At 72.5% G+C, this 112,745-nt stretch carries 103 protein-coding genes and 1 riboswitch (1 of these 104 running past the window's edge); of the genes, 54 read left to right on the plus strand and 49 right to left on the minus strand.

What is annotated here, in order from left to right:
- Window positions 1-385: 385 nt before the first annotated feature.
- Window positions 386-1,027, minus strand: coding sequence for a DNA-3-methyladenine glycosylase (locus ACH4D3_RS36740; protein WP_398331736.1), 642 nt, complete (start codon window positions 1,025-1,027; stop codon window positions 386-388).
- A gap of 146 nt (window positions 1,028-1,173) precedes the next feature.
- Here ACH4D3_RS36740 and ACH4D3_RS36745 point away from each other — a divergent pair, with 146 nt between their 5' ends.
- From ACH4D3_RS36745 to ACH4D3_RS36755, 3 genes are all read left to right on the plus strand, one after another.
- Entirely contained in the window at window positions 1,174-1,956 is a 783-nt protein-coding gene (locus ACH4D3_RS36745) for a sporulation protein (protein WP_398331739.1), read from the plus strand.
- Window positions 1,957-2,006: 50 nt separating this feature from the next.
- On the plus strand, window positions 2,007-2,546 hold the full coding sequence (locus tag ACH4D3_RS36750; RefSeq protein WP_398331741.1) for a YbhB/YbcL family Raf kinase inhibitor-like protein: 540 nt from the start codon (window positions 2,007-2,009) through the stop codon (window positions 2,544-2,546).
- 156 nt (window positions 2,547-2,702) lie between these two features.
- Window positions 2,703-3,209 (plus strand): HNH endonuclease, encoded by a 507-nt coding sequence (locus ACH4D3_RS36755; protein ID WP_398331743.1) that lies wholly within the window; start codon window positions 2,703-2,705, stop codon window positions 3,207-3,209.
- 127 nt (window positions 3,210-3,336) lie between these two features.
- On the opposite strand, the gene ACH4D3_RS36760 is transcribed toward ACH4D3_RS36755, so the two are convergent.
- The 3 genes from ACH4D3_RS36760 to ACH4D3_RS36770 all read right to left on the minus strand — a co-directional run bounded on the left by ACH4D3_RS36760 (window position 3,337) and on the right by ACH4D3_RS36770 (window position 5,757).
- The gene (locus tag ACH4D3_RS36760) at window positions 3,337-4,296 is read right to left on the minus strand and encodes an SPFH domain-containing protein (protein WP_398331746.1); all 960 of its coding nucleotides are present in this window, start codon (window positions 4,294-4,296) and stop codon (window positions 3,337-3,339) included.
- Window positions 4,297-4,473: 177 nt separating this feature from the next.
- A complete protein-coding gene (locus ACH4D3_RS36765; RefSeq protein WP_003977025.1) occupies window positions 4,474-4,905 on the minus strand; it encodes an NfeD family protein in 432 nt (143 codons plus the stop codon).
- Between the two features lie 54 nt (window positions 4,906-4,959).
- On the minus strand, window positions 4,960-5,757 hold the full coding sequence (locus tag ACH4D3_RS36770; RefSeq protein ID WP_398331749.1) for an ABC transporter ATP-binding protein: 798 nt from the start codon (window positions 5,755-5,757) through the stop codon (window positions 4,960-4,962).
- A gap of 153 nt (window positions 5,758-5,910) precedes the next feature.
- On the opposite strand from ACH4D3_RS36770, the gene ACH4D3_RS36775 reads away from it, so the two are divergent.
- Window positions 5,911-6,690 (plus strand): hypothetical protein, encoded by a 780-nt coding sequence (locus ACH4D3_RS36775; protein WP_398331752.1) that lies wholly within the window; start codon window positions 5,911-5,913, stop codon window positions 6,688-6,690.
- Window positions 6,691-6,840: 150 nt separating this feature from the next.
- Here ACH4D3_RS36775 and chpE read toward each other — a convergent pair whose 3' ends face one another.
- The 3 genes from chpE to ACH4D3_RS36790 all read right to left on the minus strand — a co-directional run bounded on the left by chpE (window position 6,841) and on the right by ACH4D3_RS36790 (window position 9,068).
- Window positions 6,841-7,089, minus strand: coding sequence for a chaplin ChpE (gene chpE, locus ACH4D3_RS36780; RefSeq protein ID WP_398331755.1), 249 nt, complete (start codon window positions 7,087-7,089; stop codon window positions 6,841-6,843).
- Between the two features lie 169 nt (window positions 7,090-7,258).
- On the minus strand, window positions 7,259-7,900 hold the full coding sequence (locus ACH4D3_RS36785) for a response regulator (RefSeq protein WP_398331758.1): 642 nt from the start codon (window positions 7,898-7,900) through the stop codon (window positions 7,259-7,261).
- The gene (locus tag ACH4D3_RS36790; RefSeq protein ID WP_398331761.1) at window positions 7,893-9,068 is read right to left on the minus strand and encodes a GAF domain-containing sensor histidine kinase; all 1,176 of its coding nucleotides are present in this window, start codon (window positions 9,066-9,068) and stop codon (window positions 7,893-7,895) included. Before ACH4D3_RS36790 ends, ACH4D3_RS36785 begins: the two co-directional genes overlap by 8 nt.
- A 218-nt stretch (window positions 9,069-9,286) precedes the next feature.
- Here ACH4D3_RS36790 and ACH4D3_RS36795 point away from each other — a divergent pair, with 218 nt between their 5' ends.
- The 3 genes from ACH4D3_RS36795 to ACH4D3_RS36805 all read left to right on the plus strand — a co-directional run bounded on the left by ACH4D3_RS36795 (window position 9,287) and on the right by ACH4D3_RS36805 (window position 12,164).
- Entirely contained in the window at window positions 9,287-9,982 is a 696-nt protein-coding gene (locus tag ACH4D3_RS36795; protein ID WP_398331764.1) for an SDR family NAD(P)-dependent oxidoreductase, read from the plus strand.
- Complete coding sequence (locus tag ACH4D3_RS36800) at window positions 9,982-11,091, plus strand: S-adenosylmethionine:tRNA ribosyltransferase-isomerase (protein ID WP_398331767.1); 1,110 nt, start codon at window positions 9,982-9,984, stop codon at window positions 11,089-11,091. Before ACH4D3_RS36795 ends, ACH4D3_RS36800 begins: the two co-directional genes overlap by 1 nt.
- A 353-nt stretch (window positions 11,092-11,444) precedes the next feature.
- Window positions 11,445-12,164, plus strand: coding sequence for a transglycosylase SLT domain-containing protein (locus ACH4D3_RS36805; RefSeq protein WP_398331770.1), 720 nt, complete (start codon window positions 11,445-11,447; stop codon window positions 12,162-12,164).
- A gap of 126 nt (window positions 12,165-12,290) precedes the next feature.
- Here the strand turns inward: ACH4D3_RS36805 and ACH4D3_RS36810 are convergent, their stop codons facing one another.
- Window positions 12,291-14,846: an FHA domain-containing protein gene (locus ACH4D3_RS36810; RefSeq protein WP_398331773.1), complete on the minus strand. Its 2,556-nt coding sequence runs from the start codon at window positions 14,844-14,846 to the stop codon at window positions 12,291-12,293.
- 239 nt (window positions 14,847-15,085) lie between these two features.
- On the opposite strand from ACH4D3_RS36810, the gene ACH4D3_RS36815 reads away from it, so the two are divergent.
- Window positions 15,086-16,993: a streptophobe family protein gene (locus tag ACH4D3_RS36815; protein ID WP_398331776.1), complete on the plus strand. Its 1,908-nt coding sequence runs from the start codon at window positions 15,086-15,088 to the stop codon at window positions 16,991-16,993.
- Between the two features lie 115 nt (window positions 16,994-17,108).
- Complete coding sequence (gene serB, locus ACH4D3_RS36820; protein ID WP_398331779.1) at window positions 17,109-18,350, plus strand: phosphoserine phosphatase SerB; 1,242 nt, start codon at window positions 17,109-17,111, stop codon at window positions 18,348-18,350.
- A gap of 73 nt (window positions 18,351-18,423) precedes the next feature.
- Here serB and ACH4D3_RS36825 read toward each other — a convergent pair whose 3' ends face one another.
- The 4 genes from ACH4D3_RS36825 to ACH4D3_RS36840 form a co-directional block, all read right to left on the minus strand.
- Window positions 18,424-18,942: a SixA phosphatase family protein gene (locus tag ACH4D3_RS36825; protein ID WP_398331782.1), complete on the minus strand. Its 519-nt coding sequence runs from the start codon at window positions 18,940-18,942 to the stop codon at window positions 18,424-18,426.
- Between the two features lie 92 nt (window positions 18,943-19,034).
- Window positions 19,035-19,241, minus strand: a complete 207-nt coding sequence (locus tag ACH4D3_RS36830; RefSeq protein WP_398331785.1) for a hypothetical protein — start codon at window positions 19,239-19,241, stop codon at window positions 19,035-19,037.
- A 183-nt stretch (window positions 19,242-19,424) separates the two neighbouring features.
- Window positions 19,425-19,541 (minus strand): SGM_5486 family transporter-associated protein, encoded by a 117-nt coding sequence (locus tag ACH4D3_RS36835; protein ID WP_011027990.1) that lies wholly within the window; start codon window positions 19,539-19,541, stop codon window positions 19,425-19,427.
- 86 nt (window positions 19,542-19,627) lie between these two features.
- Complete coding sequence (locus ACH4D3_RS36840) at window positions 19,628-20,998, minus strand: CynX/NimT family MFS transporter (protein ID WP_398331788.1); 1,371 nt, start codon at window positions 20,996-20,998, stop codon at window positions 19,628-19,630.
- A gap of 70 nt (window positions 20,999-21,068) precedes the next feature.
- Here ACH4D3_RS36840 and ACH4D3_RS36845 point away from each other — a divergent pair, with 70 nt between their 5' ends.
- On the plus strand, window positions 21,069-21,761 hold the full coding sequence (locus ACH4D3_RS36845) for a FadR/GntR family transcriptional regulator (RefSeq protein WP_398331791.1): 693 nt from the start codon (window positions 21,069-21,071) through the stop codon (window positions 21,759-21,761).
- A 108-nt stretch (window positions 21,762-21,869) separates the two neighbouring features.
- On the opposite strand, the gene fabI is transcribed toward ACH4D3_RS36845, so the two are convergent.
- From fabI to ACH4D3_RS36890, 9 genes are all read right to left on the minus strand, one after another.
- Window positions 21,870-22,637, minus strand: a complete 768-nt coding sequence (fabI, locus tag ACH4D3_RS36850; RefSeq protein WP_398331794.1) for an enoyl-ACP reductase FabI — start codon at window positions 22,635-22,637, stop codon at window positions 21,870-21,872.
- A 5-nt stretch (window positions 22,638-22,642) separates the two neighbouring features.
- Window positions 22,643-23,347, minus strand: a complete 705-nt coding sequence (gene fabG / locus ACH4D3_RS36855; protein ID WP_398331797.1) for a 3-oxoacyl-[acyl-carrier-protein] reductase — start codon at window positions 23,345-23,347, stop codon at window positions 22,643-22,645.
- A gap of 173 nt (window positions 23,348-23,520) precedes the next feature.
- The gene (locus ACH4D3_RS36860; protein ID WP_398332026.1) at window positions 23,521-23,907 is read right to left on the minus strand and encodes a type II toxin-antitoxin system VapC family toxin; all 387 of its coding nucleotides are present in this window, start codon (window positions 23,905-23,907) and stop codon (window positions 23,521-23,523) included.
- Between the two features lie 5 nt (window positions 23,908-23,912).
- Complete coding sequence (locus ACH4D3_RS36865; protein WP_381550969.1) at window positions 23,913-24,197, minus strand: type II toxin-antitoxin system Phd/YefM family antitoxin; 285 nt, start codon at window positions 24,195-24,197, stop codon at window positions 23,913-23,915.
- A gap of 69 nt (window positions 24,198-24,266) precedes the next feature.
- Complete coding sequence (locus tag ACH4D3_RS36870) at window positions 24,267-25,517, minus strand: McrC family protein (RefSeq protein WP_398331800.1); 1,251 nt, start codon at window positions 25,515-25,517, stop codon at window positions 24,267-24,269.
- Entirely contained in the window at window positions 25,514-27,730 is a 2,217-nt protein-coding gene (locus tag ACH4D3_RS36875; RefSeq protein WP_398331803.1) for an McrB family protein, read from the minus strand. Before ACH4D3_RS36875 ends, ACH4D3_RS36870 begins: the two co-directional genes overlap by 4 nt.
- Window positions 27,731-27,776: 46 nt before the next feature.
- Complete coding sequence (locus ACH4D3_RS36880) at window positions 27,777-28,691, minus strand: AlpA family transcriptional regulator (protein ID WP_164458553.1); 915 nt, start codon at window positions 28,689-28,691, stop codon at window positions 27,777-27,779.
- Window positions 28,692-28,805: 114 nt separating this feature from the next.
- On the minus strand, window positions 28,806-29,078 hold the full coding sequence (locus tag ACH4D3_RS36885; protein WP_398331806.1) for a hypothetical protein: 273 nt from the start codon (window positions 29,076-29,078) through the stop codon (window positions 28,806-28,808).
- Window positions 29,079-29,217: 139 nt separating this feature from the next.
- A complete protein-coding gene (locus tag ACH4D3_RS36890; protein ID WP_398331809.1) occupies window positions 29,218-29,691 on the minus strand; it encodes an ATP-binding protein in 474 nt (157 codons plus the stop codon).
- A gap of 170 nt (window positions 29,692-29,861) precedes the next feature.
- On the opposite strand from ACH4D3_RS36890, the gene ACH4D3_RS36895 reads away from it, so the two are divergent.
- Window positions 29,862-30,716: a helix-turn-helix domain-containing protein gene (locus ACH4D3_RS36895; protein WP_398331812.1), complete on the plus strand. Its 855-nt coding sequence runs from the start codon at window positions 29,862-29,864 to the stop codon at window positions 30,714-30,716.
- Window positions 30,713-30,913, plus strand: a complete 201-nt coding sequence (locus tag ACH4D3_RS36900; protein ID WP_398331815.1) for a DUF397 domain-containing protein — start codon at window positions 30,713-30,715, stop codon at window positions 30,911-30,913. The genes ACH4D3_RS36895 and ACH4D3_RS36900 overlap by 4 nt, the downstream gene beginning before the upstream one ends.
- An 85-nt stretch (window positions 30,914-30,998) precedes the next feature.
- Here the strand turns inward: ACH4D3_RS36900 and ACH4D3_RS36905 are convergent, their stop codons facing one another.
- Genes ACH4D3_RS36905 through ACH4D3_RS36915 form a run of 3 tightly spaced genes read right to left on the minus strand, consistent with a single transcriptional unit; the run spans window position 30,999 to window position 43,776 of the window.
- The gene (locus tag ACH4D3_RS36905; RefSeq protein WP_398331818.1) at window positions 30,999-35,441 is read right to left on the minus strand and encodes an Eco57I restriction-modification methylase domain-containing protein; all 4,443 of its coding nucleotides are present in this window, start codon (window positions 35,439-35,441) and stop codon (window positions 30,999-31,001) included.
- Complete coding sequence (locus ACH4D3_RS36910) at window positions 35,438-38,473, minus strand: helicase-related protein (RefSeq protein ID WP_398331821.1); 3,036 nt, start codon at window positions 38,471-38,473, stop codon at window positions 35,438-35,440. The genes ACH4D3_RS36905 and ACH4D3_RS36910 overlap by 4 nt, the downstream gene beginning before the upstream one ends.
- Window positions 38,470-43,776 (minus strand): DEAD/DEAH box helicase, encoded by a 5,307-nt coding sequence (locus ACH4D3_RS36915; protein ID WP_398331824.1) that lies wholly within the window; start codon window positions 43,774-43,776, stop codon window positions 38,470-38,472. Before ACH4D3_RS36915 ends, ACH4D3_RS36910 begins: the two co-directional genes overlap by 4 nt.
- A 193-nt stretch (window positions 43,777-43,969) precedes the next feature.
- Between ACH4D3_RS36915 and ACH4D3_RS36920 the strand changes: the two genes are divergently transcribed.
- From ACH4D3_RS36920 to tyrS, 3 genes are read left to right on the plus strand one after another with little or no spacing between them, the layout of a single operon-like run.
- Window positions 43,970-45,493, plus strand: coding sequence for a TldD/PmbA family protein (locus ACH4D3_RS36920; RefSeq protein WP_398331827.1), 1,524 nt, complete (start codon window positions 43,970-43,972; stop codon window positions 45,491-45,493).
- Window positions 45,490-46,884: a metallopeptidase TldD-related protein gene (locus ACH4D3_RS36925; protein WP_398331830.1), complete on the plus strand. Its 1,395-nt coding sequence runs from the start codon at window positions 45,490-45,492 to the stop codon at window positions 46,882-46,884. Before ACH4D3_RS36920 ends, ACH4D3_RS36925 begins: the two co-directional genes overlap by 4 nt.
- A 45-nt stretch (window positions 46,885-46,929) precedes the next feature.
- A complete protein-coding gene (gene tyrS / locus ACH4D3_RS36930; protein ID WP_398331833.1) occupies window positions 46,930-48,198 on the plus strand; it encodes a tyrosine--tRNA ligase in 1,269 nt (422 codons plus the stop codon).
- A gap of 87 nt (window positions 48,199-48,285) precedes the next feature.
- Here the strand turns inward: tyrS and ACH4D3_RS36935 are convergent, their stop codons facing one another.
- Window positions 48,286-48,567 carry a GlsB/YeaQ/YmgE family stress response membrane protein gene (locus tag ACH4D3_RS36935; RefSeq protein WP_398331836.1) on the minus strand — a complete coding sequence of 94 codons (282 nt, stop codon included), beginning with the start codon at window positions 48,565-48,567 and terminating at the stop codon, window positions 48,286-48,288.
- Window positions 48,568-48,829: 262 nt separating this feature from the next.
- Between ACH4D3_RS36935 and ACH4D3_RS36940 the strand changes: the two genes are divergently transcribed.
- On the plus strand, window positions 48,830-49,228 hold the full coding sequence (locus ACH4D3_RS36940; RefSeq protein WP_361007897.1) for a DUF3099 domain-containing protein: 399 nt from the start codon (window positions 48,830-48,832) through the stop codon (window positions 49,226-49,228).
- Between the two features lie 224 nt (window positions 49,229-49,452).
- Complete coding sequence (locus ACH4D3_RS36945; protein ID WP_109032051.1) at window positions 49,453-49,683, plus strand: hypothetical protein; 231 nt, start codon at window positions 49,453-49,455, stop codon at window positions 49,681-49,683.
- Window positions 49,684-49,704: 21 nt separating this feature from the next.
- On the opposite strand, the gene moaA is transcribed toward ACH4D3_RS36945, so the two are convergent.
- The 3 genes from moaA to ACH4D3_RS36960 all read right to left on the minus strand — a co-directional run bounded on the left by moaA (window position 49,705) and on the right by ACH4D3_RS36960 (window position 52,868).
- Window positions 49,705-50,694 (minus strand): GTP 3',8-cyclase MoaA, encoded by a 990-nt coding sequence (gene moaA, locus ACH4D3_RS36950; protein WP_398331839.1) that lies wholly within the window; start codon window positions 50,692-50,694, stop codon window positions 49,705-49,707.
- 168 nt (window positions 50,695-50,862) lie between these two features.
- A complete protein-coding gene (locus ACH4D3_RS36955) occupies window positions 50,863-52,497 on the minus strand; it encodes a cation acetate symporter (RefSeq protein ID WP_398331842.1) in 1,635 nt (544 codons plus the stop codon).
- Window positions 52,494-52,868, minus strand: coding sequence for a DUF485 domain-containing protein (locus ACH4D3_RS36960; RefSeq protein ID WP_031047659.1), 375 nt, complete (start codon window positions 52,866-52,868; stop codon window positions 52,494-52,496). The genes ACH4D3_RS36955 and ACH4D3_RS36960 overlap by 4 nt, the downstream gene beginning before the upstream one ends.
- A gap of 349 nt (window positions 52,869-53,217) precedes the next feature.
- On the opposite strand from ACH4D3_RS36960, the gene ACH4D3_RS36965 reads away from it, so the two are divergent.
- The 8 genes from ACH4D3_RS36965 (at window position 53,218) to ACH4D3_RS37000 (ending at window position 61,391) form a co-directional block, all read left to right on the plus strand.
- The gene (locus tag ACH4D3_RS36965) at window positions 53,218-54,756 is read left to right on the plus strand and encodes a S8 family peptidase (protein ID WP_398331845.1); all 1,539 of its coding nucleotides are present in this window, start codon (window positions 53,218-53,220) and stop codon (window positions 54,754-54,756) included.
- A 93-nt stretch (window positions 54,757-54,849) separates the two neighbouring features.
- Entirely contained in the window at window positions 54,850-55,413 is a 564-nt protein-coding gene (locus ACH4D3_RS36970) for a hypothetical protein (RefSeq protein ID WP_398331848.1), read from the plus strand.
- Window positions 55,414-55,463: 50 nt separating this feature from the next.
- Window positions 55,464-56,483 (plus strand): CopD family protein, encoded by a 1,020-nt coding sequence (locus tag ACH4D3_RS36975; protein WP_398331851.1) that lies wholly within the window; start codon window positions 55,464-55,466, stop codon window positions 56,481-56,483.
- Window positions 56,484-56,634: 151 nt separating this feature from the next.
- Window positions 56,635-57,621, plus strand: a complete 987-nt coding sequence (locus tag ACH4D3_RS36980) for a DEDDh family exonuclease (protein WP_011027997.1) — start codon at window positions 56,635-56,637, stop codon at window positions 57,619-57,621.
- Between the two features lie 63 nt (window positions 57,622-57,684).
- The gene (locus ACH4D3_RS36985) at window positions 57,685-57,918 is read left to right on the plus strand and encodes a hypothetical protein (protein WP_003976994.1); all 234 of its coding nucleotides are present in this window, start codon (window positions 57,685-57,687) and stop codon (window positions 57,916-57,918) included.
- A gap of 68 nt (window positions 57,919-57,986) precedes the next feature.
- Window positions 57,987-58,778 (plus strand): SURF1 family protein, encoded by a 792-nt coding sequence (locus tag ACH4D3_RS36990; RefSeq protein ID WP_398331854.1) that lies wholly within the window; start codon window positions 57,987-57,989, stop codon window positions 58,776-58,778.
- A 64-nt stretch (window positions 58,779-58,842) separates the two neighbouring features.
- On the plus strand, window positions 58,843-60,630 hold the full coding sequence (locus ACH4D3_RS36995; protein WP_398331857.1) for a glycoside hydrolase family 15 protein: 1,788 nt from the start codon (window positions 58,843-58,845) through the stop codon (window positions 60,628-60,630).
- Window positions 60,631-60,635: 5 nt separating this feature from the next.
- The gene (locus tag ACH4D3_RS37000; RefSeq protein ID WP_398331860.1) at window positions 60,636-61,391 is read left to right on the plus strand and encodes an SDR family oxidoreductase; all 756 of its coding nucleotides are present in this window, start codon (window positions 60,636-60,638) and stop codon (window positions 61,389-61,391) included.
- Between the two features lie 18 nt (window positions 61,392-61,409).
- On the opposite strand, the gene amaP is transcribed toward ACH4D3_RS37000, so the two are convergent.
- The 5 genes from amaP to ACH4D3_RS37025 all read right to left on the minus strand — a co-directional run bounded on the left by amaP (window position 61,410) and on the right by ACH4D3_RS37025 (window position 63,792).
- On the minus strand, window positions 61,410-61,997 hold the full coding sequence (gene amaP / locus ACH4D3_RS37005) for an alkaline shock response membrane anchor protein AmaP (RefSeq protein WP_398331863.1): 588 nt from the start codon (window positions 61,995-61,997) through the stop codon (window positions 61,410-61,412).
- Entirely contained in the window at window positions 61,994-62,674 is a 681-nt protein-coding gene (locus tag ACH4D3_RS37010) for a DUF6286 domain-containing protein (RefSeq protein ID WP_398331865.1), read from the minus strand. Before ACH4D3_RS37010 ends, amaP begins: the two co-directional genes overlap by 4 nt.
- Window positions 62,671-63,054, minus strand: coding sequence for a hypothetical protein (locus ACH4D3_RS37015; protein ID WP_356861526.1), 384 nt, complete (start codon window positions 63,052-63,054; stop codon window positions 62,671-62,673). The genes ACH4D3_RS37010 and ACH4D3_RS37015 overlap by 4 nt, the downstream gene beginning before the upstream one ends.
- Complete coding sequence (locus ACH4D3_RS37020; protein WP_104635968.1) at window positions 63,051-63,236, minus strand: hypothetical protein; 186 nt, start codon at window positions 63,234-63,236, stop codon at window positions 63,051-63,053. The genes ACH4D3_RS37015 and ACH4D3_RS37020 overlap by 4 nt, the downstream gene beginning before the upstream one ends.
- A 73-nt stretch (window positions 63,237-63,309) precedes the next feature.
- Window positions 63,310-63,792 carry an Asp23/Gls24 family envelope stress response protein gene (locus ACH4D3_RS37025; protein WP_398331869.1) on the minus strand — a complete coding sequence of 161 codons (483 nt, stop codon included), beginning with the start codon at window positions 63,790-63,792 and terminating at the stop codon, window positions 63,310-63,312.
- 87 nt (window positions 63,793-63,879) lie between these two features.
- Between ACH4D3_RS37025 and ACH4D3_RS37030 the strand changes: the two genes are divergently transcribed.
- Window positions 63,880-64,689, plus strand: coding sequence for a nucleopolyhedrovirus P10 family protein (locus tag ACH4D3_RS37030; protein WP_398331872.1), 810 nt, complete (start codon window positions 63,880-63,882; stop codon window positions 64,687-64,689).
- Between the two features lie 20 nt (window positions 64,690-64,709).
- Here the strand turns inward: ACH4D3_RS37030 and ACH4D3_RS37035 are convergent, their stop codons facing one another.
- The 3 genes from ACH4D3_RS37035 to ACH4D3_RS37045 form a co-directional block, all read right to left on the minus strand.
- Window positions 64,710-65,513, minus strand: a complete 804-nt coding sequence (locus tag ACH4D3_RS37035) for an enoyl-CoA hydratase/isomerase family protein (protein WP_398331875.1) — start codon at window positions 65,511-65,513, stop codon at window positions 64,710-64,712.
- A 157-nt stretch (window positions 65,514-65,670) separates the two neighbouring features.
- Window positions 65,671-65,892, minus strand: coding sequence for a helix-turn-helix domain-containing protein (locus ACH4D3_RS37040; protein ID WP_003976983.1), 222 nt, complete (start codon window positions 65,890-65,892; stop codon window positions 65,671-65,673).
- A gap of 336 nt (window positions 65,893-66,228) precedes the next feature.
- The gene (locus ACH4D3_RS37045) at window positions 66,229-67,827 is read right to left on the minus strand and encodes an ABC-F family ATP-binding cassette domain-containing protein (RefSeq protein ID WP_398331878.1); all 1,599 of its coding nucleotides are present in this window, start codon (window positions 67,825-67,827) and stop codon (window positions 66,229-66,231) included.
- 208 nt (window positions 67,828-68,035) lie between these two features.
- Here ACH4D3_RS37045 and ACH4D3_RS37050 point away from each other — a divergent pair, with 208 nt between their 5' ends.
- Window positions 68,036-68,449, plus strand: a complete 414-nt coding sequence (locus ACH4D3_RS37050) for a VOC family protein (RefSeq protein ID WP_398331880.1) — start codon at window positions 68,036-68,038, stop codon at window positions 68,447-68,449.
- 31 nt (window positions 68,450-68,480) lie between these two features.
- On the opposite strand, the gene ACH4D3_RS37055 is transcribed toward ACH4D3_RS37050, so the two are convergent.
- From ACH4D3_RS37055 to ACH4D3_RS37065, 3 genes are all read right to left on the minus strand, one after another.
- On the minus strand, window positions 68,481-69,899 hold the full coding sequence (locus ACH4D3_RS37055) for a hypothetical protein (RefSeq protein WP_398331883.1): 1,419 nt from the start codon (window positions 69,897-69,899) through the stop codon (window positions 68,481-68,483).
- Between the two features lie 179 nt (window positions 69,900-70,078).
- Window positions 70,079-71,206: an alpha/beta hydrolase family protein gene (locus tag ACH4D3_RS37060; protein WP_398331886.1), complete on the minus strand. Its 1,128-nt coding sequence runs from the start codon at window positions 71,204-71,206 to the stop codon at window positions 70,079-70,081.
- A gap of 116 nt (window positions 71,207-71,322) precedes the next feature.
- Entirely contained in the window at window positions 71,323-71,991 is a 669-nt protein-coding gene (locus ACH4D3_RS37065; RefSeq protein ID WP_398331889.1) for a class II aldolase/adducin family protein, read from the minus strand.
- A 224-nt stretch (window positions 71,992-72,215) separates the two neighbouring features.
- Here ACH4D3_RS37065 and pitH point away from each other — a divergent pair, with 224 nt between their 5' ends.
- The 9 genes from pitH to cobI all read left to right on the plus strand — a co-directional run bounded on the left by pitH (window position 72,216) and on the right by cobI (window position 85,001).
- Window positions 72,216-73,487 (plus strand): low-affinity phosphate transporter PitH, encoded by a 1,272-nt coding sequence (gene pitH, locus ACH4D3_RS37070; protein WP_398331892.1) that lies wholly within the window; start codon window positions 72,216-72,218, stop codon window positions 73,485-73,487.
- Between the two features lie 34 nt (window positions 73,488-73,521).
- Window positions 73,522-73,743, plus strand: coding sequence for a hypothetical protein (locus ACH4D3_RS37075; RefSeq protein ID WP_398331895.1), 222 nt, complete (start codon window positions 73,522-73,524; stop codon window positions 73,741-73,743).
- Window positions 73,744-73,883: 140 nt separating this feature from the next.
- A riboswitch (cobalamin riboswitch) is annotated at window positions 73,884-74,037 on the plus strand.
- 104 nt (window positions 74,038-74,141) lie between these two features.
- Complete coding sequence (locus ACH4D3_RS37080; RefSeq protein ID WP_398331898.1) at window positions 74,142-75,128, plus strand: cobalamin biosynthesis protein; 987 nt, start codon at window positions 74,142-74,144, stop codon at window positions 75,126-75,128.
- Complete coding sequence (locus ACH4D3_RS37085) at window positions 75,125-76,633, plus strand: cobyric acid synthase (RefSeq protein WP_398331901.1); 1,509 nt, start codon at window positions 75,125-75,127, stop codon at window positions 76,631-76,633. Before ACH4D3_RS37080 ends, ACH4D3_RS37085 begins: the two co-directional genes overlap by 4 nt.
- Complete coding sequence (cobN, locus tag ACH4D3_RS37090; protein WP_398331904.1) at window positions 76,630-80,283, plus strand: cobaltochelatase subunit CobN; 3,654 nt, start codon at window positions 76,630-76,632, stop codon at window positions 80,281-80,283. Before ACH4D3_RS37085 ends, cobN begins: the two co-directional genes overlap by 4 nt.
- On the plus strand, window positions 80,280-82,289 hold the full coding sequence (locus tag ACH4D3_RS37095) for a putative cobaltochelatase (RefSeq protein ID WP_398331907.1): 2,010 nt from the start codon (window positions 80,280-80,282) through the stop codon (window positions 82,287-82,289). The genes cobN and ACH4D3_RS37095 overlap by 4 nt, the downstream gene beginning before the upstream one ends.
- Window positions 82,289-82,888, plus strand: coding sequence for a cob(I)yrinic acid a,c-diamide adenosyltransferase (gene cobO, locus ACH4D3_RS37100; protein WP_250759573.1), 600 nt, complete (start codon window positions 82,289-82,291; stop codon window positions 82,886-82,888). Before ACH4D3_RS37095 ends, cobO begins: the two co-directional genes overlap by 1 nt.
- Window positions 82,885-84,273 carry a cobyrinate a,c-diamide synthase gene (locus ACH4D3_RS37105; protein ID WP_398331910.1) on the plus strand — a complete coding sequence of 463 codons (1,389 nt, stop codon included), beginning with the start codon at window positions 82,885-82,887 and terminating at the stop codon, window positions 84,271-84,273. Before cobO ends, ACH4D3_RS37105 begins: the two co-directional genes overlap by 4 nt.
- The gene (gene cobI / locus ACH4D3_RS37110; protein WP_398331913.1) at window positions 84,270-85,001 is read left to right on the plus strand and encodes a precorrin-2 C(20)-methyltransferase; all 732 of its coding nucleotides are present in this window, start codon (window positions 84,270-84,272) and stop codon (window positions 84,999-85,001) included. The genes ACH4D3_RS37105 and cobI overlap by 4 nt, the downstream gene beginning before the upstream one ends.
- 20 nt (window positions 85,002-85,021) lie before the next feature.
- Here the strand turns inward: cobI and ACH4D3_RS37115 are convergent, their stop codons facing one another.
- A complete protein-coding gene (locus ACH4D3_RS37115; RefSeq protein WP_398331916.1) occupies window positions 85,022-85,750 on the minus strand; it encodes a ZIP family metal transporter in 729 nt (242 codons plus the stop codon).
- 123 nt (window positions 85,751-85,873) lie between these two features.
- On the opposite strand from ACH4D3_RS37115, the gene cobM reads away from it, so the two are divergent.
- From cobM to cobC, 5 genes are read left to right on the plus strand one after another with little or no spacing between them, the layout of a single operon-like run.
- The gene (gene cobM, locus ACH4D3_RS37120) at window positions 85,874-86,686 is read left to right on the plus strand and encodes a precorrin-4 C(11)-methyltransferase (protein ID WP_398331919.1); all 813 of its coding nucleotides are present in this window, start codon (window positions 85,874-85,876) and stop codon (window positions 86,684-86,686) included.
- A complete protein-coding gene (gene cbiE, locus ACH4D3_RS37125) occupies window positions 86,683-87,927 on the plus strand; it encodes a precorrin-6y C5,15-methyltransferase (decarboxylating) subunit CbiE (protein WP_398331922.1) in 1,245 nt (414 codons plus the stop codon). Before cobM ends, cbiE begins: the two co-directional genes overlap by 4 nt.
- Window positions 87,924-89,684 (plus strand): precorrin-3B C(17)-methyltransferase, encoded by a 1,761-nt coding sequence (gene cobJ, locus ACH4D3_RS37130; RefSeq protein ID WP_398331924.1) that lies wholly within the window; start codon window positions 87,924-87,926, stop codon window positions 89,682-89,684. The genes cbiE and cobJ overlap by 4 nt, the downstream gene beginning before the upstream one ends.
- Window positions 89,681-90,598, plus strand: coding sequence for a sirohydrochlorin chelatase (locus tag ACH4D3_RS37135; protein ID WP_398331927.1), 918 nt, complete (start codon window positions 89,681-89,683; stop codon window positions 90,596-90,598). The genes cobJ and ACH4D3_RS37135 overlap by 4 nt, the downstream gene beginning before the upstream one ends.
- Window positions 90,570-91,673, plus strand: a complete 1,104-nt coding sequence (cobC, locus tag ACH4D3_RS37140; protein WP_398331930.1) for an Rv2231c family pyridoxal phosphate-dependent protein CobC — start codon at window positions 90,570-90,572, stop codon at window positions 91,671-91,673. Before ACH4D3_RS37135 ends, cobC begins: the two co-directional genes overlap by 29 nt.
- A gap of 221 nt (window positions 91,674-91,894) precedes the next feature.
- Here cobC and ACH4D3_RS37145 read toward each other — a convergent pair whose 3' ends face one another.
- The 3 genes from ACH4D3_RS37145 to ACH4D3_RS37155 all read right to left on the minus strand — a co-directional run bounded on the left by ACH4D3_RS37145 (window position 91,895) and on the right by ACH4D3_RS37155 (window position 94,666).
- Complete coding sequence (locus ACH4D3_RS37145) at window positions 91,895-92,851, minus strand: SCO1860 family LAETG-anchored protein (protein WP_398331933.1); 957 nt, start codon at window positions 92,849-92,851, stop codon at window positions 91,895-91,897.
- Window positions 92,852-93,048: 197 nt separating this feature from the next.
- On the minus strand, window positions 93,049-94,140 hold the full coding sequence (locus ACH4D3_RS37150) for an amidohydrolase family protein (protein ID WP_398331936.1): 1,092 nt from the start codon (window positions 94,138-94,140) through the stop codon (window positions 93,049-93,051).
- 43 nt (window positions 94,141-94,183) lie between these two features.
- A complete protein-coding gene (locus ACH4D3_RS37155; protein WP_398331939.1) occupies window positions 94,184-94,666 on the minus strand; it encodes a hypothetical protein in 483 nt (160 codons plus the stop codon).
- 177 nt (window positions 94,667-94,843) lie between these two features.
- Between ACH4D3_RS37155 and ACH4D3_RS37160 the strand changes: the two genes are divergently transcribed.
- The 5 genes from ACH4D3_RS37160 to thpD all read left to right on the plus strand — a co-directional run bounded on the left by ACH4D3_RS37160 (window position 94,844) and on the right by thpD (window position 99,617).
- A complete protein-coding gene (locus tag ACH4D3_RS37160; RefSeq protein WP_398331942.1) occupies window positions 94,844-95,971 on the plus strand; it encodes a pyridoxal-phosphate-dependent aminotransferase family protein in 1,128 nt (375 codons plus the stop codon).
- Window positions 95,972-96,300: 329 nt separating this feature from the next.
- Window positions 96,301-96,813: a diaminobutyrate acetyltransferase gene (ectA, locus tag ACH4D3_RS37165; protein WP_398331945.1), complete on the plus strand. Its 513-nt coding sequence runs from the start codon at window positions 96,301-96,303 to the stop codon at window positions 96,811-96,813.
- A 132-nt stretch (window positions 96,814-96,945) separates the two neighbouring features.
- Window positions 96,946-98,217, plus strand: coding sequence for a diaminobutyrate--2-oxoglutarate transaminase (gene ectB / locus ACH4D3_RS37170; protein WP_398331947.1), 1,272 nt, complete (start codon window positions 96,946-96,948; stop codon window positions 98,215-98,217).
- A 98-nt stretch (window positions 98,218-98,315) separates the two neighbouring features.
- On the plus strand, window positions 98,316-98,714 hold the full coding sequence (locus ACH4D3_RS37175) for an ectoine synthase (protein WP_003976954.1): 399 nt from the start codon (window positions 98,316-98,318) through the stop codon (window positions 98,712-98,714).
- A 6-nt stretch (window positions 98,715-98,720) separates the two neighbouring features.
- Entirely contained in the window at window positions 98,721-99,617 is an 897-nt protein-coding gene (gene thpD / locus ACH4D3_RS37180) for an ectoine hydroxylase (protein WP_398331950.1), read from the plus strand.
- 98 nt (window positions 99,618-99,715) lie between these two features.
- Here thpD and ACH4D3_RS37185 read toward each other — a convergent pair whose 3' ends face one another.
- From ACH4D3_RS37185 to ACH4D3_RS37200, 4 genes are all read right to left on the minus strand, one after another.
- A complete protein-coding gene (locus ACH4D3_RS37185; RefSeq protein WP_398331953.1) occupies window positions 99,716-100,810 on the minus strand; it encodes an aminotransferase class V-fold PLP-dependent enzyme in 1,095 nt (364 codons plus the stop codon).
- A 71-nt stretch (window positions 100,811-100,881) separates the two neighbouring features.
- On the minus strand, window positions 100,882-101,595 hold the full coding sequence (locus ACH4D3_RS37190; protein ID WP_398331956.1) for a DsbA family oxidoreductase: 714 nt from the start codon (window positions 101,593-101,595) through the stop codon (window positions 100,882-100,884).
- Between the two features lie 90 nt (window positions 101,596-101,685).
- A complete protein-coding gene (locus ACH4D3_RS37195) occupies window positions 101,686-102,294 on the minus strand; it encodes a DUF1349 domain-containing protein (protein WP_398331959.1) in 609 nt (202 codons plus the stop codon).
- A 38-nt stretch (window positions 102,295-102,332) separates the two neighbouring features.
- Complete coding sequence (locus tag ACH4D3_RS37200; protein ID WP_398331962.1) at window positions 102,333-103,862, minus strand: aldehyde dehydrogenase (NADP(+)); 1,530 nt, start codon at window positions 103,860-103,862, stop codon at window positions 102,333-102,335.
- 131 nt (window positions 103,863-103,993) lie between these two features.
- On the opposite strand from ACH4D3_RS37200, the gene ACH4D3_RS37205 reads away from it, so the two are divergent.
- From ACH4D3_RS37205 to ACH4D3_RS37240, 8 genes are all read left to right on the plus strand, one after another.
- Window positions 103,994-104,767, plus strand: a complete 774-nt coding sequence (locus ACH4D3_RS37205) for an IclR family transcriptional regulator (RefSeq protein ID WP_115741479.1) — start codon at window positions 103,994-103,996, stop codon at window positions 104,765-104,767.
- 3 nt (window positions 104,768-104,770) lie between these two features.
- Window positions 104,771-105,241 (plus strand): GNAT family N-acetyltransferase, encoded by a 471-nt coding sequence (locus tag ACH4D3_RS37210; protein WP_398331965.1) that lies wholly within the window; start codon window positions 104,771-104,773, stop codon window positions 105,239-105,241.
- Between the two features lie 112 nt (window positions 105,242-105,353).
- Complete coding sequence (locus ACH4D3_RS37215; protein ID WP_398331968.1) at window positions 105,354-106,388, plus strand: hypothetical protein; 1,035 nt, start codon at window positions 105,354-105,356, stop codon at window positions 106,386-106,388.
- Entirely contained in the window at window positions 106,385-107,668 is a 1,284-nt protein-coding gene (locus tag ACH4D3_RS37220) for a sensor histidine kinase (RefSeq protein ID WP_398331971.1), read from the plus strand. The genes ACH4D3_RS37215 and ACH4D3_RS37220 overlap by 4 nt, the downstream gene beginning before the upstream one ends.
- Complete coding sequence (locus ACH4D3_RS37225) at window positions 107,665-108,324, plus strand: response regulator (protein WP_398331974.1); 660 nt, start codon at window positions 107,665-107,667, stop codon at window positions 108,322-108,324. Before ACH4D3_RS37220 ends, ACH4D3_RS37225 begins: the two co-directional genes overlap by 4 nt.
- 81 nt (window positions 108,325-108,405) lie before the next feature.
- A complete protein-coding gene (locus ACH4D3_RS37230; RefSeq protein WP_398331977.1) occupies window positions 108,406-109,860 on the plus strand; it encodes a penicillin-binding transpeptidase domain-containing protein in 1,455 nt (484 codons plus the stop codon).
- Window positions 109,861-109,936: 76 nt separating this feature from the next.
- The gene (locus tag ACH4D3_RS37235) at window positions 109,937-110,512 is read left to right on the plus strand and encodes a SigE family RNA polymerase sigma factor (RefSeq protein WP_398331980.1); all 576 of its coding nucleotides are present in this window, start codon (window positions 109,937-109,939) and stop codon (window positions 110,510-110,512) included.
- Window positions 110,509-111,183: a hypothetical protein gene (locus tag ACH4D3_RS37240; RefSeq protein WP_398331983.1), complete on the plus strand. Its 675-nt coding sequence runs from the start codon at window positions 110,509-110,511 to the stop codon at window positions 111,181-111,183. Before ACH4D3_RS37235 ends, ACH4D3_RS37240 begins: the two co-directional genes overlap by 4 nt.
- Before the next feature lie 106 nt (window positions 111,184-111,289).
- Here ACH4D3_RS37240 and ACH4D3_RS37245 read toward each other — a convergent pair whose 3' ends face one another.
- Together ACH4D3_RS37245 and ACH4D3_RS37250 are read right to left on the minus strand one after the other, a co-directional pair.
- Complete coding sequence (locus tag ACH4D3_RS37245; protein WP_398331986.1) at window positions 111,290-112,423, minus strand: pectinesterase family protein; 1,134 nt, start codon at window positions 112,421-112,423, stop codon at window positions 111,290-111,292.
- Window positions 112,424-112,507: 84 nt separating this feature from the next.
- On the minus strand, window positions 112,508-112,745 hold the final stretch of the coding sequence (locus ACH4D3_RS37250; RefSeq protein WP_398331989.1) for a polysaccharide lyase family 1 protein. It continues 1,109 nt past the right edge of the window; 238 of the gene's 1,347 nt are visible here — the last part of the coding sequence; its start codon lies off the right edge, out of view — the gene reads right to left on this strand; the stop codon is at window positions 112,508-112,510.

Here is a 112,745-nt window from a genome sequence, read left to right on the forward strand (position 1 = left end):
CTGGCGTTGACTTTTGGCACGCTGTTGAGTTCTCAAGGAACGGACGCTTCCTTCGTACTCACCCTCTCGGGCTTTCCTCCGGGCGCTTCCCTTCGATCTTGCGTTTCCGACTCTATCAGATCTTTTTCGATCCGATTCCCTGTCGGCGGGATTTGCCGATGCCTTCGGGCTTTCGCTCGTCGGCCTTTCGACATTCACTACGTTAGCCGATTTCTCTGCGGACTCATAATCGAGTCCGGCGAGTTTGAATTCAGGCATGCTGACATGCCGAATTCGCTCCCGCTGAGGGAAGTCGTAGGTAGTGGGTTGGCCGCTTCCGGCTGCAGGCGATTGCCGTACCCGGGTCAAGCGGCTCGGGCTACGTTACGCGTCTGCCAAAGGAGAGTCAACTTCGGCGCTTCCTAGGGGCATGGGCCCGATACGGGCTGACCGTCGGGTCGTCGGCGACCCAGTAACGCCAGGGGTGCACGCCGCCTTCGCCGGCCACGCCGGTACGGGGGCCGTTCCGTACCTGGTCACCCGGTGCGGGGGTGCCGGTCAGAATGCGCAGCGGCGTCTCCTGGGACGCGCACGCGTCCGTGCCGTTCAACGCGCGGTCCACGCCCAGGGCGGTGGCGAGGCGGGCCGGGCCTTTGGCCAGTTCCTTGTCGTTGCGGGCGGAGAGCCGGCGGGTCCGGGCCAGCTCGGCCCCCTCGATGATCTCGCCGGCACGGAGCAGAACCGCGCTCGACCTGCCCTCGGGGCCGCACACCAGGTTCATGCAGAACCACATGCCGTAGGTGAAGTAGACGTACACGTGTCCGGGGGGACCGAACATCACCTCGTTGCGAGGGGTGCGACCGCGGTAGGCGTGGGAGCCGGGGTCGTTCTGACCGTCGTAGGCCTCCACCTCCGTCAGGCGGAGGGCGATCGGGCCGTCCGGGGTGGTGCGCACCAGGATGCGGCCCAGGAGGTCGGGGGCCACCTCGAGGACGGGGCGGTCGAAGAATTCCCTGGGCAGGGGCGTACGGTCGGGGCTCGCGATCATGCCGTCCGAGCCTAACGCAGCCGGGACCGTGCGTGGGGTGGTCGGGGAGCGTCCGCCTTGCCAGGGTGTGGGGCGCGGAACCGGCCACGGTCGGATCGCGTTTGTATGGGTCGAGGATCCACACGTAAGCCTGGAGAGGGAGAGATATGGCGTTCAAGAAGCTGCTCGCGAGTCTGGGGGCCGGCGGGGCTTCGGTCGAGACCGTGCTGAGCGAGAGCAACGTCGTTCCGGGGGGTGTCGTCCAGGGCGAGGTGCGGATCCAGGGCGGGTCCGTCGACCAGGAGATCGAGGGGCTGTCGGTCGGGCTTCAGGCCAAGGTCGAGGTGGAGAGCGGCGACCAGGAGTACAAGCAGGACATCGAGTTCACCAAGGTGCGACTCGGTGGTGCCTTCGAGCTGAAGGCCGGAGTGGTGCACGCGGTGCCGTTCGGGCTCGAGATCCCGTGGGAGACGCCGATCACCATGATCGACGGGCAGTCGCTGCGCGGGATGAACATCGGCGTCACCACGGAGCTGGAGATCGCGCGCGCCGTGGACTCCGGTGACCTGGACGCGATCAACGTGCATCCGCTGCCGGCGCAGAAGGCGATCCTGGACGCGTTCATCGGCCTGGGCTTCCGCTTCAAGAACGCGGACATGGAGCGGGGCCACATCCGGGGTACGCGGCAGCAGCTGCCCTTCTACCAGGAGATCGAGTTCTTCCCGCCGCAGCAGTACCGCGGGCTGAACCAGGTCGAGCTGAGCTTCGTGGCCGACGCGCAGGCGATGGACGTCGTGCTGGAGATGGACAAGAAGCCCGGGCTGTTCAGCGAGGGCAGCGACACGTTCCGCTCCTTCAAGGTCGGGCTGAACGACTACCAGGGCACCGACTGGACGGCGTACCTCAACCAGTGGCTCTCCGAGGTCGGCAGCAAGCGCAACTGGTTCTAGAAGATCTAGGCTCGGTCATCTCTGCACCAGACCATTCAGGAGGTACCGAGGTGACCGAGCTGAAGCGGCGTCCGCTCCCCCATGACTTCCACCCGCCCGTGGCGTCCTTCACCGTCACGAGTGAGGACGTCCCGGAGGGCGGGACGCTCAAGGACGACCAGGTCCACGCGGTCGGCAACACCTCCCCGCACCTGCGGTGGGAGGGCTTCCCGGCCGAGACCAGGAGCTTCGCCGTGACGTGCTACGACCCGGACGCCCCGACGGGCAGCGGGTTCTGGCACTGGGTGGTGTTCGACATCCCGGCCTCGGTGACCGAGCTGCCGGCGGGTGCGGGCAGCGGCGCGTTCGAGGGGCTGCCCGAAGGCGCGGTGCACGCGCGCAACGACTACGGCGGCAAGGACTTCGGCGGGGCCGCGCCGCCGGCCGGGGACGGCCCGCACCGGTACGTGTTCACCGTGTACGCCGTGGACCAGGAGAAGCTCGGCCCGGACGCGGACGCCACGCCCGCGTTCGTGGGCTTCAACCTGCGGTTCCACGCGATCGCTCGGGCCCAGCTGATCGCCGAGTACGAGGTGCCCGCCGGCAGCTGATCCGGCTGAGCGTTCATGGAACGTTTGCCCGCCCCTGGTCTTGGAATGGATCAGGGGCGGGCATCTTTATATTGCGTTGTCCATCCCGGCGTGCCCGGCCAGAGTTGTTCCCAGCCCGCCAGGCGGTGGGCCGGTACGCACGGGAGGTGGGCTGGTATGCGGGACACGCTGGTGCTGAACGCGAGCTTCGAGCCGTTGTCGACGGTGACGTTGAATCGAGCCGTCGTTCTGGTGCTCCAGGACAAGGCCGTCGTCGAACAGGCCCACCCCTCGCTGCGCATGCGCGGTGCCGCGCTGGACATACCCGCGCCCCGGGTGATCAGGCTGTGCCAGTACGTGCGGGTGCCGTTTCGAAGACGGGCTCCGTGGTCGAGGCGGGGGGTGCTGGTCCGGGACCGGCACCGGTGCGCGTACTGCGGGCGGCGGGCGACGACCGTCGACCACGTGGTGCCGCGGTCGCACGGTGGGCAGGACACCTGGCTGAACACGGTGGCCTCGTGCGCGGAGGACAATCACCGCAAGGCGAACCGGACTCCGGAGCAGGCGGGGATGCCGTTGCTTCGGGCGCCGTTCGAGCCGACTCCGGCCGACGCGATGTTGCTGGCGCTGGCCCGGGACGACTTCGCCGCGCTGCCGGAGTGGTTGGTTCTGGACGCGGCGTGACGGCTGCGCCGTGAGGGCTTGGGTCATCTGCCCGGGCGCAGGCCGTCCTCGGCTGGTCGCGCAGTTCCCCGCGCCCCTTTTTGGGCGCGGAGGGGCGCGGACGGAACCCGGCGCCACGTGGTGCCGGCTAGTCGATCGTCGGCTTCTCGCGGCGTTCCTGGGCGGGGACGCTCGCGCCGCCGTTGCCGCCTCCGGTGCCCGAACCGCCGCCCAGGCCGCCGAGGTTGCCCATGGCGCCGGAGAGGCCCTTGAGGGCATCGCCGATTTCGCTGGGGACGATCCAGAGCTTGTTGGCGTCGCCCTCGGCGATCTTCGGGAGCATCTGGAGGTACTGGTAGGAGAGCAGCTTCTGGTCCGGGTCGCCGGCGTGGATGGCCTCGAAGACCGTGCGGACGGCCTGGGCCTCGCCCTCGGCGCGCAGGGCGGCGGCCTTGGCCTCACCTTCGGCGCGCAGGATCTGGGACTGCTTCTCGCCCTCTGCGCGCAGGATCTCGGACTGCCGGACACCTTCGGCCTGGAGGATCGCGGCGCGCTTGTCACGGTCGGCGCGCATCTGCTTCTCCATCGAGTCCTGGATGGAGGTGGGCGGTTCGATGGCCTTGAGTTCGACGCGGTTGACGCGGATGCCCCACTTGCCGGTGGCCTCGTCGAGGACGCCGCGCAGGGCCGCGTTGATCTCCTCGCGGGAGGTCAGGGTCCGTTCCAGGTCCATGCCGCCGATGATGTTGCGCAGGGTGGTGACGGTGAGCTGCTCGATGGCCTGGATGTAGCTGGCGACCTCGTAGGTCGCGGCGCGGGCGTCGGTCACCTGGTAGTAGATGACGGTGTCGATGTTGACGACCAGGTTGTCCTGGGTGATGACCGGCTGCGGCGGGAAGGGGACGACCTGTTCGCGCAGGTCGATGCGGTTGCGGATGGTGTCGATGAACGGGACCACGATGTTGAGGCCCGCGTTGAGGGTCCGCGTGTAGCGGCCGAAGCGCTCGACGATGGCGGCGCTGGCCTGCGGGATGACCTGGATGGTTTTGATCAGGGCGATGAAGACCAACACCACCAGGATGATCAGGACGATGATGACCGGTTCCATCGTGGGTGTCCGTCCCCTTCTCCGCCTCGGCGCTCCGGCAGATCCTATTGGCCAGATCCGTTGACCTGGCTGACCCTGACTACTGCTGATCTTACGGCTGTTGAGGATCTTGCTGGTCGAGTCTGACAGACCGTCGCGCGACGCGGAGGCCGTTCGGGCCACTTGTGCACGGCGGGGTCACATGATGACGGCCGTGGCCCCGTCGATCTCCACGACGTCCACTTCCTCGCCCGGCTCGAAGGCGCGCCCGGTGTCCAGGGCGCGTGCCGACCAGATCTCCCCGGCGAGTTTGATCCGGCCGCCGGCACCGTCGACCCGTTCCAGGACGACGGCCTGTCTGCCCTTCAGGGCGTCCACTCCCGTGGCCAGTTGGGGCTGTTGGGAGCGGTGTCGGGCGGCGATGGGCCGTACGACGGCGATGAGGGCGACCGAGACGATGACGAAGACGAGTACCTGGACGACCAGGTCCGCGCCCAGTCCGGAGGCGACGGCGGCGGCGACCGCGCCGACGGCGAACATCCCGAACTCCGGCATCGCGGTCACGACGAGCGGAATTCCGAGCGCTGCCGCGGCGACGAGCCACCACACCCATGCGTCGATGTCGTTCACGCTGTCATGGTAGGTCCGACGGTGACGCCGGGGACAGGGCGCACTTGGGGCGGGTCAGGACAGCGGGAGCCCCTTGGCGGTCCACCGGTCCCCGGCCTGCTCGACGACGAGCGGGAGTCCGAAGCAGCGGGACAGGTTGCGGGAGGTCAGTTCGAGCTCCAGCGGTCCGGCGGCCAGGACCTTGCCCTGACGGATCATCAGGACGTGGGTGAAGCCCGGGGCGATCTCCTCGACGTGGTGGGTGACCATGATCATGGAGGGTGCGATGGGGTCGCGGGCCAGTCGGCCGAGACGGCGGACGAGGTCCTCGCGGCCGCCGAGGTCGAGGCCGGCGGCGGGCTCGTCGAGGAGCAGCAGCTCGGGGTCGGTCATCAGGGCGCGGGCGATCAGGGTGCGCTTGCGCTCGCCCTCGGAGAGGGTGCCGAACCTGCGGTCCAGGTACTCGGTCATGCCGAGGCGGTCGAGGAAGGCGCGGGCGCGCTGCTCGTCGATGTCCTCGTACTCCTCCTGCCAGCCGGCGGTCATGCCGTACGCGGCGGTCAGGACGGTCTGCAGGACGGTCTGGCGCTTGGGCAGCTTGTCGGCCATGGCGATGCCGGCGACGCCGATGCGCGGGCGCAGTTCGAAGACGTCGGTGCCTGGCTTGCCGAGGGTCTCGCCGAGGATGGTGGCGGTGCCGCTGCTGGGGTAGAGGTAGCTGGACGCGACGTTGAGGAGGGTGGTCTTGCCGGCGCCGTTGGGGCCGAGGATGACCCAGCGCTCGCCCTCCTTGACCGACCAGGAGACCTGGTCCACCAGAGCCCGGCCCTCGCGGACCACGGTTACGTCCTGAAGCTCCAGAACATCGCTCATGAGCGCGTTGTCTCCCCTTGCATTGTGGCCGGTCTCGGCTGTCGCGTACACCTGTGACTCGGGCCGCGGCGCCGGTGGGCGCAGGCCCCTCCAGGAAATCTACGCCACCGGTCGGCGTAACCGTTCCATCGGTCCTGTCCTTAGGGTGGGGGCATGCTCTCGGAACCACGCGCAGGGCGCCTTGCCGCCTGGGGAAATGCCCTGATTGCCCATATGGTCTCGCCGGACGACGCCGCGGTCGCGATCGTCGGCGAGGACGCTGTGCACCGGGTGGAGGGGCTGCCGGGTGAAGACGCGCCGGTCGGTCTCACGCTGGCGTTGGGGCGGCTGCGGGCGCTCGGCGCGGTCGGGCTGCGGATCGCGCTGCCCGCGCCGGGCCATCCGCTGGGGCTGAGCGGGCCGCCGGAGTTCAACGCGCGGGCGCTGGAGGCCGAGGAGGCGGTGATCTGCGAGGGGGCCGCCCTGGGGCTGGTGCCGGAGGTGTACGAGGCGGGGCCCGAGGGCGACGTGCACGTCGAGGTCGTCTGGCACTGCCTGCCGGTGCGGGAGGCGCCGCCGGCGGACGTGCCCTCGCTCGGGGAGGCGGAGCGGGAGCTGGCGGAGGCGCTGCGGGACGCTACGGAGGTGCTGACGCGGCTGGATGTCGCCGGGTCGGGGCCGGTGGCGGAGGCGGCGGTCGCGGCGTACCGGGCGCGGGCGGAGCGCGGGCGGGAGGTGCTGGCGCCGGGGTATCCGCCGCGGGCGGTGCGGGTGCTGGAGTTGGCGCAGCGGGTGGGGATGTTGGTGTCGCTGGCGTCCGAGAACGGGCACGGGGGTGCGGTGAGCGCGTCCGAGATGGCCGCGCGGGGGGATGCGCTCAGGCCGGTGGAGCGGGTGGCTCGGCGGGCGCAGGTCGCGGCGTACAACTCCGTTGTGGTGGAGCGGCATCGGTGACGGTGCCGTGTCCTGGCGGGTGCCCGGCGTGAGTGCGGGCCCGGGGGTGGGGTGCGCTGCTCGGCGCCGACGAGGTGCCGCAGCGCCCACCCGTGCCGCCCCAGCGGCACGACTGCCCGCTGCTGAGACGGCATGGGAGGGTGGCCTGCGTCAGTGGTTGACGCCCAGGTTGCCGAAGGCCGGGTTCAGGAGGCCGATGACGTTGACGCTGTTGCCGACGGCGTTGACCGGGATGTGGATCGGCGCCTGGACCAGGTTGCCGGAGGCGACGCCCGGGGAGCCGATCGCCTTGCCGTGGGCGTGGGCGCCGCCGTCGGTGGCGGAGGCCATGCCCGCGCCGGCGGCGATCAGCCCGCCGGCCACCATCGTCACGGCCGCTGCCTTCTTCAGGTTCTTCACTTACAAGCCCTCCTTGCGATCGCCGCGGCAGTCGCCGCGGCACGCACTGGAGAACGGCCGGACCCCTCGAAGGATGCGCCATATGGGGGACATTCCCACGACGGTATGAATCTCCGACCGGAAGGGAACCCTCCGCCGCCCCGCCACGTACCGGGGCACTCGGTCGCGGTCAGCCGGCCACGCCGTGGCGCACGGCCCACAGGGCGGCCTGGGTGCGGTCCGCGAGGTCGAGTTTCATCAGGATGTTCGAGACGTGGGTCTTCACCGTCTTCTCGGAGAGGACGAGCGCACGCGCGATCTCCCGGTTGGAGCGGCCGTCCGCTATCAGGCCCAGCACCTCGCGCTCGCGCTCCGTGAGGGAGCCCGCCCTGCCCGGCCCGGAGCTGCTCTCCTCCTGGCTCAGGAGGGCGCCCGCGACCTCGGGCTGGAGCAGGATGTGCCCGGCGTGCACGGAGCGGATGGCGCCGGCCAGCGCGTCGGGGTCGACGTCCTTGTACACGTACCCGGCCGCGCCCGCCCGCAGGGCCGGGACCACGGTGCGCTGCTCGGTGAAGCTGGTGACGACCAGTACGCGCGCGTGGTTGTCCAGCTCGCGGAGCCGGCGCAGCGCGTCGACGCCGTCCATGCCCGGCATCTTGACGTCCATGAGGATCACGTCGGGCTTCAGTTCCTGGGCGCGGTCGACGCCCGCGGCGCCGTCCGCGGCCTCGCCGACCACCTCGATGTCGTCCTGTACCTCCAGGAAGGTGCGCAGTCCCCGGCGGACCACTTGGTGGTCGTCGACGAGCAGCACCTTGATCGCGTCAGCCACCGGGAACCTCCATCTCGATCGTGGTGCCCTCGCCGGGCGCGGACCGCACGGTCAGCCGGCCGCCGGTGCCGTTCGCCCGGTCGCGCATGGAGACCAGGCCGAGGTGGCGTCCGGCGCGGCGGACCGTGCGCGGGTCGAAGCCGCTTCCGTCGTCGGTGACCCGCAGGACGGTTCCGGTGTCCCGCCGGTGCAGGGCCACCTCGACGTGTTCCGCCCCCGAGTGGCGCAGGGCGTTGTGCAGTGCCTCCTGGGCCACTCGCAGCATCGCCTCCTCCTGGGCGGCCGGCAGGGCTTTGACGCCGTGGCCGGTGAAGGTGACGCGGGCGGCGTGGGCCCGGTCGAGGACCTGGATCTGGGTGCGCAGGGTGGCGACCAGGCCGTCCTCCTCCAGGGCGGCGGGGCGCAGCTCTACGACGGCGGCGCGCAGCTCGTCGGCGGCCTCGGCGGCGAGGGTGGCGACCTGGTGCAGCTCGCCCTTGGCGCGCGCGGGGTCGCGGTCGACCAGGGCGGTGGCGGCCTGGGCGGTCAGGCGCAGTGAGAACAGCTTCTGGCTGACCGCGTCGTGCAGTTCGTGGGCGAGGCGGGAGCGCTCCTCGGCGATGGTCAGCTCGCGGCTGCGCTCGTACAGGCGCGCGTTGGTGAGGGCGATGGCGGCGTGCTGGGCGAGGATGCCGAGCAGTTCCTCGTCGTCCTGGGTGAAGCCGCAGGTGCCCGTCGGTTCGGGGCACGGGGGGTGTGGGGGCCCCTCCGCAGGGCGCAGCTTGTTGGCGAGGAACAGGGCGCCGAGCACCTCGTCGCCGTCGCGGATCGGCAGGCCCAGGAAGTCGACCATGTCGGGGTGGGCGGAGGGCCAGCCGCCGAAACGGGGGTCCTTGCGGACGTCGGCGAGGCGCTCTGGGGTGGCCTCGTGGAGCATCGCGGCGAGGATGCCGTGCTGGCGCGGCAGCGGGCCGATGGCCTTCCACTGCTCGTCGCTCACGCCGTCGACCACGAACTGGGCGAAGCCGCCGTGGTCGTCGGGGACGCCGAGGGCGGCGTACTGGGCGTCGAGCAGTTCGCGGGCCGAGGCGACGATCGTCTTGAGGACGTCGCGCACCTCGAGGTGCCTGCTCATGGCCAGCAGCGCGGAACTCACCGCGGTGAGGCCGGACCGGGGGCCGTGGCTCATGTCCTCACGGTACCCGCGGCGGGCGGGGGCGGGATCGGCCCGGTGACGGGCGTCGCCTAGGGCGGTGGGACTAGGTCCTGGGTCCCGTCCGTCCGGCCTAGGGCGAAGGGCCCTCGGAGGTTGGGGCGCGTGCCCGAGGCGGGGGGCGGCGGCCGGTTCCTACGTTGAGGATCACGCCGGCCGAACGGACGGCGGGGACGACGAAGGGGATGTGTGCCATGCCGGTTGCGATCATCACGGGGGCATCCAAGGGGCTGGGCCGGGCACTCGCCGAGGCCCTGGCGGCACGGGGATGGGACCTGGTGCTGGACGCGAGGAGTCCCGAGGTCCTCAGGGAGGCGGCGCGGGGGCTGGAGGGGTACGGCACGCGCGTGGCGGCGTTGCCCGGTGACGTCACCGACTCCTGGCACCGGACGGGGCTGGTGGCGGAGGCCCGGCGGCTGGGCGGCGTGGATCTGCTGGTCAGCAATGCCAGCGCGCTGGGCGCCGAACCGCTGGTGCGGCTGGCGGAGCTGCCCCTGGAGGGTCTGCGGCGGGCTCTGGAGGTGAACGTGGTGGCCGCGCTGGGCCTGGTGCGTGAGGCGCTGCCGCTGCTGCGGGAGGCCCCCGCGGGCGCGGTGATGACGATCAGCTCCGACGCGGCCGCCGAGGCGTACGAGACGTGGGGCGGCTACGGGGCGTCCAAGGCGGCCCTGGACCAGCTGGCGGCGGTGCTGGGGGCCGAGGAGCCGGGCCTGCGGGTCTGGGCGGTCGATCCGGGGGACATGGCCACGGACCTGTACGCGGCGGCCGTGCCGGACGACCAGGACCCGCGGCCGGACCCCGCGAGTGTCGTGCCGGGGCTGCTGCGGCTGCTGGACGAGCGTCCGGCGAGCGGGCGCTACGGGGCTCCGGCGCTGCTGGAGGCGCGGTGATGTCGCCACTGGCGGTGCGGGTCCCCCAGGAGCTGTCGGCCCGGGTGCCGGCCGAGCAGCGGGGGCCGGGGCTCGACCGGGACGGCGTACGGCTGCTGGTGTCGCGGGGCACCGAGGTGTCGCACCACGGGTTCGCGGAGCTGCCGGGGCTGCTGCGGGCCGGTGATCTGCTGGTGGTGAACACCTCGCCCACGCTGGCCGCCGCGGTGGACGGCCGGGTCGGGCACGCGCGCGTGGTGGTGCACTTCTCCACGCGCGGGGACGACGGCCGGTGGGCGGTGGAGCTGCGGGAGCCGGACGGGAGGGGCACCACGCGCGCGCGTGCGGAGGCAGCGGAGGCGGCGGGCCTCCCGCGCGCGCGTGCGGAGAGTGTGGAGGCGCGCGGGTGCGGGGGTCCGGCGGGGACCAAGGTGCGGCTGCCGGGTGGTGCGCGGCTGGTGCTGGAGGAGCCGCTGAGTGCGCGCGGGGAGCGGTTGTGGTGGGCGCGGGTGTCGGGGGCGGAGGTGCCCGCGTTGCTGCGGGAGCACGGGCGGCCCATTCGCTACTCCTATACGGAGCGGGACCAGCCGCTGTCCGTCTATCAGACGGTGTTCGCGCTGCCGTACGCGGACGGGACGGGCAGTGCGGAGATGCCGAGCGCGGCGCGGCCCTTCACGGCGCGGCTGGTGGCGGAGCTGGTGAGCCGCGGGGTGCAGTTCGCGCCGGTGACGCTGCACACGGGGGTGGCCTCGGCCGAGTCGCACGAGCCGCCCTACCCGGAGCGGTTCGCGGTGCCTCGGGCGTCGGCGCGGCTGATCAACGCCGTACGTGCCGGTGACGGGCGGGTGGTGGCGGTGGGCACGACGGCCGTACGGGCGGTGGAGTCGGCGGCCGGGGCCGACGGGGTCGTACGGGCGCGGGCGGGGTGGACCGATCTGGTGGTGACGCCGGAGCGCGGGGTGCGGGTGGTGGACGGCCTGCTGACGGGGTTGCACGAGCCCGAGGCCTCGCATCTGCTGATGCTGGAGGCGGTGGCGGGGCGGGCGGCGATCGACCGCGGGTACGAGGCGGCTGTGCGGCGGCGCTACCTGTGGCACGAGTTCGGGGACGTCCATCTCCTCCTGCCGTAGGAGGGCGGCGCACACCCACTCACACATCGCATTGCTTCAGCAACTAGCAGTAAGAAAGGTGGGGGTCCGATGTGAGCCCGCGCATAGGGCGCACGTCACGTACGAAGGGGAGTAGGAGAACGACTCGTCCGTTTTGAGCGGGGCAGATGGTCCATTCTGCCCCGCTTTGCCGTTCCCTGATCCACTACCCGGCTTCGTACGTCACACCTTTGCCTCCGGATTTTGCGGCCGCTAAGAATTGCTCTCGTCGCTCAGCGCCGTGGGTTCTCCCCCGCGGCGTTTGTGCCGGAAGCACCAACTGTCCCCACCGGACGAGAGCGACCTCCGCGCTATCCGAAGAGGTCTATCCCGCCATGCTCAAGAACATCCTTCCCCGTGGTCGCAGTCGTTCCCTGAACCGCACCCAGAAGGCCGCGATCGCCGGCGTCGGCGCGCTCGGCGCCGCCGCCGTCGCCCTCACCGCCGTCCCGGCCAGCGGCCAGACGACGACCACGAGCGAGGCCGCTCCCACGGCCAAGGTGGCGTACAGCACCAAGCAGATCCAGGACGTGCACGCCGGTGTCACCGGCCAGCTCGCCGGCGCCAGCCAGAAGGTCGCCGCCATCGAGGCCAAGCAGGAGGCGGCCGCCAAGAAGGCGACCGCCGAGAAGAAGGCCGCCGCCAAGAAGGCCGCCGCCAAGCGTGCGGCCAAGGAGACCACCAGCCGCTCCGCCGAGCGCACCGAGGTCAAGAAGGCCGCGCCGAAGTCCTACCCGAACAACCTCGACGGCTGGATCCGCGAGGCCCGCGCCATCATGAAGAAGCACGGCATCCCCGGAACCTACGAGGGCATCCACCGCAACATCATGCGGGAGTCCTCCGGCAATCCGAAGGCCATCAACGACTGGGACATCAACGCCATCAACGGCATCCCGTCGAAGGGCCTGCTCCAGGTCATCCCGCCGACGTTCGCCGCCTACCACGTCCCGGGCACCTCGAAGAACATCTACGACCCGGTCGCCAACATCGTCGCCGCGTGCAACTACGCCGCGGACAAGTACGGCACCATGGACAACGTCGACAGCGCGTACTGAGGTCGGCGCGGACCTCTTCACGACGTCGCCGACGCCGCACCGCAACGCCGAAGGGCGGCACCCTCCTGACGGGGTGCCGCCCTTCGGGGCGTGCGGGCCGGGCCTTCGGGCCCGCCGGACCTCGGCCTACTTGCGCATGACCTCGGGCTCGTGCCGGCGCAGGAAGCGGGCGACGAAGAAGCCGCAGATCACGCCGAGGACGATCAGCGCGACCATGTCCATGCCCCAGGCGCCGACGGTGTGCTCCCACAGCGGGTCGGCCTCGGCGCCCTTCTCGGGCGGGCTGATCTTGTTGAAGTCCAGCGTGGCACCGGCCGCGGCGACCGCCCAGCGCGAGGGCATCAGGTACGAGAACTGGTTGACGCCGACCGCGCCGTTCAGGGCGAAGAGGCAGCCGGTGAAGACGACCTGGATGATCGCGAACATCACCAGCAGCGGCATGGTCTTCTCGGCGGTCTTCACCAGCGACGAGATGACCAGGCCGAACATCATCGAGGTGAAGCCGAGGGCCATGATCGGCAGGGACAGCTCGACCAGCGTCATCCCCCCGAGGACCAGCCCCTCCTCCGGGATCTCGCGGCTGGCGAAGCCGATCACGCCGACCAGCAGGCCCTGGAACACCGTGATCAGGCCGAGCACGAAGACCTTGGACATCAGGTACGCGGACCGGGACAGGCCGGTCGCGCGTTCCCGCTCGTAGATCACCCGTTCCTTGATCAGCTCACGGACCGAGTTCGCGGCACCGGCGAAGCAGGCGCCGACCGCGAGGATCAGCAGGACCGTGGTGGCGGTGCCGTTCGGGATGATCCGGCCGGTCTGCGGGTTCGCGGGGTTGGGCAGCAGGCCCTTGTCCGCGTCGATGAGCAGGCTCACCGCGCCCAGCACGGCCGGCAGGATCACCATCAGGGCCAGGAAGCCCTTGTCGGAGGCGATCACCGAGGTGTAGCGGCGCACCAGCGTGACGAACTGGGACATCCAGCCCTGCGGCTTCGGCGGCTTCATCGCCTGCATCGGCGGCACCTGTACGGACTGCGGCGCGACGGCGTCGAGGTCCGCGGCGTACATCTGGTAGTGCTGCGAGCCCTTCCAGCGGCCCGCCCAGTCGTAGTCGCGGTAGTTCTCGAAGGCGGAGAAGACGTCGGCCCAGGTGTCGTAGCCGAAGAAGTTCAGCGCCTCCTCGGGCGGGCCGAAGTAGGCCACGGAACCGCCCGGTGCCATCACGAGGAGCTTGTCGCAGGTCGCCAGCTCGGCCACCGAGTGGGTGACGACGAGGACGGTGCGGCCGTCGTCGGCGAGACCGCGCAGCAGCTGCATGACGTCGCGGTCCATGCCCGGGTCGAGGCCGGAGGTCGGCTCGTCCAGGAAGATCAGCGACGGCTTGGTCAGCAGCTCCAGGGCGACGGAGACGCGCTTGCGCTGGCCGCCGGACAGGGACGTGACCTTCTTGTCCTTGTGGATGTCCAGCTTCAGCTCGCGCAGCACCTCGTCGATGCGGGCGTCGCGCTCGGCGGCCGTGGTGTCGGCCGGGAAGCGGAGCTTCGCCGCGTACTTGAGCGCCTTCTTGACGGTCAGCTCCTTGTGCAGGATGTCGTCCTGCGGGACCAGACCGATGCGCTGGCGCAGCTCGGCGAACTGCTTGTACAGGTTCCGGTTGTCGTAGAGGACCTCGCCCTGGTCGGCCGGCCGGTAGCCGGTGAGCGCCTTGAGCAGGGTCGACTTGCCGGATCCCGACGGACCGATGACCGCGATCAGCGACTTCTCGGGCACGCCGAAGGAGACGTCCTTGAGGATCTGCTTGCCGCCGTCGACCGTGACGGTCAGGTGCCGGGCGGAGAAGGAGACCTCACCGGTGTCGACGAACTCCTCGAGCCGGTCGCCGACGATCTGGAACGTCGAGTGGCCGACGCCCACGATGTCGGTCGGGCCGAGCAGCTGCGAGCCGCCCTTGGCGATCGGCTGGCCGTTGACGTACGTGCCGTTGTGCGAGCCCAGGTCGCGGATTTCCATGCGCCCGTCGGGCGTCGAGTGGAACTCCGCGTGGTTGCGGGAGACCTGGAGGTCGGAGACGACCAGGTCGTTCTCCAGGGCACGGCCGATGCGCATGACGCGGCCGAGCGAGAACTGGTGGAACGTGGTCGGGCTGCGGTCCCCGTGGGCCGGTGGGGCCCCCGCCGCGCCGCCTGGTCCCTGCTGCTGGGGGAAGTGCGGCGCGGCCTGCTGCGGTGGCTGTTGCTGCTGCCAGCCGGCCTGCTGGGCCTGGGGCTGCTGCCCGTGCTGCGGTGCCTGCTGCGGCGGCGCCTGCTGGGCCCAGCCCGCGTTGGCGCCCTGCGCGGCGTACGGCTGCTGCGGCTGCTGTTGCGGCTGGGCCTGCGGCGCGCCGGCCGGGGCCTGTGCGCCGGTCAGGCTCACGCGTGGCCCGTCGGTCGCGTTGCCCAGGTTCAGCACCGTGCCGGCGCCGAGCTCCATCTGCTGGACCCGCTGCCCGTGCACGAACGTGCCGTTGGTGCTGCCGTGGTCCTCGACCACCCAACTGCGGCCGTTGAAACTGATCGTGGCATGCCGCCAGGAGACCCTGGCGTCGTCGTAAACAAGCTCCCCCTGCGGATCGCGTCCTAGCGCGTATGACCGGGACGGATCGAGCGTCCAGGTCCGTCCATTGGATTCCAGTACGAGTTCCGGCACTCCAGCCCCACTGAGTTGTCCCCCGTTGTGCTCCCGTCGCGGGGAGTCTAGGGATGTCGAACATCGGGGGGAACTATTTCAGGCTCGGGGCCCTGACCGAAAGTCGGGCCTTGTGAAAAGTGCGCAGGCACCCGTCGGCCGTTCCCGTTGACGGGGTTGAAACCTGCCCGGAGAGTGGTATTCCACGCGAGGGGGACATGCGCGGCAACCTGACCGCGCAGCGGATCGGGGGGTCTGCCATGAGCGCGTCCACGAGCGTCGGAACCGAGGGCTACGGCACCCGTGTGCCGTGGGGCGACGTACTGCTGTCCGCGATCGCCTCCGTGAGCTGGGCGTTGATCGGCATGGCGGGAACGGCGGCGCTCGGCCTGCACCTGCTGGACGCGGACGCGGCGGGCTCGCTCGGGCCGATGACCGCGGCGGTCGTGGCGCTCGGGGCGGGTGGTTCGGTCACACCGGCCGGTGATGTGTCCGCGTTCGGTCTGAAAGGGGCCGAGGCGCACACGGCCATCGAGATCACGCCACTGGGGGTGGGGCTGGTCGGTGCGCTGTTCCTGTCGTTCTTCTTCCTGCGCTCCCTGCGGGCGGCCGGAGTCGTCGTCCCGCCCGCCGAACTCCTGGCGCGCGCGGGCGCGGTGGTCGCGCTGTTCGTGGCGATGACGGGCGGACTGGCCTGGGCGGGGCACGACGTCGTCACCATCGACGGCGGTGCGCTCGGGCTCGACGACCTGCCCGGCGGGGGCGGGAGCGGCGGGCTGGAGATTCCGGGGCTCGGTGACGTGGGCGACATCGGCGGGCTGCTGCCCGACCGGGTCGGTGACCTCGTGGACGCCCGGGCCGCCGTCGGGTTCACCGTCGACACCGCGCCCACGTTGCTGGGCGGTCTCGTCTGGTCCGCGGGGGTGCTGCTGATCGCGTTGCTGGCCTCGCGCCGCACTCCGCTGCCGCGCGGCTGCGAGGCCCTGCACCGGGTGGTGCGGCCGGCCGTGTCCGCCCTGGTCACGGTGGCGCTGACGGCGGTGGCGGCCGGTCTCGCGGCGGCGGCGTACGCGGCGATCGGCGACGACCACCCCCGGCGGATCGCGGGGGCCGCGCTGCTGGGTGCGCCGAACGGCGTCTGGCTCGGCGTCCCGCTCGGCCTGTTCGTGCCGTGGGACGGGCGGGCCACCGGTCAGCTGGTCGGGGTGCTCCCGGCTCCGCTCGACGAACTGCTCGGCTCCGGCGCCGAAAGGCCGGTCACGCTGGGGCGGCTGGCGGAGCTGGACGGACGGGTGTGGCTGCTGGGAGTGGCCGCGGCACTGATGATGCTGCTGGCCGGGGTGCTGACGGCGGTGCGGACACCGGTGGTGCCCGGTGCCGCAGGTCCCCTCGCCCTCGCCGGGCGCTGTGCGCTGCGGCTGGGCATCGCCACCGCGGTGACGCTGCCGCTGTCGGCCCGGCTCACGGAGGTCTCCGTGGACGCCTCCCTGTCGGTGCTCGGCATCGACGCCTTCGGCGCGGGCATCGACCTGCACGGACATCTCGGTGCCGCCCTGCTGCTGGGTGCCGTCTGGGGCGCGGGTGCGGGGGCTGCCGGGGCGCTGCTGGCGTGCGCGAGCGGGGCCGCGGGAGGCCGGGCCACGGGCTTGGCACTCAGTGCCGGGGCGGTGCGGGAGGGCGTCGGCGCGGGAGGCGGGGCGTATGCGGGCCCGGCCTCGGGGCCGTACCGGCCGGGTACGCCGCACCGGCCGCCCGACCCGGACGCCAATCCCTACCTGCGGTCACGCGAGGGGGTGGCGCGGCCGGAGTCCGGCACCCCGCCGGGAACGGGCGAACCCGAAGAGGCCCGCCCGGCGGGGGTGGACCCGGCACGGCAGCAGGGCGGCGGCGCGGTCCGTCGGAGCGGTGGCCCCGGGCGGTACGGCGACGGCGCGGAACGGGGCGACGTGGCGGGACGGGAGGACGGTGGAACGGATCGCCGGGCCGCCGCCGACGACGACGTGTACGGCGCCCCGACGGTGGCCGGGCCACTGGGTCCGCCCCCGAGGGCGCCGCGTCGGCCGCCTGGGCCGGGAGAACGGCCGCCGCGGCCCCGGCCCTGGGGCGAGGGCCCTCCTCCCCCGCCGCCCCCGCCACCCGCACCGCCTCGGCGCCCCCGCGACGAGTAGCCACGGTCCGGTCCACTCCGCCACCGACCCGGCCGGACGGGGTGGGTGCGGCTCCTGTCCGCCAGTCGGACCTGGGGCGCGGGCGGCACGGGGTGCCGGATACGGTGGGAACACCATGAGCGCTTCGCAGACCTCTGACGTTCCCACTCTCCTCGTCAAGATCTTCGGCAAGGACCGGCCAGGCATCACGGCCGGCCTGTTCGACACTCTCGCCGCGTACTCGGTCGATGTCGTCGACATCGAGCAGGTCGTCACCCGTGGCCGGATCGTGCTGTGCGCGCTGGTGACCGAGCCGCCCCGTGGTCTGGAGGGCGATCTGCGGGCGACCGTCCACAGCTGGGCGGAGTCGCTGAAGCTTCAGGCGGAGATCATCTCCGGCATCGGCGACAACCGGCCGCGCGGATTCGGCCGCTCCCTGGTCACGGTGCTCGGGCACCCGCTCACCGCCGAGGCGACCGCCGCCATAGCGGCCCGGATCACCGAGTCCGGGAGCAACATCGACCGTATCTTCCGGCTGGCCAAGTACCCGGTGACCGCCGTCGAGTTCGCGGTCTCCGGCGTGGCGACCGAACCGCTGCGCACGGCGCTGGCCACCGAGGCCGCGGCGCTCGGCGTGGACATCGCGGTCGTCTCGGCGGGGCTGCACCGCCGGGCGCAGCGCCTGGTCGTGATGGACGTGGACTCCACGCTGATCCAGGACGAGGTCATCGAGCTGTTCGCCGCGCACGCCGGCTGCGAGGACGAGGTCGCCGAGGTGACGGCGGCCGCGATGCGCGGGGAGCTGGACTTCGAGCAGTCGCTGCACGCCCGTGTGGCCCTGCTGGCAGGTCTTGACGCCTCGGTGGTGGACAAGGTGCGTGCCGAGGTGCGGCTGACGCCGGGTGCCCGCACCCTGATCCGCACGCTGAAGCGGCTCGGCTACCAGGTGGGGGTCGTCTCCGGCGGCTTCACCCAGGTCACCGACGCCTTGCAGGAGCAGCTGGGGCTGGACTTCGCGCAGGCCAACACGCTGGAGATCGTCGACGGCAGGCTGACCGGACGGGTCACCGGGGAGATCGTGGACCGGGCGGGCAAGGCGCGGCTGCTGCGCCGGTTCGCCGCCGCGGCGGGCGTACCGCTGTCGCAGACCGTGGCGATCGGTGACGGTGCCAACGACCTGGACATGCTGAACGCGGCCGGGCTCGGGGTCGCCTTCAACGCCAAGCCGGTGGTGCGCGAGGCGGCGCACACCGCGGTGAACGTGCCCTTCCTCGACACGGTGCTCTATCTGCTCGGCATCACCCGCGAGGAGGTCGAGGCCGCGGACACGCTGGCCGACGATCTCGGCGACGGCCTCGGGGAGCCCCAGCAGGCCTGACCCCGCGGGCGCCCGGCACGCCGAGGGCCCGGACCGCGAGGGTGCCGGGCCCTGTCACGTGGCGGCGGGCGGGTCAGTCGGTCGGCGCCCAGTAGTCGACCAGGGAGGCCCGGCCGGGCTCCACGTCCTTCCAGGAACCCGTGAAGGTGAGGACGGCGAAGGCGGCGGTCGGGAAGCCCCGGCGGTCGATCCGCTCGCGGACCTCGTCCTCGGCCGAGCCGGCCAGGATCTCGGTCAGCGCCTCCATGCCCGGGTTGTGGCCGATCACCAGCACGTTCCGCAGGTCGTCGGGGGTCTCGTTGAGCACGGCGATCAGCTCGCCGGGCGAGGCCTCGTAGATCCGCTCCTCGTAGACGGTCTTCGGCCGGTGCGGGAACTCCTGGACGGCGAGCTTCCAGGTCTCGCGGGTCCGGGCCGAGGTGGAGCACAGGGCCTGGTCGAAGGGCACGCCGGTATCCGCGAGCCGGCGCCCGGCCTCCGCGGCGTCCATGCGGCCCCGGTCGGCGAGCGGCCGCTCGTGGTCGGTCACCTGTGGCCAGTCGGCTTTCGCATGCCGGAAGAGAACAATCCTGCGGGGTTCTGCGACGCTCATGTCATCCAGCTTCGCATGAAACAGGCCATGGGGCTCTGGGAGTTGACAGGCGGGCTCGCCGCGGGACGCGTGCGGGAGCCCGCGGTCGGCGCTCAGCGCACGGTCAGCTGCTCCAGGCGTTCCAGAAGGTGGGCCGTCGCGGGCTGCTCCGCGGCCGCCTGGGCGTCGACGGGATTGAGGATCAGCAGGAGCAGCGCGAGGAAGGCGAGCACGGGCAGGGCGAGGGCCCACCAGGGCAGCCGGGTGTCGGCGCCGCCCCGGGTCGCCCGGGGAGGCCGGGTGTGGGTATTGACCGACATGAGTGCCTCCGCTGGTCTTCGGGCGTCCCTGGTCCGTGCTCCGCGGCCCGCCGGTGGCGGGCACATCTCGAAGTTACGGAATCCGCGGGGCCCAACCCATCCGGAGGTCCACCCACTTGACCCTGACCCTCACCCCCTAGGGGATGGGGGGTTAACCCCACCATCCGGTCTCGGGAGGCGGGGTCACGGCGAGGCGATCGTCGCGATGATGCCGATGATCACGAAGATCGCGAGGAAGGCGCCGAAGACGATCAGCATCTTCTTCTGGCCGTGCTGGGGATTCGGGTCGAGGACTGGCATACGGCAAGTCTCGCATCCCCCGCGCGGTCCGCTCCCGGCGGGCCGCCCACAGGAACCCGCAGGGACCCGCGCGCCGCGCGGCCGGGTCAGCGGCCCGCCTCGTCCTCCACGGTGCGGTCGCGCCCCGCCAGGACGCCCACCACGATCTGCGGCACCATCAGCGCGCTCATCAGGGCGATCGGCAGCCCCCAGCCGCCGCTGTGCTGGTAGAGCACGCCCACCAGGAGCGGACCCGGGATGGAGATCAGGTAGCCGGTGCTCTGCGCGAAGGCGGACAGCTGGGCGACGCCGGCCCCGGTCCTGGCCCGCATCCCGACCATGGTCAGCGCCAGCGGGAAGGCGCAGTTGGAGACGCCGAGCAGCAGGGCCCAGGCCCAGGCGCCGCCGACCGGCGCGAAGTACAGACCGGCGTATCCGGCGAGCCCGCACACGCCCAGTACGACCACGATCGGACCCTGGTGGGGCAGGCGGGTCGCCACGCGCGGGATGACGAAGGCGAGCGGCACGCCCATCACCATGATCACGGCGAGCAGCAGCCCGGCGGTACCGGCGGAGACGCCCGAGTCCCGGAAGATCTGCGCCATCCACCCCATCGTGATGTAGGCGGCGGTGGCCTGGAGGCCGAAGAAGACGGCGAGCGCCCAGGCCGTGCGGCTGCGGGTGATCCGCAGCGGGGGCTGTTCCGCGGCCTTCTCGGCGGACCGCTCGCCCTCCGGCCGCGGCATGGACGGCGCCGTGGGGGCCGGCGCCTTCCGGTTCCGCACGAAGGGGATCCACGGCAGCACGGCCAGCGCGGGCAGCACGGCCCAGACGGCGAGGCCGGGCTGCCAGTGACCGCCCAGCGCGTCGGTCAGGGGCACGGTCGCCGCCGCGGCGACGGAGGTGCCGAAGGCGAGGGCCATCGAGTAGAGGCCGGTCATGGAACCGACGCGGTCGGGGAAGTAGCGCTTGACGATGACCGGCATCAGGACGTTGCTGACCGCGATGCCCATCAGCGCCAGGGCGGTGGCGGCCAGGAAGCCGCCGGTGCCGCCGGCGTACGGGCGGATCAGCAGGCCCGCCGTGATGGCAACCATGCCGGCGCAGACCACCGCGCCGGGTCCGAAGCGGCGGGCCAGCCGGGGGGCGGTGACCCCGAAGACGGCGAAGCAGAGCGGCGGCACGGAGGTGAGCAGTCCGGCGATGCTGCCGCTCATGCCGAGCCCGTCGCGTACCTCCTCCAGGAGGGCGCCCAGGCTCGTGATGGCGGGGCGCAGGTTCACCGCGGCCAGGACGATGGCGAGGATGAGCAGACGGGTCCTCCAGGTCGTCCACGCGCGCGTGGCGGACGCCTCGCCGGGTACCTCGGACGCACCGTCCCCGGCACGCCCCTGCGTGCGTGTCCCCGCGTGCGTCTCCGTACCTGCCTCCGTACGTGTCTTCGTACGTATCTCCGTCCGGGTTTCGTCACTAGCCATGAGACCCATCATAGAATCATGGGATGATTGATTGTCCACTCGCTCGTCCCCTCGTGTGCGAAGGTGAGCCATGCCGCTGAGCCATCCCCGTCGTTCGGCACTGTCCGAGCAGGTCATCACGGCGCTGCGGCAGCAGATCGCCTCGGGCGAGTGGCCGGTCGGCTCCCGCATCCCCACCGAGCCCGAGCTGGTCGAGCAGCTCGGCGTCGCCCGGAACACGGTCCGTGAGGCGGTCCGCGCGCTGGCCCACAACGGCCTGCTGGACATCCGCCAGGGCTCGGGCACCTACGTCGTGGCGACCAGCGAGCTGGCCGGCGTGATGCAGCGCCGCTTCGCCGACGCCGACCCCCGGCACATCGCCGAGCTGCGGTCCACGCTGGAGTCCGCCGCCGCGCGCCTGGCCGCCGAGCGGCGCACGGAGAAGGACCTCAAGCAGATCGACGGCCTGCTGCTGCGCCGGGAGGAGGCCTGGGAGTCGGGTGACGCGGAGGCGTTCGTGTCGGCGGACGCCACGTTCCACCTGGCGGTCGTGGCCGCCTCGCACAACAACGTGATGACGGCGATGTACGCGGACCTGGGCGAGGTGATGCGGGACTGGCTGCGTGGCGACGTGGGCGAGGGCATGTCCCCGGCCATGCACATGGACCACGCCCGGCTGGTGGACGCGATCCGCGCGGGCGACGCGGCGACGGCGGCCGAAGAGGCGGCGGCCTACCCGTTCGTGTGCCGGCCGGCGCTGTTCGCTCCGCCCGCGGACCACTGATCCGCGCCGCGGACCACTGATCCGCGCCGCTCCGGTGGCCGCACCCGCCGTAAGGACGCGAGGGCCCGCACCCCGTACGGGATGCGGGCCCTCGGGCGTGGCGTCCGCTCAGGCGCCGATGGCGTGCAGGCCGCCGTCGACGTGGATGATCTCGCCCGTGGTCTTCGGGAACCAGTCGCTCAGCAGCGCGACGATGCCGCGGCCGGCCGGCTCCGGGTCCTTCAGGTCCCACTCCAGCGGGGAACGGCTGTCCCACACGGCGGCCAGGTCACCGAACCCCGGGATGGACTTGGCGGCCATGGACCCGATCGGGCCCGCCGAGACCAGGTTGCAGCGGATGTTCTGCTTGCCCAGGTCACGGGCCATGTAGCGGCTGGTGGCCTCCAGCGCGGCCTTGGCCGGGCCCATCCAGTCGTACTGCGGCCAGGCGTACTGCGCGTCGAAGGTGAGGCCGACGACCGAACCGCCGTTCTGCATCAGCGGCAGGCAGGCCATGGTCAGCGACTTCAGGGAGTACGCCGAGACGTGCATGGCGGTGGCGACCGACTCGAACGGCGTGTTCAGGAAGTTGCCGCCGAGCGCGTCCTGCGGGGCGAACCCGATGGAGTGCACGACACCGTCGAGGCCGCCCAGCTCCTCGCCCACGACGTCGGCGAGCCGGGCGAGGTGCTCGTCGTTGGTGACGTCCAGCTCGATGACCTTGGTGGGCTTGGGCAGCTTCTTGGCGATGCGCTCGGTCAGCGTGGGCCGCGGGAAGGCGGTCAGGATGATCTCGGCACCCTGCTCCTGGGCCAGCTTGGCGGCGTGGAAGGCGATGGACGACTCCATCAGCACACCGGTGATCAGGACGCGCTTGCCCTCGAGGATTCCGCTCATGGTGATCAGTGACCCATTCCCAGTCCGCCGTCAACGGGAATGACGGCTCCAGTGATGTACGAGGCGTCGTCCGAGGCGAGGAACCGCACCGTCGCGGCGATCTCCTCGGGCCGCGCGTACCGCCCCAGCGGCACCTGCGACACGATGTTCGCCCGCTGCTCGTCGGTGAGCACCTTGGTCATGTCGGTGTCGACGAAGCCGGGCGCGACGACGTTGAAGGTGATGTTGCGCGACCCCAGCTCACGGGCGAGGGAGCGCGCGAAGCCGACCAGCCCTGCCTTGGACGCGGCGTAGTTCGCCTGGCCCGCGGAGCCGAGCAGCCCGACCACCGACGAGATGAGGACGACGCGGCCCTTCTTGGCGCGCAGCATGGCGCGGTTGGCGCGCTTGACGACGCGGAAGGTGCCGGTGAGGTTGGTCTCGACGACGGAGGTGAAGTCCTCCTCCGACATGCGCATCAGGAGCTGGTCCTTGGTGACCCCCGCGTTGGCGACCAGGATCTCGACGGGACCGTGCGTCTCCTCGATCTCCTTGTAGGCCTGCTCCACCTGCTCGGTGTCGGTGATGTCGCACTTGACGGCCAGGAAGCCCTCCGGGGGCTCACCCGAGCGGTACGTGATCGCGACCTTGTCGCCGGCGTCGGCGAAAGCGCGGGCGATGGCGAGGCCGATGCCCCGGTTTCCTCCGGTGACGAGAACCGAGCGGCTCATCGGATCACCCTTTCGATAGCTGTCTGGCGCACCCGCCCGGTCACCCGTACGGCGGACGGCGACAGCAGGCGGCTTCCTCGAAAATCTATCGGTCCCCCGACTCCGTCAGAGACTCGGGCACCCACAGTGGCTTACGGGGCTGTCTGTCGGGTCCCTACAGAACCGGTACCGCTTCAGCCTTCCGTGCCGGGCGCGTGGGCAGGCAGGCCCTCCGCGCGGGCGGTCTCCAGCATCCTTCGGTCGTAGGTCACCAGAGCAGTGAGGTCGTCCCGCAGCGAGAGTGCGCTGGCCACATGGATCGCGTCCAGCGTTCGCAGCCGCCCGACGAGCAACGCCGCGCCGTCACGTACCTCTCGGGTGAGGAGAATCTCCGTGACCCGGGCATCCAGATCATCCATCGCCTTCGGAAAGTGCCCTACGAGATCCAGGGTCCGTACGGTCTCCACGAAACCGAGTGTGCTGGTGGCGAGCGGCTCCGTGGCCCGCTGCTGCAAGAAGGCGTCCAGCTCGGCCCAGTGATCTCGGCGCGTCATCCACGTGACCAACGCGGACGTGTCCATGTAGATCAACGCTCGTCCTCTTCGCGCTCGGCCAGCAGGAGCGCCACGGGGTCGACGTCTTCCGGCACCTCGTAGTGCGGCATGCTATGGCGCTCGGCAGCGGTGACCGGCTTCAGTTTGATCCTCCCCTGAGCCACCAGGTGCGCGTACCGCTCCATGGGACTGCCGGCCGGAGACAGTATCGCGATCACGTTGCCGTGCCGGGTGACCTCGATGGCCTCGCCCTTCTCGACACGGGCGAAGACCGCGCTGGGGTTGTACGAGAACTCGCGTACGGAGATGGTGCTCATACCGCGCTCCCCTCACAGCAGCCAGGATGTGCGTACATGTCTCCGAGGGTACCTACATTCCGCAGGCCATCAGCCACTTCTCGCGGTGTCGACCGACTCGGCGAGCGCGTCGATGTCCGAGGCCAGGCTCCGCCAGGGGCGTGAGAGATCGACGACGTGTCGCCAGATCCTCAGCCGGTCCGCCCCCACCGGCACCTCCACGACGCTGGGTCTGCCGGAGGCGTAGACGAGGTGGCCCTCGGCGAGGCCGAGGCGTACGCAGTACGCGGTCATCTGGTACAGGTCGCCCCGCTGCGGTCTGGTCTTGAACTTGGCGTCGAGGACCACGGCCTGGCGCATCGCCCCATCGCGGGGCGACGGCAGGTAGTGCACGAGGTCGGGCTTGAGGACGTGTCTGCCCGCGACGTCCAGGGAGAAGTTCCGGTCCTGAGGTTCGGGCCTGCCCCCGATGCGCAGGCGCAGGGCTTCGCCGACCGCGCGGGCCAGGTAGGCCTCGAAAAGGCGCCACATGGTTACGAGCATCCCGTCGACGGCGATCTCGCGGCCGTCGCCGAGCTCGTAGGAGGCGCCGCGCAGGACAAGTTCGGCGAGGACGAGAGCGTGGGCGTAGCGGGCGTTGCGTCGGTCGGGGGTCCAGCTGGGCACTGGCACCCCGATGGGAAGGAGCCGGACTCCGTCGAGCCGGGCGGTGAGGCGCTGGAGGGCGGCGCGCGGGGCCGGGTCGAGGCCGGGCACCCGCAGGAGGCGGCGGGCGGCGGCGAGGAGGAGACGGTTCTCTGGTATGTCGGGCGTGTGGTCGTCGTAGGCGACTTCCAGAGGCACGGGGACGCCCGGTCTGCGGCGGATCTGGTCGGCGTGGCGGATGCGGCCCCGGACGACGGGCAGCGTGTCGTGCATCTCCCGGTAGTCGTGGAGGACGCCGTGCAGCAGGGCCCGTTCGGCGGCGGAGACGAAGGCGTGCGCGAGGGCCGGGAGAAGATCCGGGCGGGCGTCGGCGGTGACCGGGCGCGGATCGAAGTCGACGCGTTCGGGGGCGTAGGAGACAAGATGGAGGAGACGGTCGACCGGGACCTTGGGGGTGATCGTCAGCTGGAGGGTGCCGTCGCCCGTGCCGAGGCGTACGGAGCCGACGCGGTCCTTGGCCTTCAGACGCCACCGCGTGGCGGTCTCGGGGCGCAGGTGGACGAGGCCGTCGTGGGCGGCGAGGGTGGCGACCTCGGCAGGGGTGAGGTCCCAGGTGGTCCAGCCGCCGCCCTCCGAGAGCCGGATGCGGGCGGCGGTGTCACGGCAGTCCCGTGGCTGGGTGCGGCGGGGGTTCACGCGTCCTCGGAGCCGGAAGTCTCGTCCGGCGGAGGCATGATGCCGAGCTGCTCGCGCAGCTTGTCCAGCCCGTAGGTGAACTCCACGTCGGTGCCGTCGCCCCAGTGGTGCTCGGTGAGGAGCGGGATGATCTGCGTCTTCCACAGCCGTTCGAGGGCGCCATCACCCGTGTGAGCGAGGTCCTGCATGAAGTACGACGGGCCGACGCGGAAGGAGCGGTCGCCGGGGCTGCCGTCGGCGAGGAGGCGGTTGATCTCGTCGAGGAGGCGGGCGTGGGAGTCGTCGTACGAGTCGGGGTCCTCGCCCCGTTCCTCCGCCCGCCTGCTCAGCCAGGAGTCCAGCACTCCGGACACCGGCCGGCTGTCGGGGTGCAGTTCCATGAAGGAGAAGCGGCGGCGCATGGCCGCGTCCATGTAGGCCACCGAGCGGTCGACGGTGTTCATGGTGCCGAGGAGGTAGAGGTTGGGCGGGAGGCGGAAGCCCCGGCCGTCGTCGGAGCCGTACAGCAGGTGGACGCGCTCGTTGCGGTACTCCAGGAGGAAGTACAGCTCGCCGAAGATCTTGGCCAGGTGGCCGCGGTTGATCTCGTCGACGACCAGGACGAAGACCTCGGCCGGGCGGCGCTCCGCCTCATCGGCGAGCTTGCGCAGCGGGCCCCGGACGAGGTCGTAGGCGAGTCCGCCGCCCGTGCCGCCGTCCTGGCCGCCGCCCAGGCGCGGGCGGATGCCCTCGAAGAAGTCCTCGTAGGCGTAGGCGGGGTGGAACTGGACGAGGCGTACGTTCGTAGCGCTGGAGGCGCCGGCCAGATGGCGGGCGAGGGCGAGCGCCGTGTACGTCTTTCCGGTGCCGGGCGGCCCGTGGAAGATCAGCTGCGGGGTGGCGCGGAGGAGTTCGACGCAGTCCTGGAGCCAGGACGTGTCGGGCATGTGCAGCGCTTCGGCCAGCTCGTCGGTGGCGTCGGGCAGTACGGCCGGGCCGGTGGGCAGCTGGGCCGTGCGCGGCATGTCGCCGATCAGGGCGAGGACGGTCTCGGCGTACTCGGTGGCTTCCAGGACCTGGGAGTCCGCGTCCTGGACCACGCTGGAGAGGCCGGAGGGCAGGTCCTTGAGGAAGTCCAGGGGCTTGTGCAGGTTGCGCCAGTCGACGGGGCGTGCCAGCCGCTCGGCCCGGTGGGTCGCCGGGCCGCCGACCACTCCGACGTACGTCTCGAAGCCGTCGGTGGACAGCACGATGTCGCCCTTGCGCATGCGGTGGAGGAAGGCGTCCAGCTCCCGGGCGACGGCCTCACGGCGGGCCGTCGCGGTGGCGGGGAGGGCCGTTTCGACGGCTCTGCGGATGCTTTCCAGGTCGTGGACCCCGGCGGTCGGAGGCGGGAATCCCGGGTCGAGGGTGACCACCGAGTCGTCGCGCCACGGTCCCCGGACGAGGGGAACACCGGTGACGGCGTCCACGCCCCGGATGATCCAGAGCTGGCGGGGCGTCTCCTCGTCGTCCGCGGTCTCCGCGAGGCCGAGGGGCTGTTTGACGGCCCCCAGGGCCTCCCGGGCGGGCATCCACCGGTCGGGCCGGGCCCGGACGGTGTCCAGGCTGCTGCGTCCGGTGTCGAGGACGCCTTCCTCGCCGAGCAGGGCCTGCCACTGGTCGCGCTCGTGGGGCAGCAGGGGCAGTCCCGCTCCCGCCCGCCCGTCCTCGCCGAGCACCAGATACCAGCCCGGAGGCCGCGTTCCGCGCAGGACCGTACCCAGTACGTCGGGGTCGACGCCGAACTCCGCGGCGACCTCTTCCAGCACCACCCAGGACCCGCTGTCGGGGAGCTGTTCGAGCGCGGTCACCGCCAGGGAGACCTCGTGCTGCTGCCGCTCCCATTTGCGGTAGCGCCGGCCCGCCTCCAGGGAGAAGTCGACGGGGTCGGGAAGACGGTCGAGGGCGTCCGCGCCGATTCCGGTCAGCTGCCAGCGGCGCTGGGCCCGGTACAGCCAGCCCGCCCTGACGAGACTGCTCGCGTTCCGGTTCACATAGTTCTTGAAGCGTGCGTCGGTCAACGGCGGGGAGTCGTGCTCGGCCTGCGCCCAGGCGTCCCTCAGCCCCGGGTTCTCGGCGAGCACCCGTTCCCACAGTTCCCCGAAGACCATGCCGTCCTGGAGCGCGTTCCTCCGCAGGGCGGTGGCGGCGGCGTGCAGGGCCTGGGCGACGACGGTCGTGATGCTGGGCACGGCGTCCATTCTTCGCAGGGTACGGGGGTGACGGCCGTGGTCGGACTCAGTCCAGGCCGACCGGAGTGAGCGGCGGGACGGGGCTGTCGTCGGGGCCGTTCGTCTGGACGAGCAGGAGGTCACCGACCGTGGCGTCCCGGCTGAGACCGAGGGCGGAAACGGGAATCGCGCCCGGGGCGTGCGCCGTGCCGACCGGCTGGAGACACAGCTCGTCCTCCGCGCCCTGGAAGGCGAGGACCGCCCACACCTCGTCGTGACCGATCCGGGACACCACGCTGCTCAGCCGGTCGGTGAGGACCGCGCACACGACGGTGAGCCGTTGCCTCTCCGTCGCGGGTACAGGGAACGCGGCGATCCGCTCCAGCACGCCGGGCAGCGTCAACGTGCCCTCCAGCAGCCGCTGGACTGTCTCGCGCTCCTCCTCGCGGCCGTCGCCGGTGTCGGCGGCGGCGAAGCGGACCAGAGGGAGGCCGTCGTCCAGGGTGCGCTGCCATTTGGGCAGCAGGAAGTCGATGGTCAGTGCCTCTTCCCGGGTGGGCGGGCACACGTCGTCGCCCTCGCCGAACTGGGCGAGCCAGGCGTTCACGTCTCCCCAGCGCCACACCGGCGAGCGTCCGGCGACCCCCTCGGGTTCCGGGAAGGGCCGCTTGTCCTGCCGCCGCTCACCGCTCACCCACTGCTGGACGTTCTGCCGCGACCGCTCGACGCGCTCGGCGATGTCCGAGACCCCGACGAGATCGGGATCGACGCGCACCAGTCTCAGATCGGGCAGGGAGCTGCGCAGCCGTACGACGATGCGGTGGGCCGCGTCGATCGCGTTGACCCCGCTCTCGGAGACGTCCAGGAAGCGCCGGCCCCGGTGGCGGGTCAGCACTCCGTCGAACGTGTCGTGGACGATCTCGACAACCTTGTCGTCGTCGATCCCGATCCCGTCCACCACGAAGTTGAACTCATACTCCATGACGCCCCCAGCCCCCCATGCGTATGCCGGTCTGCGTTTCCCGGTATCTACTTCCGTGCCTCTCACTCCAGGAAACGCCCCCTGGAGCAAGCTTCGCCGACCTCGACGGTGTTGTCAATTGACAACGCCACCTCGGAGAGCCGCACGCGGGTCGTCCGGAGGCAGCGGGCACCACTTCGCCTTGCGGGCTATTCGACGGGCCTCCTGGCCGGGGTTCTTCGGAGTGCCGCCGACGCGGATCACCGTGCAGTGGTCCGGGCAGGGGCAGTACAGCGTGCCCCAGTGCGCCTCCGACGCCAGCCTCCACCCGTCGTCGACGAGTCGCTTGAGAACCGCTCGGACCTCCTTGCTCGGATGGTCCGCCGCAGCGATCTCACGTCCGACCACGCACGCCTCCACAAGCCGTCACCCGTCGCAGAGTTGACCGTCAACTCGAGCGGAGCGACAACCCTACCCGCCCCCACTGACACTGGCCGAAACCACAACTCGGGTGACACGACGGGACGTTGCGGAAGATGATCGTCAACTACGGTCGAACGGGACGCGGCCCGCCTGGAGCGCGGACCGCGCACTCGGCCCACACCGTCTTGCCCGGTCCGGACCGCCCCGCCACACCCCAGCGGTCGGCGACGGCCTCCACGAGGAGCAGCCCCCTCCCGCCGTCGCCGTCCACGGAGGGCTGCGCCGCCGACGCGGAGAGCTCCGGACGCCCCGGGTGAGTGTCGGACACCTCGACGCGGACGAGTCCTGCGGACCGGTCGTACGTGAGTCGCAGCTCGAAGTCGCGCCCCGGGACGCGACCGTGGAACATCGCGTTGGCGGCGAGTTCGGCCACGACGAGGGTGACGGCGTCGGAGACGGGACTGCCGTACGGCAGGTGCCACAGGTCGAGCCGGTGGGTGGCGAGTCTGCGGGCGAGGCGTGCGCCCCGGCGGGTGGCGGAGAACCGCTGGGCGAACACACTTACGGTTACGGCCTCTTGGGTCCGTGGTGCTGGCATGCGGCCAGCGTCGCGGGCCGTTCCCGACCGCCAACAGGGACGACGCCCATACAGGCGTGGCTGTATCGGTGCACACTCTGGACTGGGTGGGTAACTCCCCGTGACCCTGAGCGGGCGGAGCGGAGTTGTGCGGGGTATGGACAGGCGGCGGAAACGGGAGGCGGGCGGCGATGAGGACGGACAACGGCGGAGGCGGCGGCTCGAACGGCACGGAGGCCGAGCTCTCCGACAGCCTCAAGACCTTCGGCGCGGTCCTCAAGGCCCTGCGCGAGGAATCCGGGCTGACCCAGGAGGAGTTCGCCCTGCGGGTGCGGTATTCGGCAGCGTACGTGGCCAAGATCGAGCAGGGGAAGCGGTTCCCGCCGGCGGATCTGCCCTCGCGGGCGGAGGAGGTGTTGGGGGCGGTCGCGGTCAAGGTCCTGACTGCGGCGGCGAAGAGTCTGACACGGAGGGCGGGGCTGGCGTCGTGGTTCCGACAGTGGGCGGGCGTCGAGGAGGAGGCGATCTCCCTGTACGCGTATGAGTGCAGGGCGGTTCCGGGGTTGTTGCAGCCCGAGGAATACGCCCGGGCGGTGTTCGCACGACAGCTTCCGCCGTACACCGAGGAGCAGATCGACCATAAGGTGGCCGCACGGCTTGAGCGTCAGACGCTGGTGACTGAGCGGCCGAACACCGCCTTCACGTTCATCATCGAGCAAGCCATCCTGGAGCGAGGCGTCGGCGGCGCATCGGTTACCAGGGCTGTCATCGACCACCTGCTGAACATGGGCGACAGGACCAACGTCGAGATCCAGATCATGCCGCTCCACCAGCAGGACCACTGCGGAGTGGATGGCCAGCTATACATGGCCGAGACACCGGAGCACCAGTGGTTCGGCTACACCGAGGGACATAGGTCGAGCAGTCTGATCGCTGATCCCGGCGAGGTGAGTGTCCTCCATCAGCGCTATGGCAAGCTGCGTTCCCAAGCCTTGGACTGCCGGGCTACGGTGAACCTGCTGGAACGGATGCGAGGAGCGCTATGAGCACCACCACTGAGCTGAACTGGTTCAAGAGCAGCTACAGCGGCGGAGACGGGGACAACTGCGTCGAGGTCGCCGTGCGTCCCGGGGCGGTTCACATCCGCGACTCCAAGGACAAGAGCATCCAGCCTCTCGCTGTCACGCCGACCGCATGGACAGCGTTCACGGCACTCGCGGCCGAGGCGTCTGTGGACTGCTGAGTTCTCGTCGTAGGCGACGACAGCGGGCGGGTACGGGAGTTGCTGTTCCCGTGCCCGCCCGCCGGTCTGCGTGCCTGTCCTATGCCTACTCGTCCTCACCGAACAGGTTGAGGATGTCGAGCTGTATGTCACCACCCTCGACCTCGTCCAGGCCGAACAAGCCTCCACCCAGCTGATCGGACGCGGACTTGCCCCTCCGCTTCTTCTTGGCCGCCGGTGCGGCCGGGTTCTTCGGCGGGCCCCCGGCCGGGATGACGCGGGTCAGCGGGCTGGTGCCCGGTGGGTGGCGCGGGCCCTGAGCGGGGGGCGGGGTGAGGGAGGGGTGAGTGAAGGGCCGCCCCTCGGCCATCGCCTCGTAGACGCGGACGATCTCATCCTTCGTGTCCTGGAAGACGGCGGGCTGCTTGTTCTTGAACGCCCGGAAGCTGTCCAGGACGAGGTCCACGTCCGCGCGCTCGATCCCGTACAGGTGGAAGTACGCGGCGTCCAACTCCGCGCGCATCAGGAAGCGGCGCCTCTCGTCCCATACGAAGGGCGGGCCGTCGTCGCCGAGGTAGTTCGCCCAGGGAGCCATTTCGTACGAGGTGTAGGTGAGTTCGAGAACACGGGGGCGAATCCAGTCGCCGAGGGAGGCGTCCTGGGTCCAGGGAGCAGAGAGGTCGTAAGCGGCGGGAGACAGGACGGGGAGCTGCTCCAGATAGGTGTACGTGAGGTGCGCACCCTGCACCTTCTGACGCGCCGCGAAGTCCAGCACGAAAGTGGACAGGTTGGCGAGCAAGGCATACATCGGTTCATCCGCGGACAGTGGCAACAGCAGGGGCTGTGTATGGCCCACAGCGGTCCTCGGTAGCACCGTCGCGATTACGGTTCGTTCATCCGATGCCCGGCACACATCCCGCCAGCCCATCAGCCACCCGTGCCGCCACGCCTTCCGCGGAACTGATCTGTCTTCGGCAAGTCGTTCCTCGACGTCCTCCTCAGTAACCCAGTGGCGCGGCAGGGGAACAGAAGATGGATTGCGGTGAGCTTCGCCGTCGAGCCTCGGAAGGGTGCCCTTGTTGATTTGGGCTTGAGTGGCATTCTCAAAGGTCGCAAAGCGGCTGTCGAACTGATGGAGAAACTTCCCCTCATACAGAGGCAGATAGCGCACATCGTCACCGACGAAGATCGTGCCGTCACGTGCTGCACCCTGACCAAAGAGCGTCTCAGCAGACTGAAATCGCTTGGAGGCGGTGGCCATGTCGAACATCCGGAGAAACGGCCCGTTACCCAGCCTCCATGGGTCCGCCGGGCCACCACTCACATGTCTCCGCAGCAGCGGTACCCGATCATGCACGCCCTCCAACACGACGAGATGGCTGCGACTTTCACAAACCGGCGCCGTCCGCGTATTCGGATTGATCCGCTTGAACCCATCCTCGTCCAGCCTGAACTCCCGCGCATCCAGCTGATCCGGCCGCCGCGCCCGGAAGGCAAGGCGCACGACCGGATAGCGCTCGGCGAGATCACGTCCCGCCATCGTGAACAGGCTGAACCGGTACTGGTTGTGAACCGCCGGAAACAGCTTCTCCTCGTTCTCCATGTCCAGCACGGCCACCATCTGCCGCGTCTCCACCAGATCCGAGAAGAACACCGACGTCGTCTTGTCGGTAGCGATCCCCGTAGGCAGAACCAGCCCCGCCATCCCCTCCGGGCCGATCAGCTGCCGTGCCTTCTCCGCGAAGACCGCGTACGTGTTCACGTCGCCGAAGCCGGTCTTCGGGAACAGGCCCGACTTCCGGTACATGGTGACCTGGCCCTTGGACTCCCGCTGGTCGGACTGGTACTCCGCGTACAACTTGCGGTCGCCCTCATTCGGGCGGCCCTCCTCGTCGACGCTCGTCGCCAGCCTTTCGATCATGCGGTCGCGGATGCTGGCCGTGGCCGCCGCGGCGATCTTCTCGTCCCGGGCCGCGAACCACTCCTTCTTCTGGATCTTGACCCGCTCCCACGGCGGGTTGCCCAGCACCGCGTCGAAGCCGCCCTGCCAGCCGGTCTCCGGGTTGACGTCGTCGCCCTCGGACTCCTCCACCCTGAAGACGCGCGGGAACTCCAGGTGCCAGTGGAAGAACTGGTTGCGGCGGACGATGTCCCTCAGCATCGCCTCCGCGCCCTCGTCCGGCAGCGGGCCGTCCTCCTCGTCCTTCTCCACGGCCCGCAGCACGTTCGACGTGATGGCCGTGGGCGCACCCTTGTGCTTGGGCCACAGGAACGACGCGCACCACACGTCCGCGACGCGCTTCAGGTGCCGCAGTTCGGGCCGCTGCTCGAACTCCCGGTGGGCACGGGCGTGCTGGCGCACCTCGGCGAGGCTGTGGTCGCCGATCTTCGCGACCTTCTCGGCCTCCGCCCGCACCATGGCCGTACTCGTCCGCATGACCCGCTCGGCGAACGGAAGCTGCTCCGCGCCCTTGCGCTCCTGGTCGTTCTGCTGGCGCAGCTTGGTGACGACCGGCTGCTGGTCGCCCTCCAGTTTCTCGAAGGCGCCGTCCGGGATGCCCCGCTCCAGGACGGCCGGCGTTGCCCCCAGCAGGGCGTTGCCCGTCTTGATCCGGTCGTCCAGGTAGGCGAGGGGCTCACCGGAGGTGAGGGACTCCAGCCACAGCGACACCTTGGCCAGTTCGGCGGCGAGCGGGGTGATGTCGACGCCGTGGACACAGTGGCGTACGACCTTGGCCATCGCCTCGCGGACCAGTTCGGGGGCCGGCTGGCTCTCGCCGTGCTGCATCCGCGCGTACCGCAGGGCGATGCGCCGGGCCGCCGCGACCAGGAAGTGGCCGGAGCCACAGGAGGGGTCGACGAAGTTGATCCGCAGCAGGTGGTCAGGGACACCGGACGCGGCGTACCGCTCTATGACCGGGTCCAGGGCGGTGTCGAGGAGTTTCTCGATGAGGGAGGACGGGGTGTAGTAGGAGCCCGTCAGCTTGCGTTTGTTGCCCGCGACGAGGTCCTTGAGCTCGAACAGCTCGTTCTCCGGCTCGCGGGCGGGGACGAGTTCCAGGAGGGACTCGTAGATGCTGCCCAGTTCTTCGGCGCCCAGGTGCCGGTAGTCAACGCGGGTGGTGCGGCCCTTGTCCTTGATGCGGGAGAGCAGGCGTACGGCTTCCAGCAAGCGCTCGTTGGGGAGCTTCGCGTCCCGCAGGGGCTCCGGGCTGCCCGGGAGGCGGGTGGACTGGGCGTCCCGGTCGATCTCGTCGGGGTCGGGGAGGTAGTAGAGGCCGCCGAGTTCGGGCAGCGCCAGCGTGGGTTCCCCGCCGATGGTGCCGAGGGCGTTGAGGACGCGGATCAGGCCCTGCCACAGGTCGGTGTGGTGGTCGCCCTTCCGGCGGGAGGCGATCCGGCGCAGGCGAGCCGTGGAGAAGTACAGGGCGTAGCGCTCGCGGGCCGCCTGGTTCGCCTTGATCTCCGCCTTGGTGGCCTTGCGGCCGGGGCGACCCGGGTGCGCAAGCAGCGCGTCGCGGTCCTCGGCGACGAAGAGGAAGATCAGCTGGTAGGCGAGGCGCAGCAGTTCGTGGTGGAAGTCGTCGAGGGCGCGGCGGCCCCCTGCCGTGATCGCCTCGGCGAGGGCGGGGTTGTTCTGGAGGAAGCCGGTGCCGAGGACGTTCAGCGCCTTGGCGACCTGGTCGCGCAGGAGGTTGCGGGAGCGGATGCCGGTCTCGACGGCGAAGTCGCGCCACCACTCCAGGCGGCAGTCGGCGGGAGTCAGCGGGAGTTCGTCGGGGGTGGCGAGGCTGTCGGCCTCCGCCTCGTCCGCGCCCTCCTCCTCGTCGGACTCCTCGTCCTCCGCCACCGCCGCGCCCCGGCGCTTCTTCTCGGGCTTGGGCACCAGTTCCAGGCGGGAGGCGTGCAGCAGCGCGTACATCAGCAGGAAGTCGGAGAAGTCCCCGCCGCCGAAGATCGCTTCGAGGTCGAACTCGACGTAGGCGGAGCCGACGAGGGCCGTGGAGTCGCGCAGGAGGCGCAGGACCTTGCCGTTGGAGAGGATGCCCCACAGGTGGTCCGGGGACGCGTTGAGCAGCTCCTGCATCATCGACTGGGGGGCGCGGGAGCTACCCGCGGACCAGCTGTCGAGACGGGTGGTCCAGCCCAGGAGGTGGACGGGAAGGTGGTCCATCCACTGGTGGCTGACCTGGTACGGGTCGCGGCCGGGCAGCCGGATGCCGCCGCGCCGGGGGGCGAGGCGGCCGTAGCCCAGTTCCTCCAGGAGGGTGAGGAGCCAGACGCGGGTCGCCTTGGTCGGGTCGGTCCTGCCGTCGAGCTCCTTCAGCTCCTCCTGGAGGGAGGTGTACGCGGCGCGCAGCGCGTTCCACTTGCGGCTGGCGGCGTCCTCGATGCGCACACCGCGCCCGAGTCCGTAGTCGGCGGGGGCGCTGCCAGGCAGCTCGGGGTCGCTCGCGCGGATCTTGCCGAGGAGGTCCGCGGAGAGCAGGCCGCCCTCAACGCGTACGGCGGCGGAGGCGGGGAGGCGGTCGGGGGCGAGGGTGGTCACCGGTCTCCTTGCGAGGCGGGCTGCTGCGCGGCCGGGGCGCTGAGGTAGACGTACACGCCGAGCAGGTCCGGGTCGCCGGACGGCTGGACGTCGATGCGGCGTACGGCGGCGGCGCCGCGTTCGCGGCCGCGCTGGCCGGCGGCTTCGCGGACCCGCTGGTGGGCGTCGCGGAGCCGGTCCGCGAGGAGTTGTCCGCGAGCGGCCAGATGGTCGTGGATCTCGTCGTCGTCGAGTTCCGCCGCTGCCCGGGCGGCCTGCTGGTCGCGCAGGGCGGGCAGGGTGTTGAGGTCGGGGGTGGCGGTGAGCAGGGCGGCGGTCTCCTCGTCGGACAGCCAGGTGCGGCCGCCGTCGTCACCAGTGCGCCAGGCGAGGACCTGGGCGTCGTCGGCGACCAGGACGCGCGATTCGTCGGCCGCCGTGCGGCCGGGCAGGGTGAGGCGGAAGCGGTAGCGGGCGAGCAGCAGGACCGTGCGGCGGTCGACGGCACCGGTGCGGATCACGCCGAGGCGGCGGGCCGGGCGCTCCTCGGCGGGCAGGCCGGTGTCGACGGCCGCGTCAAGGAGGTAGCGGGCGAGGGCGCGCACCGCCGGATCAGTGCGGGAGAGGGCGTGTTCGCCGCGGGCGACGGGGAGGTCCTCGCGAAAGACGAGGTCGCGGGCTGCCGTCTTGGCGCGGCCCTTGGCCTTGGCCCTGGCCGCTCCGCCGGGCGCGGTGGTCTGGTCGGTGTCCTCGTAGAAGCCGAGGGCGTGTTTGAGGCCGGTGGGCAGCGGGTCGACGGGGGCCTTGAAGCCTCTGTCGCGGGCGTCGCCGATCGGCTGGGCGCCCAGCTGGGCGAGGGACTCGCGGGTGAAAGTGGCGATGTCGCCGGGGTCGCCCAGCGCCTGGCGCAGCGCTTCCAGTTCGGTCTCGACCTCCTCGGGGCGCAGACCGACGTGGGCGAACTTGGTGAGGACCTTCGACTCGCGCTCGGCGGCCGACTCCCATTCCTTGTGGAGGGCCTCGCGGGCGCGGCCGAAGTCGGGGTCGTCCTCGAAGTCGAGGGTGAGCTGGCCCTCGTGCTGCTTGCCGCGCAGCAGCAGGGCGCTGGCGAGGGCCTCCAGGACGCCCCGGCCCTGGTCGGGGACGAGGACGGCCACTCCGGTCTGGTCGGCGATGTCCTTGTGCTTCTGGATGAGGACCTTCAGGACGAGGCCGTCGATGCCGGTGTCCGTGTCGTAGACGGTGATCTCGCGCACGCGGCGGCGGGGCTGGCCGAACCGGTCGACGCGGCCCGCGCGCTGGAGGTGGCGGGTCGGGTTCCAGGACAGGTCGTAGTGGATGACGGCGCCGAAGTGCTCCTGGAGGTTGACGCCCTCGGAGAGGCAGTCGGTGGCGACCAGGACGTGCCGGCCGCGCCGGGCGGTCAGCTCGTCGACCCGGGCCTGCCGGGCGTCGGGGTGCAGGGTTCCGGTGACCGCCGCCACGCTGGCGCTGCGGCCCAGTTCCTCCTTGAGGTGCTGGGCCACGTACTCGGCGGTCGGGATGTAGTGGCAGAAGACGATCGGGTCGTAGCCGTCCACCAGCTGCCGTTTGACCCGGTCGACGAGGGTGCGCAGCTTGGCATCCGTCTCGGGGCCGGCGAGGGCGTCCGCCCGCTCCGCGAAGTCGGCGAGGGCCTTGGCCTCGCTCGTGCGTGCCTTGCGTCGCGGCTCGGGCGTGGCGGCGTGCTCCCCGTCCGGCTCGTCCGGGAGGGACGGGAGTGAGCCGGGCACCACGTCCACACCCTCGGTGGTCTCGTCGTCGGTGAGCTCGAAGGCGGCGGCCCGGCCCAGCTTGTCGGCCTCGACCGGGGTGCGGGTGGCCGCGATCAGTGAGCGGGCCCGCAGCGTCGCCGCTGCGGCGGCGGGCGAGGACAGGACGCAGCGCAGCAGGGTCAGCGCCGTCCACCAGGACATGCGCTGATGGTGGTCGCCTCCGGGGCCGCGCACCTGGTCGCGGGTGTGGGCGAGGATGTCGGCGACGAAGCGCGCGTAGTCCGCGTCGAGCCGGTAGAGCGCGTCCTGGGTGTCCCGGTCGTCGGGGAAGGGCGTGTCCTGGCCGACGTACCGCTTGATGTCGAGGCGGCGGCGCTGCACGAAGTGCCGGGCCAGCTTGTCGCGGTCGGCAGAGCGGGTGGTGTCCAGGGTGCGCAGGGACGGGTCGAGGAGCCCGGTGAGCTTCGCGAACGCCTGCGGGTCACCGCTGTGCGGGGTGGCGGTGACCAGGATGAGGTGGCGGTCGCGCTCGGTGCGGTCGGCGAGCGCGGACAGCAGTTCGTACCGTTTCTGCTGTTCGTTGCCTCCGGTGCCCACGCAGGTGTGTGCCTCGTCGACGATCAGCACGTCGGGGCAGTGGCGGCGGAAGGCGTCGCGTCGCTCGTCCTGCTTGATGAAGTCGGTGGAGACGACCGTGACCCGATAGTGGTCGAAGATCGACCGGTCGGGGTCGTCGACCGCCTTCTGCAGCCGCGCGGCCGTGGACGGCAGGACCAGTTCGGGGTCCATGTCGAACTTGTCGCGCAGCTCGCGCTGCCACTGTTCGGCGAGTGAGGGCGAGCAGAGCACGGTCATGTTGCGGGCGGAGCCCTGCTCCATGAGCTCCTTCGCGATCAGCGCGGACTCGACGGTCTTGCCGATGCCGACGTCGTCGCCGATCAGGAGGCGTACGGGGTCCATGCGCAGCGCCATCATCAGGGGCACGAGCTGGTACCGGCGCGGTTCGACGGCGACCGCGTTCAGGGAGCGGAAGGGGCCCGCGCCCGCCGTGGAGGCGATGCGCAGGGCGGTGCGCAGCAGCGAGGCGGACGCGAAGTCGCCGGCCTCGCCGGGCAGGGCCCGAGGACGGCCGAAGCCCGGTTCGCTGACCTCCTCGGCGAAGAGGGCGGCGACGAACTCGCGGTCACCGTCCAGGGGCTGGGCGAGGACCAGGTCCTCGGTACTGCCCGGAAGGACGACCCAGTCGCGGTCCCGGGCGCGGACGAGGGTGCCGGGCGCGTAACCGGCCGGTGCGCTCATCGGTCGCCTCCCCTGTGGTCGCGGCCGATGCCGAAGACGTCCGGGTATGCGCGCACGGTGTCCTTCCAGTCGGGTTCGGCGCCGGCCCTGATCACCAGCCAGCCGTCGTCCATCATGCGGTACTCGTCCTGCTGGCCCAGTGGCCGTGCTCCGTCGTACTCCAGGAACACGGCGACCTCGGCACCGGGGAGGTGGAAGACCACGTCCGCGACGTCGGTGGCCGTCTCGTCGGGGAGCCGGTGACCGCCGTCGGCGAGCAGGCGTACGAACGCCTCGACGGGGGTGTCCGGTGTCTGTTCCCGGAGCGGGGCGGGCGGGGGCGAAGGCTCCGGGCGTTCCCTGCGCGACTCGTCCTTCGTGCGGGAGTGGGCCAGCGCCACCAGCCAGGGCGCGGCGCGGTGCCGGTCGATGCGCCGGTGGAAGCCCTGGTTGGAGTACGACAGCAGGCAGTCGTAGCAGCCGAGTTCGCAGCGCTCGGCCGCACCGTCGGCCCGGTCGAGGTCCTTGCCGTCCTCGTCGTAGTGGATGATCCGCAGGGCTTCCTTCGCCACCAGGGCGAGGGCGGTCTCGTCGTCGTACAGGCGGCGCAGCACGCCCGCTCCGCCCTCAGCGCTCTCGACGAAGAGGGTCCGGCCGTGCCGCTCGGCGTCGGGGAGGTCCTCGCTCTCCAGCTCGGAGTCCTCCAGCTGGAAGTGTGCCTCGATGCCGCGCTCCAGCGCGTAGCGCAGGGAGACGGCGGTGAGGTCGTCGACCGGCTCGGCCAGCCGCACCACCGCGATGTTCTTGGTGTCCTGTGCGTAGGGGATGACCTGGAGGGTGCGCTGTGCGCGGTCGAAGGACGCCAGCGACTCCTCCTCCGCGGACTCCTCCTGGGCCAGTCGGGCCGCCTTGCTCTCGGACAGCCATTTGCCGCTGACCGGGTCGAGCCAGAACCCCTGCCCCGAGCGGTCCTGCGCGGCCCGTTTGCGATAGCCGAGGTTGAGGACGCGGACGCTCGCCGAGTCCCCGTAGGCGACGTCCGCGAGGGGCGTCCCGTCGGCGCCGCGCACCTGTGCCTGGTATGCCCCGCCTGGCGCGTACCGGTACACGGTCCGCAGGTGGAAGCCCCGCTTGAGGCGTTCCTCCTCGTCGGAGGAGATGCGGCGGCGAGGCTCCGCGTGCACCTGTGTCAGCTGCATCAGTTTCGGCAGGGTGCGGTGGAGCGGGACGTCGCAGTTCTCGCAGCGGTCGGCGCCCTCCACTCGGTCGTGCCAGTAGCCGCAGGCCTCGCAGAGCCTGATGTCGCTGGTCGCGACCTGGCCGGGGCGGTCGCCCATCGGGACGGTCACGCGGTCGATGGTGTAGCGGTTGCCCTCGTGGTAGATCAGGGCGCCCGGACCGAACTCGCCGATCGCGATGAAGCGCGGTCGCTGGATGTAGGCGCCGTTGCGCTGTCCGTACACCCCGGCCGAACGCTCTCCGGGCACGTAGGCGGCCAGGGGCAGACGGGGGAAAGAGTAGCCGGGCAGGAAGCCCTCGGAGGCGAAGTAGCGGTAGGTGTAGAAGTCGCTGTACGACTCGCTGTCGGCCTCGTTGCGCAGCAGTTTGAGCTGGTTCTCGGCTTCGGCCCGCCGCCCCGCGGCACGGTCGCGGTCTCTGCGGCTGAGGGAGAGGTCGTTGGCCCGGCGGTGCTGCTGTTCGACCTCGCCGCGCGCGGTGCGGTAGAGGCGGCGCCAGCGCTCGCACGCCTCGTCGAGGCTGCCGAGGGCCTGGCGAACGGTGCGCTCGACCCAGCCCTCGTGCCACCAGGAGGCGTCCGAGAGCTCGTCGTGGAGCGGGGCCAGGACCTCGGTGGCCCGGCTGATGGCGCGCAGCCGGGCGGTCTCGCTGTCCAGGTCGTCGCGCACTCGCTCCAGCAGGTCCAGCGGCCACCGCCCTTCAGCGTCCACGGTCCCCGCGTTCCCAGCGTTCTCCGCGTCGAGCACGTCGGTGAGGCGGCTGCCGAGGTGGACGCCCGTCTCGGCGAGCCAGACCGAGTGGACGTGGGAGCGGATCAGCTCCTCGTTGGCCAGGTCGAGCCGGGGCGGGGTGACGCTGCCGGACACCATGAGGCCCGGGCGGCGGAAGTAGTACTGGTCGTGGGGGGAACCGGTCGAGCAGTAGGTGGTGACGAGGGCGGGCTGGCCGCTGCGGCCGGCGCGTCCGGAGCGCTGTGCGTAGTTGGCCGGGGTCGGCGGGACATTGCGCATGCCGACCGCGTTCAGCTCGGCGATGTCCACACCCAGTTCCATCGTCGGCGAGCAGTAGAGGATCTCCAGGTCGCCTTCGCGGAACGCGTCCTCGCGGATACGGCGGGTCGTGGAGTCGACCTGTGCGGTGTGCTCGTGCGCCTTTATGCCGGTGAGTCCGGCGGCCCCGGCGCGGTAGAGGTCGCGGAAGTACGGGTTGACGCGGACGTCGGCCTCGGTGTCGGTCACCTTGCGCACCGGGTCCGGTTCGGGTCTCGTGCCGTCGCCGGGGAGCCAGCGCAGGGCGGAGGCGCGCAACTGGTGGCCGTAGGAGCCGTCACGCTCCTCCTGGACGACGGTGAGCAGCCCGCACTCGCGCAGTACCCGCATCAGGTCGCGGATGACGGCGTCGGCGTCGGCGACCGGGATGCGCTTGCCCGCCTGGCCGGGGAGGGCGGCGAACTGACCGATGCGGCGCAGGTAGCGACCGTATCCGCCGAGCCCGCTCAGGTGCACGGTGTCGGCCGCCGCGCCGGTGCGCCCCGGGCCCGCGTAGGCCAGGCGGGCACGGACACGCGGCTCACGCGCGGACAGGGCCCAGGGGGCGACGAGGTGGGTCTCACTGATGCTGCCGAGCCGGTCGAAGCCCTCCTGGGTGAGGCACTCCACCTCCACGGCGAGGGAACGCCGGAGTTCGTCGAGGAGGTCGCGGGCCAGCTGCTCGCGGTGGGCGGCCGTGTCGCCGGTGAGGAGGGGGTGGCAGCCCTCCCAGGACCCGGCGTCGTGCGCGATCTCGGTGAGGGAGGTGTAGTCGAAGCGCAGCAGGCCGGTCTGGGAGAGGTTGGGCATGGTGACGCGCCAGCCGCGCTCAAGGTCAGCGTAGACGCGGTAGGCGAGGATCTCGCGCAGGGCGGAGTGGGCGAGGTCGCGCTGGTGGAACTTGGCGGTCGGCACCTTCGCATACGTGTCCATGGGGAGGGCGAGGGTGTCAAACACGGCTTGGGGAAGCCGGTCGTAGGTCAGCCCCTGCTCCCCCGCCGTTGCCAGGGCCCGGTATAGGGCACCCCGTACTTGGCTGACCAGCGCGAAGTCGTTGAAGTGGCCGGCCTGGAGGCTGGCGTCCTGCCGGTTGTCGACGAAGGTGAGGAGTTTGCGTGCCCTCTTCGTCAGGTCGTCCTGGTCGCGCAAGGAGCGTACGACGCGGGAACTGATCAGGGAGACGGCGGAGCTGCGGCCTTCCGCGGAGAAGGTGCCCAGCTTGGCGAGGTCCTTGAGGCGCAGCTGCTCGTACGAGGTGCGGCAGTGCAGGCAGAAGCGGAAGGGTGCGGCGATCCACCAGGCGCGCAGGCCCGTGCCGGGCTCGGTCGCCCGGCCGTCCGGGCCGACCCACACCTCCTGGGGCAGATCTCCCAACCGGGCCTTCAGGATCGTCGACCGGCCGTCGTCGTCCGTCTCGACCCAGCTCGCCGGGAGACGCCGGAACACGGCGCCCTCGTCCTGCCCGTCGGGCCAGGGCCGGTCGTCGCTGACGTAGAGGAAGCCGTCGCCGTCGGCGGCGGGGGCGTCCGGGTCCTCCCGAGCCTCGAACACCGCGCCCTCGTGCTCGGCGGGGCGGGCGACCACCAGGTACTCCTTGCCGCAGTCGCGACAGAAGTGCAGGGGAACTAGCGGCTTGTCGGGGTGATCGGGGACCCGGGTCTGGTACTGGCTGGTGAGGTGGCGGCGGCCGGGTGGCTCGAAGCTGACGTAGACGGTGTCGCCCTTGGACAGGAACTGGTGCAGCCGGAAGGCGAACAAGGGTCGGTCCAGCTCCCGGTGCCTGGCCTTCGCACCGACGCGCAGCACGGTCTCGATGGCACGGTGACAGGCTTCGGCGGGCTCCCCACTCGCGTCGGCCAGCAGTCCGGACGCCTGCGGGATCGTCAGCGGGGGGCGGCGGACGAGTCGCCCACCGGGCTCCTCGACGGCCAGCCCCACGGTGTCCTCGACCCAGACAGCGAGGGGGTCGCGGCTCAGGGTCTCGTACTCGGTCGGAAGCTCATGGGGCGTCGCGGCGGCGCGGCGGACTGCGTCGGCGAGGGGGGCGCGGGGATGCACTCCGGGTACGGCGTCGGAGCCCGGGTCCGTCGAACGCTCCAGGGTCTCGCCGATCACACGCTTCGGCTCGATCTTCGTACCGAACAGGCGTGTGGCGACCTTGGCGATCTCCTTCCGGGCCTCGGCGAAGGTGACGCCGGTCGCCATCGTGGCCGACGTCCCGATGCACTGGAGGCCGGGCGCCTCACAGGCGTCTCGCAGGCGACGGACGAGAAGGGCGACGTCGGCTCCCTGACGGCCCCGGTAGGTGTGCAGCTCGTCGAGGGCGAGGAAGCGCAGCCCGCGGGCAGCGCCGATCAGCTCCCGCCGCTCGTCGGGGCGGGTGAGGAGGTACTCCAGCATCACGTAGTTGGTGAGCAGGATGTCCGGCTTGCTCTGCAGGACCTGGAGTTTCTGCTCGGAGTTCTCCTGACCTGTGTACCGGGCGAAGGTCACCTTGCGGTGGCCCTCGGGAACGCCCCACGTCAGGTACTTCTCCAGCTCGTGGAGCTGACTGTTGGCCAGCGCGTTCATGGGATAGACGACGATCGCCGAGATCCCGTCAGGGTTCGGGTGCCGCAGCACCTTGTCGACGATCGGCACGATGTAGGTCAGGCTCTTGCCCGAGCCGGTACCCGTGGTCAGCACGTACGAGTCTCCGCGGTCGGCCACGGCGATGGCCTCACGCTGGTGCTGGTGGAGGGAGAGGGTGCGGCTGCCGGGGTCGTTCAGGTGCTTCTTGTGCCGGAAGTACTCCCGGCACATCGGGTGCAGGAGACCCTCGTCGCACAGGGAGGCGACCGTTCCACCACTGCGAAAGGTGGGGTTCAGCGCGAGCTTGGGGTCGGGCCAGCGGGTCTTGCGCTCGCGCTCGCCGGCAAGGTGACTCTCGATGTCCGGGTCCCGCACGGCAACAAGGGAGCTGGTGAACGCCTCGTACTCGGCGATGAGGTCGTGGTGGACACCGAAGACGTCCATGGGTCGGTCGGCCCCCTTGATCACATACGTTCGCTTGGCCACGTGCCACGTCTGGAGAACAGCCCCCACTGCCGGACGGAATCACGCAACTGAGACACCCTACTTCCCCGCCGCCCCCTTCCACCGGCGGTTTCCCGACCGCAGGCATCACCTTTATCCAATCAGCCGGAGGAGTGAGACATGGTTCACTGCCTCCAATGGTCACCACAGGCAAGCGCCCGAAGGGATCTCCCCCGTGCCTCACAGCATCGACCAAGCCTTCACGGCACTCCCCCTACGCGCCCTCGCCGACGCCGCCCTGGCCCGTGCGCGTGCGCTCGGTGCCGAGCACGCCGACTTCCGTCTGGAGCGGGTGCGCAACGCCTCCTGGCGGCTGCGGGACGCCCGGCCCGCCGGGTCCTCGGACACCACCGACCTCGGGTACGCGGTGCGGGTGGTGCACGGCGGTACGTGGGGTTTCGCGTCCGGCGTGGACCTCACCCTGGACGCGGCCGCCAAGGTCGCCTCGCAGGCGGTGGCGATGGCGAAGCTGTCGGCGCGGGTGATCAGGGCGGCCGGGTCGGACGAGAGGGTCGAGCTGGCCGGTGAGCCCGTGCACGCCGACAAGTCCTGGATCTCGGCGTACGAGATCGATCCCTTCGCCGTGCCGGACGCGGAGAAGTCGGCCCTGCTGGCCGACTGGAGCGCGCGGCTGCTGGCCGCCGACGGGGTCGACCACGTGGACGCCTCGCTGCTCACCGTGCACGAGAACAAGTTCTACGCCGACACCGCCGGGACCGTGACCACGCAGCAGCGGGTACGGCTGCACCCGGTACTCACCGCCGTGTCGGTGGACGACTCCAGCGGCGAGTTCGACTCCATGCGCACGCTGGCGCCGCCGGCCGGGCGGGGCTGGGAGTACCTGACCGGCACCGGCTGGGACTGGGAGGCCGAGCTGGCCGAGATCCCGGAACTGCTCGCCGAGAAGATGCGGGCACCCAGCGTCGAGGCGGGCCTGTACGACCTGGTCGTCGACCCGTCGAACCTGTGGCTGACCATCCACGAGTCCATCGGGCACGCCACCGAGCTGGACCGCGCCCTCGGCTACGAGGCCGCCTACGCCGGGACCTCCTTCGCCACCTTCGACCAGCTCGGCAAGCTGCGCTACGGCTCGGAGCTGATGAACGTCACCGGCGACCGCACCGCCGAGCACGGCCTGGCGACCGTCGGGTACGACGACGAGGGCGTCGCGGGCCAGTCCTGGGACCTGGTGAAGGACGGCACGCTGGTGGGGTACCAGCTCGACCGGCGGATCGCGCGGCTGACCGGCTTCGAGCGGTCCAACGGGTGCGCCTACGCCGACTCGCCCGCGCACGTGCCGGTGCAGCGGATGGCCAACGTGTCGCTGCTGCCGGATCCGGGCGGGCTGTCGACCGAGGACCTGATCGGGGGCGTCGACCGCGGGATCTACGTCGTCGGGGACCGGTCCTGGTCCATCGACATGCAGCGCTACAACTTCCAGTTCACCGGCCAGCGCTTCTTCCGGATCGAGAACGGGCGGCTCACCGGTCAGCTGCGGGACGTGGCGTACCAGGCGACGACCACCGACTTCTGGGGGTCGATGGCGGCCGTCGGCGGCCCGCAGACGTACGTCCTGGGCGGCGCCTTCAACTGCGGCAAGGCCCAGCCGGGGCAGGTCGCGGCCGTCTCGCACGGCTGCCCGTCCGCCCTCTTCAAGGGAGTCAACATTCTGAACACCACGCAGGAGGCCGGTCGATGAGCGTCCGCAGCAGCAAGCCGCACGAGATCGTCGAGCGGGCGCTGGAGCTGTCCCGGGCGGACGGGTGCGTCGTCATCGCCGACGAGGAGTCCACCGCCAACCTGCGCTGGGCCGGCAACGCGCTCACCACCAACGGTGTCACGCGCGGGCGCACGCTGACGGTCGTCGCCACCGTGGACGGGCGGGAGGGCACGGCGTCCGGGGTGGTGTCGCGCTCGGCCGTGACCGTGGACGAGCTGGAGCCCCTGGTGCGGGCCGCCGAGGCGGCCGCGCGGGGTGCCGGTCCGGCCGAGGACGCGCAGCCGCTGGTCCCGGGCGGGCCGGGGTCGCCGGACTTCACCGACGCGCCCGCCGAGACCTCGTCCGCGGTGTTCGCCGACTTCGCTCCGGCGCTCGGGGAGGCATTCGCCCGCGCGCGGGCGGGCGGCCGGGAGCTGTACGGGTTCGCGAACCACGAGATGACCTCGACCTACGTCGGCACCTCGACGGGGCTCAGGCTGCGGCACGACCAGCCGAACGGGACGCTGGAGCTGAACGCCAAGTCGCCGGACCGTACCCGGTCGGCGTGGGCGGGGCAGGCCACCCGGGACTTCAAGGACGTCGACCCGGCGGCGCTCGACGCCGACCTGGCCCTGCGGCTGGGCTGGGCCGAGCGGCGGGTGGAGCTGCCCGCGGGACGGTACGAGACGCTGCTGCCGCCCACCGCGGTCGCGGACCTGCTGATCTACCAGTACTGGTCGGCCTCCGGGCGGGACGCGGTCGAGGGGCGCACGGTGTTCTCCAAGCCCGGCGGCACCCGGGTCGGCGAGCGGCTGGGCACGCTGCCGCTGACGCTGCGCAGTGATCCGCACGAGCCGGGGCTGGAGAGCGCGCCGTTCGTGGTCGCGCACTCCTCGGGGGGCGACCAGTCGGTGTTCGACAACGGGCTGCCGGTGGCGGCGACCGACTGGATCAGGGACGGCGAGCTGCACCGGCTGACGACCACCCGGCACAGCGCCGCTCTGACCGGGCTGCCGGTGGCGCCCGCGGTCGGCAACCTGATCCTGGACGGCGGCGACCCCGACCGGTCCCTGGACGAGATGGTCGCGGGCACGGAGCGCGGGCTGCTGCTGACCTGCCTCTGGTACATCCGCGAGGTGGACCCGGCGACGCTGCTGCTGACCGGGCTGACCCGGGACGGCGTCTACCTCGTCGAGCACGGCGAGGTCGTCGGCGAGGTGAACAACTTCCGGTTCAACGAGTCGCCGGTGGGCCTGCTGGGGCGGGCCTCGGAGGCGGGGCGGACGGAGAAGACGCTGCCCAGGGAGTGGGGCGACTGGTTCACCAGGGCCGCGATGCCGGCGCTGCGGGTCCCCGATTTCAATATGAGCTCTGTCAGTCAGGGCGTATAACCTCGTACCTGATTTCGCGAGACCACTCAAGGAGACACGAGAACCGTGACGGACATCGTCGACGAGCTGAAGTGGCGCGGGCTGTTCGCCCAGTCCACCGACGAGGACGCTTTGCGCAAGGCGCTCGCGGACGGTCCCGTCACGTTCTATTGCGGTTTCGACCCGACCGCGCCGTCCCTGCACGTGGGGCACCTGGTGCAGGTGCTCACCGTGCGCCGGCTCCAGCAGGCCGGTCACCGGCCGCTGGCGCTGGTCGGCGGCGCCACGGGCCAGATCGGCGACCCGCGCCCGACCGCGGAGCGCACGCTGAACTCGCCGGAGACCGTCGCGGGCTGGGTCCAGCGGCTGCGCGGCCAGATCGAGCCGTTCCTGTCCTTCGAGGGCGAGAACGCCGCGGTGATGGTGAACAACCTCGACTGGACCGAGGGCCTGTCGGCGATCGAGTTCCTGCGGGACATCGGCAAGCACTTCCGGGTCAACAAGATGCTGACCAAGGACTCCGTCGCCCGGCGCCTGGAGTCCTCCGAGGGGATCAGCTACACGGAGTTCAGCTATCAGCTGCTCCAGGCGATGGACTTCCTCCAGCTCTACCGGAGGTACGGCTGCACGATGCAGCAGGGCGGCAGCGACCAGTGGGGCAACCTCACGGCCGGTCTCGACCTGCTGCACCGCCTCGAGCCGGACGCGTCCGTGCACGCCTACGCGACGCCGCTGATGACCAAGGCGGACGGCACCAAGTTCGGCAAGACCGAGGGCGGCGCCGTCTGGCTCGACCCGGAGATGACGACGCCGTACGCGTTCTACCAGTTCTGGCTGAACGTGGACGACCGGGACATCTCGACGTACATGCGCATCCTGTCCTTCCGCTCCCGTGCGGAGCTGGAGGAGCTGGAGCGGCAGACCGAGGAGCGTCCGCAGGCGCGGGCGGCGCAGCGCGCGCTGGCGGAGGAGCTGACGACGCTGGTGCACGGCGCCGGGCAGACGGCCGCCGTGATCGCCGCGTCCAAGGCCCTCTTCGGCCAGGGCGACCTGGCGGAGCTGGACGAGCGGACGCTGGCCGCGGCCCTCTCCGAGCTGCCGCACGTCCGGGTCGCCGAGCCGGCCCCGGTGGTCGACCTGTTCGCCGAGGTGGGTTTGGTGGCCAGCAAGTCCGCCGCGCGCCGCACGGTGAAGGAGGGCGGCGCCTACGTGAACAACGCCAAGGTCGCCGGCGAGGACGCGGTCCCCGCCAAGGAGGACCTGCTGCACGGGCGCTGGCTGGTGCTGCGGCGCGGCAAGAAGAACCTGGCCGCGGTGGAGATCACCGGGGTCTGAGCGGGCGCACGCGCGAGGGGCGTGCTCCGGCGCCGCACGGCTGCCGGAGCGCGCCCCTTCGCCGTGCGGGGCGGGTCCGGAGCGGGGTCAGGCCCGTTCGCGTCGCCTGTTGCCGCGTACCGACGCGTAGGCCGCGTCGCCGAGGCCGACCACGATGATCGCCGCCACCAGCTGGAACAGGTGCCGCCACCAGTCGATGCCGGACGTCGCCTCGACGCCGGCCGCGCGGGCGATCGCGTTGCCGACGATCGCGCCGATCATGCCGCAGATGGTGGTCAGCCACAGCGGCATGTGCTGCTTGCCGGGGATGATCGCCTTGGCGATCAAGCCGAGCACGAATCCCACGATGATCGCCCACAACCAGCCCATGGCTGCCTCCTCGTCCGGCTCTACGCGAGCAATGCCACCAGTGTTCGGGCGTACCGCGTACGGCGCATGCCGCGTACGGCCGAACGGGGTACCGGCGCCCGGCCGCAAGGCGCACGCGGTACGGCCGGACCGGGGGTGCCCCGGTCTCGTGAGCGGCGCGGGCGCGGCGTAACGTGGTGAGTTGTCCGGGACCGGAGTCCCCGTGCGGCCGCGGACGAGAGCGGGGCGGGGAGAGTCCGATGCGGGCGGATGGTGGAACCAGATGCGGAAGCAGAGTGCCGGCGGCAGTGCCGAGGTGTTCCGGATCACCGGGGCCCGGACGGGCCTCCAGGAGGATGTGCGCGGGCGGCAGCGGCGTTACATCATCTCGATGTCGATCCGTACGGCCTCGGTGATCCTCGCGGTCTGCCTGTGGAACGTGGAACGGCACGTCGCGATCGTGGCCCTGATCCTCGGGGCCGCCCTGCCGTACATCGCCGTCGTGATCGCCAACGCCGGGCGCGAGAACGCGCCATCCTTGCCCTCGACGTTCGTGACGGCGCCGACCCCGCCGATGATCATGCCGCCGCGGGCCGGGAACGGTGCGGCGGAGTCCGTCCCGGAGGGCGCGACCGCCGATCCGGGGCCGGGTGCGGCCGGTGAGCCGCGCGACCGACCGTGACCGCCGCACCCCTTGAGCGGCGGCGTCGATTCCGCGCCAGGCCGAAGAAATGCTCAGATGAATCGCGTTGTTCCGGTGCCGGGCGATGGGTGAGCCGTGACATACTTCGTACGCGCTCCGCATCCCCCGTCGGAGCGACGGACCGACGCCGGGCAGCTCCCCCCGTGGCTGCTCGGCGTCGCCTTGTGTGCGGACCCTCGTGCGTGGACCTGTGAGACGAAACCGTGAGTGACGAAACCACCCCGATCTGCTCCGCCAAGGGCTGCCGCACCCCCGCCGTGTGGGTGCTGGCGTGGAACAACCCGAAGGTCCACACTCCGGAGCGCCGCAAGACGTGGATCGCGTGCGACGAGCACCGCGAGCACCTGTCCCAGTTCCTCGGGGTGCGGAACTTCCTCAAGGACGTGGTCCCGCTCGCCGAGTGGGAAGCCCCGGAGGACTCCGGCAGGCCCTGAGGGACCCCGACCCTGGTCGTCCTAGCCTCCGATCGCCGACATCGGGCGGTCGGGCTGGACGAAGGCCGGGTCGTCGAGGCCCGCGCCCGCCTTCTTGCCCCACATGGCCAGGCGCCAGATGCGGGCGATCTCCTCGTCGGGGGCGTCGGAGCGCAGGGCCGCGCGCAGGTCGGTCTCCTCGGTGGCGAACAGGCAGGTGCGCACCTGGCCGTCGGCGGTCAGGCGGGTGCGGTCGCAGGCCGAGCAGAACGGGCGGGTGACGGAGGCGATGACGCCGACGCGGTGCGGACCGCCGTCCACCAGCCAGCGTTCGGCGGGGGCCGAGCCGCGCTCCTCGGAGCCCTCGGCGGTCAGCTCGAAACGGGTCCGCAGGGAGGTCAGGATGTCACCGGCGGTGACCATGCCCTCGCGCTTCCAGCCGTGCTGGGCGTCCAGGGGCATCTGCTCGATGAAGCGCAGTTCGTAGTCGTGCTCGACGGCCCAGGCGAGCAGGTCGGGCGCCTCGTCGTCGTTGAGCCCCGGCATCAGGACGCTGTTGACCTTGACCGGGGTGAGTCCGGCCTCGCGGGCGGCCGCCAGGCCCTCCAGGACGTCCTTGTGGCGGTCCCGGCGGGTGAGTGTCTTGAAGACGTCCGGGCGCAGGGTGTCCAGCGAGACGTTGACCCGGTCCAGGCCCGCCGCCTTCAGGGCCGTGGCCGTGCGCCTGAGGCCGATGCCGTTGGTGGTCAGCGACATCCGGGGGCGCGGGCCGAGGGCGGCGACGCGCTCGACGATGCCGACCAGGCCGGGGCGCAGCAGCGGCTCGCCGCCGGTGAAGCGGACCTCCTCGATACCGAGGGAGGTCACCGCGATGTCGATGAGGCGGACGATCTCGTCGTCCGTGAGCAGGTCGGGCTTGGCGAGCCACTGCAGGCCCTCTTCGGGCATGCAGTAGGTACAGCGCAGGTTGCAACGGTCGGTGAGCGAGACCCTCAGGTCGGTGGCCACTCGGCCGTAGGTGTCGATGAGCACGTGGGCCCCCTCCCTCGACGCGGATCGGCGGAGCACTTCTCTCCTCCGACACCGTCGAGCCTACGTGACCGGTCCGACATCGACAGCCGCCCGATCCCTACGACGCGGGACGCGGCCGCGTCGTAGGGATCTACGAGCGGCCGCGCCGGTACCGGTCGGGCGGGGGCGTCAGTGCGCTCCGGTGCCGGTCAGGGACCGGACCTCCAGTTCCGCGTACTTCGCCTCGTCGGGCTCCTCCTTCGACAGGACCGTGCCGAGCCAGCCCATCAGGAATCCGAACGGGATGGAGATCAGACCCGGGTTCTGCAGCGGGAACCAGGCGAAGTCGACGTCCGGGAACATCGCCTTCGGGTCGCCGGAGACGACGGGCGAGAACAGCACCAGGCCGACGGCGACGATCAGACCGCCGTAGATCGACCACAGGGCGCCCTGGGTGGTGAACCGCTTCCAGAAGAGGCTGTAGAGGATCGTCGGCAGGTTGGCCGAAGCGGCGACGGCGAAGGCCAGGGCGACCAGACCGGCCACGTTGAGGTCGCGGGCGAGGGCGCCGAGCGCGATGGAGACGATGCCGATGAAGACGGTCGCCCAGCGGGCCGCCTTCATCTCCTCCTTCTCGGTGGCCCGCCCCTTGCGGATGACGTTGGCGTAGATGTCGTGGGCGAAGGACGAGGACGAGGCGAGGGTGAGTCCCGCGACGACGGCGAGGATGGTCGCGAAGGCCACCGCCGAGATCGTGGCCAGCAGGATCGCGCCCCAGGCCGAGTCGACGCCGCCCACATGCAGGGCGAGCAGCGGCGCGGCCGTGTTGCCGGACGCGTTGGACGCGATGATCTCGTCCTTGCCGATGAGCGCCGCCGCGCCGAAGCCGAGGGCGATGGTCATCAGGTAGAAGGCGCCGATGATGCCGATCGCCCAGTTCACGGACTTACGGGCGGCCTTGGCGTTGGGCACCGTGTAGAAGCGGATCAGGATGTGCGGCAGGCCGGCGGTGCCGAGCACGAGGGCGATGCCGAGCGAGATGAAGTCCAGCTTCGACGTACCGGTCGCCCCGTACTTCAGTCCGGGCTCCAGGAAGGCGCTGCCCGCGCCGCTGTTCTCGGCGGCCTTGCCGAGCAGGTCGGAGATGTTGAAGTCGAACTTCAGCAGCACCAGGAAGGTGATCAGAATGGTGCCGCCGATCAGCAGCACGGCCTTGACCATCTGCACCCAGGTGGTGCCCTTCATGCCGCCGATGGTGACGTACACGATCATCAGGACGCCGACGAGGGCGACGATGAGGATCTTGCCGGCGTCGGAGGTGATGCCGAGCAGCAGCGAGACGAGGATGCCCGCGCCCGCCATCTGGGCCAGCAGGTAGAAGATCGACACGACGATCGTGGAGGTGCCGGCGGCGGTGCGCACCGGGCGCTGGCGCATGCGGTAGGCGAGGACGTCGCCCATCGTGTAGCGCCCGGAGTTCCTGAGCGGTTCGGCGACCAGGAGAAGGGCGACCAGCCAGGCGACCAGGAAGCCGATGGAGTACAGGAAGCCGTCGTAGCCGAAGAGGGCGATGGCGCCGGCGATGCCGAGGAAGGACGCGGCCGACATGTAGTCGCCGGAGACGGCGAGGCCGTTCTGGAAGGCGCTGAAGGACCGGCCGCCCGCGTAGAAGTCGGCGGCGTCCTTGGTCTGGCGGCCCGCCCAGACGGTGATGCCGAGCGTCGCGAGGACGAAGACCGCGAAGAGCGTGATGATGAGCGGCCGGTGCTCGCTGGCCTCGTTGGCGGCCAGCTCGGCGGCGAAAACGGACTGTGCGGGGCTCATGCGCCGCCCTCCATCCGGGACTTGATGGCCTCGGCCTTGGGGTCGAGCTTCGCGGCGGCGTGCCGCGAGTACCACCAGGCGATGAGGAACGTGGTGACGAACTGGGCGATGCCGAAGACGAACGCGACGTTGATGTTGCCGAAGAGCTTGGTGCCCATGAAGCCGCCGGCGTAGTTCGACAGCAGCACGTAGAGCAGGTACCAGGCGACGAAGGCGACGGTCAGCGGGAACGCGAAGGAGCGGAAGGAGCGGCGCAGCTCGGCGAACTCGGCGCTCTGCTGCACTTCGGAGAACTCCTCGGCGGAGGGGAGTCGGTGTTCCTCTTGCGAGGGGGGCTCCTCTTTCGAGGGGGGCGGTGCGTCGGTGGCCACGGAGTCTCCTCGTACGACGGACATGACGGCTTGAACCTCGGTGTTCTCGCAGGGGGCTGATCGTGCTCGGGCTCCCTGTCCAACGACACGGCGCCCCGCGGGGACCGGTTCAACACCCGTGGCACTTTCCGAAGTCACCCTCTGCGGGTCATTGCTGGCCAGGGACTTCGGGGGATAGCTTCACCCTGCACCACTACGTCATGTACCTGCCCGATTACCCGTGTCCGGGCAGCTGCCGTTCTGCCGGATGATGTGGAGAACCCATGGATCATCTGCGTTCCGCGCGCGATCCGCGCTCCAGACGCCGGCTCGTTTCCCGAGTTTTCCCGACGGACTGGAGACACCACGCATGACCGCTCCCCACCCGCGTCACCGCCGTGCCCTCGCGATCCCGGCGGGCATGGCCGTGGCCGCGTCGCTCGCGTTCCTGCCGGGCACCCCGGCCGCCGCGGCCCCCGCGGCCGAGGCCGCCCCCTCGACGGCGGCGGACGCGACCGCGCTCAGCTACGTCGTCAACGTCGCCTCCGGGCACCGCCCTTCGGCCACCGTGCGGCGGGCGATAGCCAAGGCGGGCGGCACGATCGTCACGTCGTACGACCGGATCGGCGTGATCGTCGTCCACTCCGCCAACCCCGACTTCGCCAGGACCGTCCGCAAGGTGCGCGGCGTGCAGTCGGCCGGTGCCACCCGCACCGCGCCGCTGCCCTCGGCCGCCACCACCGACACGGGCGCGCCGCAGGTGCTCGGCGGCGAGGAACTGGCCGCCGCCAGGGCCTCCTCCGCGAAGGCCGAGGGCCAGGACCCGCTGGAGTCGCTCCAGTGGGACCTGCCCGCCATCAAGGCGGACAAGGCGCACGAGAAGTCGCTGGGCAGCGAGAAGGTGACCGTCGCCGTCATCGACACCGGCGTCGACGACACCCACCCGGACATCGCCCCGAACTTCGACCGGCAGGCGTCCGTCAACTGTGTGGCGGGCAAGCCGGACACCACCGACGGGGCCTGGCGGCCGAGCGCGGCGGAGAGCCCGCACGGCACCCACGTGGCCGGGGAGATAGCCGCCGCCAAGAACGGCATCGGCATGACCGGCGTGGCACCCGGGGTGAAGGTGGCCGGCATCAAGGTCTCCAACCCCGACGGCTTCTTCTACACCGAGGCCGTGGTCTGCGGCTTCATGTGGGCGGCCGAGCACGGCGTCGACGTGACCAACAACAGCTATTACACCGACCCGTGGTACTTCAACTGCAAGGACGACCCGGACCAGAAGGCGCTCGTCGAGGCCGTCTCGCGGGCCTCCCGGTACGCGGAGAAGAAGGGCGCGGTCAACGTCGCCGCGGCCGGCAACGAGAACTACGACCTCACCTCCGACGAGATCACCGACCCGTCCTCGCCCAACGACACCACGCCCGGCGACCGGACCGTCGACCCGTCGAAGTGCCTGGACATCCCGACCCAGCTGCCGGGTGTCGTGACGGTCGCGGCGACCGGTGCGAAGGGCCTCAAGTCGTCCTTCTCCAACCACGGCCTCGGCGTCATCGACATCGCCGCGCCCGGCGGCGACTCGACGGCCTACCAGACGCCGGAGCCGCCCGCCACCAGCGGCCTGATCCTGGGCACGCTGCCCGGCGGCAAGTGGGGCTACATGGCCGGTACGTCGATGGCCTCGCCGCACGTCGCGGGTGTCGCCGCCCTCATCAAGTCGACGCACCCGCACGCCTCTCCCGCCATGGTGAAGGCCCTGCTGTACGCCGAGGCCGATGCCACGGCGTGCACCAAGCCGTACGACATCGACGGCGACGGCAAGGTCGACGCGGTGTGCGAGGGCCCGAAGAACCGCAACGGCTTCTACGGCTGGGGCATGGCCGACGCGCTGGACGCGGTGACCTGGTAGCCGGTACGCGTACGCGTACCCGTGCGTCGTGCGGGGGCGGTTGTCCGGTTCCCACCCGGACCGCCGCCCCCGTCGTGCGGCAGTATCTTCCGCATGGACACTTACGAGGATTCCGCCGCCTGGGGGCCCGAACCGGTGCGCCCGCGCTGGTCGCTGGCCCTGAAGTTCGTCGCGACCCTCCTGTTCTTCCCGCTGCTGTGCGCGTTCTGGCTGGCAGTGGCCGCGGTGCTCTTCGTGGTGGGTCTGTTCGCCGACGGGATCGCCGCGGTCAGTGAGGGCTTCGGGCGCGGCTACATGAGGTTCATGGACGACGTCCTCGGTGGCATAGCCCGGCTGGCCTCCTGGTGTGTGACGTGGCCCGAGCTGCGGCACGAGGGCGACACCGCCTACTACCGGGCGCGGGTCGACAGGGTCGTGGGCAACTGGACCAAGCAGGCCTCCGCCCCGCGCGAGCCGAAGGCCGCGCCGCCGCCCGTGGAATGCGAGATACACCGGCGCGACTACCGCGGCGTCGGCGGACGGTACGTCGCCGAGGTCGCCCTCGCCCAGGGGTGGGAGCTGCGCCCCACGGACGTGCGCAAGGAGGTGCGGCTGTGGTGGTCGGCCGCGTCCCGCTCCGAGGACGCGTCCGCGGCCGACACGGCACGGGAGCCGTGAGGACGCCACCGGAACTTGCCCGGATCTGGTGACTTGGTGAAGATCCTGGGGTGACCTCGATACGCCCCCCGTCCCGGACCACCGACGCCGGACGCCACTCACGGCCCTCCGGCACCGGCCGGACGGTCGCCGTACTCGTGCTGGTGGCCCTGGGCGCGCTGATACCCGTGCTCGGCCCCTCCCCCGCACTGCACGGCACCGGGGAGGCCGAGGCGCCCGGCACCGGCGGCATCGCCCTGCTGCGCACGGTGCTCTTCGCCGCGCTGAGCGTCCCGCTCGGCGAACTCTTCGTGAACCGGCTGGCCCGGTCGCTGCCCGGTGCTCCCCCGGACCGGCCCCGCAGCTGGTCGCCGTACGCGGCCGCCGTCGGACTCGTCGCCGCGCTGGGGCTGGCCTCGGTCGTGGCCACCGGCAACCTGGTGCCGGACTCCGTCGCCGACATCGACGTCGGCGGTCTCTACGAGTCCCGGGACGGCAAGCTCGCGCTGCTGGAGGTCAACGGATTCCTCGCGGCCTGGCTGTGCGCGACCTCGCGGCGGCCAGGCCTCCAGGCGTGGCCGCTGGCCGCGGTGATCGTCGCCGACGCGCTCCGCGCGCACCCGACGACCGAGTACAGCCCGCTGCTCGGCTCCGGACTGACCCTCGTCCATCTGACGTGCGCCGCCCTGTGGGTGGGCGGTCTGCTGTACGCGCTGCGGACCCTGCGGCACTGGGGGGCGACGGAGGCGGGGCAGGAGGCTGGGCCCGCTCTGCTGGGGCTCTACGCGCGCGTGGCGGCCGTGCTGCTGGCGGCCCTCACGGCCACGGGGGTGTGCAGTTCGCTGCGCCGGATGCCGGCGGGCACGATCCTGGAGCAGCTGACGGACACCGCCTACGGGCGGGTCCTGCTGGCCAAGGTGCTCCTCGTGGCCGCCGTCGCCGCCCTCGCGCTGTGGGCCAGGATCCGGCTGGGCCGCGCGGCCGACCCGCTGGCCGCCTGCTCCCCCGCGCGCGCGGAGGTCGTCGCGCTGGGCGTGGTGGTGGCGGTGTCGGGCCTTCTGACGGCCCTTCCGGTGCCGATCCGTTGGTGAGTGCGTTGGTGAAGGCATCGGTGAGGGCATCGGTGAGGGCATCGGTGAGGGCGCCGACGGGTGTCACAACGAGCTCCGGACGCCGGGGCGTTGACGGCGGCGGGCACCTGCGGGACCGGAGTGTCGGTCCGGGCCCGTATCCTCATTGACCATGCTCGAAGACCGCACGACCGCAGCGCCGTCCGCCACGGCGTGGCCGGCCGCGTATCCCCAGGGGTACGCGGTCGTCGACGTGGAGACCACCGGCCTGGCCCGCGACGACCGCATCATCTCGGCGGCCGTCTACCGACTGGACGCCCGCGGCGAGGTCGAGGACCACTGGTACACCCTGGTCAATCCGCAGCGCGATCCGGGCCCGGTGTGGATACACGGTCTGACCAGCGACGTACTCCGGGACGCACCGCTCTTCCCGGACGTCGCCGAGGAGTTCGCGGCCCGGCTCGACGGGCGGGTCCTCGTCGCGCACAACGCGGTCTTCGACTGGCAGATGATCGCCCGTGAGTACGCGCGCGCGGAGCGCGAGGCCCCGGTGCGTCAACGCCTGTGCACCATCGCGCTGTCCAAGGCGCTGGACCTGCCGCTGCCCAACCACAAGCTGGAGTCGCTGGCCGCGCACTTCGGCGTCGTGCAGCAGCGGGCGCACCACGCGCTGGACGACGCCCGGGTACTGGCGGAGGCGTTCCGGCCGAGTCTGCTCGCCGCGGCGGCCGGGGACGTGCGGCTGCCGCTGCACGAGTGCCGGCCGCTGACCGAGTGGTCGGACCGGCCCGCGCCCCGGATCGGGCAGCAGGCGGGCTACGGGAGCTACCGGCCGACCAGTTGGCGCCCCTCCCGCAAAAGGCCCGCATGCCCCCATCCCAACCCGGGGCGGTACGAAGAGGGCAAACGGCTCAAGCAGGGCATGCGGGTCGCCTTCTCGGGTGACACCTCCGTCGAGCGCGACCTGCTGGAGGACCGCGCCGTCGAGGCGGGCCTGCACGTCGCGACCAGCCTGTCCCGGCTGACCAGCCTGCTGGTCACCAACGATCCGGACTCGGGCACCTCCAAGGTGGTCAAGGCCCGCCAGTTCGGGACTCCGGTGGTGGACGAGGCGGCCTTCGGGCAACTGCTCGCGGACGTCGAGCCTGCGGACGGGTGATTCCGGGCGACTCGCCCGGCGCCCACCGGCCCGCGTTCGCGGCGACGGCCCACCCTGTGGCGCATGGCGACATGTGAAGTCTGCGGCAACAACTACGGAATGACCTTCGAGGTCCACGCCCAGGGAGCGGTGCACGTCTTCGACTGCTTCTCCTGCGCGATCCACCGGATGGCCCCCATCTGCGAACACTGCCGGGTACAGATCATCGGCCAGGGCGTCGAGGTCGACGGCCACTGGTTCTGCGGCGCCCACTGCGCCCGCGCGGAGGGGAGGGCGGGGATCGTCGACAAGGTCTGAGCTCCGCCGCCGGGCGTGAGCCCGTACCCGCCGCGTGACGCCCCACGACCGAGTTGTACCGTCGTGGGGTGTACCGCTTCCTGTTGTCCCGCCAGTGGGTGATCCTCACACTGCTCGCCGTGCTGCTCATCCCCACGATGATCGAGCTGGGCTTCTGGCAGATGCACCGCTACGAGGAGCGCACCGCCCGGAACGACCTGGTCGCGAGCGCGCTCGAGGCGCCACCGGCGCCCGTGGAGTCGCTGACCGCACCCGGCAAGAAGATCACCACGCGGGAGCGGTACCGCACCGTCACCGCCGAGGGCCGCTTCGACACGGACCGCGAGGTCGTGGTCCGCCGCCGCACCGACTCCGACGACAACATCGGCTACCACGTGCTGACCCCGTTCGTGCTGGACGACGGCAAGGTCCTGCTGGTCAACCGGGGCTGGATCCCCGCGGACGGCCCGAGCCAGACCGCGTTCCCGAAGGTCCCCGCACCGCCTCGGGGCGAGCTCACCCTCACCGGCCGGCTGATGCCCGACGAGACGACCGAGGCGAGCGGCATCAAGGACCTCGAGGGTCTCCCGGACCGGCAGATCATGCTCATCAACAGCGAGCAGCAGGCCGAACGCCTGGACGCCCGGGTGCTCGGCGGATACGTGGTCCTGAAGACTCCCGAGCCGAAGAACGACACCCCGGAGCCGATCGGCAGGCCCGGCAACGAGAACGCCGCGCTGAACTACGCCTACGCCATCCAGTGGTGGCTGTTCGCCGCGGCCGTACCGGTCGGCTGGTGGTTCCTGGTCCGCCGGGAGAAGCGCGACCGGGAGGCCGCCGAGGACGTGGAGCCCGCGGAGGCGGAACCCGTGACGGTGTAGCCGGGCGGCGGGAGGGCGCGGGCGGATCCGATTGCTCCGGCTCCGGCCGGGAAGAGGTCAACCCGTGCACCCCCACATCGAGGACTACGCGCTCATCGGCGACCAGCAGACCGCGGCCCTGGTCGCCACGGACGGCTCCGTGGACTGGCTCTGCCTGCCCCGCTTCGACTCGCCCGCCTGCTTCGCGAACCTGCTCGGCGAGGAGGACAACGGCCACTGGCGCATCGCGCCCGAGGGCGCGGAGCGCTGCACCCGGCGCGCCTACCGGCCGGACACCCTCGTCCTGGACACCGAGTGGGAGACCGAGGACGGTGCGGTCCGCGTCACCGACCTGATGCCCCAGCGCGACCGGGCCCCCGACCTCGTCCGCATCGTGGAGGGCCTGAGCGGCGAGGTCACCGTGCACAGCGTGCTCCGGCTGCGCTTCGACCACGGCTCGATCGTGCCGTGGGTGCGCCGGGCCGACGGGCACCGGGTGGCCGTCGCCGGGCCGGACTCGGCGTGGCTGCGCAGCGAGCCCGAGGTGCGCAGCTGGGGCCAGGACTTCGGGACGCACGCGGAGTTCACCGTCGCCGCGGGCGAGAAGGTCGCGTTCGTGCTGACCTGGCACCCCTCGCACGAGCCCCGGCCGCCGCTGATCGACCCGTACATGTCGCTGGAGCACAGCGTCGAGGACTGGCGCGAGTGGGCGGCACGCTGCCGCTACGACGGCCCGCACCGGGACGCCGTGGTCCGCTCCCTGATCACGCTGAAGGCACTCACGTACAAGCCCACCGGCGGCATCGTGGCGGCCCCCACCACGTCGCTGCCGGAGGAGCCGGGCGGCGTGCGCAACTGGGACTACCGCTTCTGCTGGCTGCGCGACTCCACGCTCACCCTGGGCGCCCTGCTGTCGGCGGGCTACCTGGAGGAGGCGGAGGCCTGGCGCGACTGGCTGCTGCGCGCGGTCGCGGGCAACCCGGCGGACCTGCAGATCATGTACGGCGTCGCGGGCGAGCGGCGGCTGCCCGAGTCCGAGCTGCCGTGGCTGTCCGGCTTCGCCGGGTCCGCGCCGGTACGGATCGGCAACGACGCGGTGAACCAGCTCCAGCTGGACGTGTACGGCGAGGTCATGGACTCCCTGTCGCTGGCCCGGCTGGCGGGGATGCGGCCCCGGCCGCAGATGTGGGAGCTGCAGTGCGCCCTGATGGAGTTCCTGGCCACGGCGTGGCGGGAACCGGACGAGGGGCTGTGGGAGGTGCGGGGCGGGCGCCGGCAGTTCGTGCACTCGAAGGTGATGACGTGGGTGGCCCTGGACCGGGCGGTGCGCACGCTGGAGCACCATCCCGAGCTGGGCCGCGGTGACCTCGACGGCTGGCGGGCGCTGCGCGACGAGGTGCATCGCGAGGTGTGCGAGAAGGGCTACGACCCGGTGCGCAACACCTTCACCCAGTACTACGGCTCGCGGGAGCTGGACGCCTCGCTGCTGCTCGTTCCGCGCGTGGGCTTCCTGCCGCCGGACGACCCGCGGGTGGCCGGCACGGTCGATGCGATCGGCGCGGAGCTGACCCGGGACGGCCTGGTGCGGCGCTACAGCACCGAGGGCGCTGCCGTCGACGGCCTGCCGGGCGGCGAGGGGACGTTCCTGGTGTGCTCGTTCTGGTACGCGGACGCGCTGCACGCGACCGGCCGGACGAAGGAGGCCCGGGAGCTGTTCGAGCGGCTGGTGGGGCTCGCCAACGACGTGGGGCTGCTGGCCGAGGAGTACGACCCGGTGGCCGGGCACCAGCTCGGCAACTTCCCGCAGGCCTTCAGTCACGTCGGCCTGGTGAACACGGCCCTCGCCCTGTACGGGGGCGAGGGGGCAGGATAGGGGCCATGGATCTTGGACTGAAGGACCGGGTGTACGTCGTCACGGGTGCCACCCGGGGCCTGGGCAACGCCGCCGCGCGCGAGCTGGTCGCCGACGGGGCGAAGGTGGTCGTCACGGGGCGGGACGAGAAGAGCGTCGCGGAGGCGGCCTCGGCGCTGGGACCGGACGCGGTCGGGGTGGCCGCGGACAACGCCGACCCGGAGGCCGCCGGGCGGCTGATCGCCACCGCCCGTGAGCGCTTCGGCCGTTTCGACGGCGTGCTGATCAGCGTGGGCGGGCCGCCGCCCGGGTTCGCCGCCGACACCACGGACGAGCAGTGGCAGTCGGCGTTCGAGTCGGTGTTCCTGGGCGCGGTGCGCCTCGCCCGGACGGCGGCGGCCGAGCTGGCGGACGGCGGGGTGATCGGGTTCGTGCTGTCGGGCTCGGTGCACGAGCCGATCCCGGGCCTGACCGTCTCCAACGGTCTGCGCCCCGGGCTCGCGGGCTTCGCCAAGTCCCTCGCCGACGAGTTGGGCCCGCGCGGCATCCGCGTCATCGGCCTGCTGCCGGGGCGCGTCGACACCGACCGGGTGCGCGAGCTGGACGGGCTGTCCGCCGACCCGGAGGCGACCAGGGCGGCCGCCGAGTCCCGCATCCCGCTGCGCCGCTACGGCGCCCCGGAGGAGTTCGGCCGCGTGTCGGCGTTCCTGCTCTCCCCCGCGGCGTCGTACATCACGGGCGTGATGCTTCCGGTGGACGGCGGCGTGCGGCACGGGTTCTGAAACGGGCGGAGCCGACGCTCAGTTGACCCGCTCGGCCCCGTGCTTGACGCCACGGAGCTGGACCTCCGCCGGGAGGGAGGTGAGGTTCGCCGAGTCGCGGGCGTGGGCCAGGGCCCGGGTGGTGAGGTCGTGCAGGGCCGTGCCGGGGTCCACATGGGGGGCCAGCAGCAGCCGGACGCGGGTCGCCGGGGCGTCGCGGCGGCCGGTGAGCCGGACACCTGCCCGTTCGACCCCGTCCACGCGGTCCGCCTCACCGGCGACGACGTCCTCCAGTGCCCTGCCGCGCAGCGTGGCGCCCTCGCCGTCCCCGGTGTCGACGAGGACCTCGGTGAGCCTGCGGCGGCGTACCACCGCGACCAGCCACCACAGGGCGAGCAGCAGCAGGACCGCGAGCCCGGCGATGACGACCGGCCACCACCAGCCGGCCTCCCGCCACCGGGTCCGTTCGGCGTTGCTCAGCAGCACGTCGTGCGGCCCCTGGTGGACCCACCAGGAAGGTGCCGGGGCGTCGAATCCCACGGCCAGCACCGCGCCGCCGAGGGCCAGCAGGACCAGGCCCGCGAGTGCGGTCAGTACCCGGTTCACCGTCCTGAGCACCGCGTTCACCCCTTCCGTCCGGGGCGCGCCACCCGCAGCGACACGGCGGGCGGCCGGGCCAGTCCGAGACCGCGCACCGCGTCGTCGAGCACACCGTCCAGGTCGGCCCGTACGTCGTCCAGTTCCCGGAAGTGCGACAGCGCCCGTACCCGGGCCCGGCGGCGGCGCATCCGCACCCGCGCCGACTGCACCCCGGAGACCTCCATGGCCCGGTCGCGCAGCACCGTGGCGGCGGCGTCCCGGTGCAGTCCGGCGCGTACGTCCGGGTGCGTGTGCCGCATCGGCAGCACCCGGCGCAGTCCGGGGGTGAGTGCCAGCACGAGCAGCCAGAGCCCGAGGGCCGTGGCGACTCCGGCGCCGACCAGCACCCAGGTGTCGTCGACGGGCCGTTCGGCGAGCTGCCGGGCCAGGTCGCGGCGCCAGCCGAGCGCGGACCGGCCGGCGCGCACGGCGGCGACGTCGTAGAGGAACGCCCCGGCCAGGAGCAGGAGCAGCAGCGCGACGAGGCCGGCGGGGACGCGGCGCGCGGACCAGAACCGCCCGGCCCGGCCGCTCCCGGACGCGTCCTGGGGTCCGGGCTCGTCCTGGTCCGGCGACGGTGCCGCACCCGGCTCGGTGCCGCGTTCCACGACGGGCAGGCGCTGGGTGCTGCCCTCTCCCGTCCCGGAGCCCTCCGGCTCGCTCATCGCGTCCTCCCGTGCCTCGCGCCGTACTGCGCCGACAGGTGCAGCCGCTCCACCTGGACGGCGACCTCCGGCACCGCCATGCCCACCAACGCACGTACCCGCTGGACGACTTGGTGACGCACCTGGCCGCAGCGGGCGCCGATGTCGCACGGGTAGTCGAGTTCGAGGTGGACCCGGACGTGTGCGGTGTCGTGGTGGACGTCGACGGTGGCGTACGGCCGTGCGGCGTCCGGGTGGAGCGGGCCGAGCGCCTCGCGCGCCGCCCGGGCGGCGACCTTGGCGACGACCCGGTCGGCGATCCGCGTGGCGCCGCGCTCGCCCGGTGCCACGCGGGCCAGGGGTTCGAGGAGCTCACCGGCCCCATCGCTCACGCCGGTCACCGCCGCCGGTCGTCGCGGGTACGGAAGAAGTCACCGAGGTCCATGTCCCCCTCCAGGAAGCGGCCGACGACGAACCCGACGGCCCCCAGGGCCGCCACCAGCAGGAAGGCACCGAACCCGCCGAAGTATCCGGCGAAGCCCAGTGCCATGCCGGCGATCATGCCGACCACGGCCATGCTCATGGTGCGCTCCCCTCATTCACCGATTCACTCACCGATCCCTCAGCGTTCCGTCGGCGTTCCGTCAGCGTCCGTGTCACCTGATCCGGGGCTCCGGTTCCTCGTCCTCCTCGTCGGGCAGCTTCACGTCGCTCACCGCGATGTTGACCTCGACGACCTCAAGACCGGTCATCCGCTCCACCGCCGCCACCACGTTCTCCCGCACGTCCCGGGCCACGTCCGCGATCGACACGCCGTACTCGACGACGATCTCCAGATCGAGGGCGGTCTGCTTCTCGCCGACCTCGGCCTTCACCCCGCGCGTCACCCCGGACCTGGTCCCGCCGGGCACCCGGTCGCGCACGGCGCCGAAGGTGCGCGACATCCCGCTGCCCATCGCGTGCACACCGGCGACGTCGCGTGCCGCCATTCCGGTGATCTTCTCCACGACGCCGTCGGCGATGGTGGTCCGTCCCCGGGTGCCGGGGTCTCCGCCGCCGCGCCGAATCGTCTGGCCCTTGGCCGTACCGGGGGTCTCGATCGTGTCCTGCCCGCTCCGGTGGCTCTCCATGTCACTCATCGCCGTACGTCCCTTTCGGTCGTAGTCCTGTGCCCACGGTAGGCGGGGTTGCGGCGGCTCGCGCCACGGATGCGGCAGGCTGGAGGAATGACGACGGCGGACCGGTGGACGCGGGCGGTGCGTGAGCAGTTGGGTCTCGGCAGGCTGCTGCCGCTGGGCGGCCCGGGGGACGGTGCGTGGATCGCCGAGCGGGCGGCACGGGCGGTGCTGCTGGCGGCGGCCCGTGGGGTGGCGGGGGTGTGGCCGGGTGACCTGCGGGTCGGGCTCGCGGACCCGGACGACGTGGGCGAGCCCGCCGTGCCGCCTCCGCCGGGTGCGCTGCCGCCCGGTCCGCTGCGGGTGACGGCCGACTTCGCGGTGGTCGTGGGGCCGACGACGGCGGTCGCTGAGCCGCTGCCGGCTACGGCCGCGCGCCTGCGGGCGGCGCTGACGGAGGCGGCGGCCGCGCGGCTCGGCCTCGCGGCGGCGGACGTGGACCTGCGGGTGACCGGCCTGCTCGACGAGACGCCGGAGACGGGCCCGAAGGCGGGTCCGGAGGCCGGGCCGGAGCCGGGACCCGCCGACGCGGCCGACGAGGCCGACGAGGCCGACACCGAAATCGACCGCGACGGCAGCGACGGCGGCGAAGCGAGCGGCGACGAGGGGCATGTCGCCCGGGCCGCGCTGACGGTGCCGGGCGTGGTGCGGCTGACGGGCGTACTGGGCCGTCCGGTGCACCTCACCGAGCCGCCACCGCGGGAGGGTGCCCTGCCGCGCCGCCATGTCCGGGTGGAGCTGGCGGTGCGGGCGGACCACCGGGCCGCCGAGGTGGCCCGGCGGGTCCGCGCGGCAGTGTCCGAGGCCCTGCCGGACCGTCCGTCGGTGGCGGTGGTGGTGACACGGACGGACGTCGGCTGAGAAGACGCGCCTGGGCGCCCCTACTCCCCGAGCCCCGCCAGGTCGCGCAGCCGGCGCCCCTGCGCGGCCCGTTCGGCGGTGCGCTGGGCCTCGTAGTCCCGCGTCGGGGCGCCCTGGAGCAGCGCCTTGGTCTCGACGACCGCGTCGCGCGGTGCGGCCAGGATCGCGGACACCAGGTCGTGCACGGCGGGGTCGAGCTGGTCCGCGGGCACGGCGAGGTTGGCCAGGCCGGTGCTCACGGCCTCCTCGGCCGCGACGAAGCGCCCGGTGGCGCAGATCTCCAGCGCACGGGCGTACCCGACCAGGGACACCAGGGGATGCGTGCCCGTCAGGTCCGGCACCAGGCCCAGGCTGGTCTCGCGCATGGCGAACTGCACGTCGTCCGCGACGACCCGCAGGTCGCAGGCGAGGGCCAGCTGGAAGCCCGCCCCGATGGCGTGCCCCTGCACGGCGGCGACCGACACGAGGTCGCTGCGCCGCCACCAGGTGAACGCCTCCTGGTACTCGGCGATGGTCGCGTCCAGCTCGGCGTCGCCGCCCCGCGCGAGGTCGATGAACGACGGTTCCCCGTCGAAGCCCTCGGGCGTGAACGCCTGCCGGTCGAGCCCGGCCGAGAAGGACTTGCCCTCGGCCCGCAGCACCACGGCGCGGACGGAGCCCGGCAGCAGCCGGCCGGCCTCGGCGAGCGCCCGCCACAGAGCGGGGCTCTGCGCGTTGCGCTTGGCCGGGTTGGTCAGCGTCACCGTGGCGATCGCGTCGTCGACGGTGAGCCGCACGCCGTCCTGGTCGAGTGCGGGACCGGGGTCGTGGGCGGGCGAAGCCATGGGGCGCCTCCGAAAGGTGCGGTCGTCGTCCCCGCCGCGCGCCGGACGGTGCGCCGTGCGACGGCAGGGCTAAGTGACTGCACAGTAACCACCCGGACGGTCGGAGAACCGACCGGGTGGCCACCGTCACTTTCGGAGTCGGGGGCCGCCCGGGACGTCAGGCCGAAGTGGCCTTCTTGCCCCGGGTAGCCCCGCCACGCCCTCGGAGCGTGACGCCCGACTCGCTGAGCATGCGGTGCACAAAGCCATACGAGCGGCCGGTTTCCTCGGCCAACGCCCGGATGCTCGCACCGGCGTCGTACTTCTTCTTCAGGTCTGCCGCGAGCTTGTCGCGCGCGGCGCCGGTAACCCGGCTGCCCTTCTTCAGAGTCTCGGCCACCCGTGCCTCCTCATGGGAAGTGCGCTCTGGTTCTCCTCATGATCACCCCTCCAGGCGCTCATGGCCACCCATTCGGCAAGGCTGATGAGACAAGGTTGTGACGACAGGAGCGTGTCCCCACATACGGAATCCCTGATTCCAGAGAATCGGACCCGCTCCGCCGAACGAGTTTCTCCACGAAATTCCAGGTCAGAAAGGCGTCGCGGCCGGACCCCCGGTGGATGGGGGTCCGGCCGCGAATTCGATGTAGGACACACCTCTTGATGAGGAGATCTCACACAGATGGCGGATCACGGATCGGCCGAATGATCCATAACCAGTGGATCATCCATTCGATCAAGCGAGGGCGACGAGGTCCGCGTAGTCGGCGCCCCACAGGTCCTCGACGCCGTCCGGAAGCAGAATGATCCGTTCCGGCTGGAGCGCCTCGACGGCGCCCTCGTCGTGGGTGACCAGGACGACGGCGCCCTTGTAGGTGCGCAGCGCGCCGAGGATCTCCTCGCGGCTGGCCGGGTCGAGGTTGTTGGTGGGCTCGTCGAGGAGCAGCACGTTCGCCGAGGACACCACGAGGGTGGCCAGCGCGAGACGGGTCTTCTCGCCGCCGGAGAGGACACCGGCGGGCTTGTCGACGTCGTCGCCGGAGAACAGGAACGAGCCCAGCGTCTTGCGGACGTCGACGAGGTCGAGGTCCGGGTTGGCCGAGCGCATGTTCTCCAGGACGGTGCGCTCGGGGTCGAGCGTCTCGTGCTCCTGGGCGTAGTAGCCGAGCTTGAGTCCGTGTCCCTCGACCACCTCGCCGGTGTCGGGCTTCTCGACGCCGCCGAGGAGGCGCAGCAGGGTGGTCTTGCCGGCGCCGTTGAGGCCGAGGATGACGACCCGGGAGCCCTTGTCGATGGCCAGGTCGACGTCGGTGAAGATCTCCAGGGAGCCGTACGACTTGGACAGGCCCTCGGCGGTGAGCGGGGTCTTGCCGCAGGGCGCGGGCTCGGGGAAGCGGAGCTTGGCGACCTTGTCGGACTTCCGCTCGGCCTCCAGGCCGGCCAGCAGCTTGTCGGCCCGGCGGGCCATGTTCTGCGCGGCGACGGTCTTGGTGGCCTTGGCGCGCATCTTGTCGGCCTGCGAGTGCAGGGCGGACGCCTTCTTCTCGGCGTTCTGACGCTCGCGCTTGCGGCGCTTCTCGTCGGCCTCGCGCTGCTGCTGGTAGAGCTTCCAGCCCATGTTGTAGACGTCGATCTGGGAGCGGTTGGCGTCCAGGTAGAACACCTTGTTGACGACCGTCTCGACCAGGTCGACGTCGTGGGAGATCACGATGAAGCCGCCGCGGTAGGTCTTCAGGTAGTCGCGCAGCCAGATGATCGAGTCGGCGTCGAGGTGGTTGGTCGGCTCGTCGAGCAGCAGGGTGTCGGCGTCCGAGAACAGGATCCTGGCCAGCTCGATACGGCGGCGCTGACCGCCGGAGAGCGTGTGCAGGGGCTGGCCGAGCACCCGGTCGGGCAGGTTGAGCGCGGCGGCGATGGTGGCGGCCTCGGCCTCGGCGGCGTATCCGCCCTTGGTGAGGAACTCGGTCTCCTGGCGCTCGTACTGCTTGAGCGCCTTGTCACGGGTGGCGCCCTGGCCGTTGGCGATGCGCTGCTCGTTCTCCCGCATCTTGCGGATCAGGGTGTCCAGGCCGCGGGCCGACAGGATGCGGTCGCGGGCGAGCACGTCGAGGTCGCCGGTGCGCGGGTCCTGCGGGAGGTAGCCGACCTCGCCGGAGCGGGTGACGGCACCGGCGGCGGGCTGGCCCTCGCCGGCCAGGACCTTGGTGAGGGTGGTCTTGCCGGCGCCGTTGCGGCCGACCAGGCCGATGCGGTCGCCCTTGGCGACGCGGAAGGTGGCGCTCTCGATGAGGACACGGGCACCGGCGCGCAGCTCGATGCCGGAGGCGGAGATCACGGTCAGACTCCTGGGCGGGGTGGTTGGCGGGGATGGGCGGCTGTGGAGGTTCCCGCCGCTCTAATGCACGAGGAGAATGGCCATGAGGGCCAGTCTAACGGGGCGGTGCAACCGCTTTTCCCCGCGAGCGTTGTCAGTGGCCGGTGCAAGACTGGGCGAACGGGCCCAAAGCAGCACGGGCCACCCGGCTCACGAGGAAGTGATCGGCATGGCAGGCAATGCGGGCGGGCGCCCGAGCATCTACCCGACGCTCCAGTACGCGGACGCCAAGGCGGCGATCCGGCAGCTCACCGACGCCTTCGGCTTCACCCGGCTCGCGGTGTACGAGGACGAGGACGGCTCGGTGGCCCACGCCGAGCTGGTCCAGGGCAACGGCGCGGTCATGCTCGGCTCGAAGGGCAAGGGCGGCCGGTTCGACGAGGCGATGGAGAGCGGCGGCACCACGGGGGTGTACGTGGTGGTGGCGGACGTCGACGCCCATCACCGGCGGGCCGTGGAGCACGGCGCGGAGATCCTGATGCCCCCGACCGACCAGGACTACGGCTCGCGGGACTACATGGCCCGCGACCTGGAGGGCAACGTCTGGAGCTTCGGGACGTACGCGCCGGAGGTACGCGGGTAGCCTCCGGCGGTCGCCCGTCGGGGTCGGCCGGTCAGCTGCCCCCGGTGTGGACCTGGAAGGCCGCCCGGCGCACGGCCTTGGCCAGGGCGGGGTCCGGGTGTGCGGCGGCCAGCGCCACCAGCACCTGCACGGTGCGGGGGTGGCCGACCGCGCGGACCTCGTCGAGCAGGGCCGGGACGGTGGCCTGCACCGCGGACTCCAGGTGCCGCACCAGCAGCGGGGCCTCCCCGTGGTCGGCGACGGCGGCCGCGGTGTCGACCCACAGCCAGGTGGCCTCCGGGCGGGTGAGGACCTCGTGGGCGTCCTCGGGGTCGGCGCCGTCGTGCTCGGCCAGCCACAGCAGGGCGTACGGCCTGAGCGTCGGCTCGTCGACGACCCCGCGCACGTCGGGCTCGGCGGGTGCGCCGACGACGCGCAGCGCCTCGAAGGCGAGGCCGCGCAGCAGGGCGTCCTCGCCGCGGGCGGCGCCGAGCAGTTCGGCCACGGCGCTGCCGACGGGGCGGGCGGCGAGCCAGGCCCGGTACTCGGCACGGGCGGCGTTGGGGCGGAGCCGGCCGCAGCCGCGGAGCATGCCCTCGGCGGACTGCTCGATGTTGCCGGCGGGGCTCTGCGCGGCGACGCAGATCTGCTCCAGCTTGACCCAGACCGCCCAGCTGCCGAGCGGGGTGAGCGTGGCCTGTCCGTCGCCGCAGGTGAGGGCGCCGACGCCGGCGAGGGCGTGCAGGGCCCAGTCGAGGAGGGGGGCGAGCGCGGTGTCGGTGGCCGGGGCCGGGTCCGGCTCGGCGCCCGGGGTGCCGGGTTCGAGCCGGGGGCCGTAGGGCACCTCGCAGCGTTCGGTGCGCAGTTCGGTGACGCGCTGCTCCAGCAGGTCCAGGAGCTGGGCCACGGGGACCGGTCCGGCGGACAGCTGGAGGAAGGAGAGCACCTGGGGCATCGCGGAGACGACCTCGGCCACCGCGCCGGGCTCCTGTCCGGCGGGCTCGGGGTGGGCGAGCGACCAGGCGTCGAAGAGGGCTACCCAGCCGCGCAGCACGGCGCTGTCGTCGCGGTTCCAGGCGCGCAGCCGCCAGCCGGGGCGGGCGGTGTCGCCGTGCACCTCGACCAGTCCGGCGAGGCGGGCGGTGTCCCAGTCGGCGCGGACCTTGGCCACGGGCAGGCCCAGCTCGCGGGCCGCGTGGTCGGCGGTGGCGTCGGACAGGGTGGCCTTGCCGTCGGCGGTCGCACTGCCGCGGCCGGGGCCGAGTGCGGAGTCGGCCCAGCGGGCGACGCGGGCCGCGTCGGCGAGGCCGGAGCGCGCCATTCCGGCCAGCTCCGGGCGGGCCGGTGTGCCTTCCGGGGGACGCGGCGCGGGGCGGCGCGGACGCCGCTGATTCATCGCTTGGGGGGCGGCGGCCAGGGGTCGCGGGCGGACGAGTCGAAGCCTGGAGTCGCGCGGAATACGGGACGTCACGGGTGCAGTCTTCCGGTTGACGGTCCGAAAACCCAAACGGAATGCCCCGGCGGCCTCCCGGGACGGGGGACGCGGGGGCCCGGCGCAGCGCCCGGGCACCGGATCAGGCCAGTGGTACGGCGCTGAACGGAACCGGAGCGACGCACCGGGGAACCGGGGGTGGGGCGTGGCGGGAGGGGTCACACCAGCGGGGTCATGAAGCGGCGGAGGGTCTCCTCGTAGTCCGCGGGGTCGGCGTTCCACATGGCGCCGTGCGGGGCGTCCCGGACGGTGTGCAGGGCGACCAGGCGCGGGTGGGTGTCGGCGAGGCGGCGGGAGAGGCGCCAGGGGGCCACCGAGTCGCCGGGGCCGTGGAAGATCACGGTGGGCACGGCCGGGCGGTGCAGACCGGCCGTGCCGGTGTCCCGGTCGGCGTGCAGCCCGGCGCGGCCCTGCGCGGCCCGGACGGCGAGCGGCAGGAGCGCGCCGGGGGTGCGGCGGGCGGCGGCCAGGGCGCGCAGGGTGGTCTCCCAGCTGAGCACCGGCGAGTCCAGGACGAGCCCCGCGATGCGCTCGCGCACGCCGGAGAGCGCGGCGGTGCGCAGCGCCATGGTGGCGCCGGTGGACCAGCCGAGCAGGACGACCTGACGGGCGCCGTGGTCGAGGGCGTAGCGGACGGCCGCGTCCACGTCGCGCCATTCGGTCTCGCCGAAGTGGTGCAGGCCGTCGGGCGAGGGCGGTGCGCCGACGTCGCCGCGGTAGGCGAGGGCGAGCACCGGGACGTTGCGGCGGTGCAGCGGGGCGATCAGGTTCAGCGCGTGTTCGCGGGTGGCGGCCAGGCCGTGCACGGCGACGATCCAGGTCGGCCGGGCCCCGGGCAGGAACCAGGCCGGGAGCGGCCCGAGTTCCCCCGGGACCTCGACGTCGGCGTACTCGAGGCCGAGGGCCGTGCCCGGGTTCCCGACGTACAGGTTGGGGGTGAACCATGCCCGGTCGCCGGGCTTGAGGGTGCCGTGCGTGACGCGTTCGAGGCGGCGTACGACGGTGTCGGCGCCGTGCTCGGCGGTGTCCAGGACGGGGCCGAGCACGGCGTGGGAGCCGTCTCCGGCCAGCCCGTACCGGCCGGGGCGCAGGGCGGCCAGGTCCCGGGTGAGGGTGATCTGCCCGGCGGCGGTCCCGTGCACGGTGAGCCGGGGCTCGGTGGGCAGCGGCCGGCCGGGGGGCGCCTTGAGCGCGGCGTCGCTGGCGAGCCGGCCGGCGGCGACGCTCGCCACCCCGGTCGCCAGTGCTGCGGTGACGGCGGCTGCCGTTGCGGTGACAGTGCGCATGGGGCCAGTCTCCCGGTGGAGTCCTCGGGCGGCCAGTGGACGCGTGACAGTGGGTGACGGGGGCTCTTCGTGTCCCGTGGCCGGTACCCGCGCGACCGCCCGGCACGCACCGCGCGTCAGCTTCGCTGCCCGTACCCCCGGAGGCGTTCGGTCGCCTCGGCGAGCTGGGCCGGCGTCAGCAGGGACGGCGAGTGGCCCGGCACCGAGGACGCGGTCAGCCACAGGCGGCACATCCACTCCAGCTGGGCGGTGCGGTCGTAGGCCTGGTCGAGGGAGCTGCCGTAGGTGATCGTGCCGTGGTTGCGGAGCAGGCAGCCGGTGCGGTCGGCGAGGGCGTCGAGCATGCCGCGGGCGAGTTCGGGGGTGCCGTAGGCCGCATAGGGGGCGACCCGGACCGGGCCGCCGAGAGCGGCGGTCATGTAGTGCACCGGCGGGAGTTCGGGGACGAGCAGCGAGACCGCCGTCGCGTGCACGGCGTGGGTGTGGACGACCGCCCGGGCGCCGGGATCGGCGCGGTACACGGCGAGGTGCATGGGCAGTTCGCTGGTGGGCACGAGGGTGCCGAGCACCTGTCGGCCGTCCAGGTCGACGCCGGTCGCGTCGTCCGGGGTCAGCCGGTCGTAGGGGATGCCCGACGGGGTGACCAGGACCGTGTCGCCGACGCGCACCGAGACGTTGCCCGAGGTGCCGACCACCAGCCCGTCCGCAACCGTCCGGCGGGCCGTCGCGACGAGTTCCGCCCAGGCCGGCCCGACGGCGGCCTCCCCGGCCCGCGAATGCGTCACAGTCACCGTCTCCTCCCGGGCGCCCGCGCGCCCCTCGCGTCCCGTCGCCGGACGCCCTCGCGATGATCCTGCCAGGGACGTCTCCGGAGAGCACCGGAGCGGGCACGCAGAGGGAGGCGGCGACACCGCTTCCGGTCACCGTGGCGCCCTGCCCAGTTCATCTTCCGTTCACCCTGGTTACCTACGTTCGTCGCGCCAACGACCTCGAACGATTGCCTGGGTAAATGGAAAGCTTCTCGCTGATCCTCGCGATTGTGGTGGTAACCGCACTCGCGTTTGATTTCACGAACGGTTTCCACGACACCGCGAACGCGATGGCGACGACCATTTCGACCGGTGCGCTCAAGCCCAAGGTGGCGGTGGCGATGTCCGCCGTCCTCAACCTTGTAGGCGCCTTCCTCTCGGTGGAGGTCGCCAACACGATCTCCAAGGGTCTCGTCGACGAGACCGGCATCCGTCCCGAGGTCATCTTCGCCGCCCTGGTCGGCGCGATCCTCTGGAACCTCCTGACCTGGCTGGTCGGGCTCCCGTCCAGCTCTTCGCACGCCCTGATGGGCGGCCTGATCGGTGCCGCCGTCGCCTCGGCCGGCATCGGCGCGGTCAACGGCGACGTGCTCGTCACCAAGGTGCTCCTCCCCGCGATCGCCGCCCCGATCGTGGCCGGCCTCGCGGCGATGCTCGCGTCCCGGATGACGTACTCGCTGGGCCGCAAGGCCGACGGCAGGGCCGCCGCGAAGGGCTACCGGGCCGGGCAGATCGCCTCCGCCGGTCTGGTCTCGCTGGCCCACGGCACCAACGACGCCCAGAAGACCATGGGCATCATCACCCTCGCCCTGATCGCCGGCGGCTCGCTCGCCCCCGACTCCGACCCGCCCGTGTGGGTCATCCTGGGCGCCGGTCTGGCCATCGCGCTCGGCACCTACCTGGGCGGCTGGCGCATCATCCGCACCATGGGCAAGGGCCTGACCGACCTCCAGCCGCAGCAGGGCTTCGCCGCCCAGACCAGTGCCGCCACGGTCATCCTGGCCTCGTCCCACCTCGGTTTCTCGCTGTCCACCACGCACTCGGTCTCCGGTGCGGTGATGGGCGCGGGCCTCGGCCGCAAGGGCGGCGTGGTCCGCTGGTCCACGGCCACCCGGATGTTCGTCGCCTGGGGCCTGACGCTGCCCGCCGCGGCGCTGGTCGCCGCGCTCGCCGAGTGGGTCTGCCGGGCCGGCGACTGGGGCACGGGTCTCGTCGCGGTGTTCCTGATCGCCTCCAGCTTCGCGATCTGGCGGATCTCCCGCCGCGAGGTCGTCGACCACACCAACGTCGTCGACGGCGACCCGGTGGCCGCCGAGGGGCCGGGGCAGCCCGAGCCCGCCGGTGTGGTCACCACGGCGATGGCCGCCGTGTCGCCGCCCCCGACGGGCGTGACCGAGGAACTGGCGGCCACCGTCCCCGCCCCGGCCACCACGCCCGACCCCAAGGCCCCGTCGGCCGCCACCACCGTCTGAACCCGCCTGCCGGGTACGAAGGAAGCGAACCCCCATGAGCATCGACTGGGCAGCCCTCGGCTCCGTCTTCGGCGTCAGCCTCGTGGCCACGGTGGCCCTGGTGGGCCTGTTCACCCTCGGCATCGTCGGCCTCTCCCGCCAGGAGCGGGCCGCCGCCCAGGGCGGCTCCGCGGCCCTCGCGGTCACCGGCGCGTACGCGTGCTTCGCGGCCTGCACGGCGGCGGTGGCGTACGGGATCTATCTGATCGTCGCCTGAGCGTCGCCCGGCGCACGGGCGCACGCCCCCGGGGCGGGGCGCGGGACGGACTCGAACCGTTCCGCGCCCCGCCTCTTCGCGTGCCGGCGCACACCACTCGGGTGTGGGCCTTCGCACACTCCCCCGTCGCAGGTCAACGCCAGGTTGACGGGTGTTCGCGGGCCGTGGTGGACTTCCGGAGCCATCTACGGCGGCAGAAGAGGAAGCCCGGTGCGAATCCGGCGCGGTCCCGCCACTGTGACCGGGGACAGGATCCCCGGGAGCCAGGAACTCTCGCCGCCGTGCTCTTCGAACCAGGGCGCGGACACCCTGAGTGAGGACCTATCGCCATGCGCGGCTGCCGTTCCGGGCTCACCAGCGACACGCTTCGACTTCCCCTTCCCACGGCCGGTTGAGCCGTGCGTGCCGGACGCGTCTTCGCGTACGGCGCCGCCGCCGGCCTCCTCGGTGACCTCCTCCTCGGCGATCCTCGCCGCGGACACCCGGTCGCCGCGTTCGGCCGTGCCGCGGGCGCCGTGGAACAGGTGCTGTGGCGGGACCACCGGGGCTGGGGCGCCCTGCACACCGTCGTGTGCGCCGGCGGCGCCGCCGTCCTCGGCTCGGCCGCCGCGCACGCCGTACGCCGCTCCCCCGCCGCCTCCGTCGCGCTGACCGCCGCGGCCACCTGGTCGGTCGTCGGCGGCACCTCGCTGGCCCGCGAGGCCACCGCGATCGGCCGCGCCCTGGAGGCCGGGGACGTCGAGGCGGCGCGGGCGCGGCTGCCGCACCTGTGCGGGCGGGACCCGCAGGCGCTGGACGCCGACGGGATCGCCCGGGCCGTCGTGGAGTCCGTCGCCGAGAACACCTCCGACGCGGTCGTGGGCGCCCTGGTGTGGGGCGCGGTGGCCGGGGTGCCCGGACTGCTCGGCTTCCGGGCCGTCAACACCCTGGACGCGATGGTCGGCCACAAGTCGCCCCGCCACCGCCGCTACGGCTGGGCCTCGGCCCGCCTCGACGACCTCGCGGGCTGGCCCGGTGCCCGCCTCACCGCCGTACTGACCACCGTGGCGGGCGGCGACCCGCGCGGCGCCCTGCGGGCCTGGCGCGCGGACGCCGCACAGCACCCGAGCCCCAACGCGGGACCCGTGGAGGCCTCCTTCGCGGGCGCCCTGGGCGTACGCCTCGGCGGGACGCTCTCCTACGGCGGGCGGGTCGAGCACCGGCCCGTGCTCAACGGGGCGACGGGACGCACCGTACGGGCGGCCGGTTCCGCCGACATCGACCGGGCGGTACGGCTGTCCCGGCGCGTGGGCTGGCTGGCGCTGGGCGTGTGCGCGGGCGCGCGGCTGCTCGCGCGCCGGGCCGTCTCGAAGAACCCGGGTGTCACGAAGGGACGTACGTCATGAACGGTGGCCTCCTCGTCGCCGGTACCACCTCCGACGCCGGCAAGAGCGTCGTCACCGCCGGGATCTGCCGCTGGCTGGTGCGCCAGGGCGTCAAGGTGGCGCCCTTCAAGGCGCAGAACATGTCGCTCAACTCCTTCGTGACCCGGGACGGCGCCGAGATCGGGCGGGCGCAGGCCATGCAGGCCCAGGCCTGCCGGGTGGAGCCGACCGCGCACATGAACCCCGTGCTGCTCAAGCCCGGCGGGGAGCGCAGCAGCCAGGTCGTGCTGCTCGGCAGGCCCGTGGGCGAGATGACCGCCCGCGGCTATCACGGCGGGCGCCAGGAGCGGTTGCTCGGCACGGTGCTGGACTCACTGGCCGAACTCCGCTCCTCCTACGACGCGGTGATCTGCGAGGGCGCGGGCAGCCCGGCCGAGATCAACCTGCGCCGCACCGACATCGTGAACATGGGGATCGCGCGGGGCGCCGGACTCCCCGTCCTCGTCGTCGGCGACATCGACCGCGGCGGCGTCTTCGCCTCCTTCTTCGGCACGGTGGCGCTGCTGGCACCCGAGGACCAGGCACTGGTCGCCGGGTTCCTGGTGAACAAGTTCCGCGGCGACGTGTCGTTGCTGGAGCCGGGTCTGGAGATGCTGCACGGGCTCACCGGGCGCCGGACGTACGGTGTGCTGCCGTTCCGGCACGGGCTCGGCATCGACGAGGAGGACGGACTGCGGGTCTCCCTGCGCGGGACCGTGCGGGAGTCGGTCGTCGCCCCGCCGGTCGGCGAGGACGTGCTGCGGGTCGCCGTCTGCGCGGTCCCGCTGATGTCCAACTTCACGGACGTGGACGCGCTGGCCGCCGAACCCGGTGTCGTGGTGCGGTTCGTGGACCGGCCGGAGGAGCTGTCCGACGCGGATCTCGTCGTCGTGCCCGGGACACGGGGCACGGTCCGGGCCCTGGAGTGGCTGCGGGAGCGGGGGCTCGCGGACGCGATCGTCCGCAGGGTCGCCGAGGAGCGGCCGGTGCTCGGGATCTGCGGCGGCTTCCAGCTCCTCGGCGAGCGCATCGAGGACGAGGTCGAGTCGCGCGCCGGGCACGTGAACGGGCTCGGACTGCTCCCCGTGCGGGTGCGGTTCGCCCGCGAGAAGACCCTCACCCGGCCGGTGGGCGAGGCCCTCGGCGAGCACGTCGAGGGGTACGAGATCCACCACGGGGTCGCCGAAGTCGCAGGAGGCGAACCCTTCTTGGACGGCTGCCGGGTCGGCCGGACCTGGGGCACGCACTGGCACGGCTCGCTGGAGTCGGACGGCTTCCGGCGGGCGTTCCTGCGCGAGGTGGCCGCCGCCGCGGGCCGCCGCTTCGTGCCCGCCCCCGACACCTCGTTCGCCGCGCTGCGCGAGGAGCAGCTCGACCGGCTCGGCGACCTGATCGAACACCACGCGGACACCGACGCGCTGTGGCGGCTCATCGAGTCCGGCGCGCCGCAAGGACTGCCCTTCATCCCACCGGGAGCGCCCGCATGAGCACAGTGCTGTTGTTGTCGACCGCCGACACGGACCTGCTGGCGGCCCGCGCGTCGGACGCCGCCTACCTGATCGGCAACCCGACCCGCGTCGACGTACAGGAGGAGTTGCCGGGCCTGGTCGAGAACGCGGACCTCGCCGTCGTACGCCTGCTCGGCGGCAAGCGCGCCTGGGAGGACGGGCTGGCCGCGCTGCGGGCCGCCGGCGTCCCGACCGTCCTGCTGGGCGGCGAGAGCGTGCCGGACGCGGAGCTGATGGCGGAGTCGTCGGTCCCGGCCGGGGTGGTGGCCGAGGCGCTGCGCTACCTGGTCGAGGGCGGCCCGGACAACCTCACCCAGCTCGCCCGCTTCCTGTCGGACACGGTGCTGCTGACCGGCGAGGGCTTCGACGAGCCGCGGAAGATGCCGGAATACGGCGTCCACGGCGAGCGGGCATTCACCGAGGGCCGTCCGACGGTCGGCGTGCTCTTCTACCGCGCCCACCAGCTCAGCGGCAACACCGCGTTCGTCGACACGCTGTGCGACGCGATCGAGGCACGCGGCGCCAACGCGCTGCCCGTGTACTGCGGTTCGCTGCGCGGCACGGACCCGGGGCTGTACGAGCTGCTGGGCCGGGTCGACGCCCTGGTCGCCACCGTCCTCGCGGCGGGCGGCACGCACGCCTCGCAGGCCTCGGCGGGCGGCGACGAGGAGGCGTGGGACATCGGGGCACTGGCCGACCTGAACGTCCCGGTGCTGCAAGGGCTCTGCCTCACCTCCTCCCGGGCCGCCTGGGACGCCTCGGACGCCGCCCTGTCCCCGATGGACGCGGCGATGCAGGTGGCGATCCCGGAGTTCGACGGGCGGCTCGTCACGGTGCCCTTCTCCTTCAAGGAGCAGGGGCCCAACGAGGTGCCGGTGTACGTCGCCGACCCCGAGCGCGCCGCGCGCGTCGCCGGGATCGCCGTGCGGCACGCGGCCCTCAAGCACAAGCCGAACGCCGACAAGAAGCTCGCGCTGGTCTTCACGGCGTACCCGACCAAGCACTCCCGCGTCGGCAACGCGGTCGGACTCGACACCCCGGCGTCGGCGGTGCGGGTCCTGGACGCGCTCCGGGAGGCGGGGTACGGCGTCTCCGGGTACCCCGCCGAGGGCGACGAGCTGATCCACCGGCTGATCGAGGCCGGCGGTCACGACGTGGAGTGGCTGACGGAGGACCAGCTGGCGGCGGCGCCCGCGCGGGTCCCGCTGGCGGACTACCGGGCGTGGTTCGGGACACTGGACCCCGAGCTGCGGGACGCGATGACGCAGGCGTGGGGCGAGCCGCCGGGGTCGCTGTACGTCGACGGGGACGACATCGTGCTGGCGTCCTTGCAGTTCGGGAACGTGGTGGTGATGATCCAGCCGCCGCGCGGCTTCGGCGAGAACCCGATCGCGATCTACCACGACCCGGACATGCCGCCGTCGCACCACTACATGGCCGCCTACCGCTGGCTGGAGCACGGCTTCGGCGCCGACGCGATCGTGCACATGGGCAAGCACGGCACGATGGAGTGGCTGCCGGGCAAGGGCCTCGGCCTGAGCGCGGGCTGCGCGCCGGACGCGGTGCTGGGCGACCTGCCGCTGATCTACCCGTTCATCGTCAACGACCCCGGCGAGGGCACCCAGGCCAAGCGGCGCGGGCACGCCACGGTCGTCGACCACCTGGTGCCGCCGATGGCGCGCGCCGACACCTACGGCGACCTGGCCAAGCTGGAGCAGCTCCTCGACGAGTACGCCCTCGTCTCGGACCTGGACCCGGCGAAGGCACCGGCGGTCCGGGCGCAGATCTGGACGCTGGTCAAGGCCGCCGAGCTCCACCACGACCTGCACGTGGACGACCAGCCGGACGACGACGCGTTCGACGAGTTCGTCATGCACATCGACGGCTATCTGTGCGAGATCAAGGACGTGCAGATCCGCGACGGCCTGCACATCCTGGGCGGCGGCCCGGTCGGCGAGCCGCGCGTCAACCTGGTGCTCGCGGTGCTGCGCGCCTCGCAGGTCTGGGGCGGGCAGGCGAACGCGCTGCCGGGCCTGCGTGCCTCTCTGGCCGAGCACTTCGGCCTGGTGGAGAAGGAGCTGCTGGCCGAGCCGGGCGCCCCGGTGAAGGTGCCGGTGGAGCTGACGGACCTGGTGGACGGCCCGGCGCGGTCGGCGGCGGACGCGATCGACCTGCTTGAGCAGTTGTGCCGGCGGGTCGCGGAGGGCATGGAGCTGCGGGCGTGGGACCCGGCGGCGGTACCGGGTCTGGTGCGCGACGTGCTGGGCACCGAACTCCCCGACGCGGTCGCGGTGCTGGAGTTCGCCTGCGCGGAGGTCGTGCCGCGCCTCGCCCGGACCACGGACGAGATCGGGCACATCCTGCGGGCCCTGGACGGCGGTTACGTCCCGGCGGGACCGTCGGGTTCGCCGACCCGCGGCCTGGTCAACGTCCTGCCGACCGGCCGGAACTTCTACTCCGTCGACCCGAAGGCGATCCCGTCCCGGCTGAGCTGGGAGGTGGGCCAGTCGCTCGCGGACTCACTGATCCAGCGGTACCTGACCGACACCGGCGAGTACCCGAAGTCGGTCGGCCTCACGGTGTGGGGCACGTCCGCGATGCGCACCCAGGGCGACGACATCGCGGAGATCCTGGCGCTGCTGGGCTGCCGTCCCGTCTGGGACGACGCGTCGCGCCGGGTGACGGGCTTCGAGGTGGTGCCGGTGGCGGAACTGGGCCGGCCGCGCGTGGACGTCACGGTGCGTATCTCGGGCTTCTTCCGGGACGCGTTCCCGCACGTGGTGGGGCTGATCGACGACGCGGTGCGGGCGGTGGCGGAGCTGGACGAGCCCGCCTCGGCCAACTTCGTGAAGGCACACGCCGACGAGGACACCGCCGAGCACGGCGACCGGCGCCGGGCGACCTCCCGCATCTTCGGTTCCAAGCCGGGCGCGTACGGCGCCGGTCTGCTGCCGCTGATCGACGCCCGCAACTGGCGCTCCGACGCGGACCTCGCCGAGGTGTACGCGGTGTGGGGCGGCTACGCCTACGGACGCGGGCTGGACGGGCGTGCGGCGCGCGGGGACATGGAGACGGCGTTCCGGCGGATCGCGGTGGCGGCGAAGAACGTGGACACGCGTGAGCACGACCTCGTGGACGCCGACGACTACTTCCAGTACCACGGCGGCATGGTCGCCATGGTGCGGCACCTGACGGGCGAGAGCCCTGAGGCGTATGTCGGGGACTCCGCGACTCCGGACCAGGTGAAGACGCGGACGCTGGGCGAGGAGACGCACCGCGTCTTCCGGGCCCGCGTGGTCAATCCGCGGTGGATGGCGGCGATGCGGCGGCACGGCTACAAGGGCGCCTTCGAGATGGCGGCCACCGTGGACTACCTCTTCGGCTACGACGCCACGGCCGGGGTGGTGGACGACTGGATGTACGAGCGGCTCAGCGCCGAGTACGTCTTCGCCCCGGAGAACCGGGACTTCATGAAGAAGTCCAACCCCTGGGCGCTGCGCGGCATCACCGAACGGCTGCTGGAGGCCGCCGACCGGGGGCTGTGGGCCGAACCCGACGCGGAGACGCTGGAGCGGCTGCGCGCCACCTATCTGGAGCTCGAAGGCGATTTGGAGGGCGACGACAAGTGAGTACCCCGTTCCCGTTCACGGCCGTCGTGGGCCAGGACGACCTGCGGCTCGCGCTGCTGCTGAACGCCGTCTCCCCGGCCGTCGGCGGCGTGCTGGTGCGCGGCGAGAAGGGCACCGCGAAGTCCACGGCGGTGCGGGCGCTGTCCGCGCTGATGCCCGAGGTGGACGTCGTCTCCGGGTGCCGTTTCTCCTGCGACCCCGGCTCCCCCGACCCGGGCTGCCCGGACGGCCCGCACGCGCCGGGTGCCTTCGCCTCGCGCCCGGCGCGGATGGTCGAGCTGCCCGTCGGGGCCTCCGAGGACCGGCTGGTGGGCGCCCTTGACATCGAGCGGGCACTGGCGGAGGGCGTGAAGGCCTTCGAGCCGGGGCTGCTGGCCGACGCGCACCGCGGGATCCTGTACGTCGACGAGGTCAACCTGCTCCACGACCACCTGGTCGACCTGCTCCTCGACGCCGCCGCGATGGGCGCCTCCTACGTCGAGCGCGAGGGTGTGTCGGTGCGGCATGCCGCGCGGTTCCTGCTCGTCGGGACCATGAACCCCGAAGAGGGCGAGCTGCGTCCGCAGTTGCTGGACCGGTTCGGGCTCACCGTCGAGGTCGCCGCCTCGCGCGAGCCCGACCAGCGGGTCGAGGTCGTCCGGCGCCGGCTGGCGTACGACGACGACCCCGCCGCCTTCGCCGCGCGCTGGGCCGACGAGGAGGCCGCCGTACGGGCGCGGATCGTGGCGGCGCGGGAGCTGCTGCCGTCGGTGCGGCTGGGCGACGGGGCGCTGCGGCAGATCGCGGCGACCTGTGCCGCCTTCGAGGTGGACGGCATGCGGGCCGACATCGTGATGGCCCGGACGGCGACCGCGTTGGCGGCGTGGGCCGGGCGGACCGAGGTGCTCGCCGAGGACGTACGGCAGGCGGCGCTGCTGGCGCTGCCCCACCGGCGGCGGCGGAATCCCTTCGACGCGCCGGGGTTGGACGAGGACAAGCTGGACGAGACGCTGGAGGAGTTCGGCGGGCAGGACGGGGACGGAGGCGGGGACGACGATCCCGACCCGGGTCCCGGGGGCGGTCCCGGAGGGCAGCCCCAGCCCGACGACGCGCCGCAAGGCGACGGTGACGCCACCACGCGACCCGAGGACGGGGAGGGCGGGGAGCCGCAGAAGTCCAGCGGTGCCGGTGAGCAGTCTCCCGCGCGTGCCGCTGAGCCGTTCCGGACCAAGGTGTTCAGCGTGGCCGGGCTGGGACAGGGGTCTGCCGGACGGCGTTCTCGGGCGCGGACCGAGCACGGGCGTACGACGGGCGCCCGGCGACCGCAGGGCGCTCTGACCAAGCTGCACCTGGCCGCGACCGTGCAGGCCGCCGCACCGCACCAGCGGGCCCGGGGCCGCAGCGGGCCGGGGCTGAAGGTGCGCCGGGACGATCTGCGGCAGGCGGTTCGAGAGGGGCACGAATCCAACCTCGTGCTGTTCGTCGTCGACGCCTCCGGGTCGATGGCCGCCCGGCAGCGGATGAGCGCCGTCAAGGGTGCCGTCCTGTCGCTGCTGCTGGACGCGTACCAGCGGCGGGACAAGGTGGGGCTGGTGACCTTCCGGGGTTCGGCGGCCGACGTGGCGCTGCCGCCGACGTCGTCGGTGGACGCGGCCGCGGTGCGGCTGGAGTCGCTGCCGACGGGCGGTCGTACGCCGTTGGCCGCCGGGCTGCTGCGCGCGCACGAGGTGCTGCGGGTGGAGCGGCTGCGGGATCCGGCGCGGCGGGCGCTGGTGGTCGTCGTGACGGACGGTCGGGCCACGGGTGGTCCCGAGCCCGTCGCGCTGGCGGGGCGGGCGGCGCGGCTGTTCGCGGCCGAGGGTGTCGCCTCGGTCGTCGTGGACTGCGAGTCGGGGCCCGTACGGCTCGGGCTCGCCGGGCAGCTCGCGGGTGAGCTGGGCGGCACCGCGGTGACGTTGGACGAGCTGCGGGCCGACTCGATCGCCGGTCTCGTGAAGGACGTTCAGGGCAGCAGGAGGGCCGCGTAATGCCGCAGGGCAAGCCGAGTGTCGTACCGGACGACGGACTGACGACCCGTCAGCGGCGCAATCGTCCGCTGGTCGTGGTGCACACGGGGATCGGGAAGGGCAAGTCCACCGCCGCCTTCGGGCTGGCGCTGCGGGCCTGGAACCAGGGGTGGCCGATCGGGGTGTTCCAGTTCGTCAAGTCGGCGAAGTGGAAGGTCGGCGAGGAGAACGCCCTGCGGGTGCTGGGCGCCAGCGGCGAGGGCGGGTCGGTCGACTGGCACAAGATGGGCGAGGGCTGGTCCTGGGTCCAGCGGGACGCCCAACTGGACAACGAGGAGAAGGCCCGCGAGGGCTGGGAGCAGGTCAAGCGGGACCTGGCCGCCGAGACGTACAAGCTGTACGTGCTGGACGAGTTCGCCTACCCGATGCACTGGGGGTGGGTCGACACCGACGAGGTGGTGTCGGTGCTGCGCGAGCGGCCGGGGACCCAGCACGTCGTGATCACCGGGCGGAACGCGCCCGGCGCCCTCGTGGAGTGCGCCGATCTCGTCACCGACATGTCCAAGGTCAAGCATCCGATGGACGCGGGGCAGAAGGGGCAGAGGGGCATCGAGTGGTGACCTCCTCGGATTCCGCCGTTCCTCGGCTGGTCATTGCCGCGCCGTCCTCCGGGAGCGGCAAGACCACCGTCGCCACCGGGCTGATGGCCGCGCTCGCCGGGCGCGGGCTCGCCGTGTCGCCGCACAAGGTCGGGCCGGACTACATCGACCCCGGCTACCACGCGCTCGCCACCGGGCGGGTGGGCCGCAACCTCGACGCGTACCTGTGCGGGCCCGAGCTGGTCGGGCCGCTGTTCCTGCACGGGGCGCGCGGGTGCGACGTCGCCGTGGTCGAGGGCGTGATGGGGCTGTACGACGGGGCCGCCGGGGAGGGCGAGCTGGCGTCCACCGCGCAGGTCGCGAAGCTGTTGCGGGCCCCGGTGGTGCTGGTCGTGGACGCGTCCTCGCAGTCGCGGTCGGTGGCGGCACTGGTGCACGGGTTCGTGTCCTGGGACCCGGAGGTGCGGATCGGGGGCGTGATCCTGAACAAGGTCGCGTCGGACCGGCACGAGGTGTTGCTGCGGGAGGCGGTGGACTCCGTCGGGGTGCCTGTGCTTGGGGTTCTGCGGCGGGCCGCGCGGGTCGACGTGCCGTCGCGGCATCTGGGGCTGGTGCCGGTTGCCGAGCGGGGCTCGGAAGCGGTGGATGCCGTTACGGCGATGGGGGCGCAGGTTGCCGCGGGGTGTGACCTGGAGGCGTTGGTCGGGTTGGCGCGGGCTGCCGGGCCGTTGCCAGGGGGCTCCGCCCCCTGGACCCCCGGGCCTATGCCCACCCACCGCCCGTCTCGGTCGGTCGAGAAGTCACCGCCGCGCGTCGCCATTGCCGGTGGAGCCGCCTTCACCTTCTCCTACGCCGAGCACTCCGAGCTGCTCGCCGCTGCCGGGGCCGAGGTCGTCACGTTCGACCCGCTGCGGGACGAGGAACTGCCCGAAGGCACACAAGGGCTCGTCATCGGCGGCGGGTTCCCCGAGGTGTACGCCTCCGAGCTGTCCGCCAACGAGGGGCTGCGGAAGTCCGTGGCCGAGCTGGCGCTGTCCGGTGCTCCCGTCGCCGCCGAGTGTGCGGGGCTGCTGTATCTGTGCCGGGAGCTGGACGGGTTGCCGATGTGCGGGGTGCTGGACGCCGCCGCGCGGATGTCGGAGCGGCTGACGCTGGGCTACCGGGACGCCGTGGCCGTGTCCGACAGTGTGCTGGCCGGGGCGGGGACGCGGATGCGGGGGCACGAGTTCCACCGGACGGTGGTGGAGCCGGGGGCCGGGGCGGTGGCGGCGTGGGGGATGCGGGCGCCCGAGCGGCGCGTCGAGGGATTTGTGGAGCGCGGTGTGCACGCGAGCTATCTGCACACGCACTGGGCGGCCGAGCCCGGTGTCGCCCGTCGGTTCGTGGAGAGGTGCCGGACGTCATGAGCAGCAGGCTGATCGGTGTGGGGGTCGGGCCCGGGGACCCCGAGCTGGTGACCGTGAAGGGCGTCAACGCGCTGCGGGGCGCCGATGTCGTGGTCGTGCCGGTGATGGACACGGGTGAGCGCGGCCGCGCCGAGGCGACCGTGCTGCACTACGTGGGCGCCGAGAAGGTCGTGCGGGTCGTGTTCGCGCTGAACGAGCGCACCGACCGGGCGCGGCGCGAGGCGGCCTGGGACGCGGCCGGTGAGCGGGTGGCCGGGCTGCTGCGGGAGCATGCCGCCGTCGCCTTCGCGACCATCGGTGATCCCAACGTGTATTCCACCTTCACCTATCTCGCGCAGACCGTGGGCGCGCTCGTGCCGGGAACGGTCGTGGAGACCGTGCCGGGGATCACCGCCATGCAGGACCTCGCGGCGCGGTCGGGGGCCGTGCTGACCGAGGGCACGGAGCCGTTGACGCTGGTGCCGGTGACCGCGGGGTCCGCGGTGCTCAAGGAGGCGTTGCACGGGCCGGGCACGGTCGTCGCCTACAAGTTCGGCCGGCAGGCGGCCGAGGTGGCCGAGGCGTTGCGGGAGAGCGGGCGCATCGAGGACGCCGTGTGGGGGTCGGCGCTGGGGCTGCCGGAGGAGTCGGTGCGGCCGGCCGGGGAGCTGGACGGGGCGCCGTTGCCGTATCTGTCGACGCTCATCGCGCCCGCCCGGCGCGAGGGCGGGCGGGGCGGGAAGTTGTGACCGCCTCCCGTTCCCGGCGCTCACTCCGCGATGCCCACCACCAGCCAGATGAACGCCGCGCCCGCGACCGTGCACAGCAGGGTCGAGCGGGCGGGGTGCTCGTGGTGGGCCTCGGGGAGGATCTCGGCCGCGGCGAGGTAGAGGAGTACGCCGCCGAACAGGCCGAGATAGGCGCCGAGCGCGCCCTCCGGGATGGTGAAGAGGAGCGTGGAGGAGGCCCCGACGACGGGGGCGATCGCGTCGGCGACCAGCATCGCGACGGCTCGGCGGCGGGCGTTGCCGTACAGGCTGGTCAGTGTGTAGGTGTTGAAGCCGTCCGCGAAGTCGTGGGCGATCACGGCCATCGCGACGGCCGCTGCCATGCCGCCGCCGACCTGGAAGGCCGCGCCGATCGCCACGCCGTCCATCGCGCTGTGCCCGACCATCGCGGCCGCGGCGGTCAGGCCCACCTCGGGCGAGCGGTGTCCGTGCTCGTCGGCGCCGTGTGCGGCGCGGCGGGCCGCCAGCAGGCGTTCCACCAGGTGGGCCAGGAGGAATCCGGCCACGAAGAGCAGCAGGGCCGCGGGGACGCCGAACACCTCGTCACCCGCCGCCTCCAGGGCCTCCGGCAGCAGGTCGAGGCCGACCACGCCGAGCATGAGGCCGCCGGCCAGGCCCAGGACCAGGTGGCGCCGGTCGGTGACGCGCTGTGCCGTCCAGCCGCCGGCCAGCGTCATCAGGAACGCGCCCAGCGCGACGAAGACCGCCATGGGCCCTTGGTATCCGATCACGCCGCGTTCACGCGCGTACGACAGCAGCAACCGCAGTAAATATGCCCAGGAACGCACAGGACGCACAGGACGCACAGAATGCGCAGGAGAGGACCGAAAACGATGGATTCCGAGGCCAGGGTGACCTTCGTCGGTGCCGGTCCCGGCGCCGCCGATCTGCTGACGTTCCGTGCGGCGCGGGCGATCGCCGAGGCGGACGTGGTGATCTGGGCGGCGAGCCTCGTCCAGGCGGAGGTGCTCCAGCACGCGCGCGAGGGCGCCGAGGTGCTGGACTCGGCGACGATGTCGCTGGAGGACGTCGTCGCCGTGTACCGGCGGGCCCGGGAGGAGGGGCTGCGGGTGGCCCGCATCCACTCCGGGGACCCGGCGCTGTGGGGCGGCACGCAGGAGCAGCTCGACCGGTGCGCGGAGCTCGGCGTCGCGACCGAGGTGGTGCCCGGTGTCTCCGCGTTCTCGGCCGTGGCCGCGCTGGCGCAGCGTGAGCTGACCATCCCGGAGGTCGCGCAGTCCGTGGTCCTCACCCGGCTCGGCGGGGGCAAGACGCCGATGCCGCCCGGGGAGGAGGTCCGTGAGTTCGCGAAGCACGGCACGACGATGGCGGTCTTCCTGTCGGCCGCCCGCAGCGGCCAGTTGGTGCGGGAGCTGCTGGAGGGCGGCTATCCGACCGACACCCCGGTCGTCGTCGCCCACCAGGCCACCTGGCCGGAGGAGCTGGTCGTGCGGTGCACGATCGGGACGCTGGAGGAGACGGTCAAGGAGCACAAGCTCTGGAAGCACACCCTGTTCCTGGTCGGCCCGGCCCTCGACGCGCACGGCACCCGCTCGCACCTCTACCACCCGGGGCACTTCCACGGCTATCGCAAGGCCGACCCGGAGGCGCGCCGGGAGCTGCGTGCGCGGGGTGCGAGCACGTGATCACCGTGATCGGGGCGGGGACCGGTTCCCCGCTGCCCGAGGACGTGGCCGACGGTGCGGAGCTGGTCGTCGGCGGTCGTCGGCACCTGGACGCCGTACGGCTGCCGGAGGGGGCCCGGAGGGTGGTCCTCGGGGCGTTGGCGCCCGCCCTGGACACGGTCGCGGAGTACGTCGCCGAGGGGCGGCCGGTGACCGTGCTGGCCTCCGGTGATCCGGGGTTCTTCGGGATCGTGCGGGCGCTGGCCGAGCGGTTCGGGTCCGGGCGGCTGGACGTGCGGGCCGGGGTGTCCTCCGTCGCGGCGGCCTTCGCGCGGGTGGGGCTGCCGTGGGACGACGCGGTGGTGGCGAGCGCGCACGGGCGGGACCTGCGGACGGCCGTGAATGTGTGCCGGGCGCACCCGAAGGTCGCCGTGCTGACGGGTCCCGGGGCCGGTCCGGCGGAGCTGGGGGCCGCGTTGCGGGACGACGGGCGGGTGTTCGTCGTCGCCTCCGCGCTGGGCTCGGCCGAGGAGCGGGTGGAGCAAGTGACGCCCGCCGAGGCCGCCGCCCGGGACTGGGGGGCGGCGGTGAGCGTGGTGCTGTGCCTGGACGCAGAGCGGGCGCTGGGGCCGGTGCGGGCCCTCGCGGGGGCGCGCCCCGGGCCCGCCGGGTGGGCGTTGGCCGAGGACGCGTTCGCGCACCGGGACTCGATGATCACCAAGTTCGAGGTGCGGGCCCTGGCGCTGGCACGGCTCGGGCCCCGGCCCGGCGACCTGGTGTGGGACGTCGGCGCGGGCTCCGGGTCGGTGGCGGTGGAGTGCGCGCGGCTGGGTGCCGCCGTCACCGCCGTCGAGAAGACGCCGGACGGGGTCGGGCGGGTCCGCGCCAACGCCGCCGCGCACGGTGTCGATGTGCGGGTGGTGCACGGGGCGGCGCCCGCGGCGCTGGCCGAACTGGGCGCGCTGGGCGAGGTCCCGGACGCGGTGTTCGTGGGCGGCGGCGGGCGCGAGCTGCCCGCGATCGTCGCCGAGTGCGCGCGGCGGGCCCGGCGCTGCGTGGTCGTCGCCGTGGCCGCGCTCGACCGGGTGCCGGCGGCCCGCGAGGCGCTGCTCGGCGCCGGTCTCGACTGCGACGGAGTGCTGCTGCAGTCCTCGCGGCTCGCGCCGCTGCCGGGGGACGTGACCCGGCTCGCGGCCACCAATCCCGTCTTCCTGCTGTGGGGCGTCAGGCCGCACGGCCGTACCGAAGGAGTTGCCCCTTGATCGGCCTCATTTCCGCCACGGCGGCGGGAGCCGCCGCGCGGGACCGGCTGGCCGCGGCGTGGCCGGACCGCACGCGGGTGTACGAGGGTCCCGTCGGGGACTGCGTGCGGGCCGCGTTCGCCGAGTGCGAGCGGCTGGTGTGCTTCCTGGCCACCGGGGCCGTGGTCCGGCTGGTGGCGCCGCTGCTGGACGACAAGCGGACCGACCCCGGTGTGGTGTGCGTCGACGAGGGCGGGCGGTTCGCCGTGTCGCTGGTCGGCGGGCACGGGGGCGGCGCCAACGAACTGGCCCGTGCGGTCGGCGAGGTGCTGGGCGCGGAGCCGGTGGTGACGACGGCGACCGACGCGGTCGGGCTGGCCGGTCTGGACACGCTCGGGCTGCCCGTGGAGGGCGACGTCGCCGGAGTGTCGCGGGCCCTGCTGGACGGTGAGCCGGTGGCGCTGCGCACGGAGGTGGCCTGGCCGCTGCCACCGCTGCCGGTCGCCGCCGCGGGGGCGTACACGGTCCGGGTGACGGACCGTGCGGTGGAGCCGGCCGGGGGCGAGGTCGTGCTGCGGCCGCCGTCCCTGGTCGTCGGCGTCGGCGCGTCCAGGGGGGCGCCGGTGGACGAGGTGCTCGCTCTGGTGGAGGCCGCCCTGCGCGAGGCGGGGCTGTCCGCCGCGTCGGTCGCCGAGCTGGCCACCGTGGACGCCAAGGCGGCGGAACCCGGCATCGTCGGGGCGGCCGGGCGGCTCGGGGTGCCTGTGGTGACGTACCCCGCCGACGTGCTGGCGGACGTCGGGGTGCCCAACCCGTCCGACGCCCCGCTCGCGGCCGTGGGCACCCCGTCGGTCGCGGAGGCGGCGGCGCTGGTGGGCGGCGGTGAACTCCTCGTGCCCAAGCGGAAGTCGGCCGCGGTGCCCGCGATGGCGACCTGCGCGGTCGTACGGCGTCCGGGGCGCGGACGGCTCGCGGTGGTCGGGCTCGGGCCCGGCGCCCGGGACCTGGTGACGCCGCGGGCGCGGGCGGAGCTGCGGCGGGCGTCGGTGCTGGTCGGACTCGACCAGTACGTCGACCAGATCCGCGATCTGCTGCGGCCCGGCACCCGGGTGCTGGAGTCGGGGCTGGGCGCCGAGGAGGAGCGGGCCAGGACCGCGGTCGAACAGGCGCGGCGCGGACACGCCGTCGCGCTGATCGGCAGCGGGGACGCCGGGGTGTACGCCATGGCCTCGCCGGCGCTGGCCGAGGCGTCCGACGACATCGACGTGGTCGGGGTGCCGGGCGTGACGGCGGCACTGGCGGCCGGGGCGGTCCTGGGCGCGCCGCTCGGCCACGACCACGTGTCGATCAGCCTGTCCGACCTGCACACGCCGTGGGAGGTGATCGAGCGCCGGGTGCGGGCGGCGGCGGAGGCCGACCTCGTGGTGACCTTCTACAACCCGCGCAGCCGGGGCCGGGACTGGCAGCTGCCCAAGGCGCTGGCGATCCTCGCGGAGCACCGGGAGCCGACGACTCCGGTGGGCGTCGTGCGCAACGCGTCCCGCGCCGACGAGTCGAGCCGCCTGTGCACGCTCGCCGCTCTCGACCCGGCGACCGTCGACATGATGACCGTCGTGACGGTGGGCAACACCGCGACCCGGGAGATCTCCGGGCGCATGGTGACACCGCGCGGCTACCGCTGGCAGGAGGACCCGGCGACCCGCCGCTCCCCTGCCGCCGCTTCCCGGACCTCCGGGTCCGGGACGTCCGCATCCGAGAAACCCGAGGAGACCCTGTGACGACCCCGCCCGCCCTGCTCATCGCCGGACACGGCACCCGGGACGAGGCCGGAGCCGAGGCGTTCCGCGCCTTCGTGCGCGAGCTGGGCCGACGCCACCCCGAACTGCCCGTCGCGGGCGGCTTCATCGAGCTGTCCCCGCCGCCGCTGGGCGACGCCGTCGCCGAGCTGGTCGAGCGGGGTGTGCGCCGGTTCGCGGCGGTGCCGCTGATGCTGGTGTCCGCCGGGCACGCCAAGGGCGACATCCCGGCGGCCCTGTCCCGCGAGAAGGAGCGCCACCCTGGCATCACGTACACCTACGGACGCCCGCTGGGCCCGCACCCCGCGCTGCTGCGGGTGCTGGAGCGGCGCCTGGCGGAGGCGGTCGATCCGGCGTGGGACCCGGCCGAGGTGACCGTGCTGCTGGTCGGGCGCGGTTCGACGGACCCGGACGCCAACGCCGAGGTGTTCAAGGCGGCGCGGCTGCTGTGGGAGGGGCGCGGGTACGCGGGCGTGGAGACGGCGTTCGTGTCGCTGGCCCAGCCGGACGTGCCGGGTGGCCTGGACCGGTGCGTGCGGCTGGGGGCGCGGCGGGTCGTGGTGCTGCCGTACTTCCTGTTCACCGGCATCCTCCCGGACCGGGTCCGGCACCAGACCGAGGAGTGGGCCGCCGCGCACCCGGAGGCGGAGGTGCGGTCGGCGGACGTGATCGGTCCGGAGCCGGAGCTGCTCGACCTGGTGTGGGAGCGGTACGAGGAGGCCGTCGGGGGCGATCTGCGGATGAACTGCGACAGTTGCGTGTACCGGATCGCGCTGCCGGGGTTCGAGGACAAGGTGGGGCTGCCGCAGCAGCCGCACTTCCACCCCGACGACGACGGCGATCACCACCACGGGCACCATCACGGGCATGGACACGCACACTCCCACGCACACTGAGTCCGGGACGAACGAGCCCGACGGCCTCGACCTGCGCCACCACGGGGACGCCGAGGTGCGCGACGACGGTGCGGCGCTGGTGGACCTCGCGGTGAACGTCCGCGCGGACACTCCCCCGGCCTGGCTGCGCGAGCACGTCGCCGCCTCGCTCGGTTCGCTCGCCGCCTACCCGGACGGGCGGGCCGCGCGGGCGGCGGTGGCGGCGCGGCACGGGCTGCCGGTGGAGCGGGTGCTGCTGACGGCGGGGGCGGCGGAGGCGTTCGTGCTGCTGGCGCGGGCGCTGAAGGTGCGCCGGCCGGTCGTGGTGCACCCCCAGTTCACCGAGCCGGAGGCGGCGCTGCGGGACGCGGGGCACACGGTCGGCCGGGTGCTGCTGCGGGCGGCGGACGGTTTCCGGCTCGACCCTACGGCCGTACCGGAGGACGCCGACCTGGTGGTGGTCGGCAACCCGACGAACCCGACCTCGGTGCTGCACCCGGCGGGCGTGCTCGCGTCGCTGGCCCGGCCCGGGCGGACGCTGGTCGTGGACGAGGCGTTCATGGACGCGGTGCCGGGCGAGCGGGAGGCGCTGGCCGGGCGGACGGACGTACCCGGGCTCGTCGTCCTGCGCAGCCTCACCAAGACGTGGGGACTGGCGGGGCTGCGCATCGGGTACGTCCTCGCGGACCCGGAGACGGTGGGCGGACTGGAGCGCGCCCAGCCGCTGTGGCCGGTGTCCACGCCCGCGCTGGCGGCGGCCGAGGCGTGCGTGACGCCGCGGGCACTGGCGGAGGCCGCGCACGCCGCCCACCGCATCGCCGCCGACCGGGACCGTCTCGTCGCCGGGCTGGCGGCGTTCGCCGGTGCCGGGGTGCGGGTCGTCGGACCGGCCGAGGGCCCCTTCGTCCTGGTCGGCGTCCCGGACGCGGCCGCCGTACGGCACCGGTTGCGCGGCCTGGGGTACGCGGTGCGGCGCGGCGACACGTTCCCGGGGCTGGGCGGCCGGTGGCTGCGGCTGGCGGTACGGGACCGGGCGACGACGGAGGGCTTCCTGAGCGCGCTGGAGCAAGCGATGACGGCACCGAAGCCGGCCTGAGCCACACGGCCCCGGCCGCCCCCGCCCACGCCGGGACACGACCCGGGCGCCCCGCCACCCACCAGGACCGGCACCTCGCCGCCGCCCGTCCCGGAACGGGCCCGGCAGGTCCCGGGCCAGGCGTCAGCCGCGCCTGCCCCGGGGACAGGCCCTCGGCGCGCCGCCGACCGCCCTTCCCGGAACCGGCCCCGGCCCCGGTCCCGGCCGGACCCGGCCAGGCGTCAGGTGCGCCTGCGGCGGGACAGGGCGAGTGCGGCGCCGCCCGCCAGGACCAGGGCCGCGGCTCCGGCCGCGACGTACGGCGTCGCGGAGCTGCCGCCGGTCTCGGCGAGGTCGGCCTCGGTGCGGGCGCCCTGGGCCCGCACGTCGGCCGCGGGCTCGGCGGGCTGTTCCGCGTCCTGCCCGGCCGGGGGCTCGTCGGCCTTCGCCGGGGGCTGCCCGGCCTCGTCCGCGGGAGCGGCCGGGGACTCGCAGGTCGCCCTGGCCAGGGTGACGGTGCCGTCGACCTCGGCGACGTTGAGGTCGCCGGGGTTGACGGAGACCTTGAGTTCGAGCGCGGTGGCGGCGGCCGTGCGGGAGGTGGTCTCCTCCTTCGAGAGGTCGAGCCGTACCTCGCCGACGCCGGGCACCTTCACGTCCGTCGTCCCGCCGGTCGTGAGCGTGACCTTCTTGCCGAGGACGGTCACGGGTCCCAGGAGGTTGGCGTCGGCGACCGGCTTCTTCCCGGCCTCGCAGGTCGCCGTGGAGGTGACCTCTTGGACCTCGATCACCGACAGCAGCGGCAGGCCCGGGACGTGCAGCCGGGCGCGGGCCAGCGTCGTGGTGCCCTCGCTCCTGTCGGCGGTGGCCGTCGCCTTCGCCTCGGCGACGTCGGCGCGCAGGACGCTGAACGGCTTTCCGCCGTCGACGCCGTCCAGCCGGGCGGTGAGCGCGGTCTGCTCGGCGCTCTCGGGCGCCCGCACCTCGTTGAGGGTGACCGTGAGCGGGACGTTCACGGTCTTGTTGAGCAGGGCGACGTCGAGCCCGGTGCGCAGCACGGTGGCGCTGGCGCGGCCGTGGTCGCCGGTCGCGTGGGCGGACCCCGCGCCGGCCAGGGTCGCGGGACCCGCGGCCAGGGCCGTGGCCGCCGCGACGGTGGCGAGACGGCGTGCGGGCATGCGGAAGGTGTTGCCGTTCAAGGTGGTGGGACCCCCAGTGAGACATGCGTGCGGGGCACGCATGAGCGACATGCTTGGGACCCGGACAGAATGTCCCCGCGTCCGCCGAACCGTCAGTGAACCGAGGGCACTTCACCCCTTCGTGGGGTTTTGGCGGATCTATTCGAATCTTCGTCGCATCTTCCGGCACGGGTGTTCCCCGGCGTCACTCCCGTCGGTCAACCGACGACCCGCCCGTTGAGCACGACCCGGCGCGGAGCGGTCAGCACGCGCACGTCCGCGCGCGGGTCCTGCTCGTACACCACCAGGTCCGCCGGTGCGCCCTCGTCCAGGCCGGGGCGGCCGAGCCAGCGCCGGGCGGCCCAGGTCGTCGCGGCGAGGGCCTCGACGGGCGGGATGCCCGCGGTGACCAGCTCGGCGACCTCGGCCCCGGCCAGCCCGTGGGCGAGGGCGCCGCCCGCGTCGGTGCCGACGAAGACCGGGATGCCGGCGTCGTAGGCGCTGCGGACGGTGTCGTAGCGGCGTTCGTGGAGCCGGCGCATATGGGCCGACCAGCGCGGGAACCGGGACTCGCCGCCGTCGGCCAGCGCGGGGAAGGTGGCGATGTTGACCAGGGTGGGGACGATGGCGACGCCGCGCTCGGCGAAGAGCGGGATCGTGTCGTCGGTCAGTCCCGTGGCGTGCTCGACGCAGTCGATGCCGGCCTCGACCAGGTCTCGCAGGGAGTCCTCGGCGAAACAGTGCGCGGTGACGCGGGCGCCCAGCCGGTGGGCCTCGGCGATGGCCGCCTCCACGGCGCCGCGCGGCCAGCAGGCCGACAGGTCGCCGAGGTCGCGGTCGATCCAGTCGCCGACCAGCTTCACCCAGCCGTCACCGCGCCGGGCTTCCTGGGCGACGTAGGCGACGAGGTCGTCGGGCTCGACCTCCCAGGCGTAGTTGCGGATGTAGCGGCGGGTGCGGGCGATGTGCCGGCCGGCCCGGATGATCTTCGGGAGGTCCTCGCGGTCGTCGATCCAGCGGGTGTCCGAGGGCGAGCCCGCGTCCCGGATGAGCAGGGTGCCCGCCTCGCGGTCGGTCAGCGCCTGCTTCTCGGCGACGTCGGCGGGGACGGCGCCGTGCTGGTCGAGGCCGACGTGGCAGTGCGCGTCGACCAGGCCGGGCAGCGCCCATCCCTCGACGGTGCGGACGTCGGCGGCGCCCGCGGGGCGGTCGTAGGAGATACGGCCGTCGATCACCCACAGCTCGTCCCGGACCTCCTCCGGTCCGACGAGCACCCGACCCTTCACGTGCAGCACCGCGCGATCGCTCATGCCCCGCACCCTAAAGGGTGCCCGCACACCCGTGCGGGGCCGGTCACCGGCCGCCGCCGGGCGCTGCCGCGCGGGCGCGCAGCTCGCTCGCACACCCCGCCCCGACGGCGCCCGCGACGGCGGTCAGGGCCAGGACGGCGGTGGCGGGGTTGACGTAGCCGGGGACGTCGTCGCTGGTGTACTCGCCGCCGTCGGTGGTCTCGCAGACGAAGCCCAGCGGCAGGAAGGAGACCGACTGGTCGACGACGTGGAGGGCGCGCTCCTCGTTCCCGGGTGTGCGGCAGGGCGGCGCCGGTGCCGAGCCCGCGCCGCCGTTGGACTCCATGACGGCGCCGGTCACGTGCAGCAGCCCCCAGGCGTACACCGCGACGGCGGCGGCACCGGCGAAGGCGGCGAGGGCGTGCAGCGCCGGTGCGGCGCGCGTTCCCCGGGCGCGGCGGGCGGCGAGGACACTCACGCCGTGGCCGGTCAGGCCGACGGCGGACACCGCGGCGACCACGACGACCAGCAGGAGTACGAGGAACACGGGCCCAGTCCATCAGGTGGTGATCTCTTCGGCTGTGACGGAAGCCACGATTCCGGGCGTGGGGGTGTCGCAACGGAAGCACTCCGGCGCGAGTGCCGGCGTGCGCCATGGTTACTCTCGATCCCGTACGCCGCGTACCCGCGCCGCACACCCGCCGTCACCGAAGAGAGCACCGCCGTGACCCATCCCTTCCTGGACCTCCCCCCGCTGAGCGCCGGACGTTTCGCCGCGATCGAGGACCGGGTCGCGCGCCTGCTCGGCACCGGCCAGGACGTGGTGGTCATGCAGGGCGAGGCGCTGCTGCCGCTGGAGGGCGCCATCCGCGCCGCCGCGGGACCCGGCACCGTCGCGCTGAACGTCGTCACGGGACCGTACGGGCAGACCTTCGGGAACTGGCTGCGGGACTGCGGCGCGACCGTGCACGACCTCGCCGTGCCGTTCCACACGGCCGTCTCCGCCGAGCAGATCGGCCGGGCCCTGGCCGAGCACCCGGAGATCGACTTCGTGTCCCTGGTGCACGCCGAGGCGGCGACCGGCAACACCAACCCGGTCGCGGAGATCGGCGAGGTGGTCCGGGCGCACGGCGCGCTGTTCTACCTGGACGCCGTGGCCTCGGTGGGCGCGGAGCCGGTGCTGCCGGACGCCTGGGGCGTGGACCTGTGCGTCATCGGCGCGCAGAAGGCGATGGGCGGCCCGGCGGGCGTCTCGGCGGTGTCGGTGAGCGAGCGGGCCTGGGCCCGCATGGCGGCGAACCCGAACGCCCCGCGGCGGTCGTACCTGTCGCTCCTGGACTGGAAGGAGCGCTGGATCGACGGCGGGCGCAAGGCGCTGCTGCACGCGCCGGCGCAGTTGGAGATGCTCGCGCTGGAGGCCTGCGTCGAGCGCATCGAGACGGAGGGGCCCGGCACGGTGATGGCGCGGCACGCGTCCGCGGCGGCGGCCGTCCGGGCCGGCGCGCTCGCGCTGGGCGGCCTGGAGCCGTACGTGTACGAGGCCAGGGACGCGGCGCCGGTCGCGACGACACTGCGCACGCCGTCGGACGTCGACGCGTCCGCGCTGGTGGCCCGTGCCCTGGAGTCCGACCCGGCGCTGCCGCTGGCGGCGGGCGGCGGCGCGCTGGCGGGCGAGATGGTCCGGGTCAATCACTACGGTCCGGACGCGACGCGCGGGGCCGTGCAGGGCTGCCTGGCGGCACTGGGTGCCGCGCTGGTCGAGCGGGGTGTGAAGGCCGACCCGGAGGCCGCCCGGCGGGCCGCCGAGGAGGCGTGGGAGCGGCCGGCCCGCCCCGGCCTTTCGGAAGGATGAATCAGAGGGAATTCCGGATACTCGCACAAGCAGAATTTCGGAATTTCACTCAGCGCAGCTTCCCGTATTCTTCTGCCCGCTTTCTTCGGACCTAAACACAAAGATTTCACGACTGCCGATCTTCACATTTCGGACACGTCTCGCACGGGTTACGCGATTGTGACCCGATCCACATGATGCCCGATTTGCGGCTTACGCCCCCGGCAAATCGCCTCATAGCGCCGCCGCCTCGCGCGGAAGCACGCGCCCGCGTGATAACACACGAGAGGTCCATTCGTAACCCCGTCCGGCGATGCAATTTCGAATTTCGCTGGGTAAATTCAATTTGCATGACTGCCGCGCAAGCAGACCTGCAAATCGATCGTCCGAGAGTGGCCGACGGCGCCGCCCTGTGGCGGATAGCGAAGGATTCCGAGGTCCTCGACCTGAACTCCTCGTACAGCTACCTGCTCTGGTGCCGGGACTTCGCCTCCACCTCGGCCGTCGTCCGCGACGGGCACGGCGTGCCGGTCGGCTTCATCACCGGCTACGTACGGCCCGACAGCCCCGACACCCTGCTCGTGTGGCAGGTGGCGGTGGACCGGACGTACCGTGGTCGTGGGCTCGCGGCCACGCTGGTCGACGGACTGGCGGAGCGGGTGGCCCGCGAACGCGGGATCACCACCCTGGAGACAACGATCTCTCCCGACAACACGGCGTCCCAACGACTGTTCACCTCGTTCGCCGAGCGCCGCGGTGCCCGGCTTGAGCGCGAAGTCCTGTTCGACACGGCGGTGTTCCCCGACGGGCCGCACGAGCCCGAGGTCCTGTACCGCATCGGCCCCCTGTCCGCCGGCGGCTGACCCCCTCGCCGAGCCGTCGGGGCACCCCCGACCGGGCCCGGCCCCCAGACTTCCCGGCCGGGACCACGACCGGTCCCACCGGATCCGTACGACCTTCCTCTCCCACCCTCACCCCACGAGGAGCGATTCGTCGTGACCATCACCCAGCCCGACCTCAGCGTCTTCGAGACCGTCGAGTCCGAGGTGCGCAGCTACTGCCGCGGCTGGCCCACCGTCTTCGACCGTGCGGTCGGCAGCCGCATGTACGACGAGGACGGCCACGAGTACCTCGACTTCTTCGCCGGAGCGGGCTCGCTCAACTACGGGCACAACAACGCCGTGCTGAAACGCGCGCTGATCGACTACCTGGAGCGGGACGGCGTCACGCACGGGCTCGACATGTCGACCACCGCCAAGCGCCGCTTCCTGGAGACGTTCCAGAACACCATCCTGCGCAAGCGCGACCTGCCGTACAAGGTCATGTTCCCGGGCCCGACGGGCACCAACGCCGTCGAGGCCGCGCTGAAGCTGGCGCGCAAGGTCAAGGGACGCGAGTCGATCGTGTCCTTCACCAACGCCTTCCACGGCATGTCGCTGGGCTCGCTCGCCGTGACCGGCAACGCGTTCAAGCGGGCCGGCGCCGGTATCCCGCTGGTGCACGGCACGCCCATGCCGTTCGACAACTACTTCGACGGCACCGTCGAGGACTTCATCTGGTTCGAGCGGCTGCTCGAGGACCAGGGCTCCGGCCTGAACAAGCCGGCCGCCGTGATCGTCGAGACCGTGCAGGGCGAGGGCGGCATCAACGTCGCCCGGGCCGAGTGGCTGCGCGCCCTGGCGGACCTGTGCGAGCGCCAGGACATGCTGCTCATCGTCGACGACATCCAGATGGGCTGCGGCCGTACCGGTGCCTTCTTCTCCTTCGAGGAGGCGGGCATCACGCCGGACATCGTCACCGTCTCCAAGTCCATCAGCGGCTACGGCATGCCGATGGCACTGACCCTGTTCAAGCCGGAGCTGGACGTCTGGGAGCCGGGCGAGCACAACGGCACCTTCCGCGGCAACAACCCGGCCTTCGTCACGGCGACCGCCACGCTGGAGGCGTACTGGGCCGACGGGTCGGCGATGGAGAAGCAGACCCGCAAGCGCGGCGAGCAGGTCGAGCAGCACATGATCGCCATCACCGAGGAGAACCTCGCCGACGTCAAGGAGTACCGCGGCCGCGGTCTGGTCTGGGGCCTGGAGTTCCACGACAAGGACCGCGCGGGCCGGGTCGCCAAGCGCGCCTTCGAGCTGGGGCTGCTGATCGAGACCTCCGGCCCCGAGAGCGAGGTCGTCAAGCTGCTGCCGGCGCTCACCATCACGCCCGACGAACTGGACGAGGGCATGAAGACCCTCGCCCGGGCCGTGCGCGAGACGGCCTGACCCGCACGGCACCACCCGCACTTCCGGCGCCTTCGGCCCGCGCGGCCGAAGGCGCCGGGGACCATTGCACACCCTCACCTAGGAGGCATCGCAACACCGTGATCGTCCGTTCGTTCAAGGAGTTCGAAGGCACCGACCGGCACGTGAAGAGCGCGTCCGGCACCTGGGAAAGCACCCGGATCGTCCTCGCCAAGGAGAAGGTCGGCTTCTCCGTGCACGAGACGATCCTGTACGCGGGTACGGAGACGTCGATGTGGTACGCGAACCACATCGAGGCCGTCGTCTGCACCAAGGGCGACGCCGAGTTGACCGACCGCGAGACGGGGAAGACGTACCACATCACGCCGGGCACGATGTATCTCCTCGACGGCCACGAGCGGCACACGCTCAAGGTCAAGGAGGACTTCCACTGCATCTGTGTCTTCAACCCGCCCGTCACCGGACGGGAGGATCACGACGAGAACGGCGTCTACCCGCTGCTCACCGAGGAGGTGTGAGTCACCGTGACCACGACCACGAACGTCACTGATCTCTATCCCACCCGCGGCGCCACCGAGGTGGCAACCCCCCGGCAGGACCCGGTCGTCTGGGGCTCCCCGGACGCGCCCGGCCCCGTCTCGGCGGGCGACCTCCAGTCCCTGGACCGCGACGGCTTCCTCGCCATCGACCAGCTGATCGCGCCGGACGAGGTCGGCGAGTACCAGCGCGAGCTGGAGCGCCTCACCACCGACCCGGCCATCCGCGCGGACGAGCGCTCGATCGTGGAGCCGCAGTCCAAGGAGATCCGGTCGGTCTTCGAGGTGCACAAGATCAGTGAGGTCTTCGCCAAGCTGGTGCGCGACGAGCGCGTGGTCGGGCGGGCGCGGCAGATCCTCGGCTCGGACGTGTACGTCCACCAGTCGCGGATCAACGTCAAGCCGGGCTTCGGGGCCAGCGGCTTCTACTGGCACTCGGACTTCGAGACCTGGCACGCCGAGGACGGCCTGCCCAACATGCGCACGATCTCGGTCTCGATCGCGCTCACCGAGAACTACGACACCAACGGCGGTCTGATGATCATGCCGGGGTCGCACAAGACGTTCCTCGGGTGCGCGGGGGCCACGCCGAAGGACAACTACAAGAAGTCCCTGCAGATGCAGGACGCGGGGACGCCGTCCGACGAGGGCCTGACGAAGATGGCCTCGGAGTACGGCATCAAGCTGTTCACCGGCAAGGCCGGTTCGGCGACCTGGTTCGACTGCAACTGCATGCACGGGTCGGGCGACAACATCACGCCGTTCCCGCGCAGCAACGTGTTCATCGTGTTCAACAGCGTGGAGAACACGGCGGTCGAGCCGTTCGCGGCACCGATCCGGCGGCCGGAGTTCATCGGGGCGCGGGACTTCACGCCGGTGAGGTGACCCGCATCCGATCTCGGGCAGGGGCCTTCTCGTGTGGGACGGGAGGCCCCTGCCCGATGCCGTGCCCGGACTGTGCGCGGCTGCGGACCGGGGCCGTCTCAGCCCGCCAGCACGTCAAGGAGCCGGTCCACGTCGGCCGCGGTGTTGTACACGTGGAAGGCGGCCCGCAGATTGCCCGCCCGGTCGGAGACCTGGACGCCGGCCCGGCCCAGCTCGCCCTGCCGGTGCCCGAGACCCGGCACGGAGACGATCGCGGAGCCCGGCGCGGGCACCGGTTCGTGGCCCAGCGAGCGCACTCCTTCGCGGAACCGGTCGGCGAGAGCGGTGTCGTGGGCGTGCACGGCCTCGACACCCAGTTCCTCCATCAGGGCCAGCGAGTGCCGGGCGCCGGTGTAGGAGAACAGCGCGGGGGACTCGTCGAACCGCCGGGCGGAGTGCGCGAGTTCCTCGACGGGGCCGTAGCAGCTGTCCCAGGGGTGCTCACCGGTCGCCCAGCCGCCGAACAGCGGCGTCAGCCCGGCCGCCGCTCCCAGGTCCTGCGGGACCACGAGGAAGGCGACGCCGCGCGGGCAGAGCACCCACTTGTAGCCGACGGCGGTCACGAAGTCGAAGTCGTCCGCGGCCGTCGGCAGCCAGCCGCCCGCCTGGGAAGCGTCGATCAGCGTCCGCGCCCCGTGCGCCCGGGCGGCGTCCCGCAGCGCGGCGAGGTCGGCGATCCGTCCGTCGGCGGACTGCACGGAGCTGACCGCCACGAGCGCGGTGTCCGGCCCCACGGACTCGGCGATCCGCTCCAGCGGCACGCTGCGCACCTTGAGGTCGCCGCGCGTGTGGAGCGGGTTCACGAGGGAGCTGAAGTCGCCCTCCGCGGTGAGGACCTCGGCCCCCGCCGGCAGCGACGCGGCGACCAGCCCGCTGAAGGTGGCGACCGACGCGCCGGTCGCGACCCGGGTGACGGGCACCCCCATGAGCCGGGCGCAGGCGGCCCGTGCCGCCTCGACGTCGGCGAACATGTCGAGCGGCTGCCCCTGCGCCGCGGACGCCGCCGCGTCACGCATCGCCACGAGGCTCCGGGCGGGGAGCAGGCCGGTGCTGGCGGTGTTCAGGTATGTGGTCTTCGGGGCGAACTCGGTGCGGACGAGATTCTCGAAGCTCTCCATGGCACCACTGTGCGGCCCCGTGACCTCCCCGTCCATTGCGTATTTCTACGCGGTTTCTCCAAGCATCGCTTATGAACGGCCCCTCACCTGGGCTTTCGGTCGGCCCCTCACTCCTGGGGCACCGCGCACCCGTCCGGACCGCAGGCCTCGGCGCCCCCGTCGTCGATCAGCTTCAGCGGGGTGCGCTCGCCCCACGCCTGGGTCAGCGCCTGGGTGAAGACCTCGGCGGGCTGGGCGCCCGAGACCCCGTAGGCCCGGTCGAGCACGAAGAACGGCACCCCGGTGGCCCCGAGCTGGGCGGCCTCGCGCTCGTCGGCGCGCACCTCGTCGGCGTAGGCGGCGGGGTCGGCGAGCACCGCGCGGACCTCCTCGGCGTCGAGCCCCGCGCCGACGGCCAGCTCCACGAGCCGCTCGTCGTCGTTGAACACGGAGCGCTCGTCGGCGAAGTTGCCCCGGTAGAAGGCGTCGAGCAGTGCCTCGTGCCGCCCCCGCTCCTTGGCGAGGTGCAGCAGGCGGTGCAGGTCGAAGGTGCTGCCGTGGTCGCGGTCCCGGGTGCGGTAGTCCAGGCCCTCGGCGGCGGCCTGCGCGCCGAGGTTGTCCTCACCGGCCTGCGCCTGCGCCTGGCTCATGCCGTACTTGGCGGTGAGCATCGTCAGCACCGGCTGCACGTCGTCCTTGGCCCGCCCGGGGTCCAGCTCGAACGAACGGTGCACCACCTCGACGCCGTCCCGGTGCGGGAAGGCCGCGAGCGCCTTCTCGAAGCGGGCCTTGCCCACGTAGCACCAGGGGCAGGCGATGTCGCTCCAGATCTCGACGCGCATGTCTCGGCTCTTCTCCGGCTCGTATGGGGCGGAGTCCCTCTCCGCCCCATACGTGAACCTTCAACCAGCCGCGCTCATTCCCACCCGTGTTCAGCTGCCGTCCCGCAGATCCGCGGGCCACCCCGGCCGGAACTCCAGCTGGTCGAACGTCACCGTGCACCCCTCCCCCGTCGGCGCCTGGGCCAGGAAGCCGACCAGGGCGGCGCCGGTCTCCTCCTCGTCGCCCAGTGTGAAGAGCCGCACGAAGGTCCAGCGCTCACCGTCCAGGGAGGCGTGGAAGGCGAAGGCCCGTCCGCTCCGGCTGACCCGGAACCAGACGGAGTCGCCCGCCACGGTGAAGGAGTTGCAGTCGTCGGAGTGCCCCCGGGTGACCACCGTGCAGACGGTGGGCACGTCCGGGGAGTACTCCAGACACAGCTTGGCCCAGGCCCGCTCCCCCACGTGCACGTAGAGCACCCCGGCGTCGAAGGCCCCCCGGAACCCGACCGAAACCCGGGCGATCAGCTGGAAATCCCCGTCGGGCGCCCCCAGCAACCGCGGCGCGTCGGACACGGACTCCAGCGACTCCCCGGTCGGCGGCACGAACCGGTCCTGCCGGGCCCCGGCGACCCCGGTGAGCACACCGTCGGCGTAGGACCAACGGCCGTCGGGCCCGTAGGGGCGGAGGGGAAACGGCAGTTCGGCGAGTTCAAGGCTCATGGCCTGATCATCGCAGGCCCGAAGCAGATACCTCGAAGCTACCGCTCAAGCACCCCGTTGAACCGCCGAGGCAGCCCCAGCGGATTCTCATCCCGCAACTCCACCGGCAGCAACGCCTCCGGCACCCCCTGATAGGCCACCGGCCGCAGCCACCGCTCGATGGCGGTGCCCCCCACCGACGTGGACGTCGAAGTGGTCGCCGGGTACGGCCCCCCGTGCTGCTGAGCCGCCGCCACGGCGACCCCCGTGGGCCAGCCGTTGACCAGCACCCGTCCCGCCAGCGGCGTCACCTCGGCGAGGAGAGCCGCCCCGGCGCCCTCCCCCGCCACCTCCTCAGCAGAGAGCTGCACGGTCGCCGTGAGGTTCCCCGGCAGTCGCGACAGCACCCCCCGCACCTCCCCCTCGTCCTGATAGCGGGCCACCACGGTGACCGGCCCGAAGCACTCCTCCAGGAGCAGGTCGTACTCGCCCTCCGCCGCCAGCCGCGCCGCCGGCACCGTGAGGAACCCGGCGCTGACGGTGTGCTCGCCGCCCGAACCGGGCGTCACCGGGGAGTCCACGTCGGGCAGCGCGGCGCGCTCGGCGACGCCCGCGACGAAGTTGTCGCGCATCCGGTGGTCGAGGAGCACACCGGCGTCGGTGGCGCTGACCGCGTCGGTGAGCGACTTGACCAGGCCGTCACCGGCGTCGCCCGCCGGCACGAGCACCAGGCCGGGCTTGACGCAGAACTGGCCGACGCCCAGCGTCATCGAACCGGCCAGGCCCGCGCCGATCGCCTCCGCCCGCTCCACGGCCGCCGCCTCCGTGACGACGACCGGGTTCAGCGAGCCCAGCTCGCCGTGGAACGGGATCGGCACCTCACGCGCCGCCGCCGCGTCGAAGAGCGCGCGGCCTCCGCGGACCGACCCGGTGAAGCCCGCCGCGGCGACCAGCGGGTGCTTGATCAGCTCGACGCCCGCCTCGAAGCCGTGCACCAGGCCGAGGACCCCGTCCGGGATGTCGTGCCGGGCCGCGGCCCGGCGCAGCACCTTGGCGACCAGCTCGGACAGGGCCGGGTGGTCGGGGTGCGCCTTGACGACGACCGGGCAGCCGGCCGCGAGCGCGCTCGCGGTGTCGCCGCCGGGGACGGAGAAGGCGAAGGGGAAGTTGGAGGCCGAGTAGACGGCGACGACGCCGAGCGGCACCTTGTAGCGGCGCAGGTCGGGAATGGGCGGGGTGGCCGTGTCGTCGGGGTGGTTGACGACCACGCCGAGGTACTCGCCCTCGTCGACGATGTCGGCGAAGGCCCGCAGCTGGTAGCAGGTGCGGGCGAGTTCGCCGGTGAGCCGGACCGGGCCGAGCGCGGTCTCCGCGTCGGCGGCCTCGACGAGGGTGCTCTCGGCCGCCTTCAGCTCGTCGGCGGCGCTCCGCAGGAAGGCCGCGCGGACGGTGCGGTCGGCGAGGGCGTCCCGGGCGGCGTGCGCGGCGCGGACGGCGGCGTCCACCTCCTGGGCCGTGGCTTCCACGGCGACCTGTTCACGCTGCTTCCCGGTACGGGGGTCGACACTCCAGACTGGTGCTGCTGCCACCGCGGGTCCCTCCACGTGCTCTGCACAGAAGTTGTAGAAGTTGTTCGATATACTGAACGCTGTCTCTACTGATGAATATGCTGTTCGAGACTATATCTTCAGCTTCTCGTCGAACGAAGGGGTCAAGGTCGATGTCGGCTGTCGAGACGGGGGGCGGAGCGCAGGTCAAGTCCGCGGTGCGGACGGTTGAGCTGCTCGAGTACTTCGCCGGGCGCCCCGGAATGCACTCCCTCGCGTCGGTCCAGGAGGCCGTCGGTTATCCCAAGTCCAGTCTCTACATGCTGCTGCGCACGCTGGTGGAGCTGGGCTGGGTGGAGACGGACGCCACGGGCACGCGGTACGGCATCGGCGTACGGGCGCTGCTGGTCGGCACCTCGTACATCGACGGCGACGAGGTGGTCGCGGCGGCCCGGCCGACGCTGGACCGGCTCTCCGACGACACGACGGAGACCATCCACCTCGCGCGCCTGGACGGCACGAACGTGGTGTACCTGGCCACCCGCCAGTCCCAGCACTACCTGCGGCCGTTCACCCGGGTCGGCCGCCGGCTGCCCGCGCACTCGACCTCGCTGGGCAAGGCGCTGCTGAGCACGTACACCGACGAGCAGGTGCGCAAGTTGCTCCCGGAGACCCTCCCCGCGCTGACCGAGCACACCATCACGGACCGGGAGAAGCTCATCGAGGAGCTGCGCCTGGTGCGGGAGCAGGGCTTCGCCGTGGACCGCGAGGAGAACACGCTGGGGCTGCGCTGCTTCGGCGTGGCGGTGCCCTACCGCACCCCCGCGCGGGACGCGATCAGCTGCTCGGTGCCGGTGGCGCGGCTGACGCCCGCGCACGAACAGATGGTGAAGGACGCTCTGTTCGACGCGCGGGACCGGCTGACACTGGCGACGCGTAGGCTCTGATCCATGCACATCGCACTGCGCGAGGTTCACGACAGCGATCTGCCCGTCTTCTTCCGGCAGATGAACGATCCGGAGGCCCTGCGCATGGCGGCCTTCACCCCGAAGGACCCTGCCGACTGGGACGCGTTCACGGCCCACTGGGCGAAGATCCGGGCCTCCGGCGACGTCGTGCGCACCATCCTGGGCGACGGTGACGTCGTCGGCAGCACGGCGGTCTACGGGGAGCCGGGCGAGCGCGAGGTGACGTACTGGGTGGACCGGGCGTACTGGGGGCAGGGTGTGGCGACGGCCGCGCTGCGCGCCCTGCTCGCCGAGGTCCGGGACCGCCCGCTGTACGCGCGGGCGGCGGCCGACAACACGGGCTCGCGGCGGGTGCTGGAGAAGTGCGGCTTCGTGACCAGCGCGCGGGCGCGCGGGTTCGCGGCCGCCCGGGGCGCGGAGATCGACGAGGTCGTTCTGCACCTGGCGGAATGAGCCACCGGCCGCACCGGTGGTCCGCCGGGCCGGTGCGTCTCCGCCGCGCGGCGGAGGCGGATCGTCGGTGCGCAGGACGTGCCGGAGGGGGTGCGGGCGGGAGCGTGGACGCATGACGCCGACGCCCGCCACCGCCCCGCCCGCCACCGCCTCCGCCCCGCCCGCCCCGGCTCCGCCCGCGGGGCCCACCCGGCCCCGGCGGCTGCTGCGGGCGGTCGCCGTCGTGGCCTGTCTGCCGTACCTGGCGCTCAAGGCCGCCTGGATCGGCGGCAGCCACCTCGGCATCCCGGAGGGCAGCTCGCTGCTCGACCACCGGGTCGCCCTGATCGTCGGCAACGGGGTCTCCGTCCTGCTGGACAGCTGCGTGATCGTGCTCGCGCTGGTGCTGACCCGGCCCTGGGGGCGCCGGGTGCCCGCCTGGTCGCTGGCGTTCCCGGTGTGGGTCGCCACCGGGCTGCTCGCGCCGATCATGGCGGGGTATCCGCTGCAACTCCTCGCGCGGGCGGTCACCGGCGGGGTCGCCACGGCCGCCGATCCCCGGCGGGAGCCCTTCCTGCACGAGTGGGTGTTCGGGGTCGTGTACGGCGGGTTCATCGTGCAGGGCCTGGCCCTGGGCGCCCTGTTCGTGCTCTACGCCCGGGACCGCTGGGGGTGGTTGTGGCGCGGACGGACGCGGGACCTGCCGGCCGCCGTCACCGGGGGGACGCCGCGAGCCGTGACCGCCGTGGCCGCCGTGCTCGCACTGTTCCCGCTCGCGGTCCGGCTGCTGTGGGCCTGCGGCTCCACCGCCGGGCTCGGTGCGGACCGGGCGGCGGACCGCACGAGTGACTTCTACGTGCTGGAGGGCCTGTACGTCGGCTTCCTCGTCCTGGCCGTCGCCGCCGGCCTGCTGCTCGCCTTCCGCCGGGCCCGCGGCCTGCCGGTCGCCGTGCCGCTCGCCGCGGCCTGGGTCTGCTCCGGTGCGGTGGCCTGCTGGGGCGGCTGGATGCTGCTCGCCTCCCTGATCGGTCCGGACGAAGGCGGCGACCGCCCGGCGCGGTTGATGATCCTCACCTACGCTGCCCAGATGACCGTCGGCCTGCTTCTCGCCGCCTCGGGCGCGCGCTTCCTCGCGGGGCGGTCGGCCGCCGCCCGCGTCCGGCCGTGACCGCCCTCGCCCGGTCGCTGTTCGGCCGGCGGGCGCGGCTGAGGTGGATCCACCTGATCCTCGGCGGCGCGCTCGCCATGCCGTACGTCCTCGTCGGCTCGGTCGTCGTCGGCCCGGTCGCCGGGGGCGCGAACGTCTTCGGTTCGCTCCGCCTGCAACTCGCCTCGTTCGCCCTGGGCCTGCCGCTCGCCGCCCTCACCTCGCTGTTCCCGCTGACCCGCCCGCTGGAATCGGGAGTGGTGCGGTGGCTGTGCGGTGTGGAGGCCGACCGGCTCGCCTACGGGCCCGCCCGGACGAGGGGCGAGAAGGGGCGCACGGCCGCCTGGTTCACGCTGCATCTGGGGGCCGGCGGGATCGTGGCGGGGATGTCGCTGGCGGTGCCGCCGTTCGCGGGCACGCTGATCGTCCTGCCGTTCGTGCCGGCGCTGCGCGAGGGGCGGCTGGGGCTGCCCGGCTTCTTCCAGCACACCTGGGCGCTCGTCCTGTCACCGCTCGCGGGCGCCGCCATGCTGGTCGCGCTGGCCGGCTGCGCCGCCGCCTGCGGCACGCTGCTGGCCCGCTGGGCGCCGGACCTGCTCGGCCCGTCCGCGGCGGACCGGGTCGCGGCCGCCGAGGCACGCGCCGCCGACCTCGCCGTCCGCAACCGGCTCGCGCGGGAACTGCACGACTCCGTCGGCCACGCGCTGAGCGCGGTCACCCTCCAGGCGAGCGCCGCCCGCCGGGTCCTGGACACCGATCCGGAGTTCGTCCGCGAGGCGCTCGCCGCGATCGAGGACACCACCCGTCGCACGGTCGGCGAACTCGACGCCGTACTGGGCGTCCTGCGCGACGGCGAGGCGCCCGGCGACACACCCGGCGACCCCTGGGACACCGCGCCCGCGCCGACGCTCGCCGCCGACCTCGACGGCCTGCTGCGCCGCACCCGGGCGGGCGGACTGCGCGTGGACGCCACCGTCGCCGCCGTCGCCACCGACCCGCGGGCGCTGCCGCCGCCGGTCTCCCGCGAGGCCTACCGCATCGTGCAGGAGGGGCTGAGCAACGCGCTCAGGCACGCGGGTGAGAAGGTCGCGGTGACGCTGCGCGTCGAGGTGCTGGACCGGCACCTGAGGATCACCGTCGAGAACCCGGTCGGCTCCGTCCCCGCCCCGCGCCCCGGCGGCGGCCACGGCCTGCGCGGCATCGCCGACCGGGCCCGGCTGCTGGGCGGAGCGGCCGAGGCGGGCCCCGAGGGACCGGTGTGGCGACTGCACGTCCGACTGCCGCTGAAGGGAACCGCGTGACCCACCCGCCGATCCGGATCGTCCTCGCCGACGACGAGCGCATGGTCCGGACCGCCCTGCGCGCCATCCTGGCCGCCGAACCGGATCTGGAGGTCGCCGGTGAGGCCGCCACCGGTGCCGAGGCCGTCTCCGTCGTGCGGGAGGTCCGGCCGGACGTGGTCCTGATGGACGTCCGCATGCCCGGCGTCGACGGCATCCGCGCCACCGAGCAGATCCTCGCCACGCTCGCCGACCCGCCCCGGGTCGTCGTCGTGACCACCTTCGAGAACGACTCCTACGTCTACGACGCCCTGCGCGCCGGTGCCGCCGGCTTCCTGCTCAAGCGCGCCGACGCCGACACCCTCGTCGGGGCGGTGCGGCTGGTGGCGCACAGCGACACGCTGCTGTTCCCGTCGGCGGTGCGGACCCTGGCGGCCGAGCACGCGCGCGCGAACCCCGCCCGGCCGGCGTGGGTGGCGCGGCTCACCGGACGCGAGGGCGAGGTGCTGCGTCTGATGGCGACCGGGCTGACCAACGCGGAGATCGCCGGGCGGCTGGGGGTGGGTCCGGCCACGGCGAAGACCCATGTGGCGTCGGTGCTGGCGAAGACCGGCGCCCGGGACCGCACCCAGGCGGTGATCCGGGCCTACGAAGCGGGCTTCATGAACACGCGCTGAGAAGCATGAGAAAGATGAGAAAACGGGGCACACGGGAACGACCGCCGCCCGCCCGTTCGTCCTGTCAGCGGGATGAACGGGATGAACAAGACGATCAGGCGCGCCTCGGTCCTCACACTGCTCCTGGTGTTCGCTCTGCTGGTCAGGGCGACCTGGGTGCAGTTCTACGAGGGCCGGGCGCTCGCCGACGGCAAGGACAACCGGCGGAACGCGATCCAGACGTACGCGGATCCGCTCGGGAACATCATCGTGGCCGGCCGGTCGGTCACCGGCTCGGCGCCGACGAAGAGCGGCGACCTCGCGTACAAACGCACGTACGAGAACGGGAAGCTGTACGCGGCGGTGACGGGCTACGCCTCGCAGGCGTACGCGCCGACCCAGCTGGAGGGCGTCTACCAGGACGTGCTCAACGGCACCGACCCGCGGCTGAAGACGGTGATGGACACCGTCACCGGCACCCGCGCCGAGCCGGGCAACGTGGTGACGACGATCGACCCGGCCGTGCAGAAGGCCGGGTTCGAGGCGCTGGGCGACACCAAGGGCGCCGCCGTCGCGATCGACCCGAAGACGGGCCGGATCCTCTCGGTCGTGTCGACCCCCTCGTACGACCCGACGTCGCTGACCGACGCCAACACCGCGGGTGCGGCCTGGGAGAAGCTCACCGGCGACCCGGACAAGCCGCTGACCAACCGGGCGCTGCGCCAGCCGCTGCCGCCGGGCTCGACGTTCAAACTGGTCGTGGCGGCCGCCGCGCTGGAGAACGGACTGTACGGCTCGGTGGACGAGAAGACCGACAGTCCCGACCCTTACACCCTGCCGGACACCACGACCGACCTGACCAACGAGAATCCGAACGCCCCCTGCGAGAACGCCACGATCCGCACCGCGCTGCAGTACTCGTGCAACAACGTCTTCGCGAAGATGGCCGTCGACCTCGGCCAGGACGAGCTGCGCGCCATGGCGGAGAAGTTCGGCTTCAACGACGCGTCGCAGGACGTGCCGGTCCGGGCGTACACCAGTGTCTACCCGAAGGACATGAACCGGCCGTCGACGGCCCTGACGGGCATCGGCCAGTTCGACGTGACGGCGACCCCGCTGCAGATGGCGATGGTCTCCGCGGCCCTCGCCAACGGCGGCGAGCTGGTCTCCCCGCACATGGTGTCGCAGGTCACCGACAGCGGCGGCGACGTCCTGGAGGACCACACCGACCCGGACTCGAAGCGGATCGTCGGCTCCACCACCGCCGAGCAGCTGCAATCGGCCATGGAGACCGTCGTCGAGGACGGCACGGGGTCCAACGCGCAGATCTCCGGAGCGACGGTGGGCGGCAAGACGGGCACGGCCCAGCACGGCGAGAACAACAGCAAGACGCCGTACGCCTGGTTCACCTCCTACGCCAAGTCCGACTCCTCGGACAAGGAGGTCGCGGTGGCGGTCGTCGTCGAGCAGTCCGACGCGGCCCGCAGCGAGGTCAGCGGCAACGGCCTGGCGGCCCCGGTGGCCAAGGCGATGATGGAGGCGGCGCTCAACGGCTGACCCCGCGGGGGTCGTTCGGGTTCGGTCTGCCGTACGGTGTCCGGCATCCGGGAAGCCGCTGCGAGGAGAGCCCGCCGTGGGGACAGTCGTGGACGACGACGCCGCCGCGGAGTTCCGCGCCTTCTTCGAGCGCCACTACGCCGAACTGGCCCGGCTCGCCCACCTGCTGACGGGCGAGCCGGACGCCGCCGACGACCTCGCGGCGGACGCCCTGCTGGCCCTGTGGCACCGCTGGGACCGGGTGCGCGCGGCCGACCACCCGGTGGCGTACGCGCGCGGTGTCGTCGCCAACCTCGCCCGTACCCGCGTCCGGACCGCCGTGCGCGAGCGCAGACGCGTCGCCCTGTTCTGGTCGCAGCGCGAGGAGCGGACGGAGAATCCCGACGTCGCGGGCGTGGTGGACGTGCGGGAGGCGCTGCGCCGGCTGCCGTTCCGCAAACGGGCGTGCGTGGTGCTGCGGCACTCCTTCGACCTGTCCGAGAAGGACACGGCGCTCGCCCTGGGCATCTCGGTGGGCACGGTCAAGAGCCAGACCTCGAAGGGGGTGGCCGAACTCCAGCGGCTGCTCGGCACCCGGACCGCTCCCCGCGCTCCCGGGCAGGTGCGCGCGGCGATCGCGCACAGCGGTGAGACCGCGGGAGGGACCCGGTGACCGGGCGGCGGGAGGCGGACGAGCGGCTGCGTGCCCGGCTGCACGAGGCGGCCGGGGCGCACGAGCCCGACCGGGCCCGGATCCTGGCCCGGGTCGAGCACGGCATGACGGCAGGTGACCGCGGGCCGGCCCGCCCGCCGCTGCCGGGCTGGGTACGGGTGGCCGGTGCGACGGCGGCCGTGGCGGGGGTCCTGGTGGCCGGTGGTCACGCGGTCGCCCCGGCGGTGCGGGGCGACGCGCCCGCGCAGCGCCCGGCCGCCACCGCACCGGCGTCGCGCGAGCCGGGCCCGCTGTGGTCGGGCGGTGCGGTGGACCCGCACAGCAACGAGTTCTGGGCACAGAGCAACATCACCCTGGGCACGAGCGCCCCGCTCACCGCGCTCACCGTCGAACTGCGGGTGGCGCAGACGGGTTCGGTGACCTCCACCGGCGCCTGGCGGTCGCTGCCGGAGGACGACTTCGCGTTCACGGTCGGCGAACGCGCGGGCTTCCTCGTCTACCGGTGGACGCTCAAGGAGGGCCGTACCGTCCCGGCCGGCGAGTGGGTGTTCGCCGGCCAGTACAACCACGAGCGCGGTGGCCGGGACGCGGGCGGCGACCGCTACGCGGCGACGGCCACCGCCGCGTCCGGACGGTTCACGGTCCGGGGCGGCTTCACCCCGGGCGGCTGAGCGGGCGGCCGGCTACTCGACGAAGTACGTCGGGTTGGGCAGCTTGTACGTCTGGTCCGCGTAGCCGCCCTGGAGGTCGGAGTACTGGTCGGGGACGGCGGGCCGGTCAGTGCCGCCGGTCGTACGGCCGCCAGTCGCCGAGGTATGCCTCGCGGGTGTGCGCGGCGGCCTCGGCGCGGGTGAGCTGGGGCCGGTTGTCCGGGACGGTGGCCGCGGCGCCGGGGCCGGTGTTGCGGTACTCGCGAAACCGCTGCTCCTGCCAGGGGTACGCGTCGCGCATGTTGGCGTACGGCGCCACCGCGTCGATGCCCGCGCCGAGGTGGGTCTCTCGCACGGTGAGCATCGGGCGGGCGGTGGTGTCGGAGCTGGGCACCCAGGGGCGGGCCAGCTTGTAGTAGCCGTCGGGGGCCTCGCTGCTGACGCGGCCGCGGGTCACCAGGTAGCCGCGCGGGTTGGCGCCCGCCGTGGAGGGCGCGAAGACGAAGCCGTACGGGGCGGCGTCGAGGTCGGTGCGGACCAGGGTGCGGAAGTGGCAGTGCTCGTACACGGCGGTCGCCCGGCCGAAGACGAAGTCGACGTCGCCCTCGACGTAGCAGCGCTCGTAGTACTGGCGGGCGAAGAGGGAGAGGTCTCGGCTGTCGGCGTAGAGGGTGTCCTGGTGGCCGAGGAAGCGGCAGTCGTGGAAGGCGGACCGGTCGCCCATGGCCTTGATCGCGACGGCCTGGGTGCCGGTCCAGTCGGGCCGGTCGGCGCGCAGCCAGTCGTTGGCGAAGGTGAGGGCGCGGGCGGTGAAGCCGTCGGCGCGCACGGTGGTGGTGGCGGACCCGCTGGTGCCGAGGGTGCCCGAGCCGTCCGGCTTGGGGGTGCCGGCCGCGTTGTCGTACACGATGACGGCGTCGCGCGGGTCGCCGGAGGCGCCGATCCAGGTGGCCCCGGTGCGGTCGGCGTCGACGGAGACCGTCTCGCGGTAGGTGCCGGGGGCGAGGACGAGCGTCCAGCCGTCGCCCGCGGCGGCGTCGACGGCGCTCTGGACGGAGGTGAAGTCGCCGCGGCCGTGCGGGTCGACGTACAGGGTCCTGGGTGTGCGGCGGGCGGCCGGTGAGCCGTACCGGCCGAAGGGACGCGGGTGCGGTCGGGTGCCGGCGACGGCGGGGCCGGCTGCCGCGAGGCCGAGGGCGGCGCCCGCGCCGGCGGTCGCCAGGAGGAAGCCTCTGCGGGACGGGGCGGCTGGTCGGTGCATGCGGGTGCTCCTTCGGGAGGGACGGAGACGGCCGGGGCGGGCCGGGGCGGTGCGGGCGCCCCGGCCCGGTTCGGGGGAGGGAGGTCAGCGCAGCCGGCCGGCGCCCGCGCCGTGGTCGACGACGAAGGGGACCGCCCGGGACGGCAGGACCTTGGTGCGCAGCGAGGGCGTCCAGCCCGCGCCGGAGCGGAGGAGCGCGTCCGGGTTCTCGGCGTTGTGGGCGGCGATCAGGTCGACGGTGCGGCCGTTGACGCGGTTGTGGGCGGCGCTGAGCGGCGAGTCGTTCCAGCGCTTGAGCACCTTCGCGGGGCTGACGCCGGCC

This window comes from Streptomyces sp. NPDC018026 (assembly GCF_044327745.1).
GTDB classification, from domain to species: Bacteria; Actinomycetota; Actinomycetes; order Streptomycetales; family Streptomycetaceae; genus Streptomyces; species Streptomyces rubrogriseus.

Coding starts and splice junctions, on each gene's coding strand:
- ACH4D3_RS37115 (WP_398331916.1), bottom strand. CDS start 85,750: ATGGCGGTCTTCGTCGCGCTGGGCGCGTTCCTGATGACGCTGGCCGGC.
- ACH4D3_RS37195 (WP_398331959.1), bottom strand. CDS start 102,294: ATGAGCCTTGAACTCGCCGAACTGCCGTTTCCCCTCCGCCCCTACGGG.
- cobC (WP_398331930.1), top strand. CDS start 90,570: ATGGACACGCACACTCCCACGCACACTGAGTCCGGGACGAACGAGCCC.
- cobN (WP_398331904.1), top strand. CDS start 76,630: ATGAGCACAGTGCTGTTGTTGTCGACCGCCGACACGGACCTGCTGGCG.
- cobM (WP_398331919.1), top strand. CDS start 85,874: ATGGATTCCGAGGCCAGGGTGACCTTCGTCGGTGCCGGTCCCGGCGCC.
- ACH4D3_RS36980 (WP_011027997.1), top strand. CDS start 56,635: ATGCTCGAAGACCGCACGACCGCAGCGCCGTCCGCCACGGCGTGGCCG.
- ACH4D3_RS36860 (WP_398332026.1), bottom strand. CDS start 23,907: ATGGACACGTCCGCGTTGGTCACGTGGATGACGCGCCGAGATCACTGG.
- ACH4D3_RS37025 (WP_398331869.1), bottom strand. CDS start 63,792: ATGAGTGACATGGAGAGCCACCGGAGCGGGCAGGACACGATCGAGACC.
- ACH4D3_RS36760 (WP_398331746.1), bottom strand. CDS start 4,296: ATGGAACCGGTCATCATCGTCCTGATCATCCTGGTGGTGTTGGTCTTC.
- ACH4D3_RS36800 (WP_398331767.1), top strand. CDS start 9,982: ATGTCGCCACTGGCGGTGCGGGTCCCCCAGGAGCTGTCGGCCCGGGTG.
- ACH4D3_RS36745 (WP_398331739.1), top strand. CDS start 1,174: ATGGCGTTCAAGAAGCTGCTCGCGAGTCTGGGGGCCGGCGGGGCTTCG.
- ACH4D3_RS36900 (WP_398331815.1), top strand. CDS start 30,713: ATGAGCACCACCACTGAGCTGAACTGGTTCAAGAGCAGCTACAGCGGC.
- ACH4D3_RS36825 (WP_398331782.1), bottom strand. CDS start 18,942: ATGAGCGTCGCAGAACCCCGCAGGATTGTTCTCTTCCGGCATGCGAAA.
- ACH4D3_RS37215 (WP_398331968.1), top strand. CDS start 105,354: ATGACGCCGACGCCCGCCACCGCCCCGCCCGCCACCGCCTCCGCCCCG.
- ACH4D3_RS36835 (WP_011027990.1), bottom strand. CDS start 19,541: ATGCCAGTCCTCGACCCGAATCCCCAGCACGGCCAGAAGAAGATGCTG.
- ACH4D3_RS37185 (WP_398331953.1), bottom strand. CDS start 100,810: ATGGACGGGGAGGTCACGGGGCCGCACAGTGGTGCCATGGAGAGCTTC.
- ACH4D3_RS36840 (WP_398331788.1), bottom strand. CDS start 20,998: ATGGCTAGTGACGAAACCCGGACGGAGATACGTACGAAGACACGTACG.
- ACH4D3_RS36815 (WP_398331776.1), top strand. CDS start 15,086: ATGAGCGCGTCCACGAGCGTCGGAACCGAGGGCTACGGCACCCGTGTG.
- ACH4D3_RS36795 (WP_398331764.1), top strand. CDS start 9,287: ATGCCGGTTGCGATCATCACGGGGGCATCCAAGGGGCTGGGCCGGGCA.
- ACH4D3_RS37000 (WP_398331860.1), top strand. CDS start 60,636: ATGGATCTTGGACTGAAGGACCGGGTGTACGTCGTCACGGGTGCCACC.
- ACH4D3_RS36830 (WP_398331785.1), bottom strand. CDS start 19,241: ATGTCGGTCAATACCCACACCCGGCCTCCCCGGGCGACCCGGGGCGGC.
- ACH4D3_RS37060 (WP_398331886.1), bottom strand. CDS start 71,206: ATGCGCACTGTCACCGCAACGGCAGCCGCCGTCACCGCAGCACTGGCG.
- ACH4D3_RS36935 (WP_398331836.1), bottom strand. CDS start 48,567: ATGGGCTGGTTGTGGGCGATCATCGTGGGATTCGTGCTCGGCTTGATC.
- ACH4D3_RS36985 (WP_003976994.1), top strand. CDS start 57,685: ATGGCGACATGTGAAGTCTGCGGCAACAACTACGGAATGACCTTCGAG.
- ACH4D3_RS37030 (WP_398331872.1), top strand. CDS start 63,880: ATGACGACGGCGGACCGGTGGACGCGGGCGGTGCGTGAGCAGTTGGGT.
- ACH4D3_RS36925 (WP_398331830.1), top strand. CDS start 45,490: ATGAGCGTCCGCAGCAGCAAGCCGCACGAGATCGTCGAGCGGGCGCTG.
- ACH4D3_RS36740 (WP_398331736.1), bottom strand. CDS start 1,027: ATGATCGCGAGCCCCGACCGTACGCCCCTGCCCAGGGAATTCTTCGAC.
- ACH4D3_RS36880 (WP_164458553.1), bottom strand. CDS start 28,691: ATGGAGTATGAGTTCAACTTCGTGGTGGACGGGATCGGGATCGACGAC.
- ACH4D3_RS36965 (WP_398331845.1), top strand. CDS start 53,218: ATGACCGCTCCCCACCCGCGTCACCGCCGTGCCCTCGCGATCCCGGCG.
- ACH4D3_RS37230 (WP_398331977.1), top strand. CDS start 108,406: ATGAACAAGACGATCAGGCGCGCCTCGGTCCTCACACTGCTCCTGGTG.
- fabI (WP_398331794.1), bottom strand. CDS start 22,637: ATGAGCGGAATCCTCGAGGGCAAGCGCGTCCTGATCACCGGTGTGCTG.
- ACH4D3_RS36890 (WP_398331809.1), bottom strand. CDS start 29,691: ATGCCAGCACCACGGACCCAAGAGGCCGTAACCGTAAGTGTGTTCGCC.
- pitH (WP_398331892.1), top strand. CDS start 72,216: ATGGAAAGCTTCTCGCTGATCCTCGCGATTGTGGTGGTAACCGCACTC.
- ACH4D3_RS36970 (WP_398331848.1), top strand. CDS start 54,850: ATGGACACTTACGAGGATTCCGCCGCCTGGGGGCCCGAACCGGTGCGC.
- ACH4D3_RS37210 (WP_398331965.1), top strand. CDS start 104,771: ATGCACATCGCACTGCGCGAGGTTCACGACAGCGATCTGCCCGTCTTC.
- fabG (WP_398331797.1), bottom strand. CDS start 23,347: ATGAGCCGCTCGGTTCTCGTCACCGGAGGAAACCGGGGCATCGGCCTC.
- ACH4D3_RS37245 (WP_398331986.1), bottom strand. CDS start 112,423: ATGCACCGACCAGCCGCCCCGTCCCGCAGAGGCTTCCTCCTGGCGACC.
- ACH4D3_RS36955 (WP_398331842.1), bottom strand. CDS start 52,497: ATGAGCCCCGCACAGTCCGTTTTCGCCGCCGAGCTGGCCGCCAACGAG.
- ACH4D3_RS37205 (WP_115741479.1), top strand. CDS start 103,994: ATGTCGGCTGTCGAGACGGGGGGCGGAGCGCAGGTCAAGTCCGCGGTG.
- ACH4D3_RS36845 (WP_398331791.1), top strand. CDS start 21,069: ATGCCGCTGAGCCATCCCCGTCGTTCGGCACTGTCCGAGCAGGTCATC.
- ACH4D3_RS36770 (WP_398331749.1), bottom strand. CDS start 5,757: ATGAGCGATGTTCTGGAGCTTCAGGACGTAACCGTGGTCCGCGAGGGC.
- ectA (WP_398331945.1), top strand. CDS start 96,301: ATGACTGCCGCGCAAGCAGACCTGCAAATCGATCGTCCGAGAGTGGCC.
- ACH4D3_RS37190 (WP_398331956.1), bottom strand. CDS start 101,595: ATGCGCGTCGAGATCTGGAGCGACATCGCCTGCCCCTGGTGCTACGTG.
- ACH4D3_RS37085 (WP_398331901.1), top strand. CDS start 75,125: ATGAACGGTGGCCTCCTCGTCGCCGGTACCACCTCCGACGCCGGCAAG.
- cobI (WP_398331913.1), top strand. CDS start 84,270: ATGAGCAGCAGGCTGATCGGTGTGGGGGTCGGGCCCGGGGACCCCGAG.
- ACH4D3_RS37010 (WP_398331865.1), bottom strand. CDS start 62,674: ATGAGCGAGCCGGAGGGCTCCGGGACGGGAGAGGGCAGCACCCAGCGC.
- ACH4D3_RS36805 (WP_398331770.1), top strand. CDS start 11,445: ATGCTCAAGAACATCCTTCCCCGTGGTCGCAGTCGTTCCCTGAACCGC.
- ACH4D3_RS36790 (WP_398331761.1), bottom strand. CDS start 9,068: ATGAGCCACGGCCCCCGGTCCGGCCTCACCGCGGTGAGTTCCGCGCTG.
- cobO (WP_250759573.1), top strand. CDS start 82,289: ATGCCGCAGGGCAAGCCGAGTGTCGTACCGGACGACGGACTGACGACC.
- ACH4D3_RS36775 (WP_398331752.1), top strand. CDS start 5,911: ATGCTCTCGGAACCACGCGCAGGGCGCCTTGCCGCCTGGGGAAATGCC.
- ACH4D3_RS37075 (WP_398331895.1), top strand. CDS start 73,522: ATGAGCATCGACTGGGCAGCCCTCGGCTCCGTCTTCGGCGTCAGCCTC.
- ACH4D3_RS36865 (WP_381550969.1), bottom strand. CDS start 24,197: ATGAGCACCATCTCCGTACGCGAGTTCTCGTACAACCCCAGCGCGGTC.
- ACH4D3_RS36940 (WP_361007897.1), top strand. CDS start 48,830: ATGCGGAAGCAGAGTGCCGGCGGCAGTGCCGAGGTGTTCCGGATCACC.
- ACH4D3_RS37050 (WP_398331880.1), top strand. CDS start 68,036: ATGGCAGGCAATGCGGGCGGGCGCCCGAGCATCTACCCGACGCTCCAG.
- ACH4D3_RS37035 (WP_398331875.1), bottom strand. CDS start 65,513: ATGGCTTCGCCCGCCCACGACCCCGGTCCCGCACTCGACCAGGACGGC.
- serB (WP_398331779.1), top strand. CDS start 17,109: ATGAGCGCTTCGCAGACCTCTGACGTTCCCACTCTCCTCGTCAAGATC.
- ACH4D3_RS37150 (WP_398331936.1), bottom strand. CDS start 94,140: ATGAGCGATCGCGCGGTGCTGCACGTGAAGGGTCGGGTGCTCGTCGGA.
- ACH4D3_RS36895 (WP_398331812.1), top strand. CDS start 29,862: ATGAGGACGGACAACGGCGGAGGCGGCGGCTCGAACGGCACGGAGGCC.
- ACH4D3_RS36755 (WP_398331743.1), top strand. CDS start 2,703: ATGCGGGACACGCTGGTGCTGAACGCGAGCTTCGAGCCGTTGTCGACG.
- ACH4D3_RS37020 (WP_104635968.1), bottom strand. CDS start 63,236: ATGAGCATGGCCGTGGTCGGCATGATCGCCGGCATGGCACTGGGCTTC.
- ACH4D3_RS36910 (WP_398331821.1), bottom strand. CDS start 38,473: ATGAGCGCACCGGCCGGTTACGCGCCCGGCACCCTCGTCCGCGCCCGG.